Raw genomic sequence first — 115,343 nt, 5'->3', positions numbered from 1 at the left:
GGCGAGATATGGTTCGATGATGTGCTCATAAGGAAGGACGGACTCTTCGTACACGAGGACCTTCTGAAGCTCAATCCGGAGAACCTGATATAGCAGGAATCACCCAGAGGCTTAAGACATGGACTTCAACCCTTTGAGATTCATTTTCGGAAGAAAATGTCCCGCTGCTTATGATCTAATAAGCATATTGAAAGGGGGACCCTATGCGATATCCGCATAAGGTCCCCCTTTTATTCACATTACCAGAATCTACGGTTTCATTTTTCCCTTTGACATATGATAAAGGGCGATTGCAGAAGCTGCAGCCCCTACTGCGCCGAATATCAGGTCCCACATGGTGTCTGAAAGGCTCCCGTGCTGTGAGTCCGCTCCAAGGAAGTCCACTCCAAACTCGTAGATCTCCCAGAATGTGCTGAGGCTCACAGAGAAAAAGAAGGCATAGAGGGCTCTGCCCCATTGTGCATTCCCTTCCTGCCTTATCGCATCCTTCGCAAGATACACAAGGCAGGCTCCTGTAATCAGGTGTACGAGGCTGTCGTACCATGGAAGAAGGACATAAACGCTGAGGATTACGCCGATGAAGGTCGCCATGACAAACCATCCCGTGAAGATCAGCCTTGTTGTAAGCTTCGCCCTCCCTCTCCCAGAATAGAGGAACAGGAAGAGGAGTATGAATGCGGCTGATATCGCAGACTGCAACGACTTATCGGAAGTGCCTTCAGTCATGAAAAAATAAAAGGCGCAGCATATGAACAGGATAGCCACTGCTGTTTCAGGAAATAATGGCTTCCTCTTCATTTTCCGCACCTCCTATCATTTCATTCTTGACCTTATGCCTTCAGGAATCATCCTGAGGAGCCTCGGGCTTATCTCTCTTATCTCATCCTTCTTCAGTCCCCCTATGAGGAGAAGGACTGTAAAGTACACAGCCATGCCTGCACCTATGTTTGCGAATGTAAGCATGCTTGACAGCACATAGCCTGCTTTGACGCCTGACAGCAGAAGGTTTGTCAGATACAGGACACCTCCCATGGCAGCAGACGCTGCCAGCGGCCTTACTGACTCCCTGATGAGGTTCATCCTTATCCCGAGCCCCTTGGCTATAAGTATGTTATTCATGATGAAGGGTATGATGTAGTTGAGGTACATGGAGAGCACAGCTCCCATGATGTTCACCTCTGGCATCCCTACGAAATATGAGTTGGAAACGAGCTTGACGACAATTCCCAGGGAAAGCGTCGCGATTCCCCAGTAGAATTTCCCGAAGCTCTGGAATATGACGTTCTGGACCATGACAAATCCCAGAAAAACAACAACGAAAGCTCCGTACTTCAGGAGCACCGCTCCGGCCCTTCCCGGGTAGAGGAGTGCATATACCGGGTCCGCAAGGACCATCAGCCCGAATGCTGAGGGCATTGCGATCATGAATACAGTCTTTACAGCAAACCTTATTTTCCTCTCCACATCCTCGTCGTCATCAAGCGCCCGCGCCCTGGATATTCCGGGCAGAAGCACAGCGGTCAGCGCGACGATGATGGTGTTCGGGGTGTATATCAGTGTCTTGAACCTCGACAGCTGGCTGAACGCGGTCTTTGCTGCCGTGAAGTCAAGGCCTGCGGTATAAAGTGCGTTGTTCACTATGAACATGTCTATGAAGCCGCCAAGGTTCTGGATCCCCGCTGACATGGTTATCGGGAAGCCATAGTTGAAAAGCTTCATGAGAAGCTCCCTGTTCGTATGCCTGTAGGCTTCGGGGTCCTGCATGGACCTCTTAACCTTGTGGAGCCTTCCCTTGTAGTACTCCCTTACCAGAAGGATGATTGCTACCAATGCACCTGCGCTTGTTCCAAGCGTGCCTCCCGCGACACCGTACTCGACTGATACCTTCATCAGCGCCCATGCCGCTGCGAGTGACACGGTCACATTGACAAGCTGCTCGATTATCTTTGACACGGCATTGCTCGCGATATAGCTTCTTCCAAGGAAATAGCCCCTGTATGCCGATAGGACTCCGGTTATGAGCACCGTAGGGGACAATGCCCTTATGGCTATCGTAGCCTGCGGGCTCTTCGATGCGGTGGCTATGAGCGGCGCCATGGCGTAAAGCAGTATCGACGCGAAGAGTGAAAGGAGTATCAGCACCGACCTTGCCAGGCGGAAAGCCCTTAAGGCATCCCTGTGGTTCCCCTTTGCAGTAAGCTCGGATATGAGCTTCGCTATGCCTCTCTGTATACCCTCGTTCGTAAGTACGTATATGAACGTGAAGGCGTCATATGACACCACATAGATGCCGTGTCCCACATCCCCGAGTATCCTGACAAGGAGAGGCACATAGACCACGGACATTATCTTTACGAGCATCTCCGCTGCCGAAAGGTATGCGAAGCCTTTGCCCGTTGACTGCTGCTTCATGTGAGAACCTCCATCAGAGATCGAATTTGAAAACGTCGTTCCTTATCTTCTTGAATATCGGCGGAAGCTTTTCAACGATCACCTTGTTTTCCAGATACTGAAGCTTTCCGGTGGCGTTCCTGAACGTCAGCTTATAGGCATACAGGTACTGGTATGAAAGCGCATACTTGTTGTTGAAGTAGCTGTTGGTATTCTTGTCACCGTACTTCGTGTCGCCGACTATCGGATTGCCTAGGAAAGCCAGGTGAGCCCTCAGCTGATGGCTCCTTCCTGTCAGAAGCTCAAGCTCTACGAAGGAGAACAGTCCGCTGGACTTCTCAGTGACCACCTTCATTGCGATCTCCTTGCGGGAAGGTCCGTCTGTCAGGGATACGAGGCTGGTGTTGACATCCTCGCGCTTCTCTATGAATGCCCTGTACTCTCCGTCCTTTATCCTTCCCTTGACCAGGGCGACATACTTCTTCTCTATGTCCCTCTCCCTCATCATGGAGCTAAGCTCCTTCAGGGCCTCGAAGTTCTTTCCGTACATTACAAGGCCTGAAGTGTTCCTGTCCAGCCTGTTTACAGGAGAAGGCGAGAATGTCTTCTCCTCCTCAGGGCTGTACTCGCCCTTTTCCTTCAAATATGAAAGGACGTGGTCAGTAAGGGTAGGCTCATTGCTCCCCATGTCCTTGTGCACCAGTATCCCGGGCCACTTTTCAACTACAAGGAGATTTTCATCCTCGTAGGTGACCTTGAACTCCGCGTCCACCTGTATGAATTCCTTTTTGGTTTCAGGCGCTTTCGACTCAAGGTACTTTATCTCCAGTACATCCCCAAGGTTCAGCATGTCCTTTTCCTTGCCCCTTGCTCCGTTGACCCTTATGTCGCCTTTCCTCATGGCCTTGTATATCGCAGAAAGCGGCACGTCCTTCAGGTATTTCCTAAGAAACTTGTCCAGCCTCTGCCCTGCTTCATTGCTTCCTATCTCTATTCTCATTTTTCTCCTTCAGGGAGCGCCCTGCTCCCAAATATCTTCCAATAATTATATCATATAACGAATCTGCTTCTTTTTCTCTCTTTTCCATGAATTGTCCGCGGTGAATATATGTCAAGCTCATGCCTTGCACGGGTTATACCGACATAGAATATCCTCCGCTCTTCCTCAAGGTCAGCTCCTGTAACAGCCTGGGGCATTATACCCTCCACGCAGTTCACCAGGAACACCTTGTCGAACTCAAGCCCCTTGACGCCGTGTATGGTTGACAGGAGAAGCTTGGCTGAAGGGTCGCTTTCAGGCTCCTTCGTGCTCTCCTCAAGGAAGGCGGCAAGCACCTTGTGGTTCCCTGCAAGCTCAAGCATCTCATCAAGGTCACCGTTAAGCTCCTCAATGTCCCTTCCCGTCCTCTCCGAATAATCCTTCAGGTAGTCCTCGTAGCCCAGGACCTTGCCGATATATCTCACAAGGTCCTTAGGGGATTTCTTCGACATGGGCTTCAGGTCGCGTATTAGCTCCTTCATCCTGCCTTTCGCGAAATCGCCCTTCTCACCGGACAGAAGCACTGTCTTGATATCCTCACCCGAAGCCAGCCTTCTAAGGTCATCCTTAGGGATGTACCTGTATGGCTTGTTTGCGATCCTCGCGAAGTGCCTCGGGTCTCCGGATGCCGCATACCTCATGTATTCAAGTATGTCCCTTGCAACCATGGTCCTGTAGAAGCTGTATCCATCCCTGCACCTGAACGGTATGCTTTCCCTCCTCAGATGTTCCCTGATCCTTTCGCCTTCCTCGTTGGTCCTGTAGAGGACGGCATAGGAACCGTAGATGTCCTTCATTACCTCAGCTGAAATGTCTGAAAGCATCCCTTCCTGGCTTGGCGGGAAGACCTTCCTTATCCTTGTCAGGTCCTTCCTGTCCGGAAGGAGCTCCTTGTCGTTCCTTGCCCTGTTGAACCTTATGACCTCGCCGGCATAGTCAACAATCGTCCGTGAGCTCCTGTAGTTGTATTTCAGGTAAAGCTTCCTGCCATTGAACCTATCCTCAAAGTCCATCATCGCTGACGGATCGGATCCCCTGAAGGCATATATGCACTGGTCCTCGTCACCTACGCAGAAGATGTTTCCACCCTCAGAAAGCCTGACCAATAGCTGAAGCTGTACCGGGTCAAGGTCCTGGAACTCATCCACAAGGATATGCGTGAAAGTCCTCCTGATTCTTGCCGTAAGCTCCTTGTCCTCAAGGAGTGACAGGAACCTGGTCTGAAGGTCATCGAAATCCATTAGGCCCCGTTGCTTCTTGAATCCCTCATACAGGTCCATGGCCTTCCTGAACACATCATCCCTCAGGGCCATCGCTTCCTTCCTGGATTCAGCGCCCTTGAAAAGCGCCATCCTGTAGGCAGAAAAATCCCTCATAAGGCTATCTATGTCTTCCCTTGCAAGGTTCAGACTCCTCTGCATGAGGAGCTTAACCTCCTGCTCTGGTTTTCCGTAAACGAGGCTGACATCTGTGCCGAGTGACCTAAGTATCCTGTAGGAAAATCCATGGAGGGTCCCGAAGAAAGGCTTCCTGTCACCTCCGAACCTTGCCTTAAGCTCCTCAGCGGCAGCTTTCGAGAAGATCAGTACCAGTATCCTGCCGGGTGCTACGCCTGAATCCATGGTCAGTCCGAGCCTCTCAAGCAGTACGGTTGTCTTTCCCGAACCCGGAGGGGCGACAACCAGGACCCTGTTCTCTTCTGTCCTGCATGCAATCTTCTGATATTCATCAAGTTCCATGGCTTCACCTCCAAATTTACCCATAGATTCCTATTTTACTCCATATGGAAGGAATTTCCCATTATTTTTTCCTGAAACATTGGTTGAATCCACCATTTGAATCACAAATTGGTTAAAGGGCTTAAGTTATTTGTGAAAATTTGGTAATATGATAGATAGACGAAATAAAATTGAAACAGGTGATTATATGGAAAGGGTTATAGACGTGAGGAACGGAAGAAACCTTACTATGCTTACAGACTTTTATGAACTGACCATGGGTAATGGATACATGAAGGAAGGTGTTTCAGATACGATAGCCTACTTCGACATGTTCTTCAGGAGAGTCCCTGACGGAGGCGGCTACTGCATAATGGCTGGGGTGGACCAGCTCATGGAATATCTTGAGAACCTTACCTTCTCCAAGGAGGATATTGAATATCTCAGAGGCAAGGGGATATTCAGCGAAGAGTTCCTCTCATACCTTGAGAACTTCAAGTTCGAATGTGACGTATGGGCAGTCCCTGAAGGCACTCCCGTTTTCCCCAACGAACCCCTTGTAATAGTAAGGGGCCCTATCATACAGGCCCAGTTCGTGGAGACAATGATCCTCCTTACAATTAACCACCAGACACTGATAGCTACCAAAGCCAACAGGATCGTAAGGGCTGCAAAAGGAAGGCCGGTGCTTGAATTCGGCTCAAGACGCGCTCAGGGATATGATGGTGCCATCTACGGGTCAAGGGCCGCCATAGTCGGCGGATGCTCATCCTCCTCAAACACCCTTGCCGAGATAATGTTCAATGTGCCTTCATCAGGAACCATGGCCCACAGCTGGGTACAGCTGTTCGACACCGAGCTTGAAGCCTTCAGGAAGTGGGCAAACGCCTATCCTTCGAACTGCTCGCTCCTGATCGACACTTACAATGTGCTGAAATCTGGTGTTCCCAACGCAATAACCGTCTTCGACGAGATTGTCGTTCCGAGCGGTTTCCGGCCGAAGTCCGTGAGGATAGATTCAGGAGACATAACTTACCTCACCAAGGAGACAAGGAGGATGCTTGACGAGGCTGGTTACAGCGATGTCAAGATCATAGTGTCCAATTCACTTGATGAGCACATAATCAGGGATGTCCTCAACCAGGGAGCTGAAATAGATATTTTCGGAGTAGGAGAAAGGCTGATCACCGCCAAGTCCGAGCCGGTCTTCGGTGGTGTCTACAAGCTTGTGGCCGTAGAGAAGGATGGCAGGGTCATTCCGAGGATCAAGATAAGCGAGAACCAGGAAAAGATCACTAACCCCCACTTCAAGAAGGTATACAGGATCTTCACGAAAAAGAACGACAAGGCAATAGCGGATGTAATTTGCGAGCATGATGAGGTCATCGACGAGAATGAGCCCCTCACCATATTCGACCCTGTGTACACATGGAAGCAGAAGGTCGTCACAAGCTTTTACGCAAGGCCTCTGCATGTCCAGCTGTTCAGTCAGGGAAAGCCGGTCTACGATAGCCCTACGGTCCTTGAGATAAGGGATTACTCCGCTAAGGAGACTGACAAGCTCTGGGCTGAAGTCCTGAGATTCGAAAATCCCCACAACTACTATGTGGACCTTTCCCAGAAGCTGTGGGATACCAGGCAGGACCTGCTTATCTCGCATTCAAGGGAGTACATATAGGATATTGCCGTATTGCCGTGGAAAACATTTGCCGTGGAAAACCCTTCCACGGCTGCTGCTTTTGTGATAGAATGCATGTTGCATTAAAATGATTGGAGTCAAAAGATATGGATACAAAGGTTTCTTTTTTGGTAAGGACAGCTATAGTAGCTGCAATCTATGCGGTCATAACGATACTTAACCCCTTCAGCTGGTACGGGATCCAGTTCAGGGTATCGGAAGTCCTCACGCTTCTGGTCTTCATCGACAGAAAATACATACCAGGTCTGGTTGCCGGGTGCTTTATAGCTAACCTTCCAAGCCCCCTTGGCATTGCGGACATCTTCTTCGGTACATCAGCGACTTTCATCGCCCTGCTTCTCATGGCAAGGTCCAGGAGCCTGTTCGTCGCTTCCCTATGGCCTGCGATTGTCAACGGGCTAATCATCGGCCTCGAACTGAAGCTGGTGCTTGGTCTTCCCTTCATACTTTCCGCCCTCCAGGTGTTTGCTGGTGAATTCCTGGTGGTGTCAGTAGTAGGATACATTGTCTTCAGGACAATCCTTAAGGACAAGAACCTGGTCAGGGCATTGAAATTTTAGCTGGAAGGAAGGATTCCCAATGAAGCTTGTCAGGCGTCTCAATCTCAGATTGTTCGGCGGCAGCAAAAACATCAGGTATTACACGCTGAACGGTATCCTGTTCACAATGGTAACCATCTTTGCAAAGAGCTTTGCGGCAAAATTCCTTGACAGGCTTGGAGGAGCACCCATACATTATTCGCTCCTGAACGCCCTCCCAGGATTTGTTGCCATATTTGTGACTATCCCTGGAATTGTAATGATACAGATGGCCAGGAACAAGCGCAGGATTATGGAGGGCTTCTTCTATCTCAGCAGGTCATTCCCTCTCCTTCTTGCACTGGTTCCTTTCCTTCCGGAAGCAAGGAGGCCACTTGCCTTTGTTCTTGTATACGGACTCATGAACTTCCCTGAATCCATCTCAGCTACGGCTCTCCAGAGCTTCACCGGTGATGTGTTCTCTCCCAGGGAGAGAGGTGAAGCAATAACCTACAGGAACTCATATTCACAGATTGCCCAGCTCATTACATCTGTAATCATGGGAGTGGTGCTCTCTGTTACAACCACGAACAGGTCAGCGATATTCATGTACCAGCTCTTCATCGTCCTCAGCTTCCTGCTGGGCCTGAAGGAGATCCATTACCTTAACCTGCTGAAGGCGGAAGAAAGGGCTCCACTTGCCAACATGAACCCTGTGGATACCATACGGCGCATCTTTACCAACAGGGACTACAGGTCCTTCATCATCTGTTCGCTTATCTTCCACTTCGGATGGCAGACAGGATGGCCCCTTTTCAGCATTTACCAGATAAGCTACCTTGGAGCTGATGAGAAGTGGCTTACCATAGTGAACGTTGTGCTTAGCCTTTCGGGAATTGTGAGCTTCCCGATCTGGCAGAGGATAGTGAAGAAGACGGGCTATGACCTCGGCATAGTCTTTGCGACGATATGCATGGCATCAACACCTATACTTTACACATTTACACACAGCATGTTCATGAATGCTGCCGTCCAGCCAATCATAGGCTTCTCGACTGCAGGCATCACCGCAGTGCTCCTCGGACTAATGCTCGAGTCTTCACCAGAAGGTGAGGGGTTGGTTTCAGCTGCTGTCCACACGACCCTGACAAGTGTGACCCTCGCTGTTGCACCCCTGTTCGGAAACCTTGTGCTCAGCCTGTTAGGTCTGAACGCATCGCTCTACGTTTCAGGTACGCTTCGTGCAGCTGGCGCCCTGGCATTTCTCATAAGATACCACATGAAGAGAAGGAAGGATGGATCCATCTGACAATGGAAACATCCTTCCTTTCTTTATGTTCAAAATTCCTATCCGGGTCTTTTTAAATCAGATCCTCAGCAATTCAACCATCGCTTCCTCGATCATATCGTTGTACGCACCTGCCCTGAACTTGACAACAAGGTCCTTCTTGTCCTCAACCGCAGCATGCCTCATTTCATCCTTCAGCTTTTCAGGGAACTCAAGGAACACCGAAAGCGGCTCACCGTTCTCATCGAAAAATACAAGAAGCGGAATCCTCGACTCTCCGGCAGCCTCCACCAGCGCTTCTTCATTCCCGGTCCTGTGTTTTATCGTATACTCTATGTTTGGATTCTCTTCCCTCATCCTTTCAATGTAAGGAAGAACTGCAACACAGTCCGGGCAGTAGCCTTCTGAAAAGGCAACGACTTTCCTTGATTTCGAAAGACCCTTAAGCTTCTCCTTCACACCTTCTGACAGCAAAGTCTTTTCGTATCTCTCCCTGAATTCAGGCCCCACCTGATTCAGATATTCCGGGAACGTAACTCCCCCGTCAAACAAACCCATCTCCATTTCATGACCTCCGCTTTTTCCTTGATTATAACACCATTTCGCCGCACAATAAACCCGGAGCACCTGTCAGTCCAGATACTCCGGGTTATTTCCGGTTTGAGCCTGTCAGTCCAGGCTTTCCGAATATATGGCAAGGGCACCAGCCCAAAACCAGCTTCTATAGCAGTGCTGCAAGTACCGCCTTCTGGGCGTGCAGCCTGTTTCCTGCCTCATGGTACACATATGAGTTAGGTCCGTCGATTATCTCGGCAGTGACCTCCTCCTCCCTGTGTGCAGGCAGGCAGTGCATGAACATGTAGTCATCCTTCGCGTAGGAGACAAGCTCCTTGTTTACCTGATAGTCAGCGAATGCTCCAATCCTTGCCTCAGCCTCTTCCTCGAAACCCATGCTTGTCCATACGTCAGTGTATATGACATCAGCATTAACCGCAGCTTCCTTCGGGTCCTGTGTTATGAACACCTTTCCACCGCTTTCCTTGCCCATTTCCTTGATTTTCGCGATGATCTTCTCATCAGGAAGGTATCCTATTGGGCAGGCCATGTATACTTCCATTCCCATTGCAACTCCTGCTGCCGCAAGGCTGTGGGATACGTTGTTTCCGTCTCCGACGTAGCAGAGCTTGAGTCCCTTTACAGAGCCCTTCACTTCTATGACTGTAAGTATGTCAGCCAGAGCCTGGCATGGATGGTATATGTCTGTGAGTCCGTTTATTATCGGAATCGAAGCATGCTTTGCAAGCTCCATCACATCCGCATTCGAGTTGGCCCTTATCATTATTCCGTCAAGGTACTCTGAAAGTGTCGCTGCCGTGTCCTTGACCCCTTCTCCCCTTGATAGCTGCATCTCGTTAGGATTGAGATGAACTACGTGTCCGCCCAGCTGGAGCATTCCAACCTCGAACGAAACCCTTGTCCTTGTGGACTTCTTCTCGAACATCATTCCGAGTGACTTTCCCTTAAGTACCTGCGGGCAATCTCCGGCTTTTGTAAGAGCCTTGATCTCTATCGCATAATCCAGGAGGGCCTCTATCTCTTCAACACTATAGTCAAGGAGAGTTATCATGTCCCTGCCCTTCATGTTCTTTATTATCTCTTTGTTAAGTAATCCCATCATTTCCTTTTCCTCCCTGGACTTTTTACCTTAAGGCTTCTGCCTTCGTCCTCTTTCGCTTGCAGCTTTCTTTCAGCTGATACTCTTATTATAGCGTGTATAATTATAAAGTCAACTGCATTATTATGTATTTTTTCTAATTGTAAATCCAACAACAATCATCGATTTATGTTGACATATTCATGATTAACAACGTTTTCATACTTTAAATGTCGTACTCACCCTAGTATCAACCTGCATTATATACTCATATTTTATACATTTTCAGCAATTGCCGCATAAGCTTCCCCCATGTTTTATGCCAGTTCCATGCATTTTATTCCGATATAAAATATGCTCATCCTGTAATCTTTACTTCGTTGATTACACAATTTTTATATGATACTATGAAAAAGGACATCTAGTTCAAATCTGCACGACGAGGGATGACATGAAGAGTATCACGGAAATATTCAGGGAGAAGAAATTGAAGCTCACACCCCAGAGGATCGCGGTATATGACCACCTGAAGCACACTACATCGCATCCTACAGCTGAAGCAATCTACAAGTCGCTACAGGAGAACTTTCCACTAATGAGCCTCGCGACAGTGTACAAGTCATTGAATACACTGGTTGAGGTTGAGCTTGTTACTGAGCTGGACCTGGGCGAAGGCAACTCCAGGTATGACGCGAATGTCTGTGACCATCCGCATATACAGTGCACTGAATGTGGCAAGGTCGAAGACATTATGGGACTCTCGCTTTCCCCCCTCTGCAAGGAACTTTCAAGGTATTCCGACTATACCCACACAGGAACGAAAGTGTATTTTTTCGGGGTCTGCAGGGAGTGCGCAAAGGGCAAATCGAGGATCTGAACAAAAGACGATATTTAAGGCGCAGCCAATATGGCTGCGCCTCTTTTCATATCTTATAGATAGCTAAGAAAGTTTACCCTGCACTAAGCCCTGGTCTCCATTGCCTTCTCAGGGTCCACAGGATTTCCCCTTACATACCTTGCGATGATATTTTTCCAGGTGCCGCAGTATATGTACTTCTCAAGCCTCTCTTCAACCCCCGGCAGTCCCGCAGGATGAAGCTCACGGTCGTCAACGACTATGCAGTCAAGCTCAAATCCCTCCTCAAAGCTCCCGGTCTTTCCGAAGAATTCTCCCCCTCCCTTTGTAGCGAGGTAAAACACTTCGGTCAGCGTTACGGGCAAAAGCTTTCTGTCCGCCTCCGCATGCTTAAGCTTGGAGCATTTGATGGCTGATACCATGCACTGCCTTATGCTTAAAGTATCGCCTCCTGATATGTCGCTTCCTATACCTACCTTTATCCCAAGGTCCAGGAATTTCCTTAGCGGCATTATGCCGCTGGCGAGGTTTGAATTGGAATCAGGACAATGTGCAGCGAAGAAGTTCTCTGACTTCATCATCCTAAGCTCCCCTTCACTGTTATGTATGCAATGCGCCATGATGGTAGGAGTCTGCCCGAAAAGGCCGAAACTCCCGTATATTCCCGCGTAGCTTCCTGAATCAGGATAAAGCTCCTTCACCCATTCAATCTCAGAAAGTGTCTCATTCAGGTGTGACTGAACAGGTGTCCCGTACCTTTTGGCAAGCCTTCCAAGCCCTTCCAGCAGATGATCTGAACATGTCGGGATGAACCTCGGGGTCAGTATCGGTCTGACACGGTCACTGCCTTCAAATCTTCTTATAAGCTCCTCGGTCGCTGCCAGGGATCTGTCCGTATCCTCCGTCATACCCTTCACCGTATTCCGGTCCATGTTCACCTTACCCGCGTATGCCCGTATTCCTGATGACTCAAGTATCTCCATAAGGTGTATTGTGCTCTCAGTGAATACTGTTCCGAACACCACAGCATTAAGTGTGCCCTCCCTCACCATGTCCCGGACGAACAGCCTGTATATCCTGTCCGCATAATCCATGTCGGCAAAGCGCATCTCCTCAGGAAAGGTCCTTGCCTCAAGCCAGCTGAGCAGCTCCATGTCCAGGCCCAGACCAAGGTTAGCATACTGAGGGCCGTGTGTGTGGAGGTCCGTGAAGCCGGGCATAACAAGACAGCCCTCATGGTCGATCATCTCGATCCCGCCAAAGGATTCAGGTATCTCCCTGAATATGCCGATGATGCTCCCCCCATCTGAGACTATATATGAATCCGGGTGGATCCTGAGCTCGTCCTTTGAGACCGCATGGATAACATCTCCCCTTACAGCCTTGAATCCCATAAGACCACCTCCTCTCCCTCAATTATATATCAGACAAGGGTAAATCAGTGAAAAGTTTGCTGCTGAACATCCGGGATTCTCAGCGCGGAGGTGAATTCATCAAATAATTTGAAGCATGATATAAGTAGTTGCATTTTGTATATTTTAGGGTTAGCATTTAGTATGTAATCAGTTTTAAAGATATCCATTTCAAAAACATGATATATAATTGCCATAATATGTTTGGAGGGTTTTAAATGAGGAAAATCGCTGAAGTATCATTTGTCATTGCCTGCACCATCAGCCTGCTGGTCGGTTTGCTGCATTTTTTCGCACCATATGCCTTTGGATGGTATTCCTACATCCCTGATGCCCCGGCAGAGATCATCCAGTCAGTCAACTACGTGAACTTCTGCTTTTCCTTCCTTCTGACAGGAATCAGCCTTCTTATGATGGTTCTGAGGCAGCGTATCTTTGAAGGTCCGGCAGAGCTGAAGGCATTCTACTGCTTCATCGTTACGGTATGGCTTTCACGGATAGTCATCCAGATGTTCTGGCCATGGCCTTCAGTGCTTCAGACCTGGCTGGTTACAGCATTCACCATCCAGTTCATGTTCACATCGGTTCCGATACTCTACTTTCTAAGCAAGAGCAAGGAAAGAACAGATCAGCTTGCCGGATAAAAAAAGGAAGCCGTCAGGCTCCCTCAGGTCAATGGAACGGATATTTAGTTTCAATTACATTATGCCGTTCCATCTTTACTCTTATACAGTTTCCGGTAGTATCCCCGAAAATATCTCATCTATTACCTTCTGCAGGTTTTCCTTTGTAAGGGCAGAATAGAACAGGACCTTTTCTTCGGAGAGACCAAGTGTCTCTCTTATTATGTTCTCGCTCTTCCTTATGTCGTTCCTCTTCAGCTTATCAAGCTTCGTGGCAACCACAATAACCTCTATTGAATAATGCCTGAGGTATTTGATCATGAGGACATCGTCCTCAGTGGGCTTGTGCCTGGCATCCACGAGGAGGACCACCTTCTTCAGGTCAGGCCTGTTCATCAGGTATTCCTCGATTATCTTCCCCCAGGCCAGCTTCTCCGACTTTGATATCTTTGCGTAACCGTAGCCAGGCAGGTCAACCAGTGAGCATGTGTTGTCAATCAGGAAGAAATTCACCAGCCTTGTCCTTCCGGGAGTGTTCGACACCTTTGCCAGCTTCTTTCTGTTCGTAAGTGAGTTTATGATGGTGGACTTGCCTACATTGGACCTTCCTACGAAGGCAACCTCAGGATATCCTCCCTCAGGGTACTGGTCCTTCTTCACTGCAGATGTCATGAACTCGGAATTCTTGATGGTTATCATTCTACTCCTCCACAAGAGACTTGCCTATGACTTCGCTGATCTCCTTCACAGGAATGAAAGTCAGCTTTCCTCTTACGCTTTCCGGCACCTTTTCAAGGTCCGGCACATTCTTCTCAGGTATGATCACCGTATCAATACCGGCCCTGCTTGCTGCAAGTGACTTTTCCTTAAGCCCTCCGATAGGAAGGACTCTTCCGGTGAGTGTTATCTCTCCGGTCATGGCCACATTATGCCTGGATTTCCTGCCGGACAGGGCTGATACCATGGCTGTCGCCATTGTAACTCCTGCAGACGGTCCATCCTTCGGCACTGCACCTTCAGGCACATGCACATGTATGTCCTTGGTCTTGTAGAAATCACCGTTTATGCCGAACTCTCCTGAATGGCTCCTTATGTATGAGTATGCGGCCTTAGCCGACTCCTTCATGACATCACCCAGCTGACCGGTAAGCTCAAGTTTTCCCGTTCCTTCCATGACCATAACCTCTATCGGCAGAATGTCTCCGCCCGCCGGTGTCCATGCAAGGCCTGTGACGACGCCAAGCCTGTCTTCCTTCTCAGCCGTCTCGTACCTGAACCTGGGGTGACCCAGGAACTTCTCGATCATCTGAGGAGTAAGCGTTATGCTCTTCTTCTTGTTCTCAAGCAGATAGGATATGGATTTCCTGGCAAGGCTTGAAAGCGACCTCTCCAGGTTCCTGACACCTGATTCTATCGTATATCCGTCTATCAGGAACTTTATTGCCTTGTCAGACATCCTGAAGCTTCCCGGTTCCATGGAATGTTCCTTCAGGACCTTTGGCAGCAGGTGTCTCTTGGCGATATTGAGCTTTTCCTCATATGTATAGCCTGAAACCTCTATGACCTCCATCCTGTCAAGGAGCGGTCTCGGAACGGTTTCAAGAGTGTTTGCGGTAGTTATGAACATTACCTTCGAAAGGTCCATCTCAAGTTCAAGGTAGTGGTCCCTGAAGCTGAAGTTCTGCTCAGCATCAAGCACCTCAAGCAGCGCATCAGCCGGGTCTCCCCTGAAGTCGTTCGACATCTTGTCTATCTCATCCAAAAGGAAGAGAGGGTTCATGCTCTTCGCCTGCCTCATCCCATAGACTATCCTGCCCGGTATGGAACCTACATAGGTCCTTCTGTGGCCTCGTATTTCGGCCTCATCCCTGACTCCGCCAAGTGACATCCTGACATAGTTCCTGCCAAGAGCCCTGGCTACCGATTTGGCGATGGAGGTCTTTCCTGTTCCCGGAGGACCTACAAGGCAGATTATCGGTCCCTTGAGTGACTTTGACATGGTCTTAACTGCAAGATATTCCACTATCCTGTCCTTGACGTCCTTAAGTCCGTAATGGTCTGCTTCGAGTATCTCCCTTGCCTTGATGATATCGGTTGAATCCTCAGTCTCAACTCCCCAGGGCAGGTCAAGTATCCAGTCAAGGTACGTCCTTATGACACCGCCTTCAGCTGAGTAGCTTCCGGAATTCCTCAGCCTCTCCACTTCATAGAGCGCCTTCTCCCTTGCTTCCTTCGGAAGGTTCTTCGCTTCTATCTTTTCCTTGTAGCTGTTTATCTCCTTGGTGTCCTCATCATAATCCCCGAGCTCTTCCTGTATTGCCTTGAGCTGTTCACGGAGATAGTATTCCTTCTGCACCTTGTCGATGTTGGTCTTTATCTTTGAGCCTATCTTCTTCTCTATCTTTGCTATCTCAAGCTCCTTGTTGATGATCTCAAGAAGCTTTTCGAGCCTGTCCGTAATGTCCAGGGCTTCAAGCAGGGACTGCTTGTCCTCCGGCTTCAGGATAAGGTATGAGCTAACGGTATCCGCGAACCGCCCCGCTTCCTCGATATCCTCAAGTGTTGTAAGAGCCTCCTGCGGCATCATTCCGGTGTGCCTCACGTATGTGTCAAGGGTCTCCTTGACGCTCCTTATAAGGGCTTCCTCCTGTATGTCCTGTATGCCAGAATCCGCTACAACATCCTCCAGCACCTCAACCGTAGCTACATAGCTCGGCTCAGTCTGCTTGAGGTTTACGATCCTCGCCCTCGAGATACCTTCCACAAGGACCCTGACGGTATTTCCCGGGAGCTTCAGGAGCTGTCTGATGACACAGAGCGTTCCTATCTGGTACATATCCTCCAGGGCAGGTTCTTCAACCTTGCCATCCCTCTGGGGAACAAGAAATATCTCCTGATTCTTCAGCATCGCCTCGTCAAGGGATGCTATTGATTTTTCCCTGCCCACATCGAAATGCAGGACCATATATGGGAATATGGTTATTCCTCTAAGGGGTATAAGGGGGAGGGTCCTCCTCTTCCTTTTCATTGATTTCCTCTCTCTCTCAAAATGGACAAACCTTGCGGCCTGTCCATTTCAATTGTATTATGCTGATTCTATGTTCTCCGCCTTCTTGTAGGTGATTATAGGTTGCTTGCTCGAGACTGTCTCGTCAGTCACCAGCACCTTTTCAATCGTCTCATCCGAAGGGACGCTGAACATGATCTCTTTCATTATGTCCTCGATTATGGACCTTAATCCTCTTGCACCCGTATTTCTCTTGATCGCCTCCTCGGCAATCTTTAGCAGAGCCTCCCTGGTGAATTCGAGCTCAACGCCATCCATCTCGAACAGCTTTGTGTACTGCTTGACGAGAGCGTTCTTCGGTTCGCTGAGTATCTCAACCAGAGCGTCCTTGTCAAGGCTGTTCAGGGTTACAACTATCGGAACCCTTCCTACGAATTCAGGTATGAGCCCGAATTTAAGGAGGTCACCAGGAAGTATGTCCTTCAGGGTCTCACCCACGTTCCTCTGTGATTTCGATGCGATTTCGGCACCGAAGCCAATTGATGATTTCTGGGTTCTCTTCTCTATGATCTTCTCTATGCCGTCGAAGGCTCCTCCGACGATGAAGAGAATGTTTGTCGTGTTGATCTGTATGAGCTCCTGATGGGGATGCTTCCTTCCACCCTGCGGCGGGACCGATGCGACAGTTCCCTCAAGGATCTTGAGAAGCGCCTGCTGCACACCTTCACCTGATACATCCCTTGTTATCGAAGGGTTCTCAGACTTCCTTGCTATCTTGTCGATCTCATCGATATAGACTATTCCCCTTTCAGCCTTCTCCACGTCATAGTCGGCGTTCTGGATGAGCTTAAGGAGTATGTTCTCGACATCTTCCCCAACATATCCCGCCTCGGTCAACGTAGTCGCATCCGCTATTGCGAACGGGACCTGAAGGAATTTGGCCAGAGTCTGAGCAAGAAGCGTCTTGCCTGAGCCGGTCGGACCAAGCAGCAGGACGTTGGACTTCTGGAGCTCAATGTCACCGTTCTTGACCGGGAAGTTGATCCTCTTGTAGTGGTTGTACACTGCAACAGCCAGGGACTTCTTTGCTTCATCCTGTCCTATCACATACTGGTCAAGATGGTTCTTAATCTCCTGCGGTTTCGGAAGACTCGAGATATCCACCTGGTTCTTTTCTTCAAGCTCCTCCGCGATTATCTCGGAGCACAGCTCTATGCACTCATCGCAGATATAGACTCCGGGGCCTGCTATCAGTCTTCTGACCTGGTCCTGGCTCTTTCCGCAGAATGAGCATTTCAAAGCGTTCTTGTCATCATATTTGGCCATATCATCACCTCTTGCGGCTGAAGGAGCGCCTACTCCCCAACCTTTTCGTGTTTCTCCATGATGCTGTCTATCAGGCCATATTCCTTGGCCTGCTCAGCTCCCATGAAATTATCCCTCTCGACGTCATTCTGGATCTTTTCCAACGGCTGACCTGTCTTTTCGGATAATATCCTGTTCATCGTGTCCTTTATCTGCAGTATCCTCTTCGCGTGTATCTCAATGTCCGTAGCCTGCCCCTGGTATCCCCCAAGCGGCTGATGGATCATTACCTCGCTGTTAGGGAGGGCGAATCTCTTGCCCTTGGCACCTGATGCCAGTAGGAATGCTCCCATTGATGCGGCCATTCCTATGCAGATCGTAGCCACATCAGGCTTTATGTAGTTCATAGTATCGTAGATTGCCATTCCTGCAGTGATTGACCCACCCGGGCTGTTGATATATAGGTAAATGTCCTTGTCAGGATCTTCACTTTCGAGGAAAATCAGCTGTGCGACCACAAGGTTCGCGGTAACGTCGGATATCTCGCCCGACAGCATTATTATCCTGTCCTTGAGGAGCCTCGAGAAGATGTCGTATGACCTCTCTCCTCTGTTGGTCTGCTCAACGACCATTGGTACTAGACTCATTGTAGACCTCCTGATTTAAAAAGATTTCTCTGTACATTATACCCTAAAAATCTTAACTGCAACTAAAATGCATTATAAACAATATATTAACGCCTGCAGTTCCTAAGTCCAAGGCTTTCCTGAAGGCAGAAATTGCCAGAGGAGCAAACTCTTCTGGCAATTCGGTCTGGCTTATTCCGCGTCTTTTGCTGCAAGAGCTTCAAGGAGCGCAAATGCCTTGTCTGTCTTTATCTCCATCTCAAGGTCAGGTCTGTTTGATCCAAGAAGGATCTCCATGAACTTCTCCTTGCTTTCTCCATACTGTCCGGCTATCTCCTCAGCCTTGGCAGTCACTTCCTCATCAGTGGCAAGAAGCCCTTCCTTCTCGATTATCTTCGAAAGTACAAGGTCATTCTTGACTATCTTCTGTGCATTTTCCCTGAACATGTCCCTGAGTCCGTTGTCGTTCGAGCCTGTCATCTCCATGTACATCTTCTTGTCAACGCCCTGGTATGCAAGCCTCTGCTCGAAATCCTGTACAAGCCTGTCAACCTGTGTCTCCACCATTGACTGCGGTATGTCTATCTCGGTCTTCTCAACTACAGCAGCGAGAAGGTTGTTCCTGTATTCGGACTCTTCCTTCTTCTTGCCAGCTTCCATGAGCTTTGAAGCTATGCTTTCCCTGAGCTCGGCAAGTGTCTCGAACTCGGATACCTCTGAAGCGAATTCGTCATCAACCTCAGGATATTCCTTTGCCTTGATGTCAAGGACCTTTACCTCGAAATCAGCAGCCTTTCCGTTAAGGCTCTCCACTCCGTAGCTCTCAGGGAATGTTACAGTCACGACCTTCTCTTCTCCTGCCTTGAGGCCCTTTAGCTGCTCCTCGAAATTATCTATGAATGTGCCTGAACCGATCTCAAGCTCGAAGCTCTCGCCCTTGCCGCCCTCGAATTCAACTCCGTCTACCTTTCCAAGGAAGTCAATGACTGCAGTATCCTTGTCCTCTATAACGCTGCCTTCAGCCTTTGAGACAAGCCTTGCATTCTTTTCCCTGAGGCTTTCGATCTCCTTATCTACCTCAGCTTCATCAGCAGGATAGGATGGCTTTGCTACGCTCAGTCCCTTGTACTCCGCCACCTCGAACTCAGGATATACGTCAACAGTCGCCTTGTAGAGGAAGTCCTTTCCCTCTTCAATCTGTGTTATGTCTATTTCCGGATAACCCACCGGGCTTATCTCTGTCTGAGCCACAGCCTGAGGATATGTCTCGTTCAGAAGCGCATTGCTCGCATCATCAAACAGGACCTCCACTCCGTAGAATCTCTTTACCATATGGAATGGTGCCTTTCCAGGTCTGAATCCCTGTACCCTGAAATTTCCTGCATTCTTCTTGAAGGCCTTCTGCAGGGCTTCATCGAACTTCTTGCTTTCTACTGCGACTTCAAGCAGTACCTTGCTCGAGCTGAGCTTCTCCAATTTGACATCCATAATATGAATTCCTCCTATACCCTTACGGGTCTGTTTTCAATTAGTAACCAATATATTATATATGAACTTCAGCGCATTTTCAATGCTGTCACAAAAGTCCTGCAAGCAGTCTCCGGCTCCTCGCCAGGTCCTCCACAGAATCATAGTTGTCCCTGTATACCTCAATTATGCCCGGACCCTCGTAGCCGACCCTTTCAAGCCGCGCCTTAAGCTCCCTGTAGTCAAAGGTCCCGGCTCCCGGAAGGAGGCAGGCATGCTCCCTGTCGTTGTCGTTAAGGTGCAGATTGACAAGGTCACTCCCGTAAATGTCAAGATATTCATATGGGGACCTGCCTGCCTTAACAGCCTGCTTGATGTCAAGGGTGAACTTCAGGGGCCCTTTGACTCCATCCTTCAGCCTCTTAAGATACTCGATGTCTCCTGATAGGCACCATGAGACATTCTCCTGCCCTATGGATATTCCCTGTTCGCCTGCAGCATCTATCATCTTCTCATATACATAGATGATGTCCTTCATCTGGATCTTGTTTCCATGGTTCGATACGAGACCATGGAACGTATAGACCCTTGCACCCAGTATACTCCCGAACTTCACAAAATCCTTGAATATCCTGAAGAAATCATCCCTTCTTCTCTCATACCTGTCAAAGAGATATGGTTCAAACGCTGAGCTGACAGTATGGATCGAGCTGACCTTGAAATCACTCTTTTTTGCGATATCAGACAGCATATGACCATACTCCTCGGTAAACTCAGAGAAGCTGTTTGCGAATATCTCGCCAGTCCTGAAGCCCTTCGATGCAACTAGTCTTATCGCATCCTCAGTTATCTCATCAGGATAGAATATGGCGGTTGAAATCCCTATGTCCAATTCCTCACTCCCCTACAACCTTGAATTCCGGAGCAAGGTACCTCACTCCCTTACCACCTTCAACTCCGGAGTAAGGTAACTGACCTTCCCGTCCATTGTCACCATGAGGCCCTTATCGCTCAGCTCGCCGAACACGACTTCGCTGCCCTTTATGCTCTGGAAGCTCCTGTGTGTCTTTCCGGTGATGTCGTACAAGTACATGTACCTTTCAGCTGCCTTGAACCATGGAAGCATGGACATGAAGACCACCTGGTTTTCCGAGAGGAACCTTGGCTCCTCTGACCAGACGAAGCCATCTATCCTTGCCATTATGCTTTCCTTGGATTCGGTATAGCCCTTGCTGTTCCTGTACACCCTGTAGGTTATGTCAGTCTGTATCCCTGTCTCGTCAACAAGGACCATTTCCTGTGTCTCCCTGTCAAAAACAACAGCAAGCTTCTTTGAAGGCGATACATCACCCGACCAGAATTCAGCATCATCCACAGGAAGGAAGCTGAAGGAACCATCTGTCAATTCATAGAAGACTTCAGCCTCCCTGCCGGAAGGAAGCGTCACCTTGTATGACTCCGGAACAATCACCTCCGGCTTTTCTTCAGCCACTGGCACTGTAGGGACGACTGAAGGGTTCTCCTTAAGGTACTTTTCCTCAGCAATCCTCTGCCTTACCTGCTCAACCTTGTGCATCAGGGGCTTGTAGACTGCAAATGCAATCAGCAGTAAGACAGCTGACCCTATTGCAAGGTTCCTCAGGAACCTCTTTCTTTTTCTTCTCTTTTCATACTTGCTGCTGAATATGCTCGTTTTGGACATTCGTATCACTCCTTGATGTCAGTCGGGCCTTTTTTCAGCATATCGGCATTAATCGAATTGCCATTGCCGCACCCGCAGCCGCCTTCCCTGCAGCATGAACCTTCGCGCTCGAAATTATCAGTATACTCCTCGTAGCCGTGTTCAATCTTTTCCTTCAGGAAATCATTCAAAGGTCGAACACCTCCCTGCCTTCCACAGCCCTTTCCACGAGGGCTTCCACATCAAGTGCCTGCTCATGGGCCTTTATTATCTTCAGCTTAGGCTTGGTCACCGGATGCTTCGGTACAAATATGGTGCAGCAATCCTCATATGGAAGTATCGAGGTCTCGAACGTCCCTATTTCTTCTGCGATCTTTATGATGTCAGTCTTGTCCATCGCGACCAGAGGCCTAAATACAGGCCTGTCCCCTGCATCATCTGAAACCACAAGGCTCTCCATTGTCTGCGATGCTACCTGTCCAATGCTCTCACCTGTGGTAACTGAATGGATACCAAGCTTTTCAGCCAGGTTGCATGCGCACATCATCATAAACCTCCTCATGATGATGGTAAGCTCATCCTCAGGACATTTCTCCATGATCGCCATCTGTATTTCCGTGAAAGGAACCACGTGCAGCCTTATCGCTCCGGTGTAGCCTGACAGTATCCCTGCAAGCTCCTTGACCTTGTCCTTGGCCCTCTCAGATGTGTACGGATGGCTGTGGTAGTAGATCGCATGGACCTCAATGCCTCTCTTTGCCATCATGTATCCCGCAACCGGTGAATCTATCCCGCCTGAAAGCATGAGCATGGTGCTGCCGTTCATTCCGTATGGCATTCCCTGCACAGCCCTTACCCTCTTAATGTAAACATAGGCTTTGTCCCTCACCTCAACGTTCACTGTTATATCAGGCTTCCTGACATCCACTGAATATCCCTCAAGTGCGTCAAGTATCCTTCCGCCAAGCTCCATGCTGATTTCCATGGAATTCATCGGGAACCGCTTGTCAGCCCTCTTCGTCTCCACCTTGAAGGTGCTTCCTTTCGGATGGGATGCTACCACCTGAATAGCAAGCTCTGCCATGCCCTCCATGGTCCTTTCGGTCTCCCTTACAAGGCAGACCTCGGAGACCCCGAAGACCCTTGCAGTCTTCTCAAGCAGCCTTTCAGCCTCCGGCCCCTTGATGAACCATCTGTTCTGGTCCGTCACGAACTCATATTCCTCACCCTTCAGGACATTCTTAATGTTCGACCGAAGCTTCTGCTCGAACTTCCCGCGGTTAAGACCCTTAAGGAATATTTCCGGAGCATATTTTACAAGTATCAATTCATTCAAAGCTTATTTCCTCCTGAGGAAGCTGAAGGCTTCCTTCATCGCTCCCAGCGCGTATTCTATCTCATCGTCTGTTGTCATTGCCGAAATGGACAACCTTATGCTTCCCTTTATTTCCTTCTGCGACAGTCCCATTGCCGTAAGCACGTGGCTGTCCTTTGTGCTGTTTGACGAGCATGCGGAACCAGTGGAGACGCATACCCCTTTTTCACTGAGGTACCTCAGCAGTACCTCACCCCTAAGGAAAGGTGCTGAGATGCTCAGTATGTATGGTGATGTGGTCTCAAGCGGCGAGTTAAGCACGATGCCGTCAACCCCTGACAGCTCGCCGATGAGTCTTCCTTTAAGCACATAAGCCCTGCTGTAGTGCTCATCTGTCTTCTCTCTCATCTCCCTGATGCTCTCAGCGAACCCGAGGATACCTGAAACGTTAAGGGTCCCAGCCCTCATACCCATCTCATGGCTTCCACCGTGGACAAGTGACTCAAGCTTAAGCCCTTTCCTTACAAACAGCATTCCTACGCCCTTCGGTCCATGGACTTTGTGTGCAGATGCTGTCATGAAGTCGACCCCCGTTTTCCTGACATCCACCGGCAGCTTCATGAGGCCCTGTACAGCATCCACATGGAGCCTGGCCCTTGAGCCTGATTCCCTGATTGCCGCCGCTACCTCGCCGATAGGGTTGATGGCTCCCGTTTCATTGTTCACCATCATCACAGATACCAGTGAAGTGTTCTTCCTGATTGAGCTCCGAAGCTCATCCATGTCAAAGTTTCCGAACCTGTCCGATTTCAGCCTTGTGACCTCTACGCCGGACCTTTCAGCTTGCTCCATTGACCTCATTACGCTTGGATGCTCAGTGGACGTAGTTATAAAATGCGCGCCTTCCCTTATGAAGGATTTTATGACCTGGTTGTTCCCCTCAGACGCGGAGGCATTGAAGATGATCTCCTCCTTGAGGGCTCCGATCGCTGACGCAACTGCTGCCCTCGCTTCAGTGACAGCATCATCGGCGGCCATTCCCACCCTGTGCAGTGAGCTGGTGTTTCCCCACAGCTCTCCCAGCGATGAACAGACCTTTTCTATGACAGCCCTAGAAGGCTTTGTCGTTGCAGCATTGTCCAGGTATGCTTCCATATTATTCTCCTGACTTTAAAAATCAACTAAAGCTAAATGTACCACAAGAAAGTTCAAACCTCAAGCCTGAGAAGGGCTTCGTATATTCTTGATATGAATCCTTTAAGCTCAGCCTCGTCCTTAAGATAGCCCTGCGCCATGGACCTTCCTCCGCCGCCCCTGAAGTCGTAGCCCGCCTTCGCCTCAGAAAAGAGCTTCCCGGCATGGGCCTTCTCCCCGGTGAACGCGTATACCCTGAAATCTTCCTCCCTATAGAGTACAGCAATCTTACCTCTGTTAACCAGGGCTTCACCGGTCTTCCTTATGACCTCGGGATCGAACCTCGACGAGGCTACCACGAAATCTTCTCCAAACGTGTCCGCCACAGCTTCAGCAAGATAGTCCGAGAGCTCTTCGTTCTTCCTCTCGAGCTCCTCCTTATCCTGGATCAGACTCACAACCCTAAATGGCAGCTCGTCGTTTCCTGCCATCAGCTCTCTTCTAAGTGTCTTAAGTATTTCTTCTGACTCCAGTATATAGTCATAAGCCCGCCTTCCGGCATAAAAGTAAACCCTTGAGCCTTCCTTGTATCTTTCGGCCTTTGCAATCCTCAGTATCAGGAGCCTCCCCAGCATATCGACGTGGGTTCCTCCACAGGCAGATGAATCTATGTCCCCAATCCTTACTATCCTTATTCCTGATTTAAGGCTTGTCTCCTTCCTTAGTGCAACATCCCTGAGTCCACCAAGGTCTGTCATAAAGTCAGTTACCTTCAGGTTTTCCATGATAAGCCTGTTAGCCTTCTCCTCAGCCATCCTCAGCTCCTCGTCAGAAAGCAGCCTGTCAGTATCTATGGTGGAATGTTTTGCTCCGAGATGGAAGCTCAAAGTATTCACACCAAATCTATCCGACAAGACAGCAGAAAGAAGATGCTGTGCAGTATGCTGGGCGCTGTGGTCCTCCCGGGTATCCCGGTCAATTTCACATGAAACCGGCATGTTTATAGTAAGCCCTGCGTATTCTGCGAGCTCATGGAAGACTTCACCGTCTTTCCTTACTACGGACAAAACTTCCCTTCCATTGATGGCTCCCCTGTCCGAAGGCTGTCCTCCCCCTTCCGGATAGAACCAGCTCTCATAGAGTGTAAGGAAAACCTTCCCTCCAACCACGCTGATACTCCTGATCCTTGTTTCGAACGACAGCTTGTCCCTGTCCCTGTGGTAAAGCTCCATATAACGCACCCCTTCTGCAATGTTTCAGCTACATTTTACCAGATGATTCAAATTCGCGCCATTTTACATCAATTTCACGCATCCGAACCTGAAATGCATTAACTGCATCCTGCCCGGCTTGAAACGGTATTTTATCCACCATGGAAAATCAGTGCACATATCCTTTCCATTTGTTTTTGTTTTCACATGTATTTTAATTTGGTTTTAACGAACTGCCCATATAATCAAGGTGTAGTAAAGGAGTGGAATGCAATGGACAGAAAATTATGCAAGAACAGAGACAGAAGGATGCTTAGCGGAGTGCTGGCAGGATTCTCAGATTACCTTGGCATTGATGTCACGATCCTAAGGATCGGCTTCGTTATAGTTGCAATATTCACAGAAATCTTCCCGCTGCTTATCCTGTATGTCATACTTGCGGTACTCATGCCTGACTGCGACAGGGTATACGGCAATGAGAGCCAGAACAGGTCTTACGGTCCTGAAGTCAAGTCAGACCCATGGGCAAAGCAGGAGCATTCCGAAGGCCCGAGGGTTGAGAGGAAGACCGATGGTCCATCCTACAGGAAGGCTGGCGGCAGCTATGTGCCAAAAGATGACGGTTACGGTCCTGAAGGCTACCGTGAAATCAAGGAAGACGACAAGGTCAGGTAAACCTCACTGCTGATAATGTTAGGGAATTGACAAGGCGGAAAAAACTGAGCGTGATTCAGGTTAAAAGAAATGGAAGGAGGAAATCCTCCTTCCATTTCTTTTGAGTGCTGCTGGTAAACATCACATTAAAAAGTCCTGCTGTTCACCTATGCCTGCTGTCAAAGTGAAGATACGCTCATTGACAGGTACTTTACAGCTTCCTGCTTGTTCCCCATCTGGTAATATATCTTCCCAAGGTCCTTGTACCTTTCAGACAGCTCCCTGGATCTTCCCTTCTTCATCAGAAGGTCCAGAGAGACGCTCATGTAGGTTTCAGCCTGGTCATACTTTCCCTTTCTTCCGAGAAGCATCCCCTTGTAGTAGTATGCCTTCTGCATGTAATCAGTGTCCCCGTTCTCTATGGCAGAATTGACCAGCATGTCTATGTACTTGTCAGCTTCGTCATAAAGCCTGTTCTCTGCAAAGATCTCCATGGCTGACATCAGAAGCTCAGTGCTTTCACCAAGCTTGTCCTTGGGGAATATTTCAGCTGCCTTCTCAAGCTCCCTGTAGCCTTCCCTGCTCTTCCCGCTCTCTATCATGTTAATCGCGAGTATGAACTTCGCAGTGGCGAGCTGCTCAGGATAGTCCTCAAGATACTTGTTGACCTTCGAATAGTCAGAAGCCGCATCGCTCTCCAGCTTACCTGTCGTGCTCAGTATGTAGAACAGCAGGTGTATCTCTCCAAGGATGACCTTGCTGTCAGTCTTATCCATAAGCGCCTTCACATTTGCAGCATATTTGGACGCCCGTTCGTATTGACGTGTGTACACATAGCACTGCATAAGCATGTATGGTATCTGCAGCTTAAGGTCATTGGTCATGGATTCCGGCAGCTCATTGAAATGGTCCATGAGATTCTGGAGGTATACCGCAGCATTGTAATATTCCCTGGTGTATATGAGGTACTTCGCCATAGTGTAGATGTACAGGTACAGAGTCTCCTTGTTCATGACCCTTATCAGTGTCTTGTAAAGGTTTGAGATCTCAACGGTAAGCTGCTCGGTCTTGTTCTTTGCCATGAAGTAGTCTATGAGCTGCAGCCTTGCCATGAACGCCTGTGAATAAAGGCCGTTCTGGTTGGCTATGAGGATAAGGTCCCTTACCTCTTCCTCATAGGTTCCTGAAGCCCTTTTGGAATCCAGGCTCTTAAGCTCGTCAGTTATCTCCTGTACCATGTCCTTCTTGAGGTACTCCACGTCAAGGTTAAGCCTTTTGGCTATAAGCTTCAGTATCCATTCTTCTGCCTGTACCTTGCTGTTCTCAATGGTACTTAGCTTCGAGACAGAAATCTCCTTGCCGCATAAGTCCTTGAGTGTCATGTCCTTCTGTATTCTTGCCCTTTTTATCTTTTCGCCTGTCGTCAGTATATCCATATCATCTATCCCCGCTTATCTCATTCAGGATGCCGACGGACTCATCCAGGAAGCCTTCGGCTTCTTCAGTCTTTCCACGATCAAGATAGTATTTTGAAAGGAGGATCAGAACCTCCGCTTCCTCATCCTTGTAGCCCTTGGTCTTAGCAAGCTGTGCTGCAAGTATCAGGTTGTTGAGGGCTTCCCTGGAATTCTTCATCATACCCTGAACCTTGGCCTTGAGCCTGTAAAGATGAAGGTTATCGAGGCTATCGTCCTCCTCAAATAACTTTTCAAGGAATTTCATGGTATCAAGGCTGTCACCATGCCTTCCGAGATATGCCTGACATTCGACTATCGAAAGCAGTATGTCGTTGTATCTGCTGTCAGATGTCATCGAATATATGTCCTTGGCCCTCATGAAATGTGAGAGGGCTTCATCGTAATCCTCGAAGCCCAAGTACAGTTCTCCAAGGCTCTGCTCCATCATTGCATATTCCTTTTCTGAATCATAGTCCTTGAACAGGTCCAGCGCCATGGAGGAATAGGTGAGCGCTTCCTTAAGGTTGCCTTTGGCCTCGTAATCCTCAGCAAGGGCTGTCAGCAGGTTCCCATAGCCTATCCTGTCGCTGAGCTTCTCGAACTTGTCGCTGCAAAGCCTGGTGTATTCCTTCGCCTTTTCAAGCTTTCCAGTCTTCTGGTAGCCCATCGCAAGGTAGAAGTATACCTTACCCAGCAGAAACTCATCTGTTATGATCTCTTCCTTGAACAGGGATTCGGACTTGTGGAAATAGCTGAGTGCAAGAGGGATCAAGTCTGAGTTCAGGAAGCTTTTCCCTGCGAACATGAAATTCTCGAGGAAACCCTCATAATAGCTGATCGATGAATAAATGAGGTTGCACTTGAAGAGGTAGTCGTACGCCTCTTCATACTCCTTCATTTTTGTCTTGTAGACACCGCGAAGGAAAAGGTTCCTGGCCTTAGCAAGGCTAAGGTTGTACTTGTCCACAAACCTGTCAGCCTTGTCTATGAATGCCATTGCCTTATCAATGTCGCCATGGGTAAGGTTTATCTCTGCCATCCTGTTGTAGTACTTGCAGATGGTCTCTGCCTGAGTTACCTCTGATTCCATGAAGTATTCAACCGAAACATCCAGGGTTGCAGCCAGATATTCGAGCAGATCCATGGAGGGATTTGACTTTCCGGACTCGACAAGGCTGATCTGGCCAGGAGTTACCCTGTCACCTGCCACATCCTTCAGAGTCATGTCCAGTTCTTTTCTACGTTTCTTGATTTTCTCCCCTAAAGACAATACTTCCATAACAATTATCTCCCAACACAAATAGAATCTGTTTTCATTATAACATATAAACAGATTCAAAAAATACCAGAAAATAATCGAAATATAGAATTCTTTAATAGGATTCACGGTTTAGACCAAAAAACACCATTTTATACGTATCTGACAAGACATTGTCATGATGCTTCGAGCACCTTTTTCAGATAAAGCAGGCCTTCAATTCAATCAGATAATATTTTTATGTATAACACATCAGAATTCAGGAAAAAGAGGAAGCACGTCTTTATGCTCCCTCATTTTCTGAATGCCATTTTCGCCATTTCATCCGCCCGGTCGTTGAACCTGTTGCCGCTATGCCCCTTCACCTTGTGGAAAATGACCTTCAGGTCAACCGAAAGCTTCCTGTAGTGTTCGTGATAGCCCATTGTAAGGGCGTTGTTCCTCTTCCAGGTCCCTATTGCCCAGGATTCGATGCCCTGGTAGTCAAAATACAGGTGCAGCTTCTTGTGGCCGTTCCTTATGGCATATTCCATTGCCTTTATCGCACCAAGCACCTCACCCGCCACGTTCCTCATCGAGCTGAACTCACCCTTCATCGCATAGCCCTCTGAATGGATCTCCTCACCGCCTGAGACCACAACCAATCCGTAAGCGTATCTCCCGGTCTCGAGCTCGAAGCTGCCGTCCACATAGACAGTGAGACCGTCATCGTCAGATTCCGTCTCCTTCCTCATGCCTATGAACTCCTCTGCCTCTGCCAGTGTCAGAAAGCCCTTGTAAAGGGCACCCTTTGCTCCTGTCACTTCCTTCTTTGCCTCACTCCACTCCGTGAATATCCTTGGTTCCTTCGAATGCCCGTTGACCACTCCGTAAAACTTTCCCAAATTACCACCTCAAAGGGCCGTGGATCCTATCCACGGCCCGGATTAATTCTATTACAATGGTACTATACGTCCCTCATTTCCGCAAGCTTAGGCGGAACTCCAGGCTCCTCCTCGATGACCTTCCTGAATATGGGTTCAAGGTCGATTGTCTTCACTTCGTTTTCAGGAGTGAGATATGCCTCGTCGGCAAGGTATGACTTCCTTGTCTGCTCGAGCTTTGCATCTATTATCCCGTATGCCTTGTCAAGTGTCTTTCCCGGTGTGAAGGACATCACAGTCGGCACATTGTCCCTTATGAGCTTCAGGGTCTTCAAGTCCCCCTGCCAGTGCTGTACGATTATCGGGATCGGAATCCTCGTCATCATGTGGTTGACTCCGAAGGTTATGAGTGCTATGTCGTCAACTGCTCCAAGCAGCGGGATCCTGTCAGGTAGCAGGTCAAACGGCAGCAGAGGATAGCCGAGGGTCACTGAAATAATGACCTTATCCCTCTTGGACACCCTCTTGTCCTTCAGCAGCCTGTAGGAAAGCGCATATATGTCAGGAAGCGCCATCGCATACCTGAAGTACTTCCTCGCACCCTCAGGAGTCTTCCTGTGGAGCGTATCCCTGAAGTCGGTATAGCTGTCCCTGGTCCTATCCATGACCGAAAGCCTTCTGTTGAACTCCGCGACCCTCTTTTCTTCCTTCTCCCTTGCGGCCCTTTCCTCAGCTTCCTTGTCCCTGTTCGCTTCAGCCTGCATGGCGTCGATGTCTGCTGAAATATCCGCAATGGAAAGTGAAAGGAGCCCATCCTGCATAATGATGTGGTCTACCGTCAGACCTACATGGGGAACAGTTGACAGGATGCTCGATATGTTGGCCTTAAGGGCTCCATCCTTATACTCTATCCCCATTTCCTTTGCCTTGCCTGCGGCAGTCTTGGAAGCTATGGAAAGTATGAATTTCGGTATCCCGATCTTCAGGACCTTCACCTGGGCTATCTTAAGGGTGATCACATTGTCAGATACATCAAGTATCTTTATCTTCCCGAGGAAGGGTATGCTGATGCCATACTTGTAGCTGCCCTTGACAAGTATCGAGCTGTCCTCAAGCTCCACTGTTTCAAATGCAAGCCCGGGCACCTTGGGTTCCACCATGACCCGCAGGTCGTGGAGCAGGTCTTCAGCCCGCATGGTAGTTGTGACTGACGTAACTTTCATAACTTTCACTCCTCACTCGCTTTGGGACCCCTTCCGGCAAGCAAGAGCGTTGACGCCATGCCCCCGAGGAGACCTCCTATATGCCCGAAATTATCTATTACACCGCTTCCGGCAAAACCTATCATTAGGTTTATGCCCAATATGAACAGTATGTTCGGCAGAACCCTCCTCAACCCCTTCTCCCTGCTCCTTAAGGCAAGCACAAGGAATGCGCCGAGAAGCCCGAAGATGGCACCTGACGCCCCCACTGAAACGCTTGGCGTCATGAAGTAGCTGAGAAGTCCCGAGGTGATGGCCGAGATGAAGTATATGGCGGTAAACCTTGCCTTCCTCAGCCTCATCTCAAGGAACGGCCCTAAATTGTAAAGGGCGTACATGTTGAAGAGTATGTGCATCAGGTTCCCATGAAGGAAAGCTGAAGTCACAAGCCTCCACCACTCACCCTGCCCTATCAGCAGGTTGAACTTGGCTCCAAGATACACAAGTACATACACATTGATCTCAGTGGACTGAGAAAGGAACGCCGATGCTGCGAATACCATGATGTTGACCGCGATGAGTCCCATGGTTACAGGTGCGGAAGCTGCCATATCAGACAGCGTCATGGGCCTTGTCCCCTTCTTCTCCTCCGTGAAGAGGGCAAGTGTCTCCTCATCCGGAAGCCTGAGATTCCCCCCGGGGTCAATGGTACCTTCATGGTATCCCGGACGGGATAAGCCCGAACCCTGGTAGCCCCTCTCTGCAAACACAAGGTTCACCACGTCAAAGATGACACCTTTGAAGGACGCAAATTCATCGAACGACAAAAGCTGCTGCTCCTCCTCGCCTTCGCGGGAGAATATGACAGCCTTCATGTAGCCTCCTCTTTCCCTGTATGCAAAATAACCCAGGTCCCTGTCATATGCCGGAAAGACATCAAGGCTGAAGCCCTTACTGTCAACCAGCCGATCCAGGACCGCTTTCATATATCCAACGCTCATATCTTTTCTCCTGTATATATTCTATATTAGCCTATAAGCTAGCGCTTATAAACAAGGAAAGGACCGATAGGCACTTTCTTTTCAGTAAATTCATATTTAGGACACAACTTCCTCGAGCATGTCGAGAAGCTCGGCAAACCTCTTCACTGTAGCCTCCAGAGGTGCCTTCGAGGTCATGTCAACGCCGGCAGATGCAAGCACATCGACAGGATAGCCGCTTCCGCCCGCCTTGAGGAATCCAAGGTACTTTTCAACGGCGCCTTCCCTGCCCTCGAGTATCATGTCGCAGAATGCGCTCGCGGCAGCATAGCCCGTTGCATACTGGTATACGTAGAAGTCGCTGTAGAAATGAGGGATCCTCGACCATTCGCTCTCGATCTCCTTGTCAAGGACTATGCCCTCTCCGAAATACCTCCTGTTGAGGTCGAGCCATATCCTGTTGAGGTCGTCACCAGTAAGCGGCGTACCTCCGATCAGTGACTCATGCGTGATCTTCTCGAACTCGGCGAACATGAGCTGCCTGAACACGGTTGTCCTGATCTGCTCAAGCTCCTGGTTGATAAGGTAGAGCTTTCTCTTCTCATCGGTCTCAGTCTCTATCTGGTGGTGGATAAGGAGCTTCTCGTTGGTAGTTGAGGCAACCTCTGCGACGAATATCGTGTAGCCTGCGTATATGTATGGCTGCGTCTTCCTTGAATAATATGAGTGAATCGAATGACCCATCTCGTGTACCAGAGTGGAAACATCCCTCAGGTCGTCATGGTAGTTCAGGAGTATGTACGGCAGTGTGTCGAAGCAGCCTGATGAATAAGCCCCGCTCCTCTTTCCCTTGTTCTCGTATATGTCTATCCATCCGCCTACGATGCCTTCCCTGAATATGGACAGGTACTCCTCCCCAAGCGGCTTGAGGCCTTCAAGGGACATTGCAACACCTTCCTCGAAGGATATCTTCTTTTCCGGGATGTCGATTACCGGCACGTACAGGTCATACATGTGGATCTCATCAAGCCCCAGGAGCTTCTTCTTGATGTCTACGTATCTGTGCAGCTCCTTCAGGCCCTCGTTTATTGTACCTATGCTGTTGTGGAACACAGCTTCAGGGATGTTGTTCGGTGAAAGCGCCCTTTCAACAGGCGAGGTATATTTCCTTAGCTTCGAGTCGATGTTGAAGACCTTCATGCTCGCGGTCAGAGTCTGTGCAAGAGTGTTCTTGTACTTTCCGTAAGTTGTGAACAGCTCAAGGAATGAGTTCCTGCGGAGCACCCTGTCCTTCGACTGTATGAAGTTCCTGTATTTCTCCTCGGTGAGCTGATGCTCGTTTCCTTCAGAATCTGTTACGTTCCCAAAAGTCAGGTCTGCATTCGAGAACATGTTGTAAATCTTCTCAGGGGCGCTCAGGGAATCCCCGAGGCTCGCCAGAAGCTCCTCCCTTTCCTTTGAAAGCACATGGGGCTTGTCCTTGGCTATGGACTCTATGTGGAACCTGTAAAGTTCGAGGTCAGGGTCAGTAAGGTACTCATTCAGCTTTTCATCAGGCAAAGCGAGTATCTCAGGGACGAACCATGAGGTAAGTGCCATGAGCTCTGAATAATACTCCGATACCTTAGCAAGCAGAACCTGCTGCTCTCCGTTGGTAGTATCCTCATCCGACTTCATGTGCGCATATGAGTAAAGCTTCTCAAGCCTTCTTCCATAGGTCTCATAGTCCTTCAGGTATCCAAGGAGCGCTTCCTTTTCCCCTAACCTGTCCTTGTAGCCTGAAAGCACCCCTGCCTCAGCCTTGACCGCCTTGAGCTCTTCCTCAAAATCCGCATTGGATGCGAAAATGAGGTCAAGTCTCCATTTGTACCTGTCATCAACTTCATTCCTTGACGGTATCTTTTCCAAATTTCTGACCTCCCTGCATTGTTTACGATGTTGTTAATACTTGTATATAACCAATTATCCTTATTATATCAATATGGGGAGGGGAATACAATTCCCCTCCCCATATGTCATTTTTCAGTTATTCCAGCATATCCCCATGCCGGCCTATTCCATGCTCTTCAGTATCTTGTCGTAATTCTCCTTGATTGTCTGAAGAAGGTCCCCTTCGCTCTCGAGAGGATTGAGCGTCTCTGTGGATGCCCCTACCTCCCTCGCAAGTGTCTCCGATACCTTGGGAGATGCCTGCTCTTCAAGGAAAATTGTCTTTATCCCATTCTCTTTAGCAAAGTTTATCAGTTCTTCCAGCTTCTTGGGAGTAGGTTCCCCCTCCTGGAAAGGCCCTTCGACTGACATCTGGACAAGTCCCAGCTCCCTGCACATGTACCCGAAGGCAGCATGGCCTGTCACGAAGGCCTTCCCCTGATATGGTGCGAACTTCGGAAGATACTCCTCCTTCAGTGCAAGGGCATCCTTCCTGAAGGCTTCCAGGTTCTTCCTGAAATACTCCGCATTTTCAGGGCTTGCGGCGCTAAGCGCCTTCTCAGCGTTCTCGGCCATGGTTACCATTCCGTCCAGGCTCAGCCATACATGAGGGTCAAAGTCACCGTGCTCCTCTTCCTCACCCTCGTGTCCGTTCTCCTCAAGGCCTATAAGGCCGATCCCTGAAGAGAGCTCAGCTGTAACCAGACCCTTTGACCCTGTGGTCTCCTTTGCCTTGTCAGCCCAGGGCTCCATGCCGAGTCCGCTTATGAACAGGATACTGGATTTGGACAGTGTCTCCATGTCCCTTATGGTCGGCTCGAAATCGTGCGCCTCGCTTCCCGCAGGGACCATCCTCGATGCCTCTACCTTGTCGCCACCTATTATAGTTACTATCTGGTGGACAGGATTGATCGTTGTCGAGACGGAAATCTTCCCAACCGCATCACCCTTCTCTCCCGAGCACGCAGTGAATACCACCATTGCAGCGAGTACCGCTGCCGCTATCTTAAACTTTCTTTTCAAAATTAACCTCCATGAGTTGCAAATGATTCGCATCAATGAATATAATATAAGCATGGATGCCTGTTGTCAAGAAGCATACAAATCTTTGTGGGCAGGCATACAAATCTTTTTTGCCATTTCGGAGGATTTCATGATAGAAGCGAAGGGGCTCTCCTTCTCGTATTCGGGAGAAGAGCCATATCTCATAAAGGACCTTGACCTTAGGATACCAAAAGGAAAGCTCACATCGATAATAGGAGAGAACGGCTCAGCCAAGTCAACATTCGTTAAGCTCGCCTTAGGACTCCTCAAGCCTATAAAAGGATCCATAGGGATCAGCACCGACAGGATCGGCTACGTCCCCCAGAGGATGGAGAGCTTCAATTCCCAGTTCCCCATAACCGTCGAGGAGGTATACAGGATACACCTGCACGCCCTCGGCCTGAAGGACAGGTCAGGGATTGACAAGGCACTTGAGGACGTATCAATGCTGGATAAGAAGCATTCCCTTATAGGCGACCTTTCTGGAGGCCAGCAGCAGAGGGTGTTCATCGGAAGGGCACTTCTCGGAAACCCTGAGGTCATAGTGCTCGACGAGCCATCCACAGGCATGGACACAAGGAGCCAGAAGGAAGTCAGGGAGATACTGAAGAAGCTTAGGGACAGAGGTGTCACCATAGTCGCTGTTGAACACAACATCTCGGCCGCCATCCACAACTCCGATTACATCCTGAGGATGGGCGAACAGAAGGGTGCGATCTACGACATCGCTACCTTCAAGAGGAACATACAGCATGAGGACGTTGACAACATGCTGTTCTTCAGCAGGGAGGTGCTCTGATGCTTTCACTTCCATTCATGCAGAACGCCCTTGCAGCTGGCTTCCTCATAGCGCTGCTCTGCCCGATAATAGGGATATTCCTGGTCCTCAGGCGGTTCTCTATGATAGGCGACACACTTGCCCATTCGTCCTTCGCCGGAGTCGCGATCGGGCTTGTCATAGGCATTCACCCTACAATAACTTCAGTGATATTCACCACCCTAGCGGCAGTCATGATCGAATACATGCGTGACTCGTTCAAGAGATATTCCGAGATACTGATGTCAGTCGTCATGACTCTGAGCGTCGGCATCGCCATAATCCTCGTATCAAGCGGAAGCGCCAGTGCAAGCATCACACAGTACCTGTTCGGAAGCATATTGACAGTTACCGTCGATGACCTTTTTCTGGTCCTTGCTGTAACCATCGCATCAAGCCTTCTTGTCGCGAGGTTCTACAGCGAGCTGATATACTCCACCTTCGACGAGGATGGGGCAAAGGTTTCCGGAATAAGGGTAAAGACAGTCAACTATATCTTCGCGCTCCTCATGGGAGCATCAATCTCCGCATCCATAAGGATAACAGGAATACTTGTCATTTCATCGCTCATAGTACTTCCTGTGGCCTCTGCCATGCAGTTCAGGAAGGGCTTCTCGAGGACCCTTGCAATAGCGGTAGCCGTAAGCGTTACAGATGTCCTTGCAGGGCTCATCCTCTCCTACTACCTTGACAGCGCACCTGGAGGAGCCATCGCAATAATGAGTGTCGCGACCATGGTAATTTCACTTGTGATGAACCCGATGAGGAATTAGCATAGGCATTTCCATCAGATGATATGAACCTGATGAGGATAAAATTAAGACATATCCCTTGAAATGCCAGACTATATGGAAACTACCACTTTGCCGCATGGTCCTCTATGCTTCCATAGAGTGACTCTATTTCAATCCGCTTCCCGGTATAGTCAGTCACATGGCCTGAGTAGGTCCCCATCAACTGGTGTACCTCTGACATCAGGAACAGCACCTTGGTTTTGGCCACACGCTCATATTCCGGTGTGAATACAAGGTCCACTGAATCCGAATCCTTCGACTTAATCACCCAGGGTTTCATCCTGTCAGAGGTATCGAAGCCAAACTCCATGTTCTCCCTTATCTTGGTGAGCTTCCCGTCTACCACGATACCATTCTCAGTCATTCCAGTGCCGTCGGTCCAGGTACCTCCGAGATTCAGTCCCACATTCGTTCCGTTCGTATCACCTGATGCGGTTCCCCACTGCCACTTTGAGTCATACGGCCACTTTCCCCTTCCGAAGTCAAGTGTCGCATATGAGTCCTCCTTCTTCAGGATGTACTTCCTGTCACCCACCTTTATGTGGCCCTCCACCCTGAGGCAGTTCTGCTTGGAGGTGAACTGGTATCTCCACCTGGTCCAGGGGACGACCACATTAAGTGTCTCGTGCTCATCAGGCGCAGTCACGTTAAGCTCGACATCCAGCACCTGGCCTCCGAAATCCACGCATTTTACGTCTATCTTCGTATAGGTCCTCATCCTGTAGAATGCCACAAGGTTGTCATCATCATAATACTCCACAGTCTCATTGACATTTTCAGGCATGCTGCAGCCTTTGCCGAAAGGCTTGGATATGGTCTTCTCAGTGAACTTCATGGTTTCCCGGTCAAGGAAATAAGTGAACACCATTCCTATGTAGTCAAGGTTTGACACGGTAGCGGAGAATAGGACCTCCGGGCTGACTATGCACCAGTAGTTCCATTTCTTCTTCCGGAGCCATGACCCGGTTACCGCACTTTTAATGAGCGGTTCCCTGGCCCAGCCAATTGCCTTTGGATTAAGGCTGCCGTTCTTCCTCGTAAGGTCCACCTGCTTCTTTAATTCCCTTTCTATCGAAGGTCTTGGCTTAGCCATCTGAATCACTCCTTTGCATCAGGATTTGACTGCACCCGCTCCAAAGAAAAACACCCCGATGAGGCAATCTGCAAAATACCTGCTGTCGTGGGTGGTAATCTCATTTTCTTCTTCTTTTGTTAAGGTTCCTGTCCGTGATGGTGGCAAGTGCAACCATCGCGAAGAACACAGGAAGGTTTATCCCAAAGTTATCACGCGAAAAGTTGAATATGTTCCCCAGCCTGATCTCAAGGTCGAACAGCATCGCTGCTGTCGACAGCAAGAATACGAAGGTTATCAGTCCAAAGAGGACCCTGTTGTTCCTCACTATTCCGATCATCTGTTTCCCCTTCCCTTTGCCATGCATTCGCTGCAGATCCCCTTGAGCTCAAGCCTGTGCTCAGTAAGGTGGAATCCGGTCTCTCTGGAGACCAGCTCCTCGATCTGCTTCATGGGGCATTCGAGGTCGAGAAGCCTGTGGCAGCTTACGCACTCCAGGTTATGTATATGGCTGCCCTTCTTCAGGCTGTAATTGTACTTCTTCTCTCCCAGGTCATATTTGGAAATGAGACCCTTCTCCTCGAAAAGCTCAAGGGTCCTGTAGACCGTGCTGAGGTTTACGAAAAGCCCCATGTCGGTGCACATGGAATATATCCCTTCAGCGTCAATTCCCTTTTCGAGACTCAGCAATATGTCATATATCGCCACACGCGGCTTGGTGATTTTTATAGAGTGGTCCCGTAAGACCTTGTCTGAATCCATATCTGTCTTCCTTTTCCTGAGTTTCTTACCTGTATTATAGACCACACTGCCAGTTTTTTCCAGCAGGCATTGGTTATGCGGATGAAATCGTGTAAGGACAGGGATATAATTGAGGGGATTGAATGAAAAAGATACATGAAGGAAGGCAAAAACATGGATAATCCAATTGTGACTGGACGATATGAAAGGCTGCTTTTAAAGACAGCAAGGGACCTTGTCAGGATAAGGAGCGTGAACCCGCCCGGAAGTGAACAGGAGGTCATCGCTTATCTCCTCGATTTCTTCAGGTCATATTCAATTGAAGCTCAAAGCTTCGAGGTTGAAGGGACACGCAGGAACATCGTTGCCCGGATTCCGGGAAAGGACAGCACAAGAGCCATAGCCTTCACAGGCCATATGGATGTGGTGCCTGTAAGCCCGAGGGAAGCTCTCAGATGGACCTCCGACCCCTTCTCAGGTGAGATCTCCGGCGGCTTCCTACACGGGAGAGGTTCATCTGACATGAAGGGCGGCCTTGCTTCGGCCATGGTTTCAATGGCAGCTGTAAAGGAGAGCGGAGCTGTTCCTCCAAATGACATATACCTTATTGCAACAGTTGATGAAGAGGATGGCATGAAGGGCTCAAAGGCGCTCCTTAAAGAACGGTTCCTTGACAAGCTCGACCTCCTCATCGTCTGCGAGCCTACAGGACTAATGGTGTGTACTGCAGGAAAGGGAAGGACCTACGGGACCATATCGATCCAGGGAGGCACAGGCCACGGCTCCCTGGGCAAGGGTCAGAATGCAATTGACCTTGCGAGGAAGCTCATGAACCTGATGGATGAGGAGGATTTTTCAATCTACGAAGGAACAGAATATGGAAGCTCCTTCTGGCAGCCGCTCTCTATCCATGCAGGAGTCGAGCCATGCGTGGTCCCGGACGAGCTGCAGCTTAAGTTTGATGCGAGGCTCGTGCCTGACCACGACCCACGGGATATATGGATAAGGCTCGACAGCATCATCAAAAGTCTGAAGCTTGAAAACCCAGGCTATGACGTGTCATATGTCATCATGGACATGAGGTATGGCTGGAAGGTGAATGATGATTCAGATAGCCTCCGTATGGTCAGGGAAGCCTTCTTTGCAGCAGGTATCCCCTTCAGCACCACCTTCTTCGCAGGTACCACAGACGGTTCGATATTAAGGAGAAAAGGGATCGAATGCCTCATACTCGGACCGGGCGACCTCTCGTGCGTCCACAGGGAGAATGAGAAGGTGAAGGTAAGCGAGCTTCTGGACAGCATGAGGATATATATTGGAATAATGTTTTCAGAATGATTTAAAGGACATGCCGGAATTATCCTGCATGTCCTTTTAAATCAATAATATTGCTTTTCCTACAGCCTGAACTTCGTTATCTCTTCGCAGTAGCTGCAGATGTACTTTGCAGCCCCGTTCTTCTCGAAGAACTTGAACTTCGGTACCGCATAGGAGTCTGAATTCGAGATGCATCTTGGATTGTCGCAGCTGAAGAGGCCTGTGACCTCGTCAGGGATTACCGCCATGTACTTCTCCACTATCTTTGAATCCTTGACAACATTGACTGTTATGTTCTGGTCGATGAGACCCAGTATGTCAAGGTTGATGTCGAATACATCCGCAAGCTTTATGATGTCCTTCTTGCCCAGCTTCTTGCTTTCCACGTTGATGAGGAGTACGACCGGAGTATCGATGTCTTCTGCAAGCAGCCTGTTAAACACCCTGATGCCGTTTCCCGCGCTTATATGGTCTATGACTATCCCATTGTCAATGCCTTTAACCTCTAGCATATGGTCCCACCTCCAGGAGTTTGCATATAAGGGCCATCCTGATGTATACGCCAAGCTTGGCCTGTTCGAAGTAGAGCGCTCTCGGGTCAGTATCCACTTCATTGGATATCTCGTTGACCCTTGGCAGCGGATGAAGGATTATCATGTCGCTCTTCGCTGCCTTTATCTTATCCTTGTCCAGTATGTAGGAGTTCTTGAGCCTAATGTAGTCAGATTCGTTGAAGAACCTTTCCTTCTGGATCCTTGTCATGTAGAGTATGTCAAGCTCTTCCACGACATCCTCGATGTACCTCATCTCTATGAGCTTAACGCCCTGCTTCTCAAGCTGAGCCTTGAGCGATGAAGGGAGTGTCAGCTCTTCAGGGGATATCAGGTAGAACTCCTTGTTCCCGAACCTTGCAAGTGTCCTTATGAGGCTGTGGACTGTCCTTCCGTATTTAAGGTCACCGCAGAAGCCGATCTTCATGCCGTCAAGCTTACCCTTGTATTTCTTGATTGTTATAAGGTCAGTGAGGGTCTGGGTCGGATGCTGGTGTCCGCCGTCTCCTCCGTTTATTATTGGAACTTCGGTGAAGTGGGTCGCAAGCAGAGGTGCGCCTTCCTTAGGGTGCCTCATCACTATGATGTCCGAATAGCCGCTTACCACCTTTATCGTGTCTGCAAGTGACTCTCCCTTTGAAGTTGAGCTTGTTGACGCGTCGCTGAAGCCGAGGACCTGTCCTCCAAGCCTCATCATGGCGCTGTCAAAGCTGAGCTTGGTCCTTGTGCTCGGCTCGAAGAACAGTGATGCCATTATCTTTCCCTGACATACGTTCGCATAAGGCTTTGGGTCAGCGTTCATGCTGAGCCCTTTATCGATGAGATCCTCGATCTCCTCAAGGGTGAAGTTTTCCGGTTCTACCAGGTGCCTGATATTTGTCATAGGTTCTGCCTCCTTCTTGTTATCGCAGTAACATTTTAAAGGAACAAAAAAGCCTTCTTCGCAAGCAAAGAAGGCTACCACAATCACTTATGTGCAGTTTTCGCCTTCCAAACCTCTCGTGTTCAGTTAAAGGCCTATTTAATTCGATTAATACTAACATGCGGAAAAAATACAGTCAACAGCTTTTTTAATCCGCAAGTTATTTCCTTCTTCCTCCAATTATGTTCAGGCCTCCGTAACCTCCACACCCTTCCAGAAGGCTATCCTGTCCTTTATCATAGTCGCTTCAGCCTTAGGTTCGGGATAATACCATGCAGCATCTGGATTTTTCCTGCCGCCGGCAGCTATTGTATAGTAGCTTGCCACACCCTTCCACGGGCATGTTGTGTGCTTCGTGGATTCCTCAAGAAAACCGCGGTCAACATCCTCCTTCGGAAAATAATGGTTGCCTTCAACAATTACTGTCCTGTCACTTTTCGCGATCTCTATCCCGTTCCATCTCGCAATTATCATTTCATACCTCCATGAAGTCCTTTAGCTTATTACTCCCATACCTGATTATCCTGCATGTTACCATGAAGGCGTAAACATGAAGTGAACATTCTGTAATATTCCATGGAACATCATCAGAAGATGCTATACAGGCATCATGGAAGCGCCTGGATATAAGCTTTCGGCAGATTATTTTGGTATGCTAAAAATTTTTGTTGTTAACTAAAAGTTTTTTTGTTTTTCTATTGATTTGTAATCCTGTTATGGTATCATAAGTTTGAGACATCGATTACATTAACAACATTATTTGATAAATACCAAACTGCCTGCCGTATTTCTGGTGCTTCGCTAACTCGGAGACAATCAAAAGAAGCATCCGCATCCTTAAAAAATGGAGGAAAAGAAACGATGGATTTCGAAAAGATCAAAGTAGCGGCTGAAGCCTACAAGCCAGCCATGAGCAAATTCCTTAGGGACCTGGTGGCAATACCTGGTGAAAGCGCAGAAGAGGAAGGCGTCATCAAGAGGATAGAAGTTGAGATGAAGGCTCTTGACTTCGACAGGATCGAGATTGACCCGATGGGAAACATCCTCGGATACATGGGTACTGGAAAGACACTAATCGGCTTCGATGCCCACATCGATACGGTTGGAATCGGAAACAGGGCAAACTGGAACTTCGATCCATATGAAGGTTATGAGACAGACACTGAAATCGGCGGACGCGGAACCTCAGACCAGCTTGGAGGAATAGTATCATCCGTATACGGAGCAAAGATCATGAAGGACCTGGGGCTCCTCAGCGACAAGTACACAGCTCTTGTTGTCGGATCTGTTCAGGAAGAGGATTGCGACGGACTCTGCTGGCAGTACATCATAAGGGAAGGGAACATAAGGCCTGAGTTCGTGGTTTCGACAGAGCCTACTGACGGAGGGATCTACAGGGGCCAGAGAGGCCGTATGGAGATAAGGGTCGACGTTCAGGGAATCTCCTGCCACGGTTCGGCACCTGAAAGAGGAGACAACGCCATATACAAGATGGCTGAGATACTCACTAACGTACGCGACCTCAACGAGAATGACGCTGCAGACGACAAGGAGATCAAGGGTCTCGTGAAGATGCTTGATGAGAAGTTCAACCCTGAGTACAAGGAAGCCAACTTCCTTGGAAGAGGAACAGTTACAACCTCCCAGATATTCTTCACATCACCAAGCCGATGCGCCGTTGCTGATTCCTGCTCCATATCCCTTGACAGGAGAATGACTGCAGGCGAAACCTGGGAAAGCTGCCTTGACGAGATAAGGGCACTTCCTGCAGTAAAGAAGTACAACGCAACTGTAAGCATGTACGATTATGACAGGCCGAGCTACACAGGACTCGTATACCCTATCGAGTGCTACTTCCCGACATGGGTGATACCTGAAGACCATGATGTCACGAAAGCCATGGAAGAGGCGTACAACGGACTCTACGGGACAACAAGGAGCGGAGCCGAGAACTGCGATGCGATGAGGAAGGCAAGGCCTCTCACTGACAAGTGGACCTTCTCGACCAACGGAGTTGCCATAATGGGAAGAAACGGCATACCTGTCATAGGCTTCGGACCTGGAGCGGAAGCTCAGGCTCACGCCCCCAACGAGATGACCTGGAAGGAAGACCTTGTGAAGTGCGCGGCAGTATATGCAGCCCTTCCGACCATATACTGCAAATAGCCATACAGGTGATCATCCTGCCGGATTTCCCTATCTAAGGCCTCCGGCAGGACAAATAAAAATTTTTAGCGCAAGAAAGCGCAAAAGGAGCATATTGATGAAAACTCTGAATGATTATATCGAAAAGCTGAACAGCCTTAACTTCAAGGAAATGTACAACGACGACTTCTTCCTTACCTGGGACAAGTCAGACGACTCCATCGAGGCACTCTTTACAGTTGCAGACGCCCTGAGGTACATGAGGGAGAACAACATCTCCACAAAGGTATTCGAGTCAGGACTCGGAATATCCATATTCAGGGACAACTCCACAAGGACCAGGTTCTCCTTCGCGTCAGCCTGCAACCTTCTCGGACTCGAGGTACAGGACCTTGATGAAGGAAAGTCACAGATAGCTCATGGCGAGACAGTCAGGGAGACTGCAAACATGATCTCCTTCATGGCTGACGTAATAGGAATAAGGGACGACATGTACATAGGCAAGGGCCACACATACATGCAGGAAGTCTCACAGTCAGTACAGGACGGAAACAAGGACGGAGTCCTCGAGCAGAGACCTACCCTTGTCAACCTCCAGTGCGATATCGACCATCCAACACAGTCAATGGCTGACATGCTCCATATCATCCATGAGTTCGGCGGAGTCGAGAACCTGAAGGGCAAGAAGATCGCAATGTCATGGGCTTACTCACCGTCCTACGGAAAGCCGCTTTCAGTTCCACAGGGAATCGTAGGTCTCATGACCAGGTTCGGTATGGACGTAGTGCTTGCACATCCTGAAGGCTACGAGATAATGTCAGAGGTTGAAGAGGTCGCAAGGGCGAACGCAGAAAAGTCAGGCGGATCCTTCACAAAGACAAACGACATGGCAGAGGCGTTCAAGGATGCCGACATAGTATATCCGAAGAGCTGGGCTCCTTTCATAGCCATGGAGAAGAGAACCGACCTTTATGCAAACAATGACTTCGACGGAATAAAGGCACTCGAGAAGGAACTCCTCAAGCAAAACGCAGAACACAAGGACTGGGAGTGTACAGAAGAGCTCATGAAGCTCACAAAGGACGGAAAGGCACTCTACATGCACTGCCTGCCGGCTGACATCTCAGGCGTCAGCTGCAAGGAAGGCGAGGTTGCCGCAACAGTATTCGACAGGTACAGGACTCCTCTATACAAGGAAGCAAGCTACAAGCCGTATATCATAGCAGCCATGATATTCCTTGCAAAGTTCGAGAATCCACAGGCTATACTACTTGCTCTTGAAAAAGAAGCAAAGGCAAGAAAGCACGAGTAAACATCGGGAGGATATTTCCTAATGAAGAAGAGAATAGTGATAGCCCTTGGCGGAAACGCCCTCGGAAACAACCTTCCGGAGCAGATGATAGCTGTCAAGCACACATCAAAGGCAATTGCGGACCTCATAGAGGAAGGGCATGAAGTGGTTATCTCCCACGGAAACGGTCCCCAGGTCGGCATGATCAACGAGGCAATGGCAGAGTACGGACGCTCCAACAAGGAGCATCCGACCTTCACCCCTCTTTCAGTATGCGTTGCCATGAGCCAGGCATACATAGGCTACGACCTCCAGAACGCTCTGAGGGAAGAGCTCATTGGAAGAGGGATCCCCAAATCGGTTGCGACTGTAATCACTCAGGTGAGAGTGGATTCAGACGACCCTAAGTTCCTCAATCCATCAAAGCCCATCGGACACTTCATGAACGAGGAGGAGCTTGAGTATGCGAAGGCAAACGGAATCCAGGTCATGGAGGATGCTGGCAGGGGATACAGGAGAGTCGTTGCATCACCGATGCCAAAGGAGATAATTGAGATCAATACGATCAGGAACCTCCTGGAATCAGGGGAGATTGTAATAGCATGCGGAGGAGGAGGAATTCCCGTCACAAGGATAGGCAACCACCTCAAGGGTGCAGCCGCAGTCATCGACAAGGACTTTGCCAGCGCACTGCTTGCAAAGGAGCTCAATGCTGACTACCTGATAATCCTCACCGCTGTTGAGAAGGTCGCCATAGCCTTCAGGGGACCGAACGAGAAGTGGCTTGACGCAATAAGCGTTGAAGAAGCCAGGCAGTATATTTCCGAGGGTCATTTCGCTCCGGGCTCCATGCTGCCAAAGGTTCAGGCTGCAGTCGAGTTTGCCTCCTCAGGAGAGAACCGCACCGCACTCATCACTCTGCTTGAAAAGGCAAAGGATGGAATCAACGGTAAGACAGGAACGTTCATAAGAAAGGCATAGAAGAGATAACCGGGGCAAAGGCGTAACACCTTTGTCCCCTTTTCTGTTTTGCAGTCGGTGGTTGAAATAAGGAAAGCAGCAGGACTCACCTGCTGCTTTTGACTTTCCTATTCCCTTTCCTTATCCTTTTCCTTGTCAAGATAGCTGTACATGGTGTATTTCGATATGCCGAAGTAGCTGGAGATCTTGTCGCCTGACTTTGTTATAAGGAACGCCCCGTGTGAGTCCAGATACTTGATTGCCCTTATCTTGTCCTCCCTGGACATGTAGGCCACAGGACTCCCCACTTCCTTCACAGCACGCTCAATCAGGTCATCCAGCAGGCTGTTGACGTCATGGGGTATGTGCCTGGATTCCTTGGATGATGCCGAGTCTACCATCAGGATGTCGTTAAGCTCATTCTGGAACATGACCATCCTTGAAATATCGTAGTTTATTCCCAGTATGCCGGTTATGTTGCCCTCATCGTCCCTTATGTATATGGTGCTTGATTTGAGCATCTTTCCATCTACCTCTGTAAGGTAGCAAAGCTGGTCCTCAACCTCAGCCGGGTCCTTGGCCAGTGTCTCGAGGACTACTGATGAAGGGCCGTCCCCTACCTTCCTGTTTGACACATGCCCGTTCTCTATGACGATTATCGAGCTTTCCTTTGTTCCCCCTTCCAGGTCATGTATTACAATCTCGCAATTGCTTCCGAACTGCTTTGCAAGCCCGTTCGCAAGCCTTGACAAAAAATCCATCTTCCAATCCATCAGCGCACATCCTCATTAAATCATTAACTCTATCATACCAATATGCAATCACAAACTCAATCTCAGCCTTGAAATTACAGCCGCGAATCAGCGTTTCAAGCCCTTTCAGACAGATGGCACCCTTCTCTTCAGGTATCGGCCATCTCCCCTTTGTCCCAGAAATACTCCATCCTTTACGATGACCTTTCCTCTTTGCATCACAAGCTCGACTTCCCCGGTATACTCCAACCCTTCATAAAGGGTATATCCTGCGGCCCCGTGAAGTGTTTCTGCACTGAAGGTTCCAGACCTTTCCGGATTGATAATGCATATGTCAGCATCTGCACCTGGCTCCAAAGTCCCCTTTTCGGGATAAAGCCCCATGATCCTTGCCGGGTTCAGGGATGTGACCTCTATGAACCTCTGAAGGCTTATCCTTTGCTTCATGACACCTTCAGAGAATAGGAGCCTCATCCTCTCCTCCGCTCCGGGACCACCGTTCGGGCACTTCGTGAAGTCGCCTGAACCGAACATCAGCTTTTCCTCAAAGAAGAACGGGCAATGGTCGGTGCCGACAACCTGGACCTCCCCATCGGCTATTCCCTTCCAGAGAGCATCAATGTCCTCCTGCTTCCTAAGCGGCGGTGACATCACATACTTCAGGGACTCCCCATCCTTCAGGCTGTACCTGTCCTCCGTAAGCATGAGGTACTGGGTGCAGGTCTCGACGAATATGTTCATAGCTCCTTTCCCCCTTGCCCTCCTGACCTCCTCAAGGCTCTCCCTGGCCGATATATGTACAAGGTACAGGTTTGGCCAACCTGCCCTTTCCGATAGGCGTATGAGCCTTCCTACGGCTTCAGATTCGGTTTGGTTCGGCCTGCTCATGGCATGGTATATGGCTTCAGTCTTACCTTCCTCTACAAAGGTCTTACGGAGATTCTCGATCTTGTCATGCTCCTCGGCATGTACCGCAAGGACGCCCCCTGCCTTCTTCACAGTCTCCATCACCCTAAGGATGTCCTTGTCCGACAGCCTGAAGTCATAGGTCATATAGGCCTTGAAGCTTGGTATCCCATCCATGGCCATTTCCTGAAGGTCCCTCAGGACCTTGTCATCCACATGCTGCAGTACTCCATGGAAGCCGTAATCTATTACTGCCTTTTTGTCTGCAAGCCCATGATAAGCCTCCTCCTGGTGCCTCAGGCTGCATCCCTTCGGCCCGAAGGCCATATGGTCCACAATGGTTGTGGTTCCACCGCATGCCGCCGCTACCGTACCTGTAAGGAAGTCATCAGCCGCCCTGTGCGTCCCTGCCTGCAGATCAAAATGGGTGTGGACGTCGACACCTCCCGGTACGACCAGGCAGCCTCTGGCATCGATAACCTCACGACCCTCAGGGTCGAGGTCAGTTCCCACAGCCTTTATCTTTCCTCCGACTATGAGAATGTCATAACTTTCAGGTCCCGTCGGACCTGAAACCAATCCGTTCCTTATTATCGTATCCATGCTTTACCCCCATGAATTTGAATATGGCAGGGACATTCCTGTCCCTGCCTTAAGTATATGGCTTTCTTCGATTATCTTGCCAGTCCTATTTGCTGTCCAGGTCTTCCCTTTCCTTCTGCTCCTGGACCAGTGATTTCTTTGGAATCACTATGTTGAGGATGAGTGACATGAGCGTCGCGATTACGACCGGCGACTTTCCGAACACCATGAGGAACCATGCAGGGAACATCGCGAGTGATGCAGGGACCTGGGTCATGCCCATTCCAAGGGCCACCGACAGTCCCACTATTGACATGTTCCTGGTTGACAGCTCATCCTGTGTTATAAGCTTAATTCCTGTCATTGTGATCATTCCAAAGACAGATATGGTCGCACCGCCAAGTACCGCGTAAGGGATCGTCGTCATCAGGGCACCGAACTTCGGTATGAAGCCGGCAGCTATTACTATTGACGCCGCTATGATGAAAACCCTTCTTGCAACGACCTTCGTGCTTGCTACTATTCCAACGTTCTGGCTGTATGTGGCTGTCGGGAGACCCCCGATAATAGCCGCAACGAAGCTTGACATCCCATAGGATACAATTCCTCCGGAAAGCTCGTCGTCAGTTACCTCCCTGTTCATTCCTCCGACAGTAGTTGACGAGAAGTCTCCAACCGCCTGAATGGAATTCACGACATACATGACTATCATGGACACGATTGCGGTAGGCACGAACTGGATACCAAAATGCAGAGGCTGTGGAAGCGCAACCCACTTTGCAGTCTCAAGGGGAGCGAAGTTCACTATTCCAAGCGCGAGTGAAAGCGCGTAACCTGCTGCTATACCGACAAGGATGGAAGCCAGCTTGAAGATGCCCTTTCCGAAATTGTTGCAGATCAGCACCGTCGCCATTACTACAAGGGCCACTGCCCAGTTGGTCAGCGATGCATAAGTAGGCTGTCCGACTCCCCCTGCCATGTAGTTTATTCCGATGGGATAAAGTGAAAGGCCTATAGTAAGGACAACCGTACCCGCAACTATCGGCGGGAAGTATCTCCTTATCGGCTTGATGAAGAATCCCATAAGGACTGCTGCAAGCGATCCTATGAGCTGGGCGCCAAAAATTGCTGCGATCCCGTATTCCTTTCCAATTGCCAGGAGTACAGGAATGTAGGAGAAGGATACTCCCATTATGACCGGAAGCTTGGCTCCGATCCTCTTGAATGAGAATATCTGCATGAAGGTTGCTAGTCCTGCGATGAACATTCCTGTCTGGACCAGAAGAGTCCTCTCGTCAACTGTCAGTCCGGTAGTCGCAGCGACCATTATCGAAGGTGTCACATTACCTACTATCATCGCGAGTACATGCTGTATTCCAAGAGGTACTGCCTTTCCCCAGGCGGGCTTCCCGAAAAAATCGAATAGAGAAGTGTTTGTCGTGTTTTTGGTGTTCATAATTCACTTCCTGTTTTTATTTTTGACAGCCAACATTCTGGCATATCGATTCATTATATCATTCACACGAAGATAATCATCGATGATTCCGAATTTCAGGCTGCAAAAAAAGGCAGCCTGAAACATTTGCAAATTCCTAAAGCCTGTCCCACAGCCTCCTTGAGACCTCCCTGGATTTCGCCATTGTCTTCTCAAGGTCGATCGTAGTAATTATCCTGTCCTTCATGACGAACCTTCCGTTTATCATGGTGTCCCTGACCTGATAGCCGCTCATGCCGAATATGACATGTCCGGCCAGATTGTTTCCGTTCATGGGAGTCAGGGGGTCATAGTCAAGGGTTATGATGTCAGCGCAGGCATTCTCCCTGAGTATTCCAAGCTCGGCCCCGAAGATCCTTCCCGCAATGTCCCTGTTGTTCTCGAACTGCATCCTGAAGGCCTCCATGAAGCCTACCTGGGGATCCTTCAGTGCATGGCTCTGGAGTATCTTTGAAACCTTCAGTGATTCGAACATGTCGTTGGTGTAGGCGTCGGTTCCAAGGCCTACCTTGATCCCCATCCCCATCATCTTCACAACAGGCGAAGTACCGACGGCATTCCCCATGTTTGATTCTGGATTATGGATGACATTGCAGTTTGTCGACTTCAGTATCCCCAGCTCATTGTCGTCAGCATGCACGCAGTGGATGGCAAGTGACTTGTCCGAAAGTATCCCGAATCCCTCCAGCCTTTCCACCACCCTTTTGCCATGGTCACGTTCGCAAAGGATCTCGTCGTCGATCCCTTCCGCCACATGGATGTGGTAGCCTGAGTCCAGGCCATCCATCTCAGACCTTGCCTTCTCGAGGGTGCTGTCAGAAAGCGTGAAGGATGCGTGCATTCCGAACATACCCTTAAGCATGCTGCCGCCGTCTTTCCTGCAAGCCTTTATGAATTCGATGTTCTCCCTAATGCCTTCCTCTGCAGCCTCAATTCCGTCGCGGTCCGATGTCTCGTAGCAGAGTGATGCCCTTACGCCCAGCTCCCTGGCCGCTTCTCCTATCGTGAACAGGCTGTCCCTGATGTGGAAGGGGCTTGCATGGTGGTCCACGACGGTAGTTACACCGAGCCTTATGGATTCTGCAAGTGTCCCGTATGCGCTGTATCTCGTATCCTCAAGCGTCAGGCGCTTGTCTATGTGCCACCACATGTTCTCCAGTATCTTCATGAAATCAGGGGTTGGCTTGCCAAGGTTCAGCCCCCTGGCGAAGGCGCTGTATATGTGGGTATGCATGTTGATCATCCCCGGCATGATCAGCCTTCCCGCTACGTCAACAATCTCCTCATCGGGATAAAGCTCCTTGAGCTCCCTGAAGTCCCCTACCTTTTCAATCAGGGCTCCTTTGACAAGGACTCCTCCGTTCTCAAAGAACGGATTGTCCCTGTCCCAGGTTATCACTCTTCCATTTCCAATTATCATCTCTTTACCTCCCGTCCATATCCAGCAGATAATGCGGATACTTGTCGAGAAGTGAACCGATTATGCTCATCACCTTGGGTTCAAGCCCTTCCGGTCTTCCTTCAAACGTAAGCACGTTCCCTTCAGTGTCCCTGTATTTCAAGGTACTGCCGGCCTTAAGGATTCCGGTATTCCCTGAGTCCTGGAAATCCTCTTCAGTCCAGAATACAGTGAACTTGTCCCTGTAGGGCTCCCCTGCGTGAGGACAGAAGAAGGTGCAGTTACCGCATTCGTTGCACATGCCGTCGATATGTACTATCTGGTGGAGGTTGCCGAAGCCTTCAGCTTCAATCGCAGCATTGGCCCTGTTAGGGCACACCTCAGTGCATATTTCGCAGATATCGTGGCACCTCAGGCATCTGCTTCCCTCTTCCTTGGAACTAAGGCTCTTCCTCAAGGCCCCCTTTGCGATGTATATGTCCTGCGGCTTAAGTTCAAGCCTGAACTCCCTCATGTCATCCTCTATGCCTTCCCTTCTGAGGATCTCACGGGCTGCAGCCTTTCCATCGGCAGAGGCGCTTACCATTGCACCTGAGCCTGTCCTGCATTCACCGGCATAGAATACGTTGCTCTGCTTGGGCTTCCCCGCATACCTCGCAGGGAATGAGTCTCCGTTGACAATAAGGTCTATTCTTCCGGCCTCCCCGATGGTGTCAACAAAGCCTATACCTTCAAGTGAAAGCTGTGATTTCTCATCGAATGGCACCCAGTCAGCCTTTTCACCATATGATCCGAGAATAGCGACTGATGTGACCTTCTCTTCCCTCTTAAGGACCCTTGCAGCGTCAAGCGCCTGGAATCCTGATCCAGCAACGAGAACCCTTCCTTCAGCCTTCAGGTGCCCAGCTTTCGCAGCCCTTAATATCTCAGACGCCTGAGATGCCTTCCTGCCGTGAAGCTCCCCTTCCCCTTCGACGTCAAGAACCGGTCCTGTCGCTACGACCACATAGTCATACTCCGTTGAAAGGGCTTCAATGTCATGCTCCTCACTGCAGCCGAACCTGAATTCCACTCCAAGCTTTTCAGCAAGGGAGAAGTCCCTGTCTATCGCATCATCTGAGATCCTGAATCCCGGTACCAGGTACCTGACCTGCCCGTACGCCTTGTCTTCCTTTTCGAATACTACGGTCCTGATGCCATTTCTCTGGAGGAACAGCGCTGCTGACATTCCCGCAGGGCCTGCACCGATGACAAGGGCTTTCGCTCCGGACTTGGCAGCGGCTCTTCCCAGGCCTTCAATGAAGTTCTCCTGGGCATTGTCAGAAGCAAGCTTCTTCACGGACCTTATCTGCAGAGTCCTGTCGTAGTCGACCCTGGTGCAGTGGCTCTGGCATGGGTGGCTGCACAGATTGCCGAGTATCGATGGTGAAGGGTTGTCCTTCGCTATGACTGAAAAGGCCTTCCCGAAATCCCCTCTTCCAGCGAGCTTCAGGTACTCCGGTATGTTCTGCCCGAGGGGACAGCCTTCGTCAGTATGCGGGAGGTTTCCTTCGCCCATGCATGGAGCCTTGAAGCAGTCGAATAAAGGAAGCTTCGAGCCGGTCTTCCTTGAGAGAGTCCCTTCCCTGAAATCCTTCCTGAGCCTCTCGTCCGCAAGGACTGTGTCAGAAAGGGCTTCCAGCTTCAGAGGGTCTATGCCCCTGTAGGCACCTTCAAGCTTCTTTGCAGTGGTTGAAGCAATCTGGCTTAGCCTTGCATAGCCGCCTGGCTTGAGCAGGGTCGTGCACACCGTCACTGGCTGTATTCCAGTATCCAGCAGCTCCTTCATGTTGAGAGCATCGGCTCCGCCTGAGAAAGCCATTGGAAGACTGCCTGCAAAGGCCTTGCCGAGCTTCCTTGCGACTCCGATCGAAAGCGGCAGCAGCGACCTTCCCGACATGTACATCTCCTCTCCGGGAAGCTCCTTCCTTTCGATCCTTACCGGGAATGTGTTGGTCAGCTTCACCCCGCATATCAGGCCTTTGCTCCTCGCCTTTTCCATCAGCCTTTTCAGCATCGCTACGGCTTCATCGAACTGAAGGTCCTCCTTGAAGTGGTGGTCGTCAAATGACAGGTAACCGTAGCCAAGGCTGTCAAGGAGCTCCCTCGCATACTCGTATCCGAGCAGCGTCGGATTGCACTTGATGAAAAGGTTGATTCCCTTCTCTTCCAGAAGATAGGTGGCTATCCTTTCAATCTCCTGTACCGGACAGCCATGAAGCGTTGAAAGCGCAAGGGTTGTGCAGACGACAGGCGATATGCTGCCGATGTCCGCAGCCTTGAAGCTGTCGAACAGGCCTGCCTTTTCCCTGAGGGTCTCAAGGCATTCATTGAAGAAAGGAACCTTCCTCGCATCCTTGAGCCCTTCTATGAACGAGTCTATCTTTTCAGTCCTTATCCCTTCAAGGTCATAGCCTACGCTCATGTTGAAGGCGAAGTCCCTCTCCTCACTTATGCCGAACTCCTTCATCGCAACATGGCAGAGTACCCATGCCTTGATGTACTCCCTCTGTGCCTCTTCCACCTTAAGCTCGGTGGACCACTCCACATTGTAGCCCTCATCCTCCGCGTTTATGCAGGGCTTGGCTATTGCTTCCCTCATGAACTCACCGTCAAGCTTCTGGACGGTCTTGAGCTCAATGAACCTTCCACCGGCAAGATATGCGGTCAGTATGTTCTGGGCGAGCTGCGTATGAGGTCCTGCCGCAGGTCCTGTCCCTGACCCCAGGCTCATTCCGAAAGCAGTCCCCATCTTCGCCTTGTCCCTGCTTATGTAGAACTTGTTCTTCTGGAGGCCGAAAACCTTTCCTTCCTCCCTGTATTCCTTCATCATCCATTCGAGAAGGTCCCCGAACGGTATGGTCCTCATTCTGTCTCCCATTTTCTCTCCTTACCTTGGTATCTTAGTCTGCATTCAGGCTTTGGCTCACTAGGAGTCAGCAATCAAAAATGCAGCTTCCTGGTCAAATCAAATTTTATTTCTGCAGAAGCTCGCTGTCATGTCCAAGCCAGACGATTTCCCTGTACTTCTTGGGGTCAGTGTCGCCTTCGGTGGAGAACAGGAGCACCCTTGAATTCTCATCGAGCTTCAGGTTCTTCCTGTACTCCGCATAGTGCTCATCGGTCATTATCCTGTACAGCGCTCCAAGCGTAACTGCGCCTGATTCGCCTGAGATGACCCTCGTGTCCTTTCCGAGAGGATTTCCAAGTACCCTCATTCCGTCAGCCGCAACATAGTCAGGGCATGACAGGAATGCCGTGGAGTAATTCCTTATGATGTCGAAGCCAAGCTTGTTGGGTTCACCGCATGCGAGTCCTGCCATTATGGTCTGCATGTCCCCTCCGACAGATGACATCCTGCCTTCTTTCGCTGAAAGGTAATAGCAGGCTGCCTCGTCAGGCTCGACTACAGTCGTCACCGGCACGTCGTCAGGATATTCCATCGCGAAGAAGCCCTGAACCGCTCCCGCAAGTGAACCTACGCCAGCCTGGATGAATATGTGGGTAGGCCTTTCCACTCCAAGGGACATGAGCTGCTCCTTGGCCTCCAGTGCCATTGTGGCATAGCCCTGCATGATCCAAGTCGGTATGTCAGTATAGCCTTCCCAGGCAGTATCCTGGACCACAAGACCGTTGTGCTCGTCGGCATACTTTGCCGCAAGCCTTACGGCATCATCGTAGTTCATGTCTGTTATGGAAGCATCCGCACCTTCTGCCTGGATGTTCTTGAGCCTTATCTCCGACGAGCCCTTTGGCATGTATACCACTGACTTCTGCTTAAGCCTGTTCGCGGTCCATGCAACGCCCCTGCCATGGTTTCCGTCAGTTGCGGTAACGAATGTCACGTCACCTGCCGCTTCCCTCACCTCGTCAGAGACCATCCTGTCATATGGCAGCTCGGATATGTCCTTTCCGACCTTCTGCGCCAGGTAGCTTCCCATTGCATAGGACCCACCAAGCACCTTGAAGGCATTCAGCCCGAACCTGTAGGATTCGTCCTTTACATATATCCCCTTGAGGTTCAGCCTTTTTGCAAGGCTGTCCAGCGCCACTAGCGGCGTCACTTCATATTCCCTGAAGCTTTCGTGGAAGCTTCTTGCCTTCCTTACCTCGTCAGATGCCATGAACCTTGCTGATACTGTCCTGTCCTCGTCCCTGGTGAATGTGTTTAAAAGCAGCTTGATCTTCTCGCTCATTTTTCATACTCCTTCTCTCATATTGACCGGTGCGTCACCTGCCCCCTTAACCTGTCATTCAGGGCGTCGTACTTCAAGGCTCATCTTCCGGAAAAAGCCTTTGCATCCGGTCACATCACCTCAGATAAAAGCAATTCCAATGCCAAATATTTCTCAAAGAACCAAAAGAGTAAAAATGTCCCCAATATTTGCCTTTATCAACATAATATCATATTGAACATGACCATATTGTTAATATTTTCTCTTCTGATTGCCGATATGATTTTTGGGTGACTCAATTTCATGGCTGCTCCGCATTCGTTTTCAGACAAAAAATTATCAAAATGAGAACTAATTCTCATTTTGATAATAAAATAATCTCCATTCCAACGTCAATGGCAATCGATTTCATTCTATGATTTCAAGAAATCCATTGATATCAAAGGTTTTTATCATTCTGATAAATTTCTCCGAGCTTTCTGTAAAGTGTCGCTATTCCTATCCCAAGCACCTTTGCAGCCTTCTTCTTGCCCTCGGTCGTAGTTCCGTAAAGCTCCAGGATGTTCCTGATATGCTCGTCTTCGATCTCCCTGAGGGTCCTGGTATCCGATGTGGATATCTTATGGTTACCGGACTTGCTGCCACGGAGTATCCCTTCAGGCAGCGTATCCTTCATGATCATGCCTGTTGAGCCTGCCATGGTCACCATATACTGTATGATGTTCTCAAGCTCCCTTACATTGCCAGGCCATTTGTATTTCTTCAGCGCCTTCATCGCTTCGCCGTCTATCCCGGTAATGTCCTTGCCGAACAGTGAATTGTACTTTGTGAGGAAGGTCTCCACAAGAAGCTCAAGATCGTCCCCCCTGGACCTGAGCGGAGGCACATCTATTGGAATGACGTTAAGCCTGTAGAACAGGTCTCTCCTGAACTGGTTAGTCCTTATCATCTCCTCCAGGTTCCTGTTGGTTGCTGCTACGACCCTTATGTCAAGGTCTATGGTCTCATTTGACCCCACCCTGGAGAAGGACCTCTCCTGCAGCACCCTCAGGACCTTTGTCTGAAGATAAAGAGGCATGTCCCCTATTTCATCAAGGAACAGGACCCCCTTGTTCGCAAGCTCGAACTTTCCTATCCTGCCGCCAGGGCTTGCCCCGGAAAACGCGCCCTTAGCATATCCGAAGAATTCGCTCTCAATCAGGGTCTCAGGTATGGCCGAGCAGTTTATTCCGACAAAGGGCTGGTCCCTCCTGTCGCTTTCGGCATGTATCGCCCTTGCTATCAGCTCCTTGCCTGTACCGCTCTCACCCCTTATGAGCACTGTTGAGCCGGTCCTTGCAACCTTTGCAATGGTTTCCTTGATCTCCTTCATGACATCGGACTCACCAATTATGTTCTCCATGGGAAGAAGCCTGGTCTCCGATGTCAGCGCGTACGCTGAGTTCCTTACCTCCCTCAGGGTTGAGAATATGAAGAGCTTCCTGTAGCCCCTGTATATGGGGGCAAGCTCCAGAAGATTACCCATTACCTTGTAGGACCTGCCTCCGATCCTTATGGCGTATTCGTCCGCATTCCCAATTCCGCTTGCACCCTTCCTTGCATCAAACACCTTACCCAGGACCTTCACCTCAGCTTCCACGCCGAGCTTCCCCATGGCCTTCTGGTTGATATACGCAACACTGCCGCCGTCATCGACGACGATTACCCCGTTCTCTATGTTGTCCAGTATGTTCCTCAGCATGGATATGCTGGCAAGGTTAGTCTCAAAGCTCCTGTTCTCCTGGACCTTGGAGGCTATGAGGTCACTGATCTGATTCAGGAAATCCACGTGGGAATCAAGGCTTCTGCTGATGTATCCCTTCTGCTCCTCTGTGGTGCAGACAAGGCCTATGACACCTATCTTCTCCCCGTCCGACATTATCGGTGTTGCGATCTCCATTGTCTCTATGCATTCGCCCCTGGAATCGCAAAACCTGCATATCTCGTTTTCCCGGGGGAAATCTATTACCCTGTGCCGTCCTTCCCTTAGTACGGTCTCGTATACGAGACCCTTTGAGAATGTGTTGATGTCGTCTTTGAACCTTCCGGTTCCCGCTATCTTCTCCAGATTGTCATCCACTATCTCCACATCAACGTTGAGTACGCCGGCTATGACCTCCGCATACTTTGTCACGGAAGGCTGTATCTGCTTGAGGTAGGACCTTTTCTCAGAAATGCCTGGATCCATACCCCTTTTCATCTGGAAGCTCCGCCGGCACCAGCCATCCTGTCCTTCATGCTCCGAAGCTCCTTCCCGTTCTTCACCTGAAGGATCTCAGCAAGAATTGCGACAGCTATTTCCGCCGGACTTCCGTTGGATATGTCAAGGCCTATGGGCAGATGCAATGTCCCGAGGACCTCATCCGTGTATCCGCTTCCCTTAAGGAGCGCAAGCGTCTCCAGTGCCTTCTTCCTGCTTCCGAGACCTCCAAGGTAGGCATATCTTTCACCCAGGCATGCCTTGTAGGCTTCCTGGTCAAGCACATGCCCTCTCGTTGCGACAACTATGTAAGTGTTCTCACCGAAGGGTATCCTTGACTTTGCCTCAGAAGGTTTGAGGCTTATGTATTCTTTGATCCCAGAATATGCGGGAAGTGATGAGTATTCCTCCCTGTCATCGGCTATGTATATGTTGAAGCCAAGGGGCTTCGCTACCTCGGCAAGCTTCTCACCTACGTGCCCTGCCCCGAATATGACGAGGTTCGAGGGTGGATTGAAGTACTTCACGAATCCCTTGACATCTCCCCCGCATACCATGGCCAGCTCCCCCTTCTCAACGAGCGAATACTCGAAGCCGAAATGCTTCCCTTCCTTCATCCCTTCAAGGGCCCTTTTTACAACCTGGTACTCAAGGTTTCCGCCTCCTATGGTTCCGGTCCTTTTCCCTTCAGAGTCCACAGCCATGATCGACCCCGTCACTCCAGGGGTCGAGCCCTCATTGACCTCAAGAAGTATCATGGCGCACTTTCTTCCTGTCTTCAGCCTGTCAGTCAAAAATTCCAGTACATCTGTCTCCATATCCATCAACCTTCCGTATTTACGATTCTTATCATAATGATAATCCATTCCGGAAGGCAGTTCAACGAGACCGTTCCCTTTATTTCATTACCACATCCTCACACTTGCTGGAGCCTTATAATCCTTGCCAAGAAGCTCTTCGCTGAAGGCTGTGTTCAATTCTTCAAGTGTCCAGGATTCTCCTGGTTTTTTCGAGATTTGTGACACTACCGCAGGATTTTCATAAAGCTTTGCTACACCAGAAGCATAGATACTGAAGACTGAACCGCTTATGTGTGCGCCTTCTTCAGTGCAGAGAAAAGCCAGGACGGGCCCGATCCCAATAGGGTCTCCGTGATTTTGCTCTACCACCTTCAGAATATTTGGATCCGGCTCCCTGCCTGTTATGTTCTTTACATTTCTTACCATTGCTGCATACTCCACAGCATGTGATGGAGATGCTCCCTGTGGACAGAATGCATTGACTGTGATTCCGTATCTCCATAATTCCTTTGCCGCAGCCCAGGTAAGCCCAACCACACCTGCATTTGCAACACAATATGCTACATTGTCCGGTATACCGGTCCATGCTTCAGAACTTGCATTCAGAATCCTTCCATAGCCACCCTTGATCATATGAGGTACAGCAAAATGCATCAGATTGAAAGAGCCTTTCAGTTTCGTGCCTGTTAGTAGATCCCACTTCTCTTCGGTAGTAGAAAGTACGGATCCTGAACCTGTCCCTGCTGCATTGTTCACTACAATATCAACACTTCCGAAGGTATCTACCGCAAAGTTCACAATCTTCTCTGCAGTGTCCCATTCGGAAACATCTCCAAAGAATGGTAATGCTTCGCCTCCTTCACTTCTGATCAGCTCAGCAGTGGTTTCGGCATCGCCGACAAGCTCGATCATCTTGTCCCAGTCTTCCTTAGGTATGTCTTCCTTTTTGAATTTCCTGAGCGTACCCGATCCTTGCTTCCTGTTGTTGGTTACTACTTTCACTCCTTGCCTAGCAAGATAAACTGCTATTCCTCGTCCAATACCCTGGCCTGATCCTGTCACGATTGCGACTTTTCCTTCAAGATTTCCCATATCTTTCCTGTCCCCCCCTGGTAAATTATTGGAAAATTCAATATCTTCCATCATAATACCAAGGCAGATAATTTCTTACTGTCATAATAATGCAGTGGCTATCAGATTATTGCTATTATTGCCCTGTACCAAGTACCACCTTCGCGTATTTGTTCCGAAATTCCATCGGTGTCATTCCAGTCACCTTATGGAATACGCTTGAAAAATGACTTGGAGAAGAAAATCCGAGGGTCTCTCCAATGCTTGTGATTGTAGCAGAAGTATACCTGATCATCCGTTTGGACTCCTCTATCCTGGTGTACCTTATGAAGTCTGAGATAGTTTCTCCTGTCTCGTCCTTAAAAGCATGGGACAGATGGCTTTTGCTGGTAAAAAGTCTCCCGGAGATTTCTGACAAGGAAAGATTCCCACCTGGATTGGCTTTAATATAGAGTCTGCATTCTCGAACCAAAGGAGAAAATTCATGAATCGCATTCGAAACCATTTCAGCATAATCAACGAACATTTTCTTCTGAAGCTCGAGAAGAGTTGAGACTGAACCCAATTTTCTCGAATCATCAACATATTGAAGGTAGTGTCCAGATGCTTCTGACCAAGGAAGACCGCCATCTACAGCTGCCCTTACTATCTGAGGTGCCAGATACTGGAATACCATCACAGCAACAGTTGTCTCATTACCGACAATAATCTTAGTTATTTCACTATAGTCATTTCCTGAGAACAGTTCGAGAATACCAGAGCGGTCCCCCTTACTGACGCAATCCAGTAAGAATGAGAGCATCTTATTACCTTTTCTCTTAAAAAATGTCAGATCAGGATTGCTATTATCCATTTTTCTGCTCATGGTTCCTCCCCCAGATTGTCTCCAATTTATTAATCAGATACCATTTGCTCCTAAATGAAAATCAGTCCTTAGCCCGTCATCATCCTGATTTTGCATAAAGACTTCCCTAAGATCACCGATAGCCCTAGTATCCTATATCATCCATATAGGTATGACATAATTATCTGTATTTATGGCTGTTAATTCAGGACGCATGCATAGTATGGCTCCCTTGCCGCGGGAAACAGATGCCTTATCCAGCAAATTGAATGTACCAATCAGCTCACTGCCCGGATTCACAGATCGCTTGATCTCCAGAGGATGTAGTGATCCATCGTTCTCCAGGACTATATCGATCTCATTGCTTTCCTTGTCTCGGTAATGCCACATCAGGCACTCCCTGGCATTGTCATGATAAGTCTTAAGGATTTCTGATACTGCATAATTTTCTAGAATTGCACCACTTATGGCTCCACTTGCCAATATTTCCGGCGAAGAGTACCTGGTCAGATAAACAACCAGACCAGTATCAAAAAAATACAGTTTTGGCGTCCTTATTGTACGTTTTAGAAGATTGTTTGAGTATGGTTTCAGATAAAAAATCACGCCTGATCTTTCCATTATCAGCAGCCAGCGCTTTGCTGTGTCATCTGAAACGCCGACATCCTGTGCGATGTCATGGGTGTTCAGAATCTGCCCCACTCTTGCAGCAGCTGAACGGATAAAATCACTGAAAAGCATAGTATCTGTAATCGCAGCCTGCTCTCTTACATCACGCTGGATATAGGTCTGCAGATAGCTGCTGTAGAACACATCCCTGTCTTTATACCTTCCACTGACAAGACCAGGCATGGAACCTTTCCAGATTCGTTCGTAAATACCCTTCATATCAGTTGGTTCAATCCTGTCTTTTCGAGCCTTAAGCGCGTCAATATCTACAGTGAACGGAGCAGCTTCCCCTTTGCCGTATATTTCATGCTGTGACAAGGCATGCATGTTGAGAATTGCAATTCTGCTTGCTAATGACTCTTGGGCCAGCTCCATAAGCTTGAAGGTATGAGAGCCTGTAAGCCAAAACGAGCCTGGCGCAGCTCCATTGTCAACAGCAATCTTGATATATGAAAAAAGCTCTGGTGCATATTGCACTTCATCTATCATGATTGGAAGAGAGTGCATTTGCAAAAACATTGCAGGGTCAGTCTTCGCAAGATGGCGCTCCTCCATGTCATCCAGTGTCACATATTCGCGATCCTTATCCATCAGCTGTTTTAAAACTGTAGTCTTGCCAACCTGACGAGGCGCTGTGATGATAATTCCGGAATATTCTTCTGAAAGAGTACGGATTTTGCTCTCCAAATCTCTTTAGATATATGCCATAGCAAAGCCTCCTTCTACCAAAATACGATACAATCTTATTATAGCCAAGAAAACAGCGACATTACAGGCTAAAATGCGGTGCAATCTTATTTTGGCCAGATCCTTTCACTTCTTTCACTTCAGCCTTCCACCGCTCCCTACATTATCAGGTATGGTCAATCTTATCCCTAAGTTGAACTTACCTTGATCTGGTCCTCACGATGACAAGGATTTCACAGCTTGTTGAGTTTTCGTTTTCATAATGATATAATTAGCGCGATTATAAGTGTCATTCGTCTCCATTGTTGCATTCCGGGCTGATGTGGAGACCTTAACCCGCTTTTTGCTGCACTGCCAGAGGTTTTTTGTAAACAATTACAGACAAACCTGGCGGTTGTCGTTGGATTGATTTTTTCACGGCCAAAAAGGAGAGGTATGCATGTTTGCATTTAAGGTAAACGGAAAAGAGATTATTTCGGCAGAGGATATGGGCCTCATGAAGTATCTGAGGGAGGAGCTTGGCCTTACGTCGGTCAAGAACGGCTGCAGCGAAGGCGCCTGCGGCACCTGCTCGGTGCTGGTTGACGGAAAGCTTACCAAGGCCTGCGTCCTGACTACCGCCAAGGTAGCCGGGAAGAGCGTGGAGACCCTGGAAGGCTTCACTGAAAGGGAGAAGGAAGTTTATGCCTACTCATTTGAGAAGGCAGGGGCAGTACAGTGCGGATTCTGCACACCGGGAATGATAGTGGCTGCAAAAGCCCTTATTGATGTCAATCCCGACCCCACAGCGGAAGACTGCAGGAAGGGTATCAGAGGAAACATATGCAGGTGTACCGGCTATGTGAAGATAGTCGATGCGATGCTCATGGCTGCGAAGATACTCAGGGAAGGTACGCCGATAGTGTCAAATGACAAGTCGGGAGTGTACCACAGCGTACCAAGAGTCGATGCGAGGGCAAAGGCGCTTGGAACAGGGAAATACGTGGACGACTACAAGATTGACGGTATGGTATACGGTAAGGCTCTGAGGACCAGGTTCCCCAGGGCTACAGTGCTTTCAATAGATACAAGCGAAGCAGCTGCCCTTCCGGGAGTCATCGGAGCATATACTGCCAAGGACATCCCGGGCCACAGGTACATCGGCCACCTCGTAAAGGACTGGCCTGCGATGATAGACATCGGTGAGACCACAAGGTACATCGGGGACTCTGTTGCCCTTGTTGTCGCCGAGACTGAGGAGATACTTGAAAAGGCCCTTGGCCTTATAAATGTGGAGTATGAGGAGCTTAAGCCGATAACATCGCCTGCCGAATCCCTGGCAGAGGATGCTCCAAAGATCCACGAAAAGGGAAACCAGCTGTCATTCCAGCAGCTGAAGCGCGGAGACGCAGAAATGGCCCTGAAGGAATCTGCATATGTTGTCGACATGACCTTCAACACTCCTGCCACCGACCATGCCTTCCTCGAGCCTGAATGCGCAATAGGCATCCCGGTAGGAGACGGGCTTGAGGTAATAACAGCCAGCCAGGGCATATACGATGAGCAGAGGGAAGTGGCAGAGGTATGCGGAATACCCATTGAAAAGGTAAGGATAAGGAGCGCCTACGTCGGCGGAGGTTTCGGAGGCAAGGAGGACATGGTGGTCCAGCATCATGCGGGACTTCTGGCCTATCTCGTGCAGAAGCCTGTCAAGGTGAGGTTCTCCAGGGCGGAAAGCCTTGCGATACATCCCAAGAGGCACCCCATGGAGATGCACTTCACCGTAGGCTGCGATGAAAACGGGATACTGCAGGGAATGAAGGCAAGGATAGTTTCAGATACGGGCGCATATGCCTCACTGGGCGGTCCTGTGCTTCAGAGGGCATGCACCCATGCTGCAGGACCCTACAACTACCACAATGTCGATATCGAAGGAAGGGCAGCCTACACCAACAATCCTCCTTCAGGAGCCTTCAGGGGCTTCGGGGTGACCCAGTCCTGCTTCGCCATGGAAAGCTGCCTGAACGCACTTGCGGACAAGGTCGGAATTTCCCCATGGGAGATCAGGAGAAGGAATGCGATAAAGCCGGGAGACGAACTGCCGAACGGACAGATAGCCGACGGCGGAACAGGCTTCGTCGAGACGCTGGATGCAGTGAAGGAAGAGTTCGACAGGTACTGGAATGACCCTTCTTACGCAGTAGGCCTCGCTTCAGGAATGAAGAACGCAGGACTTGGCGTAGGAGTTCCCGATACAGGAAGATGCAACATAGCGATAAAGAACGGCAAGGCACACATAAGGAGCAGCGCAGCCTGCATAGGACAGGGAATCGGGACCATAATGCTTCAGGTTCTTTGTGAGACCACAGGCCTTACTTTTGACCAGGTAGTCGTTGAGAATCCCGATACGAAGTACACGCCGAATTCGGGTACGACAACTGCATCAAGGCAGACCGTATTCACAGGTGAAGCAGTAAGGACCGCGGCACTCCAGCTCAAGGAGCAGCTTGACAAGGGCAGGAGCCTGGCGGAGCTCGAAGGTGAGCTCTACAAGGGGGAATACTCCTTCAAGTCAGACCCCATGGGCTCAGACAAGCCGAATCCTGTCAGCCATGTATCCTACGGTTTCGCGACCCAGATGGTGGTACTCGACAAGGAAGGGAAGCTTGTGAAGGTCATTGCGGCCCACGACATTGGACGTGCGATCAATCCGGTTGCTGCAGAAGGCCAGATTGAAGGCGGAGTGGTTATGGGACTGGGATACGCCCTCACGGAGGACTTCAAGCTTGAAGCCTCTGTCCCGAAGGTAAAATACGGGACACTCGGACTCTTCAAGTCAACCCAGATACCTGAGGTCAGGGCTGTGCTTGTGGAAAAGAACGAGGATTCACTGGCGTACGGAGCAAAGGGCATAGGTGAGATAACCACCGTACCTACGGCGCCGGCTGTCCAGAATGCCTACTTCAACCTTGACAGGAACTTCAGGACAAGACTCCCTCTGGAAAACACATTCTATAGAAAATCTAAGTAGCGATTAATGTGATTTCCTGCAGCCAAAGTCTGCAGGAAATTCATTTTATCGGACATATCAGGAGAAGCCATGGAGCAGTTTTCAACAGACCTTGGAATAGGGCCGCATGAGGTCATCGCAATAACAGGCACCGGCGGCAAGACAACCCTCATGTTTAGCCTTGCACGAAAGCTTAAGGAAGGCAGAAAGGTCCTCGCGACAACAACTACAAAGATATACTTGCCTGAAGAAGGCGACTATGACAGGCTCTATACCGATATGGGAAAATTGATGCGCGAAGAAAGCACTGCGATCGAAGGGCTGGTTGCAGCTGGAGGTCCTTTAAACAGCGAAGGTAAGCTTACCTCGGTGTCTGAGGATACCCTTGCAGGCCTTCTCCCCTTCTTTGACGTCATCCTGATCGAAGCAGACGGCTCGAGGATGAAGAAGCTAAAGGCATGGAGGGATGGTGAGCCTGTGGTGCCCCGTTTCACTTCAAAGACCATCGGGATAATTCCCATATCATCCCTCGGTATGGTCATAGATGAGGAGCACGTCCACAATATTGGATTGTTCGGGGAGTTTTCCCTTGGTGAAAAAAGTGTTACGATGGAGGTACTGAAACGTCTTGTACTCTCACAGGACGGACTCTTCAGGAACTCCTCCGGAGAAAGGATCCTTGTCATCAGCCAGGCAGACGATGAAAGCCTCCACGAGGCTGGACTGAAGCTTTCCGCGCTGGTCGAGGCTGGAGACACCGGACACATGATATCCAAGCATTTCATACTGAGTCTGGAGGCGATCGGCCATGGCGATTACAGCCATTATACTTGCCGCAGGCTTTGGCAGGCGGATGAACGGGGATAAGCTACACAGGCTTGTCCAAGGCAAGGAAATGATCGAGTGGGTCCTTGAGGCCGTGGCTTCAGTTCCTGGTATTGACGCACTTGTCGTGACAAACGACGGGCTGATAGCAATAAGGGCTGAGGCACTTGGAATAAGGCCAGTTGGAAATGAAGATGCATCCGATGGCCAGAGCACCTCTGTAATAAAAGGGATACTTGCGTCAGATGCCATTTCAGAAGGCTATCTCTTCATTATGGGAGACCAGCCCTTCATTTCAAAATCTACAGTCAATAGGATCATTTGTGAGGCAGCCTCTAATCCGGGATGCATCATAGTACCAAGATCCGGAGACAGGACAGGAAGCCCCGTGTTTTTCCCAATAGACTTCAGGGAAGAGCTGCTATCACTTTCGGGAGATACAGGAGGCAGGAGCATTTACAGGAAACATCCGGATAGTGTCAGGTTTGTGGAAGTCGCAAGAGAAATTGAGCTTCTTGACGCTGATACACCGGAAGACATAGAAATACTGGAAAGGACAGGTGAATGACATGAACAACCTGGTAATAGTAAGAGGCGGAGGAGACCTTGCATCCGGAGTGATACTCAAGCTCCACAGATGCGGCTTCAGGGTCCTTGTTCTAGAAAGTGATGATCCCAGCTGCATCAGGAGAACCGTATCCTTTGGAGATTCTGTCCACATAGGTTCTGTAACCCTGGAAGGCACGACCGCAGTGTTCGCGGGCAGCACAGCCGAAATCGGAGCGATATGGGACAAGGGTCAGGTGCCTGTGCTTTCAGACGAGAGCGGCTTCATTCTTTCCATACTCAAGCCAATGGCCGTAGTTGATGCAATAATTGCCAAGAAGAACCTTGGCACGTCAAAAAAAATGGCCCCCATAACAATTGCCCTCGGGCCCGGGTTTGAAGCCGGTGTTGATGTTGATACGGTCATCGAGACCAACCGGGGCCATGACCTTGGAAGGCTCATATTCGAGGGGACTGCCTCGGAGAATACCGGTGTTCCCGGTGTTGTCGGCGGTTTCGGAATAGAGAGGGTCATCTACAGCAGCAAGGCAGGCAGACTTACCCATACAAGGAAGATCGGCGACAGGGTCGCAAAGGGCGAAACCATTGCTGCCATAGATGGGACTGATGTTGTCGCGTCAATCGACGGAGTCCTCCGCGGCCTCATAAGGGAAGGCAGCGTCCCTGAGGGAATGAAGATAGCTGACATTGACCCGAGGGAAGGTTCGGAAGGCTACTGCTTCACAATCTCAGACAAGGCAAACGCCTTAGGCGGCGCAGCCCTTGAAGCGCTGCTCATAGGCGTGAGGAAGCACGGCTTCAGCCTTGACCAGTAGTCAGAATACAAAACTCACCAGAAAGGAAATAACATATGAAGCTTATAAGGACTGCGGATGCCGTCGGACATGTACTTTGCCATGACATCACGCAGATAATAGTCGGTGAGACGAAGGCTCCTGTATTCAGGAAGGGCCATGTGGTCACCGAAGAGGATATCCCTATACTTCTCAGCGTAGGCAAGGAGAACCTGTACATCTGGGAAAAGCAGGAGGGCTTCCTGCATGAGAATGACGCCGCCCTGGTCCTTGCGGGACTCTGCGGGAATGACGGCATGTCCTGGTCTCCCGTGAGGGAGGGTAAGGTCGACATCTCAGCTGAGCATGACGGCCTGTTCAAGGTTGACGTTGACCGTCTCTTTGAAGTCAACATGGTTGACGAGATAATGATAGCGACGAGGAAGACAAACACGGTTGTAAGAAAAGGCGACAAGCTGGCAGGAACCAGGATAATTCCCCTTGTCATAGATGAGAAGAAGCTGGAGGAAGCAAGGAAACTTGCCGGAGATGCTCCCCTGCTCTCGATAATGCCATTTAAAAAAAAGAAGGCTGGGATCGTCACTACCGGCAGTGAAGTATACCATGGCAGGATAAAGGATACCTTCGGACCTGTGATAAGAAGGAAGCTTTCAGAGTTTGACGTTGAGGTGCTTGGCCAGAAAATAGTGGACGACAACCAGGAGATGATAAGGGAAGCGATAGTCAGCTTCATTGAAGAAGGTGCAGACATGGTCTTCTGCACAGGAGGCATGAGCGTGGACCCTGATGATGTGACACCATCTGCGATACGGTCTACAGGAGCGGAGGTGGTAACCTACGGCTCACCGGTACTGCCCGGAGCCATGTTCCTCCTCTCGTACTACAACGGAAACATACCTGTTGTCGGTCTTCCCGGCTGTGTAATGTATGAGAGAAGGTCGATATTCGACCTTATCCTGCCAAGGATCATGACCGATGACAAGATGGACAAGAGGGATATCGCAAGGCTTGGACATGGCGGACTCTGCCTCCATTGCGAGGTCTGCACTTTCCCGAACTGCGGTTTCGGAAGCTCAGGCTGATTTATCGCTATGATTCCACAAAATGTCAATAAAACATGTTTTGGAAATTTTTTTCATATATTCCAAAAAACCATGGTACAATTAACTTGCCATACTCAAAAGATAAAGGAGAGAATTGAATGAAGAATTGCCTAGTAGCCCAGTCAGGAGGACCAACCTCCGTGATCAACGCTTCAGCGGTTGGTCTCTATCTTGCAAACAAGGAAAATGGCCACTTTGACAAGGTCCTTGCAGGCCTTAACGGCATTGAGGGAGTGCTCAGGGAGGACTTTTTCGACATGTCAGAGCTTTCAGACGAAGAGGTTGAGCTCCTGAGGACCACCCCGTCAGCAGGTCTCGGCTCCTGCAGGTACAAGCTTAAGGACAGCACTGTGAACAAGGAGGAGTACGAGAAGCTATTCGACATATTCTCGAGACACTCCATCGATTCCTTCTTCTACATAGGAGGCAACGATTCACAGGACACGGTGAAGAAGCTTTCCGCATATGCGAAGGAAAACGGCTTCGATGTAAGGATAAACGGAATACCCAAGACGGTCGACAATGACCTGATGGTAATAGACCATACGCCAGGCTTCGGCTCTGCTGCAAAATACATAGCTACAATCGTGCTCGAGAGCTACCTTGATTCCCTTGTATACACCAACAACGGGATCTTCATAGTAGAGACCATGGGCCGCGATGCCGGCTGGCTTGCGGCATCAGCCTGCCTTGCAAGGTACAACGGCAGACAGTGCGCAGACTTCATCCTCCTCCCTGAGGTTCCGTTCGATGAGGCTGCATTTGCAGCAAAGGTAAAGGAAACCTTCGATAAGAAGAACCACGTGTACATAGTCGCTTCAGAGGGAGTAAAGTACCCGAACGGTGAGTTCCTCGCAGCAACCAAGGCACAGAGCCATGACAGCTTCGGACATGCTCAGCTCGGCGGAGCAGGAAATGCCATAAAGGCAATAATCGAGGCAAATGGTATAACAAAGAGAATAAAGGTCCTTGAGCTTTCAGTCCTTCAGAGATGCGCATTCCATGCGGTTTCAGAAATCGACCTCGAGGAATCCGGAAAGCTGGGAAAGACCGCACTTGAGCTTGCAGCTGCAGGTGAAACAGGAAAGGTTGCCATACTTGTAAGGGAATCAGACGACCCGTACAAGGTGACCTTCACCTCTACAGACGCATCAAACATAGCCAACAAGGTCAAGTACTTCCCTGCTGAATGGGTGACTCCGGACGGCTTCAACATCAGGGAAGAAGCCCTCTCGTATTTCGTGCCTCTCGCAGGAAAGCTGCCTGAGTACAGGGTGATCCACAAGTACCATAACATGTAGTACAAAAATCAGAGGACGGCTCTTGCCGTCCTTTTTGCATGCAAATATTTATCACCTATCCGGACCTGAATGAAATAACATGATTTTAATCCACGATTAATATTGGTTTGTTATAAGTATAGGGAGGAGTGATCATATATGGATTCAAACAACAAGGGCGGCTTCACCATCAATTTCGGTTCAGGCGCAAGGCGCGGAACCTCAAAAAGCTTCAAGGACGCATATGCGGACTTCAAGAGGAAGGTCATTTTGAGGGACAGCAACCGGAAAGGGAAAAATCCAGTTTTCGTCCTGCTTATAGCTTTGGCAATCATGCTTGTCCTGTTCTTCCTGACACTGCCTGCGCTTAATTTCATGGCGCCGGAATTCTACACATTCATTATAACCGGCATACTCGTATACAACGGCCTTAACCTGGTCGCGGGCAAGATGCCGATATTCAAGACGGGCGCCGTTTCAGCGGTTGCCATAGCTCTGCTTGTAGTGGCGCCGGCAGTCCTTGGATTCCTGTCACAGCCGATCTTCCGTGCTAAGGCTTACTCAGCGCTTATACCTGTTGAGGATGCAAGCTTTGCAGATACGGTCAAGGAAATCACCTACGACAAGGTCCCTGTTGTAGACAGGGAAGCTGCTGCAATAATCGGCTCAAGGCAGATGGGTTCTGTCCAGGAGGTTGTCTCCCAGTTCGAGATCAATGACAACTACACGCAGATCAACATAAGGAACGTGCCGGTCAGGGTGTCTCCGCTTGCCTACTCAGACATAATAAAGTACATAATCAACGCAAAGAACGGCATCCCCTATTACGTGAAGGTGGACATGGCTACCCAGGAAGCAGACCTTATAAGGCTTGTTGATCCGCTCAAGTACTCAAAGAGCGACTACCTGATGCGGGACATCTACAGGCATATCAGGTTCAAGTTTCCGACCAAGATGTTTGGTGAAACCAACTTCGAGGTGGACGACGAAGGAAGAGGTTACTACATAACCTCTGTACTTACGAGGCGTATCGGTTTCTTCGGTGGAACTGATGTCAAGGGTGCTATAGTCACTGACGGCAACACCGGCGAATCCACCTATTATGATGTTTCCGAAGTACCGGCATGGGTGGACAGGGTTTACCCAGCTGACCTCATGATCCAGCAGCTTGACTACAGAGGAAGCTACATGGACGGATTCTTCAACTCGATAATCGGGCAGAAGAACGTTACCCAGACTACAGTTGGCTATAACTACGTACCACTTAACGACGACATATACCTGTTCACTGGTGTCACCTCGATCAGAAGCGATTCATCAAACCTCGGCTTCTATTTCGTTAACCTGCGGACAAAGGAAGCGAAGTTCTTCTCAGTGCCTTCGGCAGACGAGGTCTCAGCGATGAACTCTGCAACAGGCCAGATCCAGGAGAAGAACTATACCCCGACCTTCCCGGTCCTCCTCAACATCAAGGACCGTCCGACATACCTGATAGGACTCAAGGACGCTTCAGGACTTGCCAAGATGTTCGCCTTAGTCGATGCTGAGAACTATCAGCAGGTAATTGTCGGCGATACGGTCCAGGAGATCATAAGGGAGTACAACCTGAGAACCGATACCTCAGGCCAGCCCGGGGCAGATGCAAAGGAAAAGGTTATTGTGATTGAAGCCATTGAGAGTGTTGTCATTGACGGAAACACGATATTCTTCATAAAGGCCCAGTCTGATGACCTTGTATATACCGGAACAGCAAAGGCCCTTGGTTCTGAGATAATATTCGCGAAGGTTGGCGATACTCTTAACGTATTTGGAAATCCAAGGGAATCTCAGTTCGACATCCTTGAAATCAGGCCATAGCCTTGCTTAATAACCTGAATGCATGAACGATAACCCATCAAATTAAAGGAAGCCCAATTTCAGGGCTTCCTTTAATTTGTAGATACAGTTTTTGTAAAATGGTTTGAAAGCTATGTATCCCCTATCCCAGCTCCAGAATATCGTTCTGCATTTTCTGAAGCTCCTCATAATCCCTGCTCCTGAACAGGAAGGCGTAGTCGCCAAGCGCTGGTGCGAAAATTCCCGACACCGGTTCGTGTATCAGTATTGCATCCCCATATTTTTCAAGGATGTCATCAAGCACATACCTGTAGTACTTGCTCTTTCTTCTTCCCGCGTAGCCCACGAAGTATTTCCTGTCCAGCTCGGCTGACAGCCTCTTGCCGGATGCGAGCCTTGCATACTCCTTGTATAGGTCAGCATCGTTGGCGTAGTTGAACATGTCCATGGAAAGTCCTCCGGGTGGCCTTGTGTTGATCTCAAGGGCTACAAGCTTTCCGTCGTCTAGCCTGAAGAATTCTATATGGAAGAACCTTTCCCGGAGCTCCAGACCCTTGACTATCTTCGACCCGATATCCACAAGGTCCCTGGCGGGCTCCCTGAGCGAATAGTAGAAGGCATCAAGCTGGTCGTTCACCATGTCCATCACTCCGATGTTGTAAATGAACGAGGAGTAGAAGACTATGTTTCCATCGCCGTCCACAAGACCGTCGAAGGTATGGATCTCACCGTTGATGAATTCCTCTATTATGAATTCCCTGTTGGGCTTGTTAAGGAAGAACCTGATAAGGTCCTCCCTGCTGTTAAGCTTGTAGGTATGCTCAGCCCCTACGCCGATGTCCGGCTTCACGCATACAGGATACCCTGTCTCAGCGATGAAGGCCTCAGCCTCCTCGAGGCTTGCTATGACAGTACCCCTTATGAAGTTTGCTCCAGCCTCCTGGAATACGCTCTTCATCACCGACTTCCTCTTGACCCTGGGCATGTCCTTGGTCTTGAAGCCAGGTATGTTGAAATCAGTCCTCAGCCTCGCGTCCTGCTGAAGCCAGTATTCATTGTGGGATTCGAGCCTGTCTATCTTACCGTGCTTGAATGAGAGATATGCCACGCCCTTGAACATCTCATCATAATTCTCCATGCTGCCTACCCTGTAGTACTCGGACAAAGTATCCCTGAGCCTCGCTGACAGCATCTCATAGGGTTCGCTGCCCAGTCCCAGGACATTCACTCCCTCTTCCTTGAGGGCTACTATGAAGTTCTCGAAGTTTGAAGGAAAACTTGGGGATATGAAGATGTAATTCATTACTGCACCGCCTTTTGTCGCATCATTTGTAATATTAAGATAATTATAGCAAAAAACCCTGCTATATTTCCATATTGCAGGAAATGTCCTTGCAGTAAGCTGCTCTTCAGCGAAGATCAGATAATCCAGCCACATTACGCAGGTTCAAGCACATTTTAAAATCCCGGAAGCCGCCTGTTCACAGCGTTCTCCGGGATTTTTCCAGCTTTTGGTGTCAAATACTTCTGTTTTAGAAATGACCTTTCTGGTAGTACTGCTGAAGCACCAGGTCAACCATCATCCCGTAGCTCCTTACTCCGTCCACCTGTCCGTTGCCCTTCAGGTAAGTGTCATTTATCTTCTCTGAGATCTCCTCGGTCTTGCCTTCGTACTCTTTCCAGAATTCGCCGTAATCCCTGATGTCTCTTAGGATGTCCTCGGGCATTGATTCGATGAGCTTGCCGTAGAGCTCTGAATCAGCCCTTGCCAGGGCGTTCATTGAGCTTATGAGTGCAAGCATAGCACCGCTGTACCTGAAGTCAGCATCCGGATGGTTCCTTGAGACCATGAAGGCTGCGAAGTTTGCCTCATCCTCATAGGCAATCCCTCTCTGGTGGGCCATTTCATGGAGTACCGTCGCGGGCAGAAGAAGGTCATGGACCGCGATGTTCACATTCGCTTCCCCTGTGAACGGCATGTATATGCCGGTAATCCCTGTATAAAGCATGGGGCCTGAAAGGAGTATGGGCTTTGCATCGCCGTAGTCACCCTTTAGCTCCTCTATCCAGGCATTGTCATAACCCTTTCCCGCCCTGTCAATTACGCTTTCCGCGTCCCCTGTCACCCTCATAAGGCCGGTATCGTCCAGTTCAACCTCAAGCCTCTCTTCCGCCGCTATTCCTGCAAGATCAAGGGTTGCTTCGTAAAGCTCATCTGCGGTATATTCAGTATCTGTAAGCCCGGCCATCTCCCTTATGGATATCCTTGAGTAGTTGAGCCCCCAGAAGGTTATGAACGCAACATATACGATAGCGAGAAAGACTGCGGTATTGAAAAGCCTCTTTGGCAGGTCTCCTGAAAAGATTCCAAAGATTGTCCTGATCACAAGATAAGCAAGAGTCGCGACAAGTATGAAGAAAAGCACTTCCCCAACGGATATTGGCAGAAGTCCGGTGATCCTGCTCAGGATGCTTATGAATGTCTTGTTTATTGATGAAGAGTAGTATTTCTCAAGAAGGTCAGGCCTCAGTCCTGCGTATCTCGACAGGATCATGAGAAGAAGAGCGGATGCTATCGCCGCCGCTCCTGATGCCATGCCTGACTTCTTCCTGTATCCATCCCTCATGTGTCTCTCCTACTCGTACCTTAACGCGTCTATAGGGTCCATCAGGGCCGCCTTCCTCGCAGGGTATATCCCGAAGAATATGCCTATGCCTGACGAGAACAGGATTACCCCGATGATCTGCCCTACTGAAAGGACTGGTATGACACCTATCTGGTCACCGCCGATAAGCGCTCCTGAAATACCCACTACCATTCCCATGATCCCGCCTATGAGGGCAAGTATCACTGATTCAGTGAGGAACTGCACCATTATGTTCGTCGTGGTGGCGCCGATGGCCTTCCTTATGCCTATCTCCCTTGTCCTCTCGGTTACAGACACCAGCATGATGTTCATGACACCTATTCCTCCAACAAGGAGGGATATCGCTGCCACTGCACTGATGAACGAGGTGAATAGTCCGATTATGTTGTCTACCTGGTCGAGGGTACGGAGGAATGAGTTCGCCTGGTAAATGTCCCTGTCCTGGGCGTTCTTCCTGGCATTGAGGATGCTTACAACTTCCCTTGCCACCTCTTCCGTGTTTTCCTTGGCTGTGCTTGAGACATAGAACGAGTTTATTATCCCGTCGCCGACTCCCATGTTCGTAAGGAGTCCATATGGTACATAAGCGAAGGCTGGTATGTTGTCCCCGAAGTTCGATGACCCTGCAAGAGGATTCACGCTTTCAGTTACGCCGACTATTGTGACGCTCTTCTTTGCGGAGCCTGCTCCCAGCACGATATGTTCACCTACTATGTCAGTCACCCTTCCGAAAAGGTTCATTGCGCCGTTCTCATCTATGACGACAACTGCCCTCGAGTCCTCGTATTCACCTTCAGTGAAGAACCTGCCTTCAGTGAACTTCAGGTCCTGGATCCTTCCGAGGTCCTGGCTTCCTGCGGAAATGACTGTTGTCTTTTTGTTTGTCCCGAAGCTTATGCTTCCCCTTCTCTGCTCGGTGGGGGTGGCATACTTGATGTTCTCCACCCTCTCCTTGACATACTCTATGTCAGCTAGTGTGAAGTAGTCAGATGAGGTGACGTCCTCTCCGGATACCCTTACGTCTATGGTCGTTGACCCTATGCTCTCAAACGTGCTGATTATGTACTGCCTGCCGCCTTCACCGAGCGACAGTATGGCGATCACTGAAGCGATACCTATGATTATCCCAAGCATGGTAAGGAAAGACCTCATCTTGTTGGAGATTATGCTGTACACTGCTATCTTGAAGCTTTCTCCCAGTCTCATATGTCCTCCTTACGGCGTCGTAGGATATTCCTCTGGGGGAATGTCCTTCAGTACCCTTCTGTTGCAGACCTCAGTGTCCTCAACCACCTTGCCGTCCTTGAACTTCACTATCCTCTTCAGGTACTTGATGTTCTCTGGCTCATGGGTGACCATTATTATGGTCGCCCCCTCATCGTTAAGGTCCTGGAATATCCTCAGGACATCAAGTGAGGATTTGGTATCGAGGTTTCCCGTAGGCTCATCCGCCATTATAACCGCTGGCTCCATGGCTATAGCCCTTGCTATTGCGACCCTCTGCTTCTGACCGCCTGAAATCTCGTTCGGCTTGTGCATGGACCATTCAAGGAGACCTACCTTTGACAGGGCCTTCTTTGTCCTTTCAGACCTCTCATGCCGCCCCATGCCTGCATATATCATCGGAAGCTCAACGTTCTCATACACCGTGAGCCTTGGCAGGAGATTGAAGGACTGGAACACGAAGCCTATCTTCCTGTTCCTTATAGCCGCCCTCTCGTTGTCGGTCAGCGAGCCCACCTCCTTGCCGTCAAGGATGTAGGAGCCCGACGTCATGGTATCCAGGCATCCCAGTATGTTCATCATCGTAGATTTTCCTGAGCCTGAAGGGCCGAGGATCCCTGTGAATTCACCTTCACCTATGGCGAGGTTGACCCCGTCAAGTGCCTTGAAGCTTATGGCTCCGGTCTCATATATCTTGACCACATCCCTGATCTCAATCACTTTACATTTACCGCCTCTCCGCTTTCAAGCCCTTCGGGAGGATTAAGGACAACAACTGCGCCTGCCTCAAGGCCTGATACGACCTCTACTGATGATACCGAGGACAGTCCTGCTTCAAACTCCCTCTCGGTTGCGATACCGTTCTCGACGGTGAATACTGTTGTTATTCCGCCCTTCTTGAATATGACCGCCTCCACCGGGACTGATACCACGTCATTCCTCTCGTCAAGGGTTATCTCCACGTCAGCCGTAAAGTCGATTATCATCCCCTGCGGAGAATCAACCTTCACCTTTGCACCTAAGGTTGCCTCGCTGGCGGATGTCACGCTTACTCCTGTAAGCGGCGACTGTACTGAGGTTGCTGCAGGGTTGAGGTATGAAAGTGAGCCTCTATACTCCTTGCCGCCGTATGTTATCTTTGCAGGCATTCCTGGAGATACCTTAAGCGCATCGTTCTGCACGAGCTCTACTGCCACATATACTGTCCTGTCATCCTTGATCGTTACTGCTGCTGTCTGGACTGTGGCATAGCTGCCCTCAACGGCACCTATGTAGGTCACTATCCCTGGGAACTCCGCTGTAAGCACTCCCTTTGCGGAGACAAGCCTGTTCCTGGCTGTAGTAAGCGCAAGGTCCGCAGCCTTAACTGAGTTATCCAGAAGCTTTACCTGCGAGTCCGAGACTGCAGGCACCTGGGCAAGGGCCTGGGACAGGCTTGTTATTACTGTGTTAAGCTCATTCTGCTTTATAAGCTCCTGGATGATTATCCTGAAACTCTCACTGTTCAGCAGCTTCACATCCTCTTCGCTGAGCTTGGGGTCAGTGACTTCAGGCACTGCTGCAGAAGGGTCTGCCCCGTTCCTTATACCCGCGATTATTGTTTCCAGGAGCTCGGTGTTTACCAGGTTCTTCCTGGCTTCCTCCACAGCCTTCTCCGATGCGGCAAGTGCCGCCCTTGCGGCAGAAAGCTGCGACTCCATTGCACTCTTGGTCTTCTTCGCTGAAGCGGTCGCATCGGCTGCGCTTGCCCTCTGCAGTGCTGCGCTTGATTTCTGGATCTCAGCCTGCTTCACTGCAGTCTCAAGGTCTGTGGTGTCGAATTCAACAAGCGGCGTTCCCGCTTCGACCCTGTCCCCAACCTTGACATACACTTCCTTCACAAGAAGGTTCGACCCGAAGTAGGACTTGGAGTTTTCTGAGGTTATCCTTCCTGAGGACAGGAGCGTCGAGGTGATGTCTCCCTTTCCTATCTCCCTGGTCCTTACATCCACAGGCACCACCCTGTTTGAATTGTAAACCGCATATCCTGTTATCCCCGTAACCGCAAGGGCTATTATGCTGAGCACAGCAATGCTTCTCTTTCTCATTTTTACATCTCCAATTCGTAGGCTTCATGAATTTCAATCTTACTGTAGATAATACATCCGGAGATATAAAAAATGCTTAAGAATCGGCTTTGAAAGACAATCCTTTCTCCTCCATCGCTGCCTTCAGGGTTTCGATCGCACGCTTTCCGATTCCGTGAAGCGCCATCAGGTCCTTTTCAGAAATCCCCTTAAGGTCCTCAAGCGACCTCAAGCCTGCCCCCTCCAATGCCCTCAGGGCAGGCTGCGCCAACCCCTTCGGGAAAACAGTCCTCTTGTCCATCGTTCCTACCTCCTTTCACCAAATATTTGCCCCTTTCCTTACTCTCTAGTATAATGTTTTTGGTGGAAACCGGGGAGGTTTGGAAATGATTGCTCTGTCATGCAAGGACATAAGGCTCAGCTACGGAATAGACGTCATACTTGATGGAGTGACGTTCAACATAAACGAGGGTGACAAGGTTGCCCTGATAGGCGCTAACGGCGCAGGCAAGACTACACTGTTCAGGATACTTACAGGCAAGCTCCAGGAATTCACCGGAGACTTCTTCATAGACAAGTCAAAGACCCTCGGATACCTGTCACAGGACCTTTCCCTGAATCTTGACAGCAATGTCTACGATGAAGTGCTTTCGGTCTTCTCATCGCTCACAACAATGGAGGAAAGGATGGTTTTCCTCGAATCCGAGATGGCGAAGCCCTATGATGCATCCAACGAGGAATGGCATGCAAAGGTCATTACCGACTATACAAGGCTCCAGGAGATGTACGACATACACGGAGGCTATACATACAAGGGAGAGATCAACAGGGTACTTACAGGACTCGGATTCTCCCCTGAGGACTTCACGAAGGACATATCCATACTGTCAGGCGGCCAGAAGACGAGGGTAGCCCTTGGAAAGCTTCTGCTGTCTTCACCTGACATACTGCTCCTGGACGAGCCTACCAACCATCTTGACCTTCAGGCCATAGAATGGCTTGAGGAATACCTTGCGAGCTACAAGGGAACGATACTCATAATATCCCATGACAGGTTCTTCCTTGACAAGATAACCACCCATACGTTCGATATGATCGGGGGGAAAGTGTACACGTACAATGCGCCCTACACAAGGTATCTTGAGCTGAAGCAGAAGAACTATGAAGTCCAGATGAAGGCTTACAACCAGCAGCAGGAAGAGATCAGGAGGCAGGAGGAGATCATCGAGAGATACCGCTCCTTCAACCGTGAAAAGAGCATAAAGGCAGCTGAATCCAGACAGAAGCAGCTGGACAAGCTTGAAAGGATAGACGCGCCCCCCGCGGAGGACAGGTCAGCAAAGATCTCCCTGACCGCAGAGATAGAGAGCGGAAATGACGTGCTTATCGCCAAGGAGCTTTCCAAGGCATACGGCGACCATGTGCTTTTCCATGACGTCGACCTGTTCATAAGGAAACGTGAACGCATAGCCCTGATCGGCGAAAACGGCAGAGGCAAGACCACACTGTTCCGGATGATACTTGACAGGGTGAAGCCTGACACAGGCTACCTGGTGCTTGGAAAGAACGTTACATTAGGCTACTACGACCAGGAGCAGTCAGACCTCTCCGACGAAAAGACTGCCCTGGACGAGGTCTGGGACGATTTCCCGGAGCTCACGACAAGGGAAGCAAGGACATACCTTGGCTCATACCTCTTCAGGGGTGACGAGGTCTTCAAGACCATATCGAACCTGTCAGGCGGTGAAAAGTGCAGGATCAACCTCCTGAAGCTCATGCTCAGAAGGTCCAACTTCCTCCTGCTCGACGAGCCCACGAACCATCTTGACATCCCCTCAAGGGAAGCCCTGGAGGATTCACTCCTTGACTATGACGGCACCATGTTCGTCATAAGCCATGACAGGTACTTCCTCAACAAGGTTGCAGACCAGATATACGAGCTTACCGAAGGCGGGATAGTGAAGTATCTCGGGAACTACTCCTACTACGTCGAGAAGAAGGACAACCCTGAAAGGTTCGCCGGGATCCCCGTCGAGGAAAGACCTTCAAAGACCAGGATAGTTGAGGAAAAGAAGAGGAAGCGCGAGAAGGAAAAGGAAGAAAAGGACAGGAAGCTTAGGATCAAGGACCTGGAATCAAGGATAGAAAGACTTGAGGACAGGAAGTCAGCACTTGCTGACGACCTTTGCAAAGAAGAGGTCTACTCGGACCCCATGAAGACACACTCAATCAGCCAGGAGCTCAAGGACTTGGAGATAACCCTCCAGTCACTCTACGAAGAATGGGAGGAGTCCCTGGAAGAAAACTGAAGATATTAGGATTTAGGAGCCATCGGTTTTATGCCGATGGCTTTTTTGTATACGCCACCTTGTCCTTAATTGATTTCTGCCCGTAGTCTCCAGCATATCCTTGAAAGGCTCCGGTTTTTTATAATTTTCAACTTGAGAATTATTTTCATTTATTTTCAAAATTTGACGTACGTCATAAAACTCATTTCCAATCAGGTATAGACTTTAGCCATGGAAACAAAATGAAAGGATGATGGAAATGAGAGAGATAAGGGACGGAATATACTGGACAGGCAAGGTTGATGACAGGAGGGTTCCCTTCCACAGGCTGATACTTGAAAAAGGGACAAGCTACAACAGCTACCTCATAATGGATGAGAAGAATGTTCTTATTGACACTGTGGACTTCATGTTCGGGAAGGAATTCACTGACAGGCTCGGAAGCGAATTCGACCTTCTTAAGCTTGACTACATCGTGATCAACCACACAGAGCCTGACCACTCAGGAGCTCTGGGTTCGGTTGCAAGGAAGGCAAAGAATGCCACTATACTCTGCACCGAGATCGCGATACCTGAGCTCATGGAGATGTACAAGCTCGGCATCGAGAGGTTCAGGGCCGTAGATGACAACGAGACGCTGTCGCTCGGTAAGAGGACACTAAGGTTCCTCCACACACCTTATCTCCACACGGAGGAGACAATGGTCACCTACCTTGAGGAGGAAGGGATACTCTTCACCTGCGACATATTCTCCACGCATGTGGCAGACACAAGGCTTCTTGCAAGCGAGCTCTCAGACGATGAAAGCATTGATGCTGACTTCATTGGCTACTATTCGCTGATAATGGACCCCCACAGGAGATACGTTAATCCAATGCTGGACAAGATCGAAGGACTTGGGGTATCAATGATAGCTACCTCACACGGCTATGTCCTGGACAAGGATACTGACAGGTACATCGGTCTCTACAGGGAAAGCGCAGAGAAGGTGAAGGATGTAAGGACAGTCATACTCTTCAACTCAATGGGTGGAAACACGAAAAGGCTCGCAAGGCTCCTTGGTGAAGAGCTTGAGAAGACAGGTATAAGAGCAGAGGTCATAGATGCGAATGTAAGACCGAAGGAGGAGATCCTGGCCAAGGTTGCTGATGCCGATGGGATACTTGTCGGAGCCTCCACAAAGTATGCCGACATATCAGGAAACCTTGAGGGGATTCTCGCAGAGTTCAAGGAAATGGATCTCCAGGGCAAGGTTGCAGGAGCCTTCGGGTCATACGGATGGTCAGGAGAAGCAGCTCATGTTGTCCAGGATTACCTTAAGGAAGCTGGAATGAAGGTCCTGACAACCGAGGAGGCTGTAAGGACTACAGGAATGGATGACGTCTCGTTCCCGCTGAGGGTTAGGTTCAAGCCAGAGGACAGCATTTTTAAGGTGAAGGCTGCTGCAGCATATTTCGCGGACAAGGTAAGATACTAGGATGCCATCTATAAATATTCAGGAGGAAATGAAAATGGAAATGCTAAGCAGAAAGATAAGCGACATAGTGAAGGAAGACATGAGGCTTTCTCTCTTCTTCAGCGGAGAGAGGATAGACTTCTGCTGCAACGGATTCAGGCAGCTAGATGAGGTGCTTGAAGAGAAGGGCGAAGACAAGGAGCAATTTTCGAGAAGGCTCAGCCTGTTCATGGCTGACCTTGACAAGAAGGGAGACAGGGAGACCTACTTCGAGGACATGGACAATGTGGAGCTAATAAACCTCATCGTTAACCAGCACCACAAGTTCACAAGGGACGTGCTGGAGGAGCTTGACACCTATGTTCCGATGATACTGAGAGCACACTTTGACGAGGATCCGGAGCTTCTGCTCATGATAAACAGGCTATATGGAAACCTGAGGACTGAGCTCCTCGAGCATCTTATCAAGGAGGAAAGGATCCTCTTCCCTGCAATGAAGTCTGGTGATGCTGAAGAAGCGAAGAATACAATAGCCTCCACAGAGGATGAGCATGACGCTGCAGGTGACATACTGAAGGAGCTGAGAAGCACAACCAGGGATTTCCTTATCCCTTCATGGTCCTGCAACACGTTCGCGGCAGCATACCACCATCTTGAGGCGCTGGAGCAGGATCTCTTCAGGCACATATTCCTTGAGAACTCGGTCCTATTCCCAAGGTTCAGCCAGTAGCAGGAAGAATTGACCAGCTGCCTCAGTTTAAATGGATAATTGAAACCTCGCCTGGTACGCAGATTGCGCACAAGGCGAGGTTTCAGCATTTATGTATGCCTACATGGATTACAAGCTCTAGAATATGATAAACCCTGCGATTCCTGAAATCACCACAATGAGGATAGGGTCAGCGTTAAACCTGAAGCTTGCGATGAATGCGGCAAGGAAAATCACTATGCTCCAGGTTCCTGTGAATACGTCACCCATGAGCAGCACTGCCGCTGCAGCTATAAGCCCTACCGCACCGAGCCTTATTACCTTAAGCGTACCCTGGATGTATATTCCGTCCTTGTACTTCATGAACAGCCTTGAAACCACATATATTATTATTACTGAAGGTAAAACAACTCCAACAGTCGCGAAGGTCGAACCCAAAATACCAGCAGTCTTGTAACCCACGTATGTGGCTGAGTTTATTGCTATCGGTCCCGGAGTCGCCTGGCTTATCCCTACTATGTTTATGAATGATTCTGCAGTAAGCCAGCCATGTACTGCGACCACCTCCCTCTGGATGAGGGGAAGCATTGCATATCCGCCGCCGAAGCTGAAGAGTCCGATCTTGAAGAAGGTTATGAAAAGTTCAATCAAAATAGCCATTATCCCTTCCTCCCTTCAAGCCTTGTCTTCACGATACCGAGAAGTATGAACCCGATTATAAGGTAAATCGGCGTCACACCAAGGAATCCCACAAGGATCACCGCAGACAGCGGTATGTAGAAATTGGTCCTGTTCATCTTCGCTGTCCTTGCCATGGTGATTACAGGTGCTGCAATAAGGGCTACGACTGCAGGCCTTATTCCACTGAATACCTGCTCGACTGCGGGATGCTTCTCAATCCCAAGGAACACTGACGCGACCAGTATTATTATTCCGAACGAAGGAAGCGTCGACCCCAGAACTGAAGCAATGATCCCCAACGCACCCTTCACCTTGTAGCCGACAAAGACGCTGATATTGACAGCCAGGGGTCCCGGTGCCGATTGGGCAATCGCAACCATGTCAAGGAACTCCTCCTCGCTTATCCATTTCCGGATATGGACAACCTCCCTCTGGATGAGTGGAAGCATTGCATATCCACCTCCTATGGTGAAAGCGCCAATCTTGAAAAAGGTCATGAACATGTCAGATAGCAGCCTCATATATTTACCTCCCGGGCCAAAACAGCCGATATTATTCTGTAGTTCGTACTTCAGATACCTTACTGAACAAATATAGCTGTTTATTTTAGTTAAGTAAAATAGTATAATTTTATGAATAACATAATAATTTAGTTATGTATAGGAGGCAATCATGACCCTGAGGCATTTGAGGATATTCGTGAAGGTATGCGAAACAGGAAGCGTTACACTTGCCGGGGAGGAGCTCTTCATCGCCCAGCCCAGTGTAAGCCTTGCCATATCTGAGCTTGAGTCATACTACGGGATAAAATTATTCGACAGGATATCGAGGAGGCTCCAGATCACAGAGTCTGGAAAGTTCTTCCTTCAGTATGCGACCCACATAACCGGACTCTTCGATGAAATGGAGAAGGGTCTGAAGAACATAGATGCGACTGGAACCATCAGGATAGGTTCGAGCGTCACAATAGGCAACCATCTGCTTCCAGGGTATATCAAGGCGTTCAGGGAGATATACCCTGAAATAAGGATCGAGGCTGTAGTCGACAACTCGGACAGGATAGAGGAGCACGTCCTGAAGAACAGGCTTGATTTCGCCCTCGTTGAGGGTTCGGTGCACAGCGAATACATCACAGGGAAAAGATTCATGGACGATGACCTTGTAGTAATCTGCAGCAAGGACCATATCCTGGCTGGCAGGGACTCCGTTAGCCCCAGGGAGCTATCATCAATGGACCTGCTTCTAAGGGAGAGGGGAAGCGCAGGCAGGGAGACTCTCGAGGGCATATTCTCCGCCTTCGGGTTTGAAGTAAGGCCAACCTTTGAAAGCATCAGCACACAGGCAATAGTCCGTGCTATCGAGGCAGGTCTTGGTGTGTCGTTCCTGCCTTACCTGCTGGTGAAGGAGGATATCGAAAAGGGCATGGTCAGGATGCTGAAACTTGAGGGTGCGTCATTTGAAAGGCACTTCAGCATAATCCATCATAAGAACAAGTTCATAACTCCCGGAATGCAGGCATTCATGGACCTCTGCAAATAAAAAAAGCTGTTCCCTACCTTTTCAGGTGTGGAACAGCTTATGCTTTTACCTTACAGTCTCATATCTCCAGTTCATTATGCCGCCCTTCATGTCCTTGACATCTGAAAAGCCAGCACTCCTCAGGAAACTTGCAGCCCTTGCGCTTCTTGCGCCGCTGTGGCAGTATACGAGGACCTGCTTGTCCTTGTAGCTTTCTATCTCCTTGAGCCTTGTGTCAATTACCTCTACAGGAACATTCTTCGCGCCCTTGATGTGTCCGCCCTTGAACTCATCCTTGGTCCTTACGTCCAGTATGAGAACTTCCTTGTTTCCTATGTTTTCCTTGAGCACTTCCGGCTCTACCTTGTTTCCGCCACCAAATAATCCAAACATCTTATTCTTCAACTCCATTTTTAATATTCATATATTGCAATATTAGAATATATGAAAGTTCCGTCCCTGTCAAGAGGAATTTTTCATTCAATCCTCAAAAGGATTTTCCATATGGGTGCCGTCACAGAAAGGCTTGTTCCTTGACTTTCCGCACCTGCAGAGTGCATATCTCTCCTTGACGAAGGGCTCTATACCCTCTTCGTTCCGAAGCTCGATGTTCCCGGTTACCTTGAATGGACCGTTCTTCCTATAGGATATCCCATCCTCTCTCGTAACCTCGAAGGTGTTTCCATCCTTCAGCTCGTAATCAAGGGCTCCCGAAGGACAGGTCTCGATGACCTCGGCGATTCGTTTCCAGTCTGCCGCATCAGCCTTGATCCATGGCCTTCTTTCCCTGTCGAATACCTCAGGCAGACCCTTTAGGCATCTTCCGCTGTGGTAGCAGAGGACAGAATTGAATATTATGGTTATCCCGTCTCCCTGGTATCTTCTTATCCTTGAAGTCGGACAGTCCTCGCTCCTCTCCTCGTCGAGTCCCTCCTTGTTGTGGGACCCGTCACAGAAGGGCTTCCTATTGGACTTTCCGCATCTGCATAGGGATGCCACTTCTTTCAAGGGAATGTCCCCTTCCCCGTCCTTAGTTATCTTCCTTATGTTTACAGCCATGTAGGGTGTGTTCCTCGAAAATATTATCATCGGATCCTTCTCCATAAGCTTCAACTCCATATCCTTTTAGCCTGATTATACTATTTATTATCCTGAAATAACAAGAAGACGCCGCTTCCTTACGGTGCGGCGTCTTGTAACCCATATGCTATGGTCTTTCCCTTAATGTAACCTGGATCTGGACGTATTCCCCGTTCCTGTACACCTTCAGTGTTATGGTATCTCCGGCCTTCTTAGTATCCCTGAGGGTATTAAGCTCTGACACTGTCTTAACTTCCTTGCCTTCAAACTCAGTGATCACGTCGTTGATCTCAAGGTCGCTTTCCTCTGCCGGGCTTCCCTCCTGTATCTCAAGTATCAGGATGCCTTCAGGCATGTTCCTCTGCCGTGCAGTAGCCGCATTGATCTCCCTGCCTGCTATCCCTACATAAAGTGCCTTCTGTGACAGGACATCAAGCTTCGACTTCAGGTCATTTATCGGTATCGCGAAGCCTATCCCCTCAACTGTAGAGTCAGAGATCTTCGCTGAGTTGATGCCTACTACCTCTCCGTTACCGTTGATGAGCGGTCCGCCTGAGTTACCTCCGTTTATGGCAGCATCTATCTGTATGTACTGGTAGGATGAGTTTCCTATGCTTATCGTCCTGTCGAGCGCTGAAACCACTCCTGCAGTTACAGTTCCTGCGAACTCCTTTCCAAGGGGGTTTCCAATTGTTACTACAGTTTCGCCAACCCTCATGGCATCTGAGTTTCCAAGCTTCACCACGCCAGGAACCTCAATGTCGCCTGTTATCCTGATGACAGCAAGGTCTGCAAGCGCATCATAGTTGACCACCGAAGCATCAATCACTTCTCCTGTATAAAGTATTACCTTCAGTTCTACAGATCCCTCAACCACATGATAGTTCGTGGCTATGTAGCCTTCTTCATTCAGGATGAATCCTGTTCCGATGACTTCCTCCGTTCCGCCCTGAGGATTGAAGAAGCTTGCCCCTACGGGAACCTGCGAGGTGACTGTTACAACAGCAGGCTTTACCATGTCGACAATTTCAGGTATCGTAAGTCCTTCTGTTGCAACCACCGGGGTTGTTATGTATTCAGTCTTTGTCTGAGACTCAGCAATTAGCTTTCCAAGCTTGCTGTTCTCAAACAGCGCTGTTCCCGGCAGTATGTTGTAGGCACTGTGGATGCCAAGAGCGGTACCCAGCAGTGTAAACACAAGGGCAATGGCAATTGCCGTCATGGCCCCAATTCCTCTTCTTTGCGGCTCCGGAGGATAGCTTCCTCCCCTGACGCGGAACTCAGGCTCCCTTAATGGCCTCTCGTCCTGTGCAGGCGGCACATACTTCCTTCTTGCCCAGGGTTCTTCCGGAGCTTCTGAAGCAGATTCATCTGCAACCTCAGGTTCTGACTCCCCCTCAAAGTCCATCTTTTCAAATTCCGCTGTGTCTTCTATATCTTCCGGGATTTCATTCCCTGTTATCCTGTCTTTCTCTTCATCCATCTTTTGAAACCTCCTGTATGATTTTTCATACTCTTATGATAAGGCATCAATGTTACAATTTCGTGACGTCAGGAAATTCTTGCTTATCAGATTGCTGAAATAACTGGAGGCAATGAAGATCCTTTATTGCAGCATATAAGTCTCCCAATAATATTGTCTAAGCGCCAATTATTCTCTTCCCTCTTACTTGCAGCATGATGTGATAAGAACAACGGCCTGTCCTGGCTGAGAATGCCGGGACAGGCCGTAAATGTTATAAGATTATATTTTCGACCTACAGGTCAAGCCTCTTCAGCTTCTTCATAAGGCCGTTGAGCGTTGAGATCACGTCTTCGGACCTTTCCAGGAGTATCTCCTTCACGCTGTCGCTGACTATAACGGTCTCCTGGTCTGATGAATATGAAAGGACCTCCGACTGCCTCATATCCTGGAGATGCCTGTTCGTTGTCATGAGGTAGACCGGTCTCGCTCCAAGTGCACCATCGGCTGTACCAATGGCTTCAAGTGCAGCCATCTCGTCAAGCTCCGCCTCAAAAGCCTTGAGGTGTGCATTAGTAAGCCACAGGTTCGAGTAGAAATCCAGGTCCGCATCAGAGTCGATGTCTACCTCCCTGTTGAACCTGGCAATCCCTGCATTGCTTAGGATCCTGGGGATTCCAAAGGTGCCGAGTGTCCTGATCTCCTCCATTCCTTCCCTTGAATCCTCAATGTAGGTATCCATGGTCTCCGAGCCAAGTGCCGGACCCATAGGATTGATCATTACGGCTCCAAGGACCTCGTCAGGATACATGTTCATGAACTCCTGCATTACAAGGCTTCCGAATTCTTCTCCTACGAGTATGTAGCCTGTTGACCACCCGAACTTCCTGAACATGAAATGAAGGTCTTCTGCAAGCTCCCTGGGTGACTTGGCGTCTCCGACCGTAGAACCGTATCCCGGCCTATCGAAGAAGAACAGCTTATGGTCTTCCCCGAATGCCTCGTTAAGGGCCTTCCTGCTCAGCATGGACTCGCCTGCGGCTCCCGCTACAATTATCTTGTAGCCCTTGCCAGCCGTAGCTTCGTAATTATAGCTTATGCCGTTTACTGTTATGCTCTTTCCAGGCGCAGCGCCAACATATTTCCTTGCTTCGCCGTTTTCATACATATATCCGAATATGAACAGGGCAGCTATGAAAAGAGCAGTGACCCTGATCATATTAGCCTTATTTATGATCCTCGTCTTCTTGAACCTGTGGAAGCTGTTTGAATTCTCTATATGTTTCATCACTCTACCTCGCTCCCAGGGTAAGCCCTGGCTTGGCGTTAAGTGACATGCGGGATTCTTTTCCGCTTATGTGCTCGAAATACGCAGCGCTTGCTATCATGGCGGCGTTATCTGTGCATAGGATAGCAGATGGAAAGAGGACCTTCACTCCCAGCTTCTCTGCAGCTTCGGTAAGGCTTGCGCGAAGTGACGAGTTGGATGCCACTCCTCCTGCTATCGCTATCTTGTCAAGCTTCCTGTCTCTTATTGTCGCAATCACATTTTCAGTCAGTACTGAAACAACTGCCTTCTGGAACGATGCCGCAACATCAGGCACGCTTATTTCAATGCCCTTCTGCTTTGCTGAATTAAGGTAATTGAGTACAGCGCTCTTGAGTCCGCTGAATGAAAAGTCTAAGGTATCCTCATGGAAGTTTGCCTTCGGGAACCTTATCGCATCAGGGTTCCCAAGCTTTGCCACCCTGTCAATTTCCGGGCCGCCGGGATAATTAAGGGACAGCGCCCTTGCGACCTTGTCAAAGGCCTCCCCTGCAGCATCATCCCTTGTCTCTCCCAGCACCTCGAAATCCCCGTAGTCCCTGACATGGACTATGAAGGTATGTCCCCCTGAAACTACAAGGGATACGAATGGGGGAACCAGGTCCTTGTGTTCGATGTAGTTTGCGGCAATATGCCCCTCTATATGGTTTACGCCTATGAGTGGCTTTCCAAGGGAGAAGGCGAATCCTTTTGCGAACTGGAGACCCACAAGTAGCGCTCCAACCAGTCCCGGACCGTAGGTAACAGCAACAGCATCAAGGTCAGAGGCCTTGACTCCCGCTTCCTTCAATGCCTCATCCACAACCCAGGAGACATTCTCCACATGCTTCCTTGAAGCCACCTCAGGTACTACTCCGCCAAACTTCCTGTGCTCCATGATCTGTGACGATATTATGTTCGAGAGCACGTCCCTGCCGTTGCGCACTACGCTGGCAGCAGTCTCGTCGCAGCTCGACTCTATAGCAAGTATTAATATATCTTTCATATATGTTAACCTCATCGGTTGAATTATTTTTTTCATTGGCCTATAATATTATAGCCTGAACTAATATTTTAAACAATCAAGCTTAACAAGGCTTTAAAATTTTACTAAAATTAATTTTTTCAAGACGCACAGGATGCACAATCCGGGGAGATGCCATGACAAGCTATGCCAAGGTAGTGGTTAAGGGAACACCAATAACCAAATCAAACTTCAAGCTCATAAACAAGGAAGGACGCTCCTTCCTGCCCATGAATTCCGGCAAATACCACGACAGGTACGCCAACTACGAGCAGGAGATAGCCTTCACCGCGATGGCTCAGAATCCGGGCCTTGTCCTTGATGAAGCCCTTATCGCCATCCTCAAGGTGTTCTACAAGAGCGAGAAGAGGCATCCTGACACCAACAACATTACAAAAAGCATATTCGACGGGATTGAAAAGTCCGGACTCATTATAAACGATGCCCAGATAACAAGGCTTGTAATCGAGGAATACTATGACAAGGAGAATCCCAGGTTCGAGCTCGAGCTCTTCGGGGACAGCGAGTTCAACCTTACCTACCAGGTCCTCAAGAGGGAGACTCCGCTTCCTAAAAAATCCTATGAGCTTGCATCGAACAAGAAGGGTGAAATGAGGACCAGGCCGAAACCAGTGAAGAAACCTGATGCAGTAACCGGATCGAACAGCTGCTCCGTCTGCAAGGAGCCCATCCCTGGCTCCGACTTCATAAGCGCCGACTCAGGGAAGACTATAATCTGCAGGGGCTGCTTTACCAAGCTGCTGTAAATGATACCTAAAACAAATTTGGAATCGGTCCTTAACATGTTTCAAGGGGAGCCTCACCGGCTCCCCTTGTCATTAAATGTCATAATTGTTGTTTAGTTCGTATGTCAGAACCGTCTTGCGAACCGGTTGACCACCGCCTTGAAATATTCAGGCTGTTCAATGGCATTAAGATGTCCGGCATCAGGGATGATGGCAAGCCTTGAATCTGGAATCGCCAGCTGGTATGCCCTCATGGAATCAACCGATATCTCATCGTTGTCTCCAGAAACGAGAAGTACAGGCACCTTGAGTTTTCCAAGCTGAGGCATAAGGTCGAAGTCCCTCAGGTCTCCTGAAAGCTTCACCTCGCTCGGACCCTGCAGCTTGCCATAAACCTCATAGTTTGCAGTCATCATCATCTTCATTACCATTTCAGGTACGGGTCGCTTCCTGCAGCCGTACACCTTGTAGTACTCCATTATGGCTCCCTGGTACTCATCTCCGTAATTGCCATCCTTCTCAAGCCTTTCTATGGTTTCTCTCACCTTTTCCGGAAGCCTTGCAAGGTTTCTCTCCACATCCTCATTGAAAAACCTGGCGCTCAAAAAAGGTGAGTTAAGGACAAGTGCCCTTACCCCGTCCGGATCTCTGTCCAGCATATACTTTGAAACAAGTCCCCCGCCCCATGAATGCCCCATAAGGATAACCTTGTCGAGGCCAAGTGCTTTCCTCACATCATCCAGTTCCTCTACAAAGTATTCCGTAGTGTAAGCCTCTATGCTGTCAGCCTTGTCTGACCTGAGACTGCCAAGCTGGTCATACATATAGACAGGGCGGTCCTCAGACAGGTCATCACCGGACTCAACAACTGAGCAGAAACCGGGGCCGCCATGAACGACAAGCATTGGTGTCCCTTCCTTTTCCTTTCCGAATACGCCGTACCATATGTTCTTTCCCCTTATACTTATGAAACCTTCCTCCAAAATGGTTCCCTCCCTTTGGTTATCACCTGGAACTCAAAATATTGCCGGTCCAGTCCTTCCTGTAATTTCTTGACAACAGAATGCACAATCTTCTTTGATACCATATGATCCACAGCCTTCTCTCCAACCCAAGTCTGTCAAAGACAATGTACAGGGATTTATCTTATTGCTTTCATAGAATTCGTATGTTGAGTATCCTGCGAATTCAACATACTTTCTATCCGGCACCCCGATACCGTATAATCTGCGGCAACCAACCTGCCTTTGGACTCCATGCCAATTCCTTTATAGGTGATCCTAAAACCCTTTATGCCTTCAGATGTCCAGATAAGATACTTCCTTACCTCTGAAGGTCCAACTCGAAGTTGTCCATACAGAATCATCAGCAGTCATCGCAAGTATTTTATAAACGTCATTTGAGTTATAAGCATCGACTGCAGCACGGATCAGGTCTATGGAAGCAATTTCTCCCATTTATTGTCCATCCACTCTTTAAGGTATTCGTTCCAATCATAATTCAAGGCTTGCTCCACTGAAGTCCCCGCATAATCGTGAATCCATTACCGTCCGCACTCCATGCTGACAGCTCCATTACCCATCTTCCCTAGGTTATCAGACACAATACTCATTGCCAGAAGATACACAACTTAAATCCGATCGCAACAAATTCACTTTGATTATCAAAGTATATCACCATATCCCACCTAAATTATAGCACTGCGTGTCCAAGATTCAACCAATCCGGCAGTGCAGCAACTAATTTCATCATTTGTTCAGTTTCCGGCGATTTCATTTACAATTGCCTTTATCCTCAATTTTAAAGGCCTGAAACCCTTTCGGGCTCAGGCCTTGCTTAGTGGAATCAACAAATCCCTTAAAGCGAAGTGAACTCATATCTGTGACTTTCTTCAAGTAAGGCTGCTCCATTCCGGAGCTTATATTGGAAAAAGTGGCTTAAGTCTTATTCTGTCTGTTTGGTGCCCGTTGCAAATGCTGCGGCTTCGGTTCCTGCTTCCGCCCCGCTTTCCATGGCCATCCTGCAGTCGTAGGAAACCTCTTCCGCATTTCCTGCCGTATACATACCCATCTCGTCCAGGCTTCTCCTGAACCTCTTGAAGAGCCTTCTTGAAGGGTCAAGACCTACGGAAAGCAGAAGTGCATCGCATTCTATGACCTCGGTCATTTCTTCCGGAGTGCTTGTCCTTATCTTTACTGCGGTGATCCTTCCGTTTTCGGATATCTCAAGTATCCTCGCACCGAGCTTGACATCGACACCTGGATACCTTATTAGCCGGTCCATGCTTTCATCCCAGTTCTTGAAGGCTTTCCCAGGCTCAACCAGGGTCACCCTGCGTGCTCCCTCGACCACAAGCATCCTTGCAAGGTAGATGCCGTTCCTGTCTCCGCCGTATATCACTACATTCTTGCCAGGGAGGAACCCGTCGTTCACTATCAGCTTCCTCGCCGAGCCTACACTCATTATCCCTGCAGAACGCTTTGAGCTGATGTTGAGTATCCCTCTCGGGCGCTCCCTTGCACCAGTAGCGAATACGATTGCTTTCGCTTCCACTTCCTTGACACCCTCGACTCCGTTGACGTACTTTATTATCCTGTCCTTTGTCACCGAAAGCACAAGGGTTCCCGTCTTCACGATAACTTTCCTTACTACGGTCCTTCCGGCCATGCTGTCTGCAAGCTCTACTCCGGTAAGTCCCCCGTCCCAGCCTGTAAGCGGCTCTATAAGCTCGTTAAGCACTCCACCGAGGACATCATCCCTCTCCAGTATGAGGACCCTTGAGGCTCCCTTTTCCCTGGCTGCCACAGCGGCCGACATTCCTGCCGCTCCGCCTCCGATAACCGCTACATCATATGTTTCCATCTGTCGTCGCTCCTTGTGTATATTACAGACCCTGCCTTGATCGTCATCGCAACCAGGTTCACGCCGAAATGGTATGGCAGGAACCTGTAGGATGGCGCGTCTATCAGCACAAGGTCTGCATCCTTGCCAACCTCTATGGTACCCTTCTTATCTCCTCTTCCGATTGCGCATGCGCTGTTCAGTGTAAGGGCAGTGAGCATCTCTTCTGGAGTGAGGCCCATCTGCAGGCATGCAAGAGCTGCCATTAGCGGCACTGAATAAGAATATGAGCTTCCCGGATTGAAGTCGGTGCCTAACGCTACCGGAAGTCCCATGTCGATGATCCTCCGCCCGTTCGCATACTCTTCCTTAAGGGAAAATGCTGTCAGCGGGAGAAGCACAGGTATCACCCCTGCTTCCTTCATCTGCCTGAGCCCTTCCATAGAGGCCTTAAGCAGATGGTCAGCGCTTATCGCGCCGATTTCTGCCGCAAGTGCCGCTCCGCCAAGGTCGCTCATCTCGTCAGCATGTATCTTCAGCCTGAAGCCCATTTCCCTGCAGGCCTTGAGGTATTCCCTTGATTCCTCAACCGAGAATACCCCCTTCTCGCAGAAGATATCGCAGAATTCGGCAAGACCTTCATGCCTTACAGCAGGAAGAACGTCATTTTTGAGCATATCGAGGAATTGTGATTCCCTGCCCTTGTACTCCTGAGGTACCGAGTGCGCCCCCATGAATGTTGACACTATCTCAATGGTTCCTTCTTCATTCAGCCTTTTTGCAACCCTCAGCTGCTTGAGTTCGGTCTCCTTGTCCAGACCATAGCCGCTCTTTGCCTCAACCGTGGTGATCCCATGCGAAGCCATTCCCGTAATCCTTTTCCTTGTTGCTTCAAGGAGCTCGCCAAAGGTTGCCTCCCTTGTCCTTGCCACACTTGATGCGATCCCTCCGCCCTTCCTCATGATCTCCATGTAGCTCTCGCCTCTCAGCCTCATGGAGAACTCATCCTCCCTGGTGCCTCCGAAGACAAGGTGGGTGTGCGGGTCCACGAACCCCGGAAGAAGTGTCATGCCGGTTCCATCTATTATCTCATAGTCTCCGGTGTCGAGTGCTTTTGCTTCATCCTCATCCAGGACCCTTGATATCTTTCCTTCACTGAGGATTACTGCAGGCCTTATCATCTCAGTTATCTGCCCCTGCTCCTTTCCACCTCTTGGTACATTTCCGAGTGGTGTCGCAAGGCTTGCAAGTCCTATTATCAGGGTAGCCTTACCGTTCATAAGCATTGGAGTTCGGAGACTCGTGACTTCAGTCATGAGAGGAGAACTCCTTTACACTCCTTTCGTTCGATTAATATGGTATTCTGTCTTTTCAATAATGTTAGTTCCTTGAAGCTTGCACTCCTGTGGACAACCGAGCCATCCAGCTTTCGTAAATCAAAATAACCAGATATCCTTCTTCCGAAAATGAAGCAGTCCTCGTCCCTGTACCTCACATGGTCAAACAGGCGGAATCCCTTGACTTCGTAAGCGGACTGATCCAGCTCTTTCTTTCCGCCCTTTAGAAAGTTCGCCTTGTGTATCTGGCGGTTGTGCTTCCTCTTGAACACCTGATAGTAGATTTCATCGATTCTCATGGCATTCAGGTTGCCGCTTATGCAGTAGGCGTCAGCGCTATGGGTCTTTTCAATGTTATTCCTTATACGGTTGTTCTTTGTGATGTATCCATAGGTAATGGAAACCTCTGGATACAATTCATTAAGACTGTTGAACACATACCATCTCATGATGCCCATGAAGCTTGCATCTCGGTATGACTTGTTTGGAGTAAGCTTAAGCTTTATCCTGCCAGCATGATGGCTCTTATGGCATGTCTCGCATAAGGTGACCAGGTTGCCGGGTGAGTCTCCTCCGGTCTTTCGGCTTTCCTTATGGTGAACATTCAGTATTCTGTCCTTTGACTTGCCATGGCAGTGCTGACATTCGTGGTTATCCCGCCAGAGAACATATTCCCTGGTATTCCAAAAACCCAGCTGTTCCCCCTGCTGGTATTCTCTCCCGCTGATCTCAGGATTCCTGATCTTCTGTATATCTAAACTTGCTGTTTCGATCACTATCCTTGATATGGGAAGAATCCTGTGTACATTCCCGATTACCTTCAAGTGGCTGTCTACCTTATGCTTGACTGAGGGAGCAAGCCACCCTTCCTTTTTCGATGCGGTGCGGTTAAGAAACCTTGCCATTCTGTAGCGAAGGTGGTTTCTCCTTGTTCTTCGGTTCTGCCTTCGTGTTGATAGCAGTTCAGTGATGTCATCCCGGAGTGTTGCCTCTGAGACAAAAAGCTCTTTCTTCTCAGTAGTTGCACTAAGGCCTACTACCTTGCTTCCTGCATCTACTCCCAGAGTGATTGGCTGAGTATACTCAGGCGAATCATACAGCAGCTGTATTGTGAATGGTGTCCTTCTTACCACTTTTGCCTTGCCATCCTTCAACAGATGCTTCACTTTTCCATGCCGATTGGTAGGCATAAGCGGATTTCCATTTTTACTTAAAATGTAGACCAAACCGGCACCCCTTTCTTGATGTAGTTAAGTACATAATTCCAGCAAATAGCCGGTTGGCATCCTTCGCCAATGTTGTAATTGCTTTTTACGCCTGCAAACTACGTTCCCGTTAACCCAGGAGAACTTTTAATCACAGGCAACAGAGCCACGGATTAGGATGGACGTCAGTGGGTGTTATGACAAAAACAACGTAGTGCCCGAAGCACTCAGGCTAATCAACCAGGCACAATGGATTGCTCCTCATGCCTTCGACTTCAGTCGAGGGTTAGTTGACTCCATCAGCCTCATTTCAAGGATCTGGTCAGTAGAGAAGTTTTCAAGTCCCATGTAGTATTCAAGTGAGTCAGACAGAGCCTTCAGCGGCACCAGGCCCACAATCTCAGTCCCTACCACGCTTACCCCGTATCTCCTTGCCTCGAACCTCACGTTCTCCAGCGCGCTGTATATCGAGGTCCTCGAAAAATCAGTGAGGTTCATGCTGACCTGTACCTGCTTCCTTTCACTGAGGCTGACACCCATTGCTTTGACGAACCTCAGTCCTCCGCCGATATGCCTTACCTTCCTGGCAATGGCATCAGCGACCTTCAGGTCATCAGTCCCCAGGTTGACATTGAATGCCACAAGAGGCATCCTTGCACCTATCACAACGGCACCGAAGGTCTCGTGGGGGCTTTGCGGCCCGAAATCGCTCTCCCAGCCTTCTTTTGCCATCTTCTCCTTAAGTCCCTCGAACTGTCCCTTCCTTATGTTGGCCAGGTTCTCCCTGTCGGGACTTGTCGCACTCTTCTCGTACAGGTACACAGGTATTCCCATTTCTCCAACTGCCTGCCCCACTTCCCTTGACAGTGCCACAGCCTCTTCAACTGTTACTCCCTTTATAGGGATGAAGGGGATGACATCCACCGCACCCATCCTGGGGTGTGCGCCCGTATGCTGCCTCATGTCAATGGATAGGAGTGCGACCCTGACTGATTCTATGACCGCCCCTTTGATCTTTTCAGGCTCCCCTACAACGGTCACCACCGACCTGTTGTGGTCGACATCGCTTGTGTAGTCAAGGAGCTTTACTCCTTCCTTGCCCCTGAAGCAGCCGGCTATGCTCTCAAGGAGCTCAGGGTCCCGGCCTGTGCTGTAGTTCGGTACGCATTCAACTATCCTGTCCATCTCTTACCCCCAGTATCCTGTCAAGCAGCTCATCATCGGCAAGCCTTGGCACAGTCACATGACCCTTGCCCTTAAGGTTGTAGCCTATGCTCGTCGCAATTGCATTCTCGTTCCTTGCCCATGACCTTCTTGCAACTCCTCCGTATACGTCCCAGGGCATGGCGACCTTCAGGATGGAGTCCACCCTTTCACTGCCATCTAGCACCATTCCGAATCCGCCGTTAATCGCCTTCCCGATTCCTACTCCTCCGCCATTGTGGAGTGCGACCATGGTCATCCCCCTTGCGGCATTTCCCGCAAAGCACTGCACAGCCATGTCAGCCATTATGTTGGAACCGTCCTTTATGTTCGAGGTCTCCCTGAAAGGCGAGTCTGTGCCCGAAACATCGTGATGGTCACGGCCAAGCATCACGGGACCGATCTCACCGTTCCTTACCATCTCATTGAACCTGAGGGCGATTTTAAGCCTTCCTTCTCCGTCCTGGTAAAGGATCCTGGCCTTGGTGCCCACAACCATGTTGTTTTCCTTTGCATCCCGTATCCAGATGTAGTTGTCCATGTCCTGGGGGCGCCTGAAGCGGTCTATGGCGTCCATTGCCGCCATGTCGGTCCTCTCAAGGTCTTCATCCCTTCCTGACAGGCAGACCCACCTGAACGGGCCGTAGCCGTAGTCAAAGAGCTCAGGACCCATGATGTCCTCCACATAGGAAGGGAATATGAACCCATCCTTCTCGTCATGCCCGTTCCTTGATATTTCAGTGACACCTGCATCATACACAGCCTTCATGAAGGAGTTCCCGTAGTCAAAGAAATACGTACCCCTTGAAGAGAGTGTCCTTATCAGCTCGAAGTGCTTCCTCAAGGTCCTGTCGACCATTCCCCTGAAGGTCTCCCTGTCCTCCTTAAGCAGCCTTGTCCTCTCTTCGAAGCTGATACCCTGCGGGCAGTAGCCCCCGTCGTATGCAGCGTGGCAGCTGGTCTGGTCTGACAGAAGGTCTATATGGATTGAGTTGTCAGAGGCATACTGGAGGAGGTCCACTATGTTCCCATGGAAGGCAACAGAAATCACGTTCCCGGCTGCTACCGCACCCAGTGCGATTGCAAATGCCTCCTCAGGGCTCTTTGCCAGGGACTTCACCCACCCCTGCTTCAGTCTGGTTTCAATCCTTGACATGTCCACCTCAGCCACTATTGAGCAGCAGCGTGCGATGTCACTAGCCTTAGGCTGAGCTCCGCTCATACCTCCGAGGCCTGACGACACGAAAAGCCTTCCCTTCAGGTCATCCCCATTAACCTTGAGCTTCAGCCTGCCTGCGTTGAGGATGGTGTTGAACGTGCCGTGGACTATCCCCTGCGGCCCTATGTACATGAGTCCCCCTGCTGTCATCTGGCCGTAGTTCGCAACCCCTATCTGCATTGCACGGTGCCAGTCCTTCTGGTTGTCAAACATGCCCACCATGAGGGAATTGGTTATAATGACCCTCGGTGCAAGCCTGTGGCTCGGGAAAAGTCCCAGAGGGTGACCGGACTCTATGACAAGGGTCATGTCCTCCTCAAGCTCTTCCAGATACTTCTTTAGCAACAGATACTGCATCCAGTTCTGGCATACCTGTCCGGTCTCCCCGTAGGTAACAAGTTCGTACGGATAGAGGGCGGTCTCGAAATCAAGGTTGTTGTCAAGCATCACCTGTATGGCTTTGCCTTCAAGGCATCTCCCCTTGTATTCCTCCACAGGCTTACCCTGGATCCTGCCTTCCGGCCTGAACCTGTAGCCATAGATCCTCCCCCTGCTTCTGAGCTCATCAAGGAATTCTTCAGCCATCTTCTCATGGTGCTCCTCAGGTATGTACCTCAGCGCATTCTTCAGCGCAAGTCTGGTATCGGCATCATCCAGGCTGTATCCCCTGTCAGGGGCGCGCCTGATGCCTTCAACAAATTCCGGGTATTCCGGGAGGGCTCCTGAGAGCTTAATCGACATGGATCTTTCAATAGCCTTATTGCCAACCATATGATACACCTCTTAAATATTCGCTAATACCATTGTAATCCATCTGCAGGGACATGTAAAAGCTTTACAGGAGCGGCGATATCCAAAACACTCATGACTTCAGTTAAATTTCAATTAAAAACCACCCTGTTCAAAACGGGACTGATAGAATGTAGTCATGAAAGGATGCGATTGCATCAGGGGGGTAATGAAATGAAAAACAAGTCGAATTACTATATAGGATTGATCCTCGTGATAGTCGGAAGCGCGGCATTCTACAACTCAGTTTTCCTCAATGGATTTTTCGGGGTAAGGAACCTCTGGCCGCTGTTCATACTTCTGCCGGGACTCTTCATGGAGATTGACTACTTCGCAGGAGACAGGCTGAAGGGCAGAGACCCCGGTGTCCTGATCCCCGGAGGCATACTGACAGGCATGGGAACGTTCCTTCTGCTGAAGGAGTTCCTCGACATCATTCCAGGCATGACAGGACCTGTAATGATCGCTGTTACAGGCGCCGCGCTTCTACAGTTCTATGTGGCAAAGCCCAGGGACAGGGGCATCCTTGTCGTCTCACTCGCTCTCATACTTATAGGTGTCCTCCTTGGTATAAGCAGGTACACAGGTGAGCTTCCTGTGTGGCTTACGGCAGGCTCCCTGACATCACTTGCCGTGATAATGGCTGGTATTTACCTCATCGCAAAGAAGCCGGTTGAGTATAAGGATTCCACCTACAGGCCAAGGGACAGCGAAAAGGACAAGAAGAGCCAGTAACTAAAAAACTTCCGCAAAAGCGGAAGTTTTTTTTATGACTCATTTTTAAAGCATTGAATTGCTTGATCCGAGAACGTTCTTGATCTTGTGCTGAACCATTCCCTGAATCGCATCCCTTGCCGGCCCGAGGTACTTTCTCGGGTCGAAGTCCGATGGGTTCTCGACAAGGTGCCTTCTGATAGCTGCAGTCATTGCAAGCCTAAGGTCCGTGTCTATGTTTATCTTGCATACTCCAAGCTTTGAAGCCTGCCTCAGCATATGCTCAGGTACACCCTGTGCTCCTGGGATGTTTCCGCCGTACTTGTTGCAGAGCTCAACGAACTCAGGAAGTACTGTCGATGCTCCATGGAGCACGAGCGGGAAGTTCGGAAGAAGGTTTGATATGACCTCCAGCCTTTCAAAGTCCAGCTTCGGCTCTCCCTTGAACTTGTATGCTCCGTGGCTTGTTCCGATTGCAATTGCCAGTGAGTCGATCCCTGTCCTCTTTACGAACTCCACTGCCTGTTCAGGGTCTGTATAGGATGCGTCTTCCTTGCTTACGTTGACCGCATCTTCGACTCCTGCAAGCCTTCCAAGCTCTGCCTCTACAACCACGCCCTTGCTGTGGGCATATTCAACGACTTCCTTGGTTATCCTGATGTTTTCCTCGAATGAATGATGTGAAGCGTCGATCATGACTGATGTGAATCCGTCATCAACGCACTTCTTGCACATCTCTGCGCTGTCGCCGTGGTCAAGGTGAAGGACAATGTCCAGACCTGAATCCTCGATAGCTGCCTCGACAAGCTTCCTAAGGTATATTGGATTCGCATACTTCCTTGCACCTGCGGATACCTGGAGTATTATAGCTGACTTCTCCTGCTTCGCAGCATCAACTATTCCCTGGATGATCTCCATGTTGTTGACATTGAAGGCTCCTATCGCATACTGTCCTGCATACGCCTTCTTGAACATTTCGGTTGAAGTTACCAGTGCCATTTACATTACCTCCTTGGTTTTGGGATATCTATATTGCTTATAGATAACAAATGATCAGTCGTCATCCCTTCCGAGCTCAAACCTTATGCCTCCGGCTTCTTCCTCGCCTTCAGGCTCGATCTTGTCATTCTCGCCGTAGAAATGGCTTGAATCTCCGTAGATCCTCGTCTCGGTCCTTGATAATGCCCCTGCCTTCTCCATTATAGCATCTTTGATGTCTATGGTGATATGGCTCACACTCTCCTTTGCCTTGCCGACCTTTTCCTTGAGGTCCTCTACGTCGATTTCCGAAACAGCTTCCTCCAGGAGCTCACCTGCAGCATTGAAGGTGGTCTCTATGAATTTCCTGCCTTCCTCCCCAACTGTCCTTGAGCCTGTAATGGCCTTGTAAGCCAGCTCCTTCTTGTCCATCCTGAGCGCTGCAAGCCCAATGGCGTCGCCGGTGAACTCCACCGTTGCGCTCAAGGCTCTTCCTATTGTCCTTCCAGCCTTGTTTGCATTCTTCTTGACCTTCACTTTTCCTACCTCCACGATAGTCTTATGTATATATTTAACCACAAAATCGTTAACAAAAACCAAATCGACCAAAAAATACGCAAAAAAAGCGGTCACCTGTTAAAAAAAGTGTTTACCGCCTCAAAATGCTAATATTTGCTAACTATACATACCATCAGTATATATGCATAGGATAAATGACATTATTTCCTGACTATTGCAATTTTCTTACTCCAATTTTAGTATAGGCTCACCAAAGCCTACCATAGACGATTCTTTGGCTTCTATGGTTTTGAAAGCATCAGAATTAGTCACAACAACTGCAACTGAAGCATCAAAGCCAGCTGCATGAATTTCACTCATGCTGAATCTTAAAAGATCCTGTCCCATCGCAATTTTATCACCAATTTTCACGAATGGAGTGAATCCCCTGCCTTCCATGGTGACAGTATCCACACCTACATGAATCAGTAGTTCAATGCCATTATTGCTGCGGAGTCCCAAAGCGTGGTATGACTTTAGAAGAGCAACCACCTCTCCATCGAATGGAGCCTTAACTAATTCTTCACTAGGACGAATACCGCAACCCTGACCCAAAATCCCTTCACTAAAGGTCTCATCGGGAAAGTCCGCCAATGAAATAAGTTCTCCAGCAACAGGAGCATAAACTGTATTTTTCTCGAGTTTTACCGGATCCAGTTTATTAATCTTGGTTTTATTATTATTTCCCCTCAGTTTATCAAAAAAACCCATCTCACTCCTCCTTGTTCAAAATACTGGCGCCATTGGTAGAGATAACTTCCTTATACCAATCATAACTGTCCTTCCTTATACGCTTGTAAGTTCCATTTCCTTTATCGTCTAAATCAACATATACAAAGCCATAACGCTTGCTCATTTGGTTAGTGGAATTCGAAATCAGATCAATCGGTGCCCATGATGTATAGCCAAGCAGTTCAACCCCGTCTTCGGTCATAGCATCATACATGGACTTGAAATGAGCCTTGAAATAATCAATGCGATAATCATCATGGATTGAGCCGTCCGGTTCAACGATATCCCTTGCACCCAAGCCATTTTCGACTATGAAAAGTGGTTTGCAGTAGCGGTCATACAGATCAACCATGGATACTCGTAGGCCAATAGGATCAATTGCCCAGCCCCAGTCATTGCGATTCAGGTGAGGATTCAGAACGCCTCTAGCTGTGTTCTCAAGTCCTGTTTCAAGATTAGTAATGTCGCTTGCAGCACAAGTGGAGGAATAATACGAAAATGAAACGAAATCCACAGGATACATCTTCATAACCTCAATATCTTCTGGTTCGATTTTCAGGTCGAAGCCCTTGTTTTTGTACATGCTCAGGAGATATGCAGGGTACTCACCCCTGACCTGAGTGTCTGAAAATGCAAAAATTGAGCGCATTTCCTGCTGTGTCTTCAGAATGTCAACTGGCCTGCAGCTGTATGGATATATTGTTCGCTTGGTCAACATGCAGCCTACCATGCTGTCCGGAATATTTTCATGGCATATTTTCGTCGCTAACGCACTTGCTACGAACTGATGGTGCATTGCCTGGTATTCCACTTCTTCAAACTTGTCTGGTGCGAATCGGCTCTCAATCAGTCCACCTGTCATGAATGGGTGGCGAAGTATTGAGTCAATCTCATTGAATGTCAACCAATACTTAACCTTCTTTGCATACCTCTTAGTAATAGTGTTAACATAGCGAGTGAAAAACTCTATTGAACGACGGTCATACCAGCCATTGTACTTCATGCAGAACTGCAATGGTGGTTCGTAATGACTCATGGTCACCAGAGGTTCAATTCCATATTTTAGGCACTCATCAAATACGGCATCATAGAATTGCAGCCCTTCTTCATTTGGAATTGCATCATCCCCATTTGGATAAATACGGCTCCAGGCTATTGACAACCTGAAAACCTTGAATCCCATACCTGCCAGCAAGGCGATATCTTCTTTATAGCGGTTATAAAAATCGATGCCATGTCGCTTGGGGTATTGGTTATCATCTATACAATCGAGTGCTTGCCTTATTTCCTCATCAGTGATATCGCAAAAACTGTGAACATCATTCAGGTCCTTCATTGTCTCAGGGTCCTTAAATCGAGCGACATCGCTTACGGAAATCCCCTTTCCACCTTTATTCCATCCCCCTTCACATTGGTTTGCTGCAATAGCACCGCCCCATAGGAAGCCTTCGGGAAATGATCTATGCATTGTAAGTCTCCTTTTCTTCTTCGTTATATTTTCAATCTGTCTTTATTGGTATAAAGACTAGTTTTTTTCTCTCTTCATTTTCATCAATTATTGCTTTGACTCTATTCAATATCGGTCAGTTCATATATTCAATTCAACGTCAGACTATCCCACACTTTGATGCTAAAGTATCAGATGTTCCGATAACATGATTGCTCAATACTTCAATCGAATAAGAGTATCGCATAATCTTCACCGTTACATCTGATCCTTCCCCATCATCGTTCGAAATGAAATTGGTATGTGTATGAAAAATGAACCTACCTCATAAAACTAGACACTTGTTCTCAATTCCAATAATAAGTTACCAATATTGTGGACTTCATGATTGCCTTATCAATTGGTTCAAATACATTCAAGATATGGTATAACTCAAAGGTTAAACATCCTGTAGTAATTCTGTTGCAGCAGGAGCATTTAGTTCCGTATCCTTTTCAAACCTCTTAAATAGGACAAAGGTAAGAATTGCACTCACAGAAATGGTTATGGCGATTGCAATTAAAATCTGATAGAAATACCTCATAGTATTGTCACCAATATACATTACTGCTGCAGGAAGGCCTGATGAACCTGTAGCAAAGCGATGGGTTTGGGTAACGCCTGCGAACAATCCACCAAATGCACCTCCAACCAAACCTGCAATCAATGGGTACTTCTTCGGGACATTAAGCCCGTATAAAGCTGGTTCAGTAATTCCCATCAAACCTGTAATACCTGCAGAAGTGCCTATCTGCTTTGTCTTGCTGTCCTTAGAAAGCAGTCCTACTACCAATGACGCAGTACCTTGGCCGATATTTGCTACGAGCACACCAGGCCCGAAGATAGCATCGTAACCCATTTGAGCGAGCTGCATGGTACCAAGCGGTGCAAGGCCGTGATGCAAGCCGAATATAACTAGCAGTGAATACAAACCGCCCATGAACAATGGTGGTGCCCAGCTAACGTTAATACTCAACCAGGTAAATATAACTGTCATAATGTTTCCAACATAGTCTCCAAGAGGTCCAATTATCGACAATGCGAGAACACCCATAATCAGGAAGAGAACCATTGGTACAATGACCAGTCGTATAGCTTTCGGTACAACCCTATTCAGAAACCTTTCAATCGGAGCCTGAACGAGTACAACCAGTACTATTGGGATAACCGACCCGGTATAGCGAACAAGAAATAACGGAATAATACCAAATAGATTCACCGGAACTTTTGCCGCAACCAAGCCACCCCATGTGGCATGACACATAATTCCAGCTACGACAGTCGCAAGGAAAGGATTGGTTTTAAGTTTTTGTGCGGTTGTAAATGCAAGAAGCATAGGTAAAAAGGCAAAGGTCGCATCCCCAATCATATTTATTATTACGTAGCTCTGGTCTGTTGTTTGTACAAGCTTGAAAACCACCAGAAGAGCAAGCAGTGCCTTCACCATACCGGCTCCGGCAAGAGCAGGTACTATAGGTGAGAATATGCTGGAAACAAAGTCAGCCAGAACATCAAAGGCTTTTTTCTTTTCTTTTCCCTCTGAATGGATTCTTTCAGCATTCTCTGACTGATTTTCTTTTGGCCCAACTATTTTCTCAACTTCCTCGTAAACCTCGGCAACATGCATACCTATCACAACCTGAAGCATGCCTCCTTTTATGAAAACCTTGGGTACACCTTCCATTTGAGATAGTGCTTCCTGATCTGCTTTAATGTCATCATGAAGTTTGAATCTTATGCGTGTCTGACAGTGATGCATTGATTCAATATTCTCTATTCCACCAATTTTATCAACTATCCCTTTTGCTAATCCTTCATATTTTTTGCTCACAAGTAATCCTCCTCTTGAGTATCTACAGCATGTATTATGACTGGCTTGTCTTGGTATTCGGGCTATAACACTTACGTACATGTGCACCGGTACGTTCCTGTGTTCTTCTGTATGGGACTATCTGCGCAAAAATATTCTTGAACTTTTTAGGTTGGCTTGATAATCCACAACAGAATCATAGCATTTTTACAAATTGTAAGTCGATGGGATTTGTTACGAGTTATTTCACATAAGAATACGTTTAAAAGACAATAGATGAAATCACGTTTCATGGCAATAAAAGAAGCCTGCTTTATTGGCTGACCCAATAAATACAGGCTTCTTCACTTTAGTTGGCATCTCAAATCTTAAGTCATACTTGAAGCGAATTAGTACTGCCTTTTTCTTCCTACAGTTTTTTTACCGGCTTTTCAACAGGTTTATTCTCCGATGAATCCTCTCTCATTTCATTCAAGTCAGCATTTCTTCTATACTCAAGCTTTCTAGATGCTTTTATCTTGTATTCCAGATTCTTTTGATAGTTTTCGCAAAACAACAGTGAAAAAATAATGTTGAATATGCTCAAAACTGATACTTCTGTTGAAAAATTGGAAATTTTGCTATAAAGTCGTTCTCGTGACGATATGGTAAACACACAATCTATATTTTCCCTGATATAATTTTTCCCACCGCTTGTGATACCAATAAGAGGGACCTCATTCTCTTTCAAAATCCTGATAAAAGACATAGGCTCCCGTGATTCATTATTACCCGAATATGATAATATGATAGCACAATCATTCGGACCTAGTGAGTGAGAAAATGTACCGCCTTCATCAATCATCGGGATATTGACTATCTTTCCAATTGACTGCATTTTCCGCCTGAACAGCTCCCCCACTAATGTATTGGGGCTGATTCCAAACAATGCGATCCGGTTTGCTGAAAGCAACCGCTTAACTGCCAGCTCTAATGTAGGTACCTCCATTAGGTCAGTAGTTTCATGTATACTCTCAATCTCCAGTTCGCTTATTTTCCTGATAATATCAGAAGTGGAATCATCCTCTTTAAACGGAAGGTTGGAATCAATGCCTGCATAATGGCTTTCCTGTTGATGCAGTTCATCCAAAAATGCTACCATGAACTCCCGCCATCCGGAAAATCCCAATGCTTTCGCAAATCGCACCAGTGTTGGCTTGGAAGTAAAAGTAAGGTCAGCAATTTCCTTCATGGAATAATACGTCAAATCATTTTTTTCCTGTAGTATGAATTCTGCTATGGTTTTCCTTGCATCCTTGTACTTAAGAGAAGTCTCCGTAATCAGCTGGAATAAGTACATACTGTCTGACCCTCCCTCGAAATAAAAGCTGTGAGCTTACCAATTGTATAACTTCAGGCAACAACTTAAGGCATCCAGATTATTTCAGCGGATTAGTAATAGTAAGTAACCAAGTGAAAATACTTTTTTATCTCCATATGCGCTTACAGTGGAATCGTAAAATTCAACTAAATATACAAGGCTGGATTCCGATTTGTACGCCTATGTTATCATATTTGCTCCAACTCAACAACAATGTCATTTATGATCCCACAACATGTAGGTATTCACACAAGCCAAAAATTCATTGTTGAATCAAAAGCATAGACAAATACATTTAACTATCATCAAAAATACATAAGCTTGAGCCAAAACTCTTGTTAGGAAAACCCGGTGGTGGTTGGCATTTTGTTAGTAGCAGGAAACCTTGATTCAAGTTGATTAAAGGCAGTTTTTACTCACAAAAACATGTAAAAAAAAAGCCCAAAAATTGCCTTGTTGCAACTTCCGAGCTTTCATACTTCTTATTGTTTCAAAGGAGGTGCTATCAATTACTTCGACTCTTAAATAACGATACATTGTATAACTGTTGAAATACTATACTATTAAATACATTCCGCTTAGCCTATTCTTCGGATTCCCTGGGGAATACCATCTTTACCTTCTTGTCGGCGATGGAGAAAACGACCTGCTTCCTTGCAGCGAGCTCCCCGTCAACATTGATGTATACAGGCTCCTCAGCAATGATTTCGACTCTTTTGCACCTTCTGTACTGAAGCTCCTCAAGTCCCATGTGCTTGCCGGCTATTGCCTTCGGCAGGAACTTCATTACCTTGGCCCTGTCAATGTCGGTAACGATGAGCACTTCGAGCAGCCCGTCGTCGATTTCAGCAAGGGGCGCTATCTTTATGCCCCCGCCGTAGTACTTTCCATTTGCCACTGCGACCATGAACACTTCCTCGTCAAACACCTCATCGTCTGCGATTATCCTGACCTTCTCAGGCTTGATGTCCATTGCCGTGGAAATTACGCTGAGAAGATACGAGACCTTGTTCGGGACAATCGGACCTGTCTTGTATTTTTCCGCATTCTTAACCACATTGGCGTCAAAGCCCAGGGATGCGATGTTAAGGAAATACCTGTCGTCAGCCATTCCCAGGTCGACTTCCTTTTCAGTCCCGAGGATCGTGTCGAGGAGGATCCTCCTCCTGTCGAACTTCTTGACCACTGACTTTATGAAGTCATTCCCGGATCCTCCGGGGATGCAGGCAAGCGTTGAGCCTGTCCCGACCATACCATTAAGGACCTCGTTAAGTGTACCGTCTCCGCCGACGGCGTAAATTCGGTAGTCGCCTGTTGACGAAAAGTCCCTGGCGATTTCGGTCGCATGGCCTTCGTATCTCGTGAAGACTATCTCGTAGTCAATATCCTTGTACTTCTGCTTAAGCTCCCTGAAGAGCTTGCCGATGGTCCTTGCCATCCTCAGTGCTATTCCGTTTCCGGCAGCCGGGTTTACTATGAACAAATGCTTAACGGGACTCATATACTACCACCAAATCCGATATTTTTATATTTCCGCCTGTCATGCGGTCTCTTATTCAAGTATAGCATCTAATGCAGTTCTTCAATCGCATTCATCAATATTTAAGCCTTTTTTCAATTGTCTTTGACACTTACCTCTGGCTGTAACTTGACACCCGCTGAGGATGCTGTCTCAGTCCACCTGTCAACGAAATCTCCCCTTGCCCACTCAGCCATGATCATCTCCTCATCCTCATCCACTGCAATGGTCATTACCGGCTTCGCTGAGAGGTTCATGTACTCGTCATACAGGAACATGATTAGATATCTTGGCGTCCTTACGATAACGAACGCATTTCCCGGAGCACTGATTACATCCTTGGCTTCCGGTACCATTTCCTTGATACGGCTCCATGATACCTGCAGCTCATCGTATGTAATGAGCTTTGCAGGGGGAATAAGTGACACTGCAATGTCTGCATAGTCCTTTGCGGGCTCCTTCGCCGAATTCAGCCTTGCAGTAAGGACCCAGTGACCGTTCTTCCTTACCATGGCCAGGCTTTCAGCCAGGTTTCCGATGCTTCCGCCCAGAGCCTGCAGCGAGCTATCCCTTATGCTTTCGCTCTCATACGAGCGTATAAGGGCTTCCATGCCTTCCTCCCCTGCGATCTCAGTTATGTTGACACCCTTGTACTCCGCATAATTGTCAACTGCCAGTATCTTCTGATAGGGAAGGCTATTGTCACGGCCTGTAATGCCTGTACCCTGGGAGATCCCTATATAGTCATTTCCGACGAAGCCTACGTCTATGTATCTCTCAGCCGTTATTGCCAGCGTTCCCAGATCATTTTCAGTTATCACCTGCCTGCCCGCCGGTTTTATGAGAAGTGACTCAAATACCTTGTCGTCATCCTTGTACCTTGCGACTGAAAGGAGCATGAACTCCCTTCTCGGGAATAGTATGCCCTCTACCTCATAAGCGTTCTGGTACTCACCGGTGCTGTATATCCACAAAGTCCTGTAGGATGAGCCTTCATCCTCTGTCCGCGCTGACCTGAGCCCGATGAGGACTCCTGCCTTAGGCTGGTATGAGATGACCTTGCTTGATGAATCAAATGCCAGTCCCATTTCCGGAGCGGCTCCTGTAGACTTTTGGTTCGTCGGAGCGGCATCCCCGCTCCTCACAAGCTTGATGAAGTTCTTTCCCTGTATGATCCCTATCATGTCCTTCTCAAGGCTGAACACCTGATAGAATGACTTGTTCTCGGTGCTTATGTCGTATACCTCCATCTCCCCGTCCTTGAGGTTGAGCCTTGATGGGTTCAGCCTGTACCTGTTGAGCAGGAAATCGAACACCTTGACAAGCTTCACCTTGTATTCAGGAAGCTTAACGGTTTCACTTCCTACCCTTGCCTCCGTGGTATCGAAGTAGGCAGTCAGGTTCCTGTAGTCAGCTTCGTTTATTTCAGCTGTACCTTCCAGCGGAACCACTGACAGGTAGCTGTAGCTTCCTTCTATCTCAATCTTCGCTGGTTCAGGGGCATGCACCACCCTCTCATTTCCGGAGATGCCAAGGGAGCAGCCGAAGAGCATGAGGGTACAGGCCGCTATAGTGATTATTCTAATTGTTCTTTTCATATGCCACCACTCCCTTTGTGGGGATTCTCAGCCTTATCTCGGTTCCCGTTCCCAGTTCGCTATTTATCACAAGCTCACCGCCATGGAGCTTCGCAATCTCATCACAGATTGAAAGTCCTATTCCGTTTGATGAATTTGAGGTCTTTCCCTTGAAGAACTTTTCCTTCACCTTGTCGATATCCTCAGCCCCTATCCCAATGCCGTTGTCGGCAACTATGAAATCTATGTGCCTGTCAGACTTTTCCATGGACACCGTTATCTCTCCACCCGGGCCTGTGAACTTGAAGGCATTGTCTATGAGGTTAATGAACACCTGCTTCAGCCTGTTGGCGTCAGCTGTTATGAATCCCATGTTGTCCTTCCTGTTCACTGTGAATTTCTTGCCTTCCCTGTTTGCCCTGTCCTCCATGTTCTTCCATATGAAGTCGAAGAGCCTTGTTATGTCCACCTTCTCAAGGTCAAGGGTTATCTTCCCTGATACGAACTTCGAGAAGTCCAGGAGCTCCTCAACCATGTTCTTCAGCCTGTCCGTCTCATTCGATATTATGTCAAGGCCGTCTGACAGAAGCTCCCTGTCTGTGCTCTCGTCCTTAAGTGTTATCGCCCAGCCCTTTATTGCAGTGAGGGGAGTCCTCAGCTCATGGGATACGGAGGATATGAAGTCATTCTTCAGTGCATCCTTCTTTTTGATCTCCCTTGTCATGTAGTTGAAGGTATCCGATAGCTTTCCGACCTCATCATCGTTGTATTTCCTGCTGACCACGTTATAATTACCGGAGGATATCTCCTCTGCTGTTGCAGTGAGCTCCTCTATCGGTTTTATTATCTTCTTAGACAGGAACTGGCTTATGACTGCGGTTATTAAAACTACGCCTATGGCGAAAAGTGAGAAGTTAAGTGCGATTACCCTCAGTGTCCTGTCCACATCCCTCATTGATGTTATGAACCTAAGGGCTCCGACTATTCCATTCCCGTCTTTGAGCGGGTATGAGACCGCCATTACCTTCTGTCCCGTTCCTTCCTTGCTGAATATGAGATAGTCCGTCCCTCCTGAGAGTGCTGCGGCTATGTCCTTCTCTTCCCTCGGACCCTTCGGCCTCGTTCCCTGAGAATCCAGGATTACGACAGAATCAAGGTTTATTATCTGGACCTCTGCGTCCGTCTGCTTCCAGAATGCGTCCACATCACCGTAGACGTTGTCCTCAAGGCTCTGGTCGGAGAAGTACCTTTCATAGAAGTCCGCTGATATCCTCAGCTGGTTCTCAAGGGTAGTCCTTATGTTGTTGTAGAAATATTCCTGAAGAAGGAGCATGGTGGCAAATTCGGTGACGAACACCGATATGAATATTATGATTATGTAGTTCCTTGCCATCCTGTACTTCAGGCTGTTGTACCTTCCCAATTCTGCACCTCTTCCGCCGATTTCTTCCTTATGCCAAAAGGAAACCAGGAGAATCCCTCTGGTTTCCTAAGCTATCTTGACCACCTGTAGCCTGTGCCCCATACGGTCTCTATGAATGATGGCTCAGACGGATTGTCCTCCACCTTTGCCCTTAGCCTTCTGATGTTTACGTCTACTATCTTCGGGTCACCTATGAAGTCGTAGCCCCACACAAGGTTAAGCAGCTCATCCCTTGAAAAGGCCTTTCTCGGATTTTCAAGGAAGATGCTCATCAGCGCATATTCCTTGGGAGTAAGGTCCAGTACCACATTGTCCTTCATTATGGTCTGTGAATACTTGTCCATTACGAAGCCCTGGCTTTCGACCTTGTATTCGTCCTTCTTTACTGTCTTGCCTTCCTCAAGTCTCCTTATCAGCGCCTTGGTCCTGAGGATGAATTCTGTAGGGTTGAAGGGCTTTACGACATAGTCGTCAGCTCCCCGTTCAAGTCCGGTGATCTTGTCCATGTCCATACCCTTTGCTGTCAGCATGATTATACCGATTTCCGGGTGCCTGTCCCTGAGCCTTCTGCAGACCTCGAATCCGTCTATGCCAGGTAGCATGACATCCAGAACCACTACCTTCGGCCTCTCGAGCTCAGCAAGCCTCAGTGCCTCTTCGCCTGAGCCTGCCTCAACAACCGAGAATCCGTTCCTTTCGAAGTTTATCTTCAAAAAAGCCCTTATGCTCGACTCATCCTCGCATATAAGTATCTTCACAAAATCACATCCATTCTATTTTAGGATTCCGAACTTGTATCCCTGTTCCTTGAACTTCTCTATTATTATCGGCAGCGACTCCGGTGTAAGCGGCTTGTTGGTGGCATCGTGCATGAGCACAACGACAACAGACTTGATCTTTGTGTAGTTCAGTGAGCTCATCACATAGTCTGCCATTGCCTGAGCATCCTTTGGCCTTCTCGATGTGGGCTCGGAATCACCGTTTATGGCATTCCAGTCAATATACTCTATACCCATGCCCCCGATCACCTCGTCCACCTTGTCCATTCCCTTCCATGACATGTGTCCGCCAGGATACCTCAGCACCCTGCTGTCGAATTCCGACTTGCCTGTTGCTGTCCTAATGGCATCTATGAGCTTAAACATCTCTGATTGTATGTATTGCGCATCTCCGGTGTTTTTCGGATAAAGCTTCTCGTACACATGGCTGTATGTGTGGAGCGCCACTGAGCTCCCTTCCTCGAGTATCCTGTTTATTACTTCACCTGAACCCGGTTTCTCCACATTGGTTCCGATAACGAAGAATGTACCTGGAACCCCCTCATCCTTAAGCACGTCAAGTATCTTGCCTGTGCTCTCAGGATTCGGTCCGTCATCGAAGGTGAGGAAGACCAGCTTGTCACCGCTGTATGGGACCTTTCCTGTCATCCAGTCCCTCACGTCCTTGGTCGAATAAGCATATTCATCAGCCTTGACGATATGGTTCCCGTTCCTGACAAGGTCCTCTGGTGATACTACAGGTACGGTCTCCGTAACGGTCGGCTGGGTATTGTCAACAATGACCGGCTTGTTTGAAGTGAAGAAGCCCTTCCCGAACAGGAAGTATACTCCAAGTCCTATCGCAGTGCCAAGTATGACCACTGCCGCCACTGTCCTCACTATGCGTCCGGTTCCGCCTCTTCTCTCAGGTGCGAACAAATTTCTGTTTCTTCTCATATTTCCTCCGAATCTGTCTTTATCTTAATTCTATGTTGCGCTTCATCATATTTTGTTACAAACAGGAATCATCTCCTATATCATAACAAATATACGGTCAGAAATGGTGATTTTCAGGGCAAATTCACCTTTGCACCCGATCAGGTGCATTTCATTTTATGTTCAAATGATATAGAATGTTTTTGATGGCTGTATCATGCAGCTAATGCTTTTTGAGGAGCTGATCCATTGTTCGGATTATTCGCCAGATATATTGAGATAGCATCACCAATTACAGGAAGGACAATTGACCTTTCAGAGGTTCCTGATGAGGTATTCTCACAAAGGATGGCAGGAGACGGCATTGCAGTGGTCCCCACGGGAAATTTGGCAGTTGCGCCTGCTGACGGGGAGATTACCCTGATATTCCAGGGAGGCCATTCATTCTCCATGAAGACACCCGAGAAGCTTGAGATAACGGTGCATATAGGTCTAGATACCCTGATCATGAACGGGGAAGGCTTCGAGGTGCTTGTACAGGAGGTATCAAAGGTGGCAAAAGGGACCCCCATAATCAGATATGACCCTGATGCGATATCAAGCACCGGGCTGTCCCTTATTTCACCGGTACTTATAACTGACCCTGATTCTATCCGCACCTTATCCGCATATCCTGGCATGGATGCCGAGGCCGGAAAGACTCCGATAATGAAGGTCAGGCTGAGGTAACAGTATGGATCCAGATATATCTGCAGGAAGAATATAAGACATCAAGGAGGTCATTTGATGAAGAAAGTTCTTGCCATCGCTTTAGCAGCAGCAATGCTTCTCACCCCGTTTTCGACTGTCAGGGCAAACTCCGCCCCTGTCTACTGGGAAGGCTATCCTTCAGCTGTCATAATGTCAGTTGATGAGGATACTGACATCAAGGTGGATTCCGAGAAGCTGCTCTTTGACCTGAGTGAAGGCCTCAAAGGCGGATACAGCCCACTTTGCAGGATCACAGCAGCCTATACCATGTCTGCGGGTAAGGAAACAACATCGACAATGGCCTTTCCATACATCGGCAGCCTCCAGAGCCTTCATGAGGGTGAAGTGAGGATTACAGCTGATGGAAATGAGGTCCCTTTCTCGCTCTTTTTCGGAGAACCTGCTGTAGGCTACGGCACATTTTCGGATTCAGAAAAAAAGGATCCTCAGCCTTTCTCAACCATACTCTCGACTGTTTCAAAGACCGACTATGAGCCTGTAAGCTTTGGTGCTGATGAGAAGGCTACCCTTGTGAGCATTGATGTCAAAAAGACCGGATCATCATCCCTCATGATTTCAGTGCCATTGGACCTTAAAGGCAAGGATACTGATATACTCGCCCTTGACTTCAACGGATACTCAAGGGAAGGCGACAGGATGGAGCTGAAGTCCTGGATCGACAGTACGGACACGATCGAATTCCTTGTCATGGGAGACAAACTTGATGTAACAGTCGAAGGCTACATCGACGCAACCGAAAAGGAGAAGAATGACGGCTTCACCTATGAGATATCTGAGGAAGAAGTCAACATAAAGGACTTCCTCCTTAAGGAGGGGGAGCATCTTCTCGGGAGGAAAATAACCGATGATTCAACGCAGTACTGGAACGTCATGGCGAGGGAGGTCGACAGGGCCATCCAGAACAACGATGGCTTCGCAAGCATCGACGACCTGACAAACGCCCTTTACACAGACAGGTACATCCTGTTCATATACTCTGTGGATTTCTTGAAGGACTCCGCAAGGGAAGTCTCAGTCTCCTATCTTTCCACGGGAACCATGGACAAAAGGGAGACCACAACCCCCAAGTACACATTCAGCTACCTGTTAAGCCCTGCTTCCCTCTGGAACGGCTTCAAAGACCTGAATATGGAGATAAGGACTTCGGAGACAGAACCCTATCTTCTTGAAAGCACCCTGGGATTCGAGAAGACAGCTGACCGTAACTACAAGGCATCATATGAGGCACTTCCTGACAAGGACCTTGTATTTACAGTATACAAGTCAGAGAAGGTAACTCTATCGGACAAGTTCAACGGATGGCTCGCAAGAAGCTATGGACTGATCTTCATGCTCACGCTGGTCCTTCCTCCAATCATGGTATTCGCCATACTATACATAATAGCCAGGGCTGTTTGGAGAAGAAGGTCAAAGGAAAGTTAAACGTTTCATAAAATTCATGTCACATGTAGACAAGAAACATAAAGGAGGACCAACAGATGATAAGAAGGGTGATCAGCATAGACAGGGAAAAATGCAACGGCTGCGGCATATGCGTTACAGCATGCCATGAAGGTGCCATAGGGCTCGTTGACGGAAAAGCCCAGCTAATGAGGGACGACTATTGCGACGGCCTGGGAGACTGCCTTCCGGCATGTCCTGAAAATGCCATAACCTTCGTTGAGCGTGAGGCCGCTGCTTATGATGAAGAAGCTGTACAGGCCAATATGGCAAAGAAGAATGCCCAGCCCCAGATGATGACGTTCGGGGCAGAACCGATTGCCAGAAAACCAGCAAAAACACCAGAGCCTGTCCATTCAAGCGGTGAGTCACAGCTATCACAGTGGCCGGTGAAGATAAAGCTCGTTCCAGTCAAGGCCCCATTCTATGATGGGGCGAACCTGCTGATTGCAGCTGACTGCAGCGCATTCGCCTTCGGCGATTTCCACGACAGGTTCATAAAGAAGAGAGTGACGCTCATTGGATGCCCCAAGCTCGATAACGTTGATTATTCAGAAAAGCTTACTTCGATAATAGGTGAGAACAACATAAAGAGCATAACCATAGTCCGCATGGAGGTTCCATGCTGCGGCGGCCTCACAAGTGCAGTAACCACTGCCATGCGCAACAGCGGGAAGATGATACCATGGCAGGTAGTCACCATTTCCTCAAAGGGTGAGATACTGGAGGACTGAGAGGCCAGTTAAGAAGAAAACAGGATTCCAGTGATAATTTACCGGATAAATGGCATTTATCCGGTAAATTATAATACAAATGTTTTATTTGAAGAGTGCAGCATTACGAACATAGGAGGCCGATAAGGCATGGATTTGGAAATCAGGGCTTACGACCAAGAACACATAAGAGAGGCGATCAGCATCTGGAATGACATTGTGGAGGATGGCATCGCCTTTCCGCAGATGGACCTGCTTACTGAAGAGTCAGGGGATGCATTCTTCTCACAGCAGTCGTTCACCGGACTAGCCTATGACAAGGACAGCAAGAGCATTGCAGGACTCTACATACTCCATCCGAACAACATAGGAAGGTGCGGACACATCTCAAATACCAGCTATGCTGTGAAGAAAGGAATGCGCGGTCACCACATAGGAGAAAGACTTGTGGTTCATTCCCTCGGCAAAGCAAAGGAACTGGGCTTCAGGATCATGCAGTTCAATGCTGTGGTCAGGACCAACGAAAATGCACTTCACCTCTATGAAAAGCTTGGTTTCGTAAGGCTTGGCATCGTCCCCCAGGGCTTCCTCATGAAGGATGGCACGTATGAGGACATTGTGCCGCATTACAGGGTACTGTAAAAGTACCTGCCATGGCCAATATGTGTGCTTATAACATCATTATTTTCAGGTATTGGAGTTGATGACAGTATATGAAATCCAGAATAATCGCTCTGCTTGCGGCTTTTTCACTGGTGTTCGCACTGGGATGCTCCGATAAGGAACTTAAGACCGGAAAATATGTGATGCAGGGAACTGAACTTGCAGAATGGGCGTGGGTTATCTTGGAGGAGGATGGCAAATTCGTATTCAACCGGAATCTCGCCACATCCTATCTTCCAATTGGTACCTACACCATAGAGAAAGGTATGCTGATCCTTTCAGTCAGCGCTGAAGAGACCTACAGGTTCAGGATCGATGGGAACGATCTGATATTTGAAAGCGGAAAGTTGGCTGAATCATTTGTTGAAAAGGGAGCAATCTTCAGGTTATCTGAAATCACGATCGAAACCGGAAAGTCAGTCAAGTTTTCAGAAGAGGAGATTGCAGAAGCAATTGATCTGGTGCAGACAGAGTTCCATTTCCCTTCTGCCAAACTGACAAAATTAACCTATGACGAGGAAAAGTCAGAATGGCTGATAAAGGGCTATATGCAAAACGGCAGAGGTTCTGTGAATGGAGTAGACCCAAAGAATGTCATCATCCTGCTCTCAGAGTTTCACGTGGATGGATCCGGAAAGAACCCAGTATTGAACCCCAATTCGACATACACGGATTATCAGTGGATCCTGATCAGGCAAAGTGAAAACAGCAGTTGGATAATCGATGACCAGGGTTATTGATGTTTTCAATGACCAAGGTTATTGAAGAATTCAATGGTCAGGGATATTGATTCTTCGATCTCCCAGGTTACTGAAGTTTTAATATCTATGGTTATTGGTATAGAGTGTGCAGCGAAAAAGAGACTCATTGGGGTCTCTTTTCTTTTCCATTTTTTTCTGAATGTAATGTCTTGCATTCAGATTGTATATTTCGCATGTTATTTGACAAGGATATTCCAAGCCACTGACGAATCACAATCCTTTACCAAATATGATTTTGCCTGTTTTGTAATATACGAATCATGTCAGTAATTCCATAATTTACTGATAATTTATGAAATATCCATGCATAATGCATCGAATATTATTGACTCAAACTTCGCACAATAAA

The 115,343-nt window shown here is 48.8% G+C and carries 105 protein-coding genes (1 of these 105 running past the window's edge); 31 read left to right on the top strand and 74 right to left on the bottom strand.

Translation table 11 applies throughout. From position 1 onward, the window contains the following. On the top strand, nucleotides 1-93 hold the 3' end of the coding sequence (locus T472_RS14440) for an aminopeptidase (RefSeq protein ID WP_023389047.1). It extends 1,023 nt beyond the left edge of the window; the window shows 93 of its 1,116 coding nt (coding positions 1,024-1,116); its start codon lies off the left edge, out of view; the stop codon is at nucleotides 91-93. Between the two features lie 156 nt (nucleotides 94-249). Here T472_RS14440 and T472_RS14435 read toward each other — a convergent pair whose 3' ends face one another. From T472_RS14435 to T472_RS14420, 4 genes are read right to left on the bottom strand one after another with little or no spacing between them, the layout of a single operon-like run. Continuing rightward, a complete protein-coding gene (locus T472_RS14435) occupies nucleotides 250-798 on the bottom strand; it encodes a DUF2238 domain-containing protein (RefSeq protein WP_023389046.1) in 549 nt (182 codons plus the stop codon). A 15-nt stretch (nucleotides 799-813) separates the two neighbouring features. Continuing rightward, entirely contained in the window at nucleotides 814-2,412 is a 1,599-nt protein-coding gene (locus tag T472_RS14430) for a putative polysaccharide biosynthesis protein (protein ID WP_023389045.1), read from the bottom strand. Between the two features lie 13 nt (nucleotides 2,413-2,425). Then, complete coding sequence (locus T472_RS14425; RefSeq protein ID WP_023389044.1) at nucleotides 2,426-3,391, bottom strand: RluA family pseudouridine synthase; 966 nt, start codon at nucleotides 3,389-3,391, stop codon at nucleotides 2,426-2,428. Nucleotides 3,392-3,441: 50 nt separating this feature from the next. After that, nucleotides 3,442-5,169 (bottom strand): ATP-dependent helicase, encoded by a 1,728-nt coding sequence (locus T472_RS14420; protein ID WP_023389043.1) that lies wholly within the window; start codon nucleotides 5,167-5,169, stop codon nucleotides 3,442-3,444. 187 nt (nucleotides 5,170-5,356) lie between these two features. On the opposite strand from T472_RS14420, the gene T472_RS14415 reads away from it, so the two are divergent. The 3 genes from T472_RS14415 to T472_RS14405 all read left to right on the top strand — a co-directional run bounded on the left by T472_RS14415 (nucleotide 5,357) and on the right by T472_RS14405 (nucleotide 8,674). Beyond that, on the top strand, nucleotides 5,357-6,826 hold the full coding sequence (locus T472_RS14415) for a nicotinate phosphoribosyltransferase (protein WP_023389042.1): 1,470 nt from the start codon (nucleotides 5,357-5,359) through the stop codon (nucleotides 6,824-6,826). 107 nt (nucleotides 6,827-6,933) lie between these two features. Then, nucleotides 6,934-7,407, top strand: a complete 474-nt coding sequence (locus T472_RS14410) for a QueT transporter family protein (RefSeq protein ID WP_040907742.1) — start codon at nucleotides 6,934-6,936, stop codon at nucleotides 7,405-7,407. Nucleotides 7,408-7,426: 19 nt separating this feature from the next. After that, nucleotides 7,427-8,674: an MFS transporter gene (locus T472_RS14405; RefSeq protein ID WP_040907740.1), complete on the top strand. Its 1,248-nt coding sequence runs from the start codon at nucleotides 7,427-7,429 to the stop codon at nucleotides 8,672-8,674. A gap of 57 nt (nucleotides 8,675-8,731) precedes the next feature. Here the strand turns inward: T472_RS14405 and T472_RS14400 are convergent, their stop codons facing one another. Continuing rightward, nucleotides 8,732-9,217 (bottom strand): thioredoxin family protein, encoded by a 486-nt coding sequence (locus T472_RS14400; protein WP_023389040.1) that lies wholly within the window; start codon nucleotides 9,215-9,217, stop codon nucleotides 8,732-8,734. A 157-nt stretch (nucleotides 9,218-9,374) separates the two neighbouring features. Continuing rightward, nucleotides 9,375-10,331, bottom strand: coding sequence for an ornithine carbamoyltransferase (gene argF, locus T472_RS14395; RefSeq protein WP_023389039.1), 957 nt, complete (start codon nucleotides 10,329-10,331; stop codon nucleotides 9,375-9,377). 427 nt (nucleotides 10,332-10,758) lie between these two features. On the opposite strand from argF, the gene perR reads away from it, so the two are divergent. After that, nucleotides 10,759-11,184, top strand: coding sequence for a transcriptional regulator PerR (gene perR / locus T472_RS14390; protein ID WP_023389038.1), 426 nt, complete (start codon nucleotides 10,759-10,761; stop codon nucleotides 11,182-11,184). Between the two features lie 83 nt (nucleotides 11,185-11,267). Here the strand turns inward: perR and T472_RS14385 are convergent, their stop codons facing one another. Then, the gene (locus tag T472_RS14385) at nucleotides 11,268-12,557 is read right to left on the bottom strand and encodes an amidohydrolase family protein (protein WP_023389037.1); all 1,290 of its coding nucleotides are present in this window, start codon (nucleotides 12,555-12,557) and stop codon (nucleotides 11,268-11,270) included. 236 nt (nucleotides 12,558-12,793) lie between these two features. Here T472_RS14385 and T472_RS14380 point away from each other — a divergent pair, with 236 nt between their 5' ends. Continuing rightward, nucleotides 12,794-13,219, top strand: a complete 426-nt coding sequence (locus tag T472_RS14380; protein WP_023389036.1) for a hypothetical protein — start codon at nucleotides 12,794-12,796, stop codon at nucleotides 13,217-13,219. Between the two features lie 81 nt (nucleotides 13,220-13,300). Here the strand turns inward: T472_RS14380 and yihA are convergent, their stop codons facing one another. From yihA to T472_RS14330, 11 genes are all read right to left on the bottom strand, one after another. Continuing rightward, nucleotides 13,301-13,894: a ribosome biogenesis GTP-binding protein YihA/YsxC gene (gene yihA, locus T472_RS14375; RefSeq protein ID WP_040907800.1), complete on the bottom strand. Its 594-nt coding sequence runs from the start codon at nucleotides 13,892-13,894 to the stop codon at nucleotides 13,301-13,303. A 4-nt stretch (nucleotides 13,895-13,898) separates the two neighbouring features. Then, nucleotides 13,899-16,226 carry an endopeptidase La gene (gene lon / locus T472_RS14370; RefSeq protein WP_023863670.1) on the bottom strand — a complete coding sequence of 776 codons (2,328 nt, stop codon included), beginning with the start codon at nucleotides 16,224-16,226 and terminating at the stop codon, nucleotides 13,899-13,901. A gap of 57 nt (nucleotides 16,227-16,283) precedes the next feature. Further along, nucleotides 16,284-17,531: an ATP-dependent Clp protease ATP-binding subunit ClpX gene (gene clpX / locus T472_RS14365; RefSeq protein WP_023385938.1), complete on the bottom strand. Its 1,248-nt coding sequence runs from the start codon at nucleotides 17,529-17,531 to the stop codon at nucleotides 16,284-16,286. Between the two features lie 29 nt (nucleotides 17,532-17,560). Next, complete coding sequence (gene clpP / locus T472_RS14360; RefSeq protein WP_023385935.1) at nucleotides 17,561-18,157, bottom strand: ATP-dependent Clp endopeptidase proteolytic subunit ClpP; 597 nt, start codon at nucleotides 18,155-18,157, stop codon at nucleotides 17,561-17,563. A gap of 171 nt (nucleotides 18,158-18,328) precedes the next feature. Beyond that, nucleotides 18,329-19,624, bottom strand: a complete 1,296-nt coding sequence (tig, locus tag T472_RS14355; protein WP_023385933.1) for a trigger factor — start codon at nucleotides 19,622-19,624, stop codon at nucleotides 18,329-18,331. 88 nt (nucleotides 19,625-19,712) lie between these two features. Next, on the bottom strand, nucleotides 19,713-20,495 hold the full coding sequence (locus T472_RS14350; protein WP_023385931.1) for a sugar phosphate isomerase/epimerase family protein: 783 nt from the start codon (nucleotides 20,493-20,495) through the stop codon (nucleotides 19,713-19,715). Between the two features lie 42 nt (nucleotides 20,496-20,537). Then, nucleotides 20,538-21,305: a hypothetical protein gene (locus T472_RS14345; protein WP_023385928.1), complete on the bottom strand. Its 768-nt coding sequence runs from the start codon at nucleotides 21,303-21,305 to the stop codon at nucleotides 20,538-20,540. 5 nt (nucleotides 21,306-21,310) lie between these two features. Beyond that, nucleotides 21,311-21,475, bottom strand: coding sequence for a hypothetical protein (locus tag T472_RS19795; protein WP_023385926.1), 165 nt, complete (start codon nucleotides 21,473-21,475; stop codon nucleotides 21,311-21,313). Beyond that, complete coding sequence (gene thiI, locus T472_RS14340) at nucleotides 21,472-22,620, bottom strand: tRNA uracil 4-sulfurtransferase ThiI (RefSeq protein ID WP_023385924.1); 1,149 nt, start codon at nucleotides 22,618-22,620, stop codon at nucleotides 21,472-21,474. Before thiI ends, T472_RS19795 begins: the two co-directional genes overlap by 4 nt. A 3-nt stretch (nucleotides 22,621-22,623) precedes the next feature. Continuing rightward, the gene (locus tag T472_RS14335; RefSeq protein WP_023385922.1) at nucleotides 22,624-23,754 is read right to left on the bottom strand and encodes a cysteine desulfurase family protein; all 1,131 of its coding nucleotides are present in this window, start codon (nucleotides 23,752-23,754) and stop codon (nucleotides 22,624-22,626) included. Between the two features lie 53 nt (nucleotides 23,755-23,807). Further along, nucleotides 23,808-24,965: an alanyl-tRNA editing protein gene (locus T472_RS14330; protein WP_023385919.1), complete on the bottom strand. Its 1,158-nt coding sequence runs from the start codon at nucleotides 24,963-24,965 to the stop codon at nucleotides 23,808-23,810. A 252-nt stretch (nucleotides 24,966-25,217) separates the two neighbouring features. Here T472_RS14330 and T472_RS14325 point away from each other — a divergent pair, with 252 nt between their 5' ends. Beyond that, nucleotides 25,218-25,619, top strand: a complete 402-nt coding sequence (locus T472_RS14325) for a PspC domain-containing protein (protein ID WP_023385917.1) — start codon at nucleotides 25,218-25,220, stop codon at nucleotides 25,617-25,619. A gap of 158 nt (nucleotides 25,620-25,777) precedes the next feature. Here the strand turns inward: T472_RS14325 and T472_RS14320 are convergent, their stop codons facing one another. The 7 genes from T472_RS14320 to T472_RS14290 form a co-directional block, all read right to left on the bottom strand. Then, nucleotides 25,778-27,034, bottom strand: coding sequence for a tetratricopeptide repeat protein (locus T472_RS14320; protein WP_023385915.1), 1,257 nt, complete (start codon nucleotides 27,032-27,034; stop codon nucleotides 25,778-25,780). 1 nt (nucleotide 27,035) lies between these two features. Next, nucleotides 27,036-28,334, bottom strand: a complete 1,299-nt coding sequence (locus tag T472_RS14315) for a helix-turn-helix domain-containing protein (protein WP_023385913.1) — start codon at nucleotides 28,332-28,334, stop codon at nucleotides 27,036-27,038. 272 nt (nucleotides 28,335-28,606) lie between these two features. Next, a complete protein-coding gene (locus T472_RS14310) occupies nucleotides 28,607-29,197 on the bottom strand; it encodes a ribonuclease H1 domain-containing protein (RefSeq protein WP_023385910.1) in 591 nt (196 codons plus the stop codon). Between the two features lie 62 nt (nucleotides 29,198-29,259). Then, on the bottom strand, nucleotides 29,260-30,399 hold the full coding sequence (locus T472_RS14305; RefSeq protein ID WP_023863669.1) for a YkvA family protein: 1,140 nt from the start codon (nucleotides 30,397-30,399) through the stop codon (nucleotides 29,260-29,262). A gap of 5 nt (nucleotides 30,400-30,404) precedes the next feature. Continuing rightward, entirely contained in the window at nucleotides 30,405-31,379 is a 975-nt protein-coding gene (locus T472_RS14300) for a rhomboid family intramembrane serine protease (protein ID WP_023388433.1), read from the bottom strand. 96 nt (nucleotides 31,380-31,475) lie between these two features. Further along, on the bottom strand, nucleotides 31,476-33,266 hold the full coding sequence (gene pepF, locus T472_RS14295) for an oligoendopeptidase F (protein WP_023388432.1): 1,791 nt from the start codon (nucleotides 33,264-33,266) through the stop codon (nucleotides 31,476-31,478). Between the two features lie 144 nt (nucleotides 33,267-33,410). Further along, nucleotides 33,411-34,310: a metal ABC transporter solute-binding protein, Zn/Mn family gene (locus T472_RS14290; protein WP_023388431.1), complete on the bottom strand. Its 900-nt coding sequence runs from the start codon at nucleotides 34,308-34,310 to the stop codon at nucleotides 33,411-33,413. A gap of 130 nt (nucleotides 34,311-34,440) precedes the next feature. Here T472_RS14290 and T472_RS14285 point away from each other — a divergent pair, with 130 nt between their 5' ends. Together T472_RS14285 and T472_RS14280 are read left to right on the top strand one after the other, a co-directional pair. After that, nucleotides 34,441-35,130: a metal ABC transporter ATP-binding protein gene (locus T472_RS14285; RefSeq protein WP_023388430.1), complete on the top strand. Its 690-nt coding sequence runs from the start codon at nucleotides 34,441-34,443 to the stop codon at nucleotides 35,128-35,130. After that, nucleotides 35,130-35,921 (top strand): metal ABC transporter permease, encoded by a 792-nt coding sequence (locus T472_RS14280; RefSeq protein WP_023388429.1) that lies wholly within the window; start codon nucleotides 35,130-35,132, stop codon nucleotides 35,919-35,921. The genes T472_RS14285 and T472_RS14280 overlap by 1 nt, the downstream gene beginning before the upstream one ends. An 82-nt stretch (nucleotides 35,922-36,003) precedes the next feature. Here the strand turns inward: T472_RS14280 and T472_RS14275 are convergent, their stop codons facing one another. From T472_RS14275 to T472_RS14265, 3 genes are all read right to left on the bottom strand, one after another. Next, the gene (locus T472_RS14275; RefSeq protein WP_023388428.1) at nucleotides 36,004-37,035 is read right to left on the bottom strand and encodes a DUF2804 domain-containing protein; all 1,032 of its coding nucleotides are present in this window, start codon (nucleotides 37,033-37,035) and stop codon (nucleotides 36,004-36,006) included. A gap of 100 nt (nucleotides 37,036-37,135) precedes the next feature. After that, the gene (locus tag T472_RS14270) at nucleotides 37,136-37,354 is read right to left on the bottom strand and encodes a hypothetical protein (RefSeq protein ID WP_023388427.1); all 219 of its coding nucleotides are present in this window, start codon (nucleotides 37,352-37,354) and stop codon (nucleotides 37,136-37,138) included. Next, complete coding sequence (locus tag T472_RS14265; RefSeq protein ID WP_023388426.1) at nucleotides 37,351-37,776, bottom strand: Fur family transcriptional regulator; 426 nt, start codon at nucleotides 37,774-37,776, stop codon at nucleotides 37,351-37,353. The genes T472_RS14270 and T472_RS14265 overlap by 4 nt, the downstream gene beginning before the upstream one ends. A 135-nt stretch (nucleotides 37,777-37,911) precedes the next feature. Here T472_RS14265 and T472_RS14260 point away from each other — a divergent pair, with 135 nt between their 5' ends. Then, entirely contained in the window at nucleotides 37,912-39,093 is a 1,182-nt protein-coding gene (locus T472_RS14260; protein ID WP_040907738.1) for a M20 family metallopeptidase, read from the top strand. A 59-nt stretch (nucleotides 39,094-39,152) separates the two neighbouring features. On the opposite strand, the gene T472_RS14255 is transcribed toward T472_RS14260, so the two are convergent. From T472_RS14255 to T472_RS14245, 3 genes are all read right to left on the bottom strand, one after another. Then, nucleotides 39,153-39,584: an aspartate carbamoyltransferase regulatory subunit gene (locus T472_RS14255; RefSeq protein ID WP_023388424.1), complete on the bottom strand. Its 432-nt coding sequence runs from the start codon at nucleotides 39,582-39,584 to the stop codon at nucleotides 39,153-39,155. After that, nucleotides 39,571-40,506 carry an aspartate carbamoyltransferase gene (pyrB, locus tag T472_RS14250; protein ID WP_023863668.1) on the bottom strand — a complete coding sequence of 312 codons (936 nt, stop codon included), beginning with the start codon at nucleotides 40,504-40,506 and terminating at the stop codon, nucleotides 39,571-39,573. The genes T472_RS14255 and pyrB overlap by 14 nt, the downstream gene beginning before the upstream one ends. Before the next feature lie 225 nt (nucleotides 40,507-40,731). Continuing rightward, on the bottom strand, nucleotides 40,732-41,019 hold the full coding sequence (locus tag T472_RS14245; protein ID WP_023383898.1) for a DUF427 domain-containing protein: 288 nt from the start codon (nucleotides 41,017-41,019) through the stop codon (nucleotides 40,732-40,734). 387 nt (nucleotides 41,020-41,406) lie between these two features. Here T472_RS14245 and T472_RS14240 point away from each other — a divergent pair, with 387 nt between their 5' ends. The 3 genes from T472_RS14240 (at nucleotide 41,407) to arcC (ending at nucleotide 44,962) form a co-directional block, all read left to right on the top strand. Next, nucleotides 41,407-42,711 carry a YgeY family selenium metabolism-linked hydrolase gene (locus T472_RS14240; RefSeq protein WP_023383899.1) on the top strand — a complete coding sequence of 435 codons (1,305 nt, stop codon included), beginning with the start codon at nucleotides 41,407-41,409 and terminating at the stop codon, nucleotides 42,709-42,711. Between the two features lie 97 nt (nucleotides 42,712-42,808). Next, nucleotides 42,809-44,002 carry a knotted carbamoyltransferase YgeW gene (gene ygeW, locus T472_RS14235; protein WP_023383900.1) on the top strand — a complete coding sequence of 398 codons (1,194 nt, stop codon included), beginning with the start codon at nucleotides 42,809-42,811 and terminating at the stop codon, nucleotides 44,000-44,002. Between the two features lie 21 nt (nucleotides 44,003-44,023). Next, nucleotides 44,024-44,962, top strand: coding sequence for a carbamate kinase (gene arcC / locus T472_RS14230; protein ID WP_023383901.1), 939 nt, complete (start codon nucleotides 44,024-44,026; stop codon nucleotides 44,960-44,962). Nucleotides 44,963-45,069: 107 nt separating this feature from the next. On the opposite strand, the gene T472_RS14225 is transcribed toward arcC, so the two are convergent. From T472_RS14225 to T472_RS14175, 11 genes are all read right to left on the bottom strand, one after another. Then, nucleotides 45,070-45,714, bottom strand: coding sequence for a helix-turn-helix transcriptional regulator (locus T472_RS14225; RefSeq protein ID WP_023383902.1), 645 nt, complete (start codon nucleotides 45,712-45,714; stop codon nucleotides 45,070-45,072). A gap of 105 nt (nucleotides 45,715-45,819) precedes the next feature. Next, nucleotides 45,820-47,202, bottom strand: a complete 1,383-nt coding sequence (gene hydA, locus T472_RS14220) for a dihydropyrimidinase (RefSeq protein WP_023383903.1) — start codon at nucleotides 47,200-47,202, stop codon at nucleotides 45,820-45,822. Between the two features lie 85 nt (nucleotides 47,203-47,287). Next, nucleotides 47,288-48,637 carry a uracil-xanthine permease family protein gene (locus T472_RS14215; protein ID WP_023383904.1) on the bottom strand — a complete coding sequence of 450 codons (1,350 nt, stop codon included), beginning with the start codon at nucleotides 48,635-48,637 and terminating at the stop codon, nucleotides 47,288-47,290. Nucleotides 48,638-48,773: 136 nt separating this feature from the next. Beyond that, complete coding sequence (ssnA, locus tag T472_RS14210) at nucleotides 48,774-50,096, bottom strand: putative aminohydrolase SsnA (protein ID WP_023383906.1); 1,323 nt, start codon at nucleotides 50,094-50,096, stop codon at nucleotides 48,774-48,776. A gap of 4 nt (nucleotides 50,097-50,100) precedes the next feature. Continuing rightward, entirely contained in the window at nucleotides 50,101-52,995 is a 2,895-nt protein-coding gene (gene ygfK, locus T472_RS14205) for a putative selenate reductase subunit YgfK (RefSeq protein WP_023863667.1), read from the bottom strand. Between the two features lie 94 nt (nucleotides 52,996-53,089). Continuing rightward, nucleotides 53,090-54,310, bottom strand: a complete 1,221-nt coding sequence (gene dpaL / locus T472_RS14200; RefSeq protein ID WP_023387090.1) for a diaminopropionate ammonia-lyase — start codon at nucleotides 54,308-54,310, stop codon at nucleotides 53,090-53,092. 418 nt (nucleotides 54,311-54,728) lie between these two features. Then, entirely contained in the window at nucleotides 54,729-56,528 is a 1,800-nt protein-coding gene (locus T472_RS14195; protein ID WP_023863665.1) for a sigma-54-dependent Fis family transcriptional regulator, read from the bottom strand. After that, nucleotides 56,525-57,346 carry an XdhC family protein gene (locus T472_RS14190; protein ID WP_040907780.1) on the bottom strand — a complete coding sequence of 274 codons (822 nt, stop codon included), beginning with the start codon at nucleotides 57,344-57,346 and terminating at the stop codon, nucleotides 56,525-56,527. The genes T472_RS14195 and T472_RS14190 overlap by 4 nt, the downstream gene beginning before the upstream one ends. 87 nt (nucleotides 57,347-57,433) lie before the next feature. Continuing rightward, complete coding sequence (locus T472_RS14185) at nucleotides 57,434-58,420, bottom strand: SDR family NAD(P)-dependent oxidoreductase (protein WP_023386242.1); 987 nt, start codon at nucleotides 58,418-58,420, stop codon at nucleotides 57,434-57,436. Between the two features lie 115 nt (nucleotides 58,421-58,535). After that, nucleotides 58,536-59,264 carry an AraC family transcriptional regulator gene (locus T472_RS14180; RefSeq protein WP_023386240.1) on the bottom strand — a complete coding sequence of 243 codons (729 nt, stop codon included), beginning with the start codon at nucleotides 59,262-59,264 and terminating at the stop codon, nucleotides 58,536-58,538. 132 nt (nucleotides 59,265-59,396) lie between these two features. Then, complete coding sequence (locus T472_RS14175; protein WP_023386237.1) at nucleotides 59,397-60,599, bottom strand: ATP-binding protein; 1,203 nt, start codon at nucleotides 60,597-60,599, stop codon at nucleotides 59,397-59,399. A 439-nt stretch (nucleotides 60,600-61,038) separates the two neighbouring features. Between T472_RS14175 and xdh the strand changes: the two genes are divergently transcribed. From xdh to T472_RS14140, 7 genes are all read left to right on the top strand, one after another. Next, nucleotides 61,039-63,609, top strand: coding sequence for a selenium-dependent xanthine dehydrogenase (gene xdh, locus T472_RS14170; protein ID WP_023386234.1), 2,571 nt, complete (start codon nucleotides 61,039-61,041; stop codon nucleotides 63,607-63,609). A gap of 69 nt (nucleotides 63,610-63,678) precedes the next feature. Next, nucleotides 63,679-64,455 carry a selenium cofactor biosynthesis protein YqeC gene (gene yqeC, locus T472_RS14165; RefSeq protein WP_023386233.1) on the top strand — a complete coding sequence of 259 codons (777 nt, stop codon included), beginning with the start codon at nucleotides 63,679-63,681 and terminating at the stop codon, nucleotides 64,453-64,455. Continuing rightward, a complete protein-coding gene (locus T472_RS14160) occupies nucleotides 64,397-64,981 on the top strand; it encodes a nucleotidyltransferase family protein (protein ID WP_023386231.1) in 585 nt (194 codons plus the stop codon). Before yqeC ends, T472_RS14160 begins: the two co-directional genes overlap by 59 nt. Nucleotide 64,982: 1 nt before the next feature. Continuing rightward, entirely contained in the window at nucleotides 64,983-65,795 is an 813-nt protein-coding gene (gene yqeB, locus T472_RS14155; RefSeq protein ID WP_023386230.1) for a selenium-dependent molybdenum cofactor biosynthesis protein YqeB, read from the top strand. Nucleotides 65,796-65,830: 35 nt separating this feature from the next. Next, on the top strand, nucleotides 65,831-66,856 hold the full coding sequence (locus tag T472_RS14150) for a molybdopterin-binding protein (RefSeq protein ID WP_023386228.1): 1,026 nt from the start codon (nucleotides 65,831-65,833) through the stop codon (nucleotides 66,854-66,856). 119 nt (nucleotides 66,857-66,975) lie between these two features. Further along, complete coding sequence (locus T472_RS14145; RefSeq protein WP_023386226.1) at nucleotides 66,976-68,178, top strand: 6-phosphofructokinase; 1,203 nt, start codon at nucleotides 66,976-66,978, stop codon at nucleotides 68,176-68,178. A 138-nt stretch (nucleotides 68,179-68,316) separates the two neighbouring features. After that, entirely contained in the window at nucleotides 68,317-70,014 is a 1,698-nt protein-coding gene (locus tag T472_RS14140; protein WP_023386224.1) for a hypothetical protein, read from the top strand. A 121-nt stretch (nucleotides 70,015-70,135) separates the two neighbouring features. Here T472_RS14140 and T472_RS14135 read toward each other — a convergent pair whose 3' ends face one another. The 6 genes from T472_RS14135 to T472_RS14110 form a co-directional block, all read right to left on the bottom strand. Continuing rightward, a complete protein-coding gene (locus tag T472_RS14135) occupies nucleotides 70,136-71,296 on the bottom strand; it encodes an ATP-grasp domain-containing protein (RefSeq protein ID WP_040907777.1) in 1,161 nt (386 codons plus the stop codon). A gap of 229 nt (nucleotides 71,297-71,525) precedes the next feature. Continuing rightward, nucleotides 71,526-72,620 carry a DUF3810 domain-containing protein gene (locus T472_RS14130; protein WP_023386219.1) on the bottom strand — a complete coding sequence of 365 codons (1,095 nt, stop codon included), beginning with the start codon at nucleotides 72,618-72,620 and terminating at the stop codon, nucleotides 71,526-71,528. Between the two features lie 9 nt (nucleotides 72,621-72,629). Further along, the gene (locus T472_RS14125; RefSeq protein WP_023386217.1) at nucleotides 72,630-73,847 is read right to left on the bottom strand and encodes an ABC transporter permease; all 1,218 of its coding nucleotides are present in this window, start codon (nucleotides 73,845-73,847) and stop codon (nucleotides 72,630-72,632) included. 9 nt (nucleotides 73,848-73,856) lie between these two features. After that, entirely contained in the window at nucleotides 73,857-74,585 is a 729-nt protein-coding gene (locus T472_RS14120; protein WP_023386216.1) for an ABC transporter ATP-binding protein, read from the bottom strand. Further along, on the bottom strand, nucleotides 74,582-75,952 hold the full coding sequence (locus T472_RS14115; protein ID WP_023386214.1) for an efflux RND transporter periplasmic adaptor subunit: 1,371 nt from the start codon (nucleotides 75,950-75,952) through the stop codon (nucleotides 74,582-74,584). Before T472_RS14115 ends, T472_RS14120 begins: the two co-directional genes overlap by 4 nt. A gap of 76 nt (nucleotides 75,953-76,028) precedes the next feature. Further along, nucleotides 76,029-76,232 (bottom strand): helix-hairpin-helix domain-containing protein, encoded by a 204-nt coding sequence (locus T472_RS14110; protein ID WP_023386212.1) that lies wholly within the window; start codon nucleotides 76,230-76,232, stop codon nucleotides 76,029-76,031. Nucleotides 76,233-76,317: 85 nt separating this feature from the next. Between T472_RS14110 and abc-f the strand changes: the two genes are divergently transcribed. The 3 genes from abc-f (at nucleotide 76,318) to T472_RS14095 (ending at nucleotide 80,405) form a co-directional block, all read left to right on the top strand. Then, nucleotides 76,318-78,240: a ribosomal protection-like ABC-F family protein gene (abc-f, locus tag T472_RS14105; RefSeq protein WP_023386209.1), complete on the top strand. Its 1,923-nt coding sequence runs from the start codon at nucleotides 76,318-76,320 to the stop codon at nucleotides 78,238-78,240. Between the two features lie 238 nt (nucleotides 78,241-78,478). After that, complete coding sequence (locus T472_RS14100) at nucleotides 78,479-79,696, top strand: FprA family A-type flavoprotein (protein ID WP_439334310.1); 1,218 nt, start codon at nucleotides 78,479-78,481, stop codon at nucleotides 79,694-79,696. A gap of 34 nt (nucleotides 79,697-79,730) precedes the next feature. Next, entirely contained in the window at nucleotides 79,731-80,405 is a 675-nt protein-coding gene (locus T472_RS14095) for a DUF542 domain-containing protein (protein WP_052011825.1), read from the top strand. Nucleotides 80,406-80,522: 117 nt separating this feature from the next. On the opposite strand, the gene T472_RS14090 is transcribed toward T472_RS14095, so the two are convergent. Further along, a complete protein-coding gene (locus T472_RS14090; RefSeq protein ID WP_023863662.1) occupies nucleotides 80,523-81,044 on the bottom strand; it encodes a chromate transporter in 522 nt (173 codons plus the stop codon). Further along, the gene (locus T472_RS14085; protein ID WP_023388709.1) at nucleotides 81,044-81,586 is read right to left on the bottom strand and encodes a chromate transporter; all 543 of its coding nucleotides are present in this window, start codon (nucleotides 81,584-81,586) and stop codon (nucleotides 81,044-81,046) included. Before T472_RS14085 ends, T472_RS14090 begins: the two co-directional genes overlap by 1 nt. Nucleotides 81,587-81,737: 151 nt before the next feature. On the opposite strand from T472_RS14085, the gene T472_RS14080 reads away from it, so the two are divergent. Continuing rightward, complete coding sequence (locus T472_RS14080) at nucleotides 81,738-82,604, top strand: LysR family transcriptional regulator (protein ID WP_023388710.1); 867 nt, start codon at nucleotides 81,738-81,740, stop codon at nucleotides 82,602-82,604. 45 nt (nucleotides 82,605-82,649) lie between these two features. Here the strand turns inward: T472_RS14080 and T472_RS14075 are convergent, their stop codons facing one another. From T472_RS14075 to tsaD, 5 genes are all read right to left on the bottom strand, one after another. Continuing rightward, nucleotides 82,650-82,976 (bottom strand): rhodanese-like domain-containing protein, encoded by a 327-nt coding sequence (locus tag T472_RS14075; protein ID WP_023388711.1) that lies wholly within the window; start codon nucleotides 82,974-82,976, stop codon nucleotides 82,650-82,652. A gap of 87 nt (nucleotides 82,977-83,063) precedes the next feature. Continuing rightward, nucleotides 83,064-83,687 carry a CDGSH iron-sulfur domain-containing protein gene (locus T472_RS14070; protein ID WP_040907733.1) on the bottom strand — a complete coding sequence of 208 codons (624 nt, stop codon included), beginning with the start codon at nucleotides 83,685-83,687 and terminating at the stop codon, nucleotides 83,064-83,066. A gap of 103 nt (nucleotides 83,688-83,790) precedes the next feature. Then, the gene (locus T472_RS14065) at nucleotides 83,791-85,146 is read right to left on the bottom strand and encodes a S1C family serine protease (protein ID WP_023388713.1); all 1,356 of its coding nucleotides are present in this window, start codon (nucleotides 85,144-85,146) and stop codon (nucleotides 83,791-83,793) included. A 274-nt stretch (nucleotides 85,147-85,420) separates the two neighbouring features. Next, on the bottom strand, nucleotides 85,421-86,413 hold the full coding sequence (locus tag T472_RS14060; protein WP_023388714.1) for an alpha/beta hydrolase: 993 nt from the start codon (nucleotides 86,411-86,413) through the stop codon (nucleotides 85,421-85,423). 4 nt (nucleotides 86,414-86,417) lie between these two features. Next, nucleotides 86,418-87,437: a tRNA (adenosine(37)-N6)-threonylcarbamoyltransferase complex transferase subunit TsaD gene (gene tsaD / locus T472_RS14055; protein WP_023388715.1), complete on the bottom strand. Its 1,020-nt coding sequence runs from the start codon at nucleotides 87,435-87,437 to the stop codon at nucleotides 86,418-86,420. A 155-nt stretch (nucleotides 87,438-87,592) separates the two neighbouring features. Here tsaD and T472_RS14050 point away from each other — a divergent pair, with 155 nt between their 5' ends. Next, entirely contained in the window at nucleotides 87,593-88,222 is a 630-nt protein-coding gene (locus T472_RS14050; RefSeq protein ID WP_023388716.1) for a RusA family crossover junction endodeoxyribonuclease, read from the top strand. 104 nt (nucleotides 88,223-88,326) lie between these two features. Here the strand turns inward: T472_RS14050 and T472_RS14045 are convergent, their stop codons facing one another. The 7 genes from T472_RS14045 to hutU form a co-directional block, all read right to left on the bottom strand. Beyond that, nucleotides 88,327-89,184 (bottom strand): proline iminopeptidase-family hydrolase, encoded by an 858-nt coding sequence (locus tag T472_RS14045; protein ID WP_023388717.1) that lies wholly within the window; start codon nucleotides 89,182-89,184, stop codon nucleotides 88,327-88,329. A 315-nt stretch (nucleotides 89,185-89,499) separates the two neighbouring features. Then, nucleotides 89,500-89,658, bottom strand: a complete 159-nt coding sequence (locus T472_RS19790) for a hypothetical protein (RefSeq protein ID WP_023388719.1) — start codon at nucleotides 89,656-89,658, stop codon at nucleotides 89,500-89,502. A gap of 487 nt (nucleotides 89,659-90,145) precedes the next feature. Beyond that, nucleotides 90,146-91,063, bottom strand: coding sequence for an NAD(P)/FAD-dependent oxidoreductase (locus T472_RS14040; RefSeq protein ID WP_023388721.1), 918 nt, complete (start codon nucleotides 91,061-91,063; stop codon nucleotides 90,146-90,148). Next, nucleotides 91,045-92,358 carry an imidazolonepropionase gene (gene hutI, locus T472_RS14035; protein WP_023863661.1) on the bottom strand — a complete coding sequence of 438 codons (1,314 nt, stop codon included), beginning with the start codon at nucleotides 92,356-92,358 and terminating at the stop codon, nucleotides 91,045-91,047. Before hutI ends, T472_RS14040 begins: the two co-directional genes overlap by 19 nt. Continuing rightward, nucleotides 92,355-93,605 (bottom strand): RNA-guided endonuclease IscB, encoded by a 1,251-nt coding sequence (gene iscB, locus T472_RS14030; protein WP_023863660.1) that lies wholly within the window; start codon nucleotides 93,603-93,605, stop codon nucleotides 92,355-92,357. Before iscB ends, hutI begins: the two co-directional genes overlap by 4 nt. Before the next feature lie 240 nt (nucleotides 93,606-93,845). Then, a complete protein-coding gene (gene ftcD, locus T472_RS14025) occupies nucleotides 93,846-94,769 on the bottom strand; it encodes a glutamate formimidoyltransferase (protein WP_023383843.1) in 924 nt (307 codons plus the stop codon). Beyond that, a complete protein-coding gene (gene hutU, locus T472_RS14020) occupies nucleotides 94,753-96,777 on the bottom strand; it encodes a urocanate hydratase (protein WP_023383844.1) in 2,025 nt (674 codons plus the stop codon). The genes ftcD and hutU overlap by 17 nt, the downstream gene beginning before the upstream one ends. A gap of 192 nt (nucleotides 96,778-96,969) precedes the next feature. Between hutU and T472_RS14015 the strand changes: the two genes are divergently transcribed. Further along, a complete protein-coding gene (locus T472_RS14015) occupies nucleotides 96,970-97,530 on the top strand; it encodes a hypothetical protein (RefSeq protein WP_023383845.1) in 561 nt (186 codons plus the stop codon). A 45-nt stretch (nucleotides 97,531-97,575) separates the two neighbouring features. On the opposite strand, the gene fba is transcribed toward T472_RS14015, so the two are convergent. The 11 genes from fba to T472_RS13960 all read right to left on the bottom strand — a co-directional run bounded on the left by fba (nucleotide 97,576) and on the right by T472_RS13960 (nucleotide 110,667). After that, nucleotides 97,576-98,508, bottom strand: coding sequence for a class II fructose-1,6-bisphosphate aldolase (gene fba / locus T472_RS14010; protein WP_023383846.1), 933 nt, complete (start codon nucleotides 98,506-98,508; stop codon nucleotides 97,576-97,578). Nucleotides 98,509-98,562: 54 nt separating this feature from the next. Next, complete coding sequence (locus T472_RS14005) at nucleotides 98,563-99,024, bottom strand: hypothetical protein (RefSeq protein WP_023383847.1); 462 nt, start codon at nucleotides 99,022-99,024, stop codon at nucleotides 98,563-98,565. A gap of 207 nt (nucleotides 99,025-99,231) precedes the next feature. Then, nucleotides 99,232-99,756 (bottom strand): PTS sugar transporter subunit IIA, encoded by a 525-nt coding sequence (locus T472_RS14000; RefSeq protein WP_023383848.1) that lies wholly within the window; start codon nucleotides 99,754-99,756, stop codon nucleotides 99,232-99,234. Between the two features lies 1 nt (nucleotide 99,757). Further along, nucleotides 99,758-101,245, bottom strand: coding sequence for a family 1 glycosylhydrolase (locus tag T472_RS13995; protein WP_023383849.1), 1,488 nt, complete (start codon nucleotides 101,243-101,245; stop codon nucleotides 99,758-99,760). Between the two features lie 418 nt (nucleotides 101,246-101,663). Next, on the bottom strand, nucleotides 101,664-103,094 hold the full coding sequence (locus tag T472_RS13990; RefSeq protein WP_023383850.1) for a PTS transporter subunit EIIC: 1,431 nt from the start codon (nucleotides 103,092-103,094) through the stop codon (nucleotides 101,664-101,666). Between the two features lie 388 nt (nucleotides 103,095-103,482). Continuing rightward, nucleotides 103,483-104,412, bottom strand: coding sequence for a MurR/RpiR family transcriptional regulator (locus T472_RS13985; RefSeq protein ID WP_023383851.1), 930 nt, complete (start codon nucleotides 104,410-104,412; stop codon nucleotides 103,483-103,485). A gap of 604 nt (nucleotides 104,413-105,016) precedes the next feature. Further along, nucleotides 105,017-105,934, bottom strand: a complete 918-nt coding sequence (locus T472_RS13980) for a diacylglycerol/lipid kinase family protein (protein WP_023385889.1) — start codon at nucleotides 105,932-105,934, stop codon at nucleotides 105,017-105,019. A 113-nt stretch (nucleotides 105,935-106,047) separates the two neighbouring features. Beyond that, nucleotides 106,048-107,550 (bottom strand): hypothetical protein, encoded by a 1,503-nt coding sequence (locus tag T472_RS13975; protein WP_023385887.1) that lies wholly within the window; start codon nucleotides 107,548-107,550, stop codon nucleotides 106,048-106,050. Next, nucleotides 107,534-108,952: a sensor histidine kinase gene (locus T472_RS13970; RefSeq protein ID WP_023385884.1), complete on the bottom strand. Its 1,419-nt coding sequence runs from the start codon at nucleotides 108,950-108,952 to the stop codon at nucleotides 107,534-107,536. The genes T472_RS13975 and T472_RS13970 overlap by 17 nt, the downstream gene beginning before the upstream one ends. Before the next feature lie 71 nt (nucleotides 108,953-109,023). Further along, on the bottom strand, nucleotides 109,024-109,710 hold the full coding sequence (locus T472_RS13965; protein ID WP_023385882.1) for a response regulator transcription factor: 687 nt from the start codon (nucleotides 109,708-109,710) through the stop codon (nucleotides 109,024-109,026). A gap of 15 nt (nucleotides 109,711-109,725) precedes the next feature. Further along, a complete protein-coding gene (locus tag T472_RS13960; RefSeq protein ID WP_023385880.1) occupies nucleotides 109,726-110,667 on the bottom strand; it encodes a polysaccharide deacetylase family protein in 942 nt (313 codons plus the stop codon). A 228-nt stretch (nucleotides 110,668-110,895) separates the two neighbouring features. On the opposite strand from T472_RS13960, the gene T472_RS13955 reads away from it, so the two are divergent. The 5 genes from T472_RS13955 (at nucleotide 110,896) to T472_RS19620 (ending at nucleotide 114,973) form a co-directional block, all read left to right on the top strand. Beyond that, a complete protein-coding gene (locus T472_RS13955) occupies nucleotides 110,896-111,375 on the top strand; it encodes a PTS sugar transporter subunit IIA (protein WP_023385878.1) in 480 nt (159 codons plus the stop codon). A 57-nt stretch (nucleotides 111,376-111,432) separates the two neighbouring features. After that, nucleotides 111,433-112,839: a hypothetical protein gene (locus T472_RS13950; protein ID WP_023385875.1), complete on the top strand. Its 1,407-nt coding sequence runs from the start codon at nucleotides 111,433-111,435 to the stop codon at nucleotides 112,837-112,839. A gap of 56 nt (nucleotides 112,840-112,895) precedes the next feature. Then, nucleotides 112,896-113,591: an ATP-binding protein gene (locus tag T472_RS13945; protein WP_023385873.1), complete on the top strand. Its 696-nt coding sequence runs from the start codon at nucleotides 112,896-112,898 to the stop codon at nucleotides 113,589-113,591. Nucleotides 113,592-113,720: 129 nt separating this feature from the next. Further along, on the top strand, nucleotides 113,721-114,212 hold the full coding sequence (locus T472_RS13940) for a GNAT family N-acetyltransferase (RefSeq protein ID WP_023385871.1): 492 nt from the start codon (nucleotides 113,721-113,723) through the stop codon (nucleotides 114,210-114,212). Between the two features lie 71 nt (nucleotides 114,213-114,283). Beyond that, on the top strand, nucleotides 114,284-114,973 hold the full coding sequence (locus T472_RS19620; protein ID WP_023385868.1) for a DUF4829 domain-containing protein: 690 nt from the start codon (nucleotides 114,284-114,286) through the stop codon (nucleotides 114,971-114,973). Between the two features lie 5 nt (nucleotides 114,974-114,978). On the opposite strand, the gene T472_RS20145 is transcribed toward T472_RS19620, so the two are convergent. Continuing rightward, entirely contained in the window at nucleotides 114,979-115,149 is a 171-nt protein-coding gene (locus T472_RS20145; protein WP_207643981.1) for a hypothetical protein, read from the bottom strand. Between the last annotated feature and the right edge of the window lie 194 nt (nucleotides 115,150-115,343).

The sequence above is a fragment of the Youngiibacter fragilis 232.1 genome (assembly GCF_000495435.3).
In the GTDB taxonomy this organism is placed as follows: Bacteria; Bacillota; Clostridia; order Clostridiales; family Clostridiaceae; genus Youngiibacter; species Youngiibacter fragilis.
Note: the sequence above shows the minus strand (reverse complement) of the source record. Positions and strands in the feature narration are given on the sequence as shown.

Excerpts from the sequence above, each read along its gene's own strand:
- lon (WP_023863670.1), bottom strand. The coding sequence starts at position 16,226 with ATGAAAAGGAAGAGGAGGACCCTCCCCCTTATACCCCTTAGAGGAATA.
- T472_RS14275 (WP_023388428.1), bottom strand. The coding sequence starts at position 37,035 with ATGGCTAAGCCAAGACCTTCGATAGAAAGGGAATTAAAGAAGCAGGTG.
- T472_RS14180 (WP_023386240.1), bottom strand. The coding sequence starts at position 59,264 with ATGAGCAGAAAAATGGATAATAGCAATCCTGATCTGACATTTTTTAAG.
- T472_RS14270 (WP_023388427.1), bottom strand. The coding sequence starts at position 37,354 with ATGATCGGAATAGTGAGGAACAACAGGGTCCTCTTTGGACTGATAACC.
- T472_RS14130 (WP_023386219.1), bottom strand. The coding sequence starts at position 72,620 with ATGAGGGATGGATACAGGAAGAAGTCAGGCATGGCATCAGGAGCGGCG.
- fba (WP_023383846.1), bottom strand. The coding sequence starts at position 98,508 with ATGGCACTGGTAACTTCAACCGAAATGTTCAAGAAGGCGTATGCAGGA.
- T472_RS14435 (WP_023389046.1), bottom strand. The coding sequence starts at position 798 with ATGAAGAGGAAGCCATTATTTCCTGAAACAGCAGTGGCTATCCTGTTC.
- clpX (WP_023385938.1), bottom strand. The coding sequence starts at position 17,531 with ATGGCCAAATATGATGACAAGAACGCTTTGAAATGCTCATTCTGCGGA.
- hutI (WP_023863661.1), bottom strand. The coding sequence starts at position 92,358 with ATGACTGAAGTCACGAGTCTCCGAACTCCAATGCTTATGAACGGTAAG.
- T472_RS13975 (WP_023385887.1), bottom strand. The coding sequence starts at position 107,550 with ATGAAAAGAACAATTAGAATAATCACTATAGCGGCCTGTACCCTCATG.
- T472_RS13995 (WP_023383849.1), bottom strand. The coding sequence starts at position 101,245 with ATGCATAGATCATTTCCCGAAGGCTTCCTATGGGGCGGTGCTATTGCA.
- tsaD (WP_023388715.1), bottom strand. The coding sequence starts at position 87,437 with ATGAAAGATATATTAATACTTGCTATAGAGTCGAGCTGCGACGAGACT.
- T472_RS19620 (WP_023385868.1), top strand. The coding sequence starts at position 114,284 with ATGAAATCCAGAATAATCGCTCTGCTTGCGGCTTTTTCACTGGTGTTC.
- T472_RS14150 (WP_023386228.1), top strand. The coding sequence starts at position 65,831 with ATGAAGCTTATAAGGACTGCGGATGCCGTCGGACATGTACTTTGCCAT.
- T472_RS14190 (WP_040907780.1), bottom strand. The coding sequence starts at position 57,346 with ATGGAGACAGATGTACTGGAATTTTTGACTGACAGGCTGAAGACAGGA.
- T472_RS14225 (WP_023383902.1), bottom strand. The coding sequence starts at position 45,714 with ATGGATTGGAAGATGGATTTTTTGTCAAGGCTTGCGAACGGGCTTGCA.
- T472_RS14415 (WP_023389042.1), top strand. The coding sequence starts at position 5,357 with ATGGAAAGGGTTATAGACGTGAGGAACGGAAGAAACCTTACTATGCTT.
- T472_RS14345 (WP_023385928.1), bottom strand. The coding sequence starts at position 21,305 with ATGTCCAAAACGAGCATATTCAGCAGCAAGTATGAAAAGAGAAGAAAA.
- T472_RS14135 (WP_040907777.1), bottom strand. The coding sequence starts at position 71,296 with ATGAATTACATCTTCATATCCCCAAGTTTTCCTTCAAACTTCGAGAAC.
- T472_RS14095 (WP_052011825.1), top strand. The coding sequence starts at position 79,731 with ATGGAAATGCTAAGCAGAAAGATAAGCGACATAGTGAAGGAAGACATG.
- T472_RS14060 (WP_023388714.1), bottom strand. The coding sequence starts at position 86,413 with ATGAAACATATAGAGAATTCAAACAGCTTCCACAGGTTCAAGAAGACG.
- T472_RS14110 (WP_023386212.1), bottom strand. The coding sequence starts at position 76,232 with ATGGACAAGAGGACTGTTTTCCCGAAGGGGTTGGCGCAGCCTGCCCTG.
- pyrB (WP_023863668.1), bottom strand. The coding sequence starts at position 40,506 with ATGACAAATATCAGGCACCTGGTAGAACCGGAAAACTTCACCCTTGAG.
- T472_RS14420 (WP_023389043.1), bottom strand. The coding sequence starts at position 5,169 with ATGGAACTTGATGAATATCAGAAGATTGCATGCAGGACAGAAGAGAAC.
- T472_RS14385 (WP_023389037.1), bottom strand. The coding sequence starts at position 12,557 with ATGGGATTCAAGGCTGTAAGGGGAGATGTTATCCATGCGGTCTCAAAG.
- T472_RS14080 (WP_023388710.1), top strand. The coding sequence starts at position 81,738 with ATGACCCTGAGGCATTTGAGGATATTCGTGAAGGTATGCGAAACAGGA.
- T472_RS19790 (WP_023388719.1), bottom strand. The coding sequence starts at position 89,658 with ATGGGAGAAATTGCTTCCATAGACCTGATCCGTGCTGCAGTCGATGCT.
- abc-f (WP_023386209.1), top strand. The coding sequence starts at position 76,318 with ATGATTGCTCTGTCATGCAAGGACATAAGGCTCAGCTACGGAATAGAC.
- T472_RS14070 (WP_040907733.1), bottom strand. The coding sequence starts at position 83,687 with ATGGAGAAGGATCCGATGATAATATTTTCGAGGAACACACCCTACATG.
- T472_RS14100 (WP_439334310.1), top strand. The coding sequence starts at position 78,479 with ATGAGAGAGATAAGGGACGGAATATACTGGACAGGCAAGGTTGATGAC.
- T472_RS20145 (WP_207643981.1), bottom strand. The coding sequence starts at position 115,149 with ATGCAAGACATTACATTCAGAAAAAAATGGAAAAGAAAAGAGACCCCA.
- hutU (WP_023383844.1), bottom strand. The coding sequence starts at position 96,777 with ATGGTTGGCAATAAGGCTATTGAAAGATCCATGTCGATTAAGCTCTCA.
- T472_RS14065 (WP_023388713.1), bottom strand. The coding sequence starts at position 85,146 with ATGGATGAAGAGAAAGACAGGATAACAGGGAATGAAATCCCGGAAGAT.
- T472_RS13980 (WP_023385889.1), bottom strand. The coding sequence starts at position 105,934 with ATGAGTCCCGTTAAGCATTTGTTCATAGTAAACCCGGCTGCCGGAAAC.
- ygfK (WP_023863667.1), bottom strand. The coding sequence starts at position 52,995 with ATGGGAGACAGAATGAGGACCATACCGTTCGGGGACCTTCTCGAATGG.
- T472_RS13950 (WP_023385875.1), top strand. The coding sequence starts at position 111,433 with ATGAAGAAAGTTCTTGCCATCGCTTTAGCAGCAGCAATGCTTCTCACC.
- T472_RS13985 (WP_023383851.1), bottom strand. The coding sequence starts at position 104,412 with ATGTACTTATTCCAGCTGATTACGGAGACTTCTCTTAAGTACAAGGAT.
- T472_RS14265 (WP_023388426.1), bottom strand. The coding sequence starts at position 37,776 with ATGGATTCAGACAAGGTCTTACGGGACCACTCTATAAAAATCACCAAG.
- clpP (WP_023385935.1), bottom strand. The coding sequence starts at position 18,157 with ATGAGTCTAGTACCAATGGTCGTTGAGCAGACCAACAGAGGAGAGAGG.
- T472_RS14335 (WP_023385922.1), bottom strand. The coding sequence starts at position 23,754 with ATGGAAGCATACCTGGACAATGCTGCAACGACAAAGCCTTCTAGGGCT.
- dpaL (WP_023387090.1), bottom strand. The coding sequence starts at position 54,310 with ATGAGCGAGAAGATCAAGCTGCTTTTAAACACATTCACCAGGGACGAG.
- T472_RS13945 (WP_023385873.1), top strand. The coding sequence starts at position 112,896 with ATGATAAGAAGGGTGATCAGCATAGACAGGGAAAAATGCAACGGCTGC.
- tig (WP_023385933.1), bottom strand. The coding sequence starts at position 19,624 with ATGGATGTCAAATTGGAGAAGCTCAGCTCGAGCAAGGTACTGCTTGAA.
- T472_RS14185 (WP_023386242.1), bottom strand. The coding sequence starts at position 58,420 with ATGGGAAATCTTGAAGGAAAAGTCGCAATCGTGACAGGATCAGGCCAG.
- T472_RS14315 (WP_023385913.1), bottom strand. The coding sequence starts at position 28,334 with ATGGAAGTATTGTCTTTAGGGGAGAAAATCAAGAAACGTAGAAAAGAA.
- T472_RS14380 (WP_023389036.1), top strand. The coding sequence starts at position 12,794 with ATGAGGAAAATCGCTGAAGTATCATTTGTCATTGCCTGCACCATCAGC.
- T472_RS14215 (WP_023383904.1), bottom strand. The coding sequence starts at position 48,637 with ATGAACACCAAAAACACGACAAACACTTCTCTATTCGATTTTTTCGGG.
- T472_RS14405 (WP_040907740.1), top strand. The coding sequence starts at position 7,427 with ATGAAGCTTGTCAGGCGTCTCAATCTCAGATTGTTCGGCGGCAGCAAA.
- T472_RS14160 (WP_023386231.1), top strand. The coding sequence starts at position 64,397 with ATGGCGATTACAGCCATTATACTTGCCGCAGGCTTTGGCAGGCGGATG.
- T472_RS14050 (WP_023388716.1), top strand. The coding sequence starts at position 87,593 with ATGACAAGCTATGCCAAGGTAGTGGTTAAGGGAACACCAATAACCAAA.
- T472_RS14240 (WP_023383899.1), top strand. The coding sequence starts at position 41,407 with ATGGATTTCGAAAAGATCAAAGTAGCGGCTGAAGCCTACAAGCCAGCC.
- T472_RS14115 (WP_023386214.1), bottom strand. The coding sequence starts at position 75,952 with ATGAGAAAGAGAAGCATTGCTGTGCTCAGCATAATAGCCCTTGCGGTT.
- perR (WP_023389038.1), top strand. The coding sequence starts at position 10,759 with ATGAAGAGTATCACGGAAATATTCAGGGAGAAGAAATTGAAGCTCACA.
- yqeB (WP_023386230.1), top strand. The coding sequence starts at position 64,983 with ATGAACAACCTGGTAATAGTAAGAGGCGGAGGAGACCTTGCATCCGGA.
- T472_RS14000 (WP_023383848.1), bottom strand. The coding sequence starts at position 99,756 with ATGGGTTTTTTTGATAAACTGAGGGGAAATAATAATAAAACCAAGATT.
- T472_RS14245 (WP_023383898.1), bottom strand. The coding sequence starts at position 41,019 with ATGATAATTGCGAGATGGAACGGGATAGAGATCGCGAAAAGTGACAGG.
- T472_RS14140 (WP_023386224.1), top strand. The coding sequence starts at position 68,317 with ATGGATTCAAACAACAAGGGCGGCTTCACCATCAATTTCGGTTCAGGC.
- T472_RS14255 (WP_023388424.1), bottom strand. The coding sequence starts at position 39,584 with ATGCTAGAGGTTAAAGGCATTGACAATGGGATAGTCATAGACCATATA.
- T472_RS13940 (WP_023385871.1), top strand. The coding sequence starts at position 113,721 with ATGGATTTGGAAATCAGGGCTTACGACCAAGAACACATAAGAGAGGCG.
- T472_RS14085 (WP_023388709.1), bottom strand. The coding sequence starts at position 81,586 with ATGAGGCTGCTATCTGACATGTTCATGACCTTTTTCAAGATTGGCGCT.
- T472_RS14305 (WP_023863669.1), bottom strand. The coding sequence starts at position 30,399 with ATGAAAGTTACGTCAGTCACAACTACCATGCGGGCTGAAGACCTGCTC.
- ygeW (WP_023383900.1), top strand. The coding sequence starts at position 42,809 with ATGAAAACTCTGAATGATTATATCGAAAAGCTGAACAGCCTTAACTTC.
- T472_RS14260 (WP_040907738.1), top strand. The coding sequence starts at position 37,912 with ATGAAGGAAGGCAAAAACATGGATAATCCAATTGTGACTGGACGATAT.
- T472_RS14430 (WP_023389045.1), bottom strand. The coding sequence starts at position 2,412 with ATGAAGCAGCAGTCAACGGGCAAAGGCTTCGCATACCTTTCGGCAGCG.
- T472_RS14330 (WP_023385919.1), bottom strand. The coding sequence starts at position 24,965 with ATGGAGCTTTACCACAGGGACAGGGACAAGCTGTCGTTCGAAACAAGG.
- T472_RS13960 (WP_023385880.1), bottom strand. The coding sequence starts at position 110,667 with ATGAGAAGAAACAGAAATTTGTTCGCACCTGAGAGAAGAGGCGGAACC.
- T472_RS14285 (WP_023388430.1), top strand. The coding sequence starts at position 34,441 with ATGATAGAAGCGAAGGGGCTCTCCTTCTCGTATTCGGGAGAAGAGCCA.
- T472_RS14015 (WP_023383845.1), top strand. The coding sequence starts at position 96,970 with ATGAAAAACAAGTCGAATTACTATATAGGATTGATCCTCGTGATAGTC.
- T472_RS14125 (WP_023386217.1), bottom strand. The coding sequence starts at position 73,847 with ATGAGACTGGGAGAAAGCTTCAAGATAGCAGTGTACAGCATAATCTCC.
- T472_RS14090 (WP_023863662.1), bottom strand. The coding sequence starts at position 81,044 with ATGGCTATTTTGATTGAACTTTTCATAACCTTCTTCAAGATCGGACTC.
- hydA (WP_023383903.1), bottom strand. The coding sequence starts at position 47,202 with ATGGATACGATAATAAGGAACGGATTGGTTTCAGGTCCGACGGGACCT.
- T472_RS14040 (WP_023388721.1), bottom strand. The coding sequence starts at position 91,063 with ATGGAAACATATGATGTAGCGGTTATCGGAGGCGGAGCGGCAGGAATG.
- T472_RS14145 (WP_023386226.1), top strand. The coding sequence starts at position 66,976 with ATGAAGAATTGCCTAGTAGCCCAGTCAGGAGGACCAACCTCCGTGATC.
- T472_RS14325 (WP_023385917.1), top strand. The coding sequence starts at position 25,218 with ATGGACAGAAAATTATGCAAGAACAGAGACAGAAGGATGCTTAGCGGA.
- argF (WP_023389039.1), bottom strand. The coding sequence starts at position 10,331 with ATGATGGGATTACTTAACAAAGAGATAATAAAGAACATGAAGGGCAGG.
- T472_RS14195 (WP_023863665.1), bottom strand. The coding sequence starts at position 56,528 with ATGAAAAGGGGTATGGATCCAGGCATTTCTGAGAAAAGGTCCTACCTC.
- T472_RS14300 (WP_023388433.1), bottom strand. The coding sequence starts at position 31,379 with ATGAGCGTTGGATATATGAAAGCGGTCCTGGATCGGCTGGTTGACAGT.
- ftcD (WP_023383843.1), bottom strand. The coding sequence starts at position 94,769 with ATGGACAGGATAGTTGAATGCGTACCGAACTACAGCACAGGCCGGGAC.
- T472_RS14280 (WP_023388429.1), top strand. The coding sequence starts at position 35,130 with ATGCTTTCACTTCCATTCATGCAGAACGCCCTTGCAGCTGGCTTCCTC.
- ssnA (WP_023383906.1), bottom strand. The coding sequence starts at position 50,096 with ATGATAATTGGAAATGGAAGAGTGATAACCTGGGACAGGGACAATCCG.
- xdh (WP_023386234.1), top strand. The coding sequence starts at position 61,039 with ATGTTTGCATTTAAGGTAAACGGAAAAGAGATTATTTCGGCAGAGGAT.
- yqeC (WP_023386233.1), top strand. The coding sequence starts at position 63,679 with ATGGAGCAGTTTTCAACAGACCTTGGAATAGGGCCGCATGAGGTCATC.
- T472_RS14075 (WP_023388711.1), bottom strand. The coding sequence starts at position 82,976 with ATGTTTGGATTATTTGGTGGCGGAAACAAGGTAGAGCCGGAAGTGCTC.
- T472_RS14425 (WP_023389044.1), bottom strand. The coding sequence starts at position 3,391 with ATGAGAATAGAGATAGGAAGCAATGAAGCAGGGCAGAGGCTGGACAAG.
- T472_RS14320 (WP_023385915.1), bottom strand. The coding sequence starts at position 27,034 with ATGGATATACTGACGACAGGCGAAAAGATAAAAAGGGCAAGAATACAG.
- arcC (WP_023383901.1), top strand. The coding sequence starts at position 44,024 with ATGAAGAAGAGAATAGTGATAGCCCTTGGCGGAAACGCCCTCGGAAAC.
- T472_RS14400 (WP_023389040.1), bottom strand. The coding sequence starts at position 9,217 with ATGGAGATGGGTTTGTTTGACGGGGGAGTTACGTTCCCGGAATATCTG.
- T472_RS14410 (WP_040907742.1), top strand. The coding sequence starts at position 6,934 with ATGGATACAAAGGTTTCTTTTTTGGTAAGGACAGCTATAGTAGCTGCA.